This window comes from Streptomyces sp. NPDC051364, assembly GCF_040682115.1.
Classification (GTDB): domain Bacteria; phylum Actinomycetota; class Actinomycetes; order Streptomycetales; family Streptomycetaceae; genus Streptomyces.
The window spans coordinates 1-98,512 of sequence record NZ_JBFBAH010000026.1 but is presented as its reverse complement, the minus strand read 5'-3'; the positions used below and the strand labels follow the sequence as shown (position 1 = coordinate 98,512).

Annotated in this window: 85 protein-coding genes and 5 pseudogenes; 51 read left to right on the top strand and 39 right to left on the bottom strand. The window is 72.1% G+C overall.

Translation table 11 applies throughout. The features are described 5' to 3' along the window. A partial coding sequence (locus AB0M76_RS34060; RefSeq protein WP_365956618.1) for a transglycosylase SLT domain-containing protein occupies positions 1-285 on the top strand: 285 nt, incomplete at its 5' end. 435 nt (positions 286-720) lie between these two features. On the opposite strand, the gene AB0M76_RS34055 is transcribed toward AB0M76_RS34060, so the two are convergent. After that, complete coding sequence (locus AB0M76_RS34055; RefSeq protein ID WP_365956617.1) at positions 721-2,589, bottom strand: copper resistance protein CopC; 1,869 nt, start codon at positions 2,587-2,589, stop codon at positions 721-723. Positions 2,590-3,006: 417 nt separating this feature from the next. Continuing rightward, a complete protein-coding gene (locus AB0M76_RS34050) occupies positions 3,007-3,342 on the bottom strand; it encodes an alpha/beta-hydrolase N-terminal domain-containing protein (RefSeq protein ID WP_365956616.1) in 336 nt (111 codons plus the stop codon). A 161-nt stretch (positions 3,343-3,503) separates the two neighbouring features. On the opposite strand from AB0M76_RS34050, the gene AB0M76_RS34045 reads away from it, so the two are divergent. Continuing rightward, positions 3,504-4,841: a diacylglycerol kinase family protein gene (locus tag AB0M76_RS34045; RefSeq protein ID WP_365956615.1), complete on the top strand. Its 1,338-nt coding sequence runs from the start codon at positions 3,504-3,506 to the stop codon at positions 4,839-4,841. A gap of 45 nt (positions 4,842-4,886) precedes the next feature. Here the strand turns inward: AB0M76_RS34045 and AB0M76_RS34040 are convergent, their stop codons facing one another. The 16 genes and pseudogenes from AB0M76_RS34040 to AB0M76_RS33965 all read right to left on the bottom strand — a co-directional run bounded on the left by AB0M76_RS34040 (position 4,887) and on the right by AB0M76_RS33965 (position 21,581). Then, complete coding sequence (locus tag AB0M76_RS34040) at positions 4,887-8,330, bottom strand: HAD-IC family P-type ATPase (RefSeq protein ID WP_365956614.1); 3,444 nt, start codon at positions 8,328-8,330, stop codon at positions 4,887-4,889. A 63-nt stretch (positions 8,331-8,393) separates the two neighbouring features. After that, positions 8,394-9,381, bottom strand: a pseudogene (locus AB0M76_RS34035) (polyphosphate kinase 2 family protein). A gap of 34 nt (positions 9,382-9,415) precedes the next feature. Next, positions 9,416-10,724: pseudogene (locus AB0M76_RS34030) on the bottom strand (MFS transporter). A gap of 239 nt (positions 10,725-10,963) precedes the next feature. Continuing rightward, positions 10,964-12,367 (bottom strand): HAMP domain-containing sensor histidine kinase, encoded by a 1,404-nt coding sequence (locus AB0M76_RS34025; RefSeq protein ID WP_365956613.1) that lies wholly within the window; start codon positions 12,365-12,367, stop codon positions 10,964-10,966. After that, positions 12,364-13,086, bottom strand: coding sequence for a response regulator transcription factor (locus tag AB0M76_RS34020; RefSeq protein WP_266661331.1), 723 nt, complete (start codon positions 13,084-13,086; stop codon positions 12,364-12,366). The genes AB0M76_RS34025 and AB0M76_RS34020 overlap by 4 nt, the downstream gene beginning before the upstream one ends. Positions 13,087-13,095: 9 nt before the next feature. After that, positions 13,096-13,683 carry a hypothetical protein gene (locus AB0M76_RS34015; protein ID WP_365956612.1) on the bottom strand — a complete coding sequence of 196 codons (588 nt, stop codon included), beginning with the start codon at positions 13,681-13,683 and terminating at the stop codon, positions 13,096-13,098. Between the two features lie 13 nt (positions 13,684-13,696). Then, positions 13,697-13,972, bottom strand: a complete 276-nt coding sequence (locus AB0M76_RS34010; RefSeq protein WP_365956611.1) for a hypothetical protein — start codon at positions 13,970-13,972, stop codon at positions 13,697-13,699. After that, a complete protein-coding gene (locus AB0M76_RS34005; RefSeq protein WP_365956610.1) occupies positions 13,969-14,736 on the bottom strand; it encodes a thioredoxin family protein in 768 nt (255 codons plus the stop codon). The genes AB0M76_RS34010 and AB0M76_RS34005 overlap by 4 nt, the downstream gene beginning before the upstream one ends. A gap of 336 nt (positions 14,737-15,072) precedes the next feature. Beyond that, positions 15,073-15,624, bottom strand: a complete 552-nt coding sequence (locus AB0M76_RS34000) for a hypothetical protein (RefSeq protein ID WP_365956608.1) — start codon at positions 15,622-15,624, stop codon at positions 15,073-15,075. Between the two features lie 193 nt (positions 15,625-15,817). Then, positions 15,818-16,624: a CAP domain-containing protein gene (locus tag AB0M76_RS33995; RefSeq protein WP_365956607.1), complete on the bottom strand. Its 807-nt coding sequence runs from the start codon at positions 16,622-16,624 to the stop codon at positions 15,818-15,820. A gap of 379 nt (positions 16,625-17,003) precedes the next feature. Then, positions 17,004-17,267 (bottom strand): annotated as a pseudogene (locus AB0M76_RS33990) (ABC transporter permease); the annotation flags it as partial. A 61-nt stretch (positions 17,268-17,328) separates the two neighbouring features. Beyond that, positions 17,329-17,544 (bottom strand): annotated as a pseudogene (locus AB0M76_RS33985) (hypothetical protein); the annotation flags it as partial. A 93-nt stretch (positions 17,545-17,637) separates the two neighbouring features. Next, positions 17,638-17,994 carry a UBP-type zinc finger domain-containing protein gene (locus AB0M76_RS33980; protein WP_365956606.1) on the bottom strand — a complete coding sequence of 119 codons (357 nt, stop codon included), beginning with the start codon at positions 17,992-17,994 and terminating at the stop codon, positions 17,638-17,640. Beyond that, on the bottom strand, positions 17,991-19,466 hold the full coding sequence (locus AB0M76_RS33975; protein WP_365956623.1) for an ATP-binding protein: 1,476 nt from the start codon (positions 19,464-19,466) through the stop codon (positions 17,991-17,993). Before AB0M76_RS33975 ends, AB0M76_RS33980 begins: the two co-directional genes overlap by 4 nt. Before the next feature lie 14 nt (positions 19,467-19,480). Further along, complete coding sequence (locus AB0M76_RS33970; protein ID WP_365956605.1) at positions 19,481-21,157, bottom strand: FAD-dependent oxidoreductase; 1,677 nt, start codon at positions 21,155-21,157, stop codon at positions 19,481-19,483. A 115-nt stretch (positions 21,158-21,272) separates the two neighbouring features. Continuing rightward, positions 21,273-21,581 carry a hypothetical protein gene (locus tag AB0M76_RS33965; protein ID WP_365956604.1) on the bottom strand — a complete coding sequence of 103 codons (309 nt, stop codon included), beginning with the start codon at positions 21,579-21,581 and terminating at the stop codon, positions 21,273-21,275. Positions 21,582-21,720: 139 nt separating this feature from the next. Here AB0M76_RS33965 and AB0M76_RS33960 point away from each other — a divergent pair, with 139 nt between their 5' ends. Then, positions 21,721-23,841: a PIG-L family deacetylase gene (locus tag AB0M76_RS33960; protein ID WP_365956603.1), complete on the top strand. Its 2,121-nt coding sequence runs from the start codon at positions 21,721-21,723 to the stop codon at positions 23,839-23,841. A gap of 237 nt (positions 23,842-24,078) precedes the next feature. Then, the gene (locus AB0M76_RS33955; RefSeq protein WP_365956602.1) at positions 24,079-24,513 is read left to right on the top strand and encodes a hypothetical protein; all 435 of its coding nucleotides are present in this window, start codon (positions 24,079-24,081) and stop codon (positions 24,511-24,513) included. Positions 24,514-24,543: 30 nt separating this feature from the next. Here the strand turns inward: AB0M76_RS33955 and AB0M76_RS33950 are convergent, their stop codons facing one another. Beyond that, positions 24,544-26,025, bottom strand: a complete 1,482-nt coding sequence (locus AB0M76_RS33950) for a hypothetical protein (protein ID WP_365956601.1) — start codon at positions 26,023-26,025, stop codon at positions 24,544-24,546. Between the two features lie 214 nt (positions 26,026-26,239). Between AB0M76_RS33950 and AB0M76_RS33945 the strand changes: the two genes are divergently transcribed. Beyond that, positions 26,240-27,793, top strand: coding sequence for a hypothetical protein (locus tag AB0M76_RS33945; RefSeq protein WP_365956600.1), 1,554 nt, complete (start codon positions 26,240-26,242; stop codon positions 27,791-27,793). A 134-nt stretch (positions 27,794-27,927) separates the two neighbouring features. Next, entirely contained in the window at positions 27,928-28,488 is a 561-nt protein-coding gene (locus AB0M76_RS33940) for a hypothetical protein (protein ID WP_365956598.1), read from the top strand. On the opposite strand, the gene AB0M76_RS33935 is transcribed toward AB0M76_RS33940, so the two are convergent. Together AB0M76_RS33935 and AB0M76_RS33930 are read right to left on the bottom strand one after the other, a co-directional pair. After that, positions 28,485-29,447, bottom strand: coding sequence for an amidohydrolase family protein (locus AB0M76_RS33935; protein WP_365956597.1), 963 nt, complete (start codon positions 29,445-29,447; stop codon positions 28,485-28,487). The two genes, AB0M76_RS33940 and AB0M76_RS33935, sit on opposite strands and share 4 nt — an antisense overlap. 111 nt (positions 29,448-29,558) lie before the next feature. Continuing rightward, entirely contained in the window at positions 29,559-31,130 is a 1,572-nt protein-coding gene (locus AB0M76_RS33930; protein WP_365956596.1) for an MFS transporter, read from the bottom strand. Between the two features lie 79 nt (positions 31,131-31,209). On the opposite strand from AB0M76_RS33930, the gene AB0M76_RS33925 reads away from it, so the two are divergent. The 9 genes from AB0M76_RS33925 (at position 31,210) to AB0M76_RS33885 (ending at position 38,484) form a co-directional block, all read left to right on the top strand. Then, positions 31,210-31,380, top strand: coding sequence for a CopG family transcriptional regulator (locus AB0M76_RS33925; RefSeq protein ID WP_030301855.1), 171 nt, complete (start codon positions 31,210-31,212; stop codon positions 31,378-31,380). Further along, positions 31,377-31,721 (top strand): glyoxalase/bleomycin resistance/extradiol dioxygenase family protein, encoded by a 345-nt coding sequence (locus tag AB0M76_RS33920; RefSeq protein WP_053788046.1) that lies wholly within the window; start codon positions 31,377-31,379, stop codon positions 31,719-31,721. Before AB0M76_RS33925 ends, AB0M76_RS33920 begins: the two co-directional genes overlap by 4 nt. A gap of 245 nt (positions 31,722-31,966) precedes the next feature. Next, positions 31,967-33,070, top strand: a complete 1,104-nt coding sequence (locus AB0M76_RS33915; protein WP_365956595.1) for an FAD-binding oxidoreductase — start codon at positions 31,967-31,969, stop codon at positions 33,068-33,070. A gap of 295 nt (positions 33,071-33,365) precedes the next feature. Then, entirely contained in the window at positions 33,366-34,331 is a 966-nt protein-coding gene (locus tag AB0M76_RS33910) for a hypothetical protein (protein WP_365956594.1), read from the top strand. Continuing rightward, a complete protein-coding gene (locus tag AB0M76_RS33905; RefSeq protein WP_365956593.1) occupies positions 34,324-35,451 on the top strand; it encodes an FAD-binding oxidoreductase in 1,128 nt (375 codons plus the stop codon). Before AB0M76_RS33910 ends, AB0M76_RS33905 begins: the two co-directional genes overlap by 8 nt. A gap of 67 nt (positions 35,452-35,518) precedes the next feature. Then, a complete protein-coding gene (locus AB0M76_RS33900) occupies positions 35,519-36,556 on the top strand; it encodes a class I SAM-dependent methyltransferase (RefSeq protein ID WP_365956592.1) in 1,038 nt (345 codons plus the stop codon). Further along, the gene (locus AB0M76_RS33895; RefSeq protein ID WP_266661278.1) at positions 36,553-36,933 is read left to right on the top strand and encodes a cupin domain-containing protein; all 381 of its coding nucleotides are present in this window, start codon (positions 36,553-36,555) and stop codon (positions 36,931-36,933) included. The genes AB0M76_RS33900 and AB0M76_RS33895 overlap by 4 nt, the downstream gene beginning before the upstream one ends. Next, positions 36,930-37,994 carry a histidinol-phosphate transaminase gene (locus AB0M76_RS33890; protein WP_365956591.1) on the top strand — a complete coding sequence of 355 codons (1,065 nt, stop codon included), beginning with the start codon at positions 36,930-36,932 and terminating at the stop codon, positions 37,992-37,994. Before AB0M76_RS33895 ends, AB0M76_RS33890 begins: the two co-directional genes overlap by 4 nt. 22 nt (positions 37,995-38,016) lie before the next feature. Further along, positions 38,017-38,484, top strand: coding sequence for a VOC family protein (locus tag AB0M76_RS33885; RefSeq protein WP_365956590.1), 468 nt, complete (start codon positions 38,017-38,019; stop codon positions 38,482-38,484). A gap of 60 nt (positions 38,485-38,544) precedes the next feature. Here AB0M76_RS33885 and AB0M76_RS33880 read toward each other — a convergent pair whose 3' ends face one another. The 4 genes from AB0M76_RS33880 to AB0M76_RS33865 all read right to left on the bottom strand — a co-directional run bounded on the left by AB0M76_RS33880 (position 38,545) and on the right by AB0M76_RS33865 (position 46,429). Next, a complete protein-coding gene (locus AB0M76_RS33880) occupies positions 38,545-39,951 on the bottom strand; it encodes a M1 family metallopeptidase (RefSeq protein ID WP_365956589.1) in 1,407 nt (468 codons plus the stop codon). 37 nt (positions 39,952-39,988) lie between these two features. Next, on the bottom strand, positions 39,989-43,894 hold the full coding sequence (locus tag AB0M76_RS33875) for a Pls/PosA family non-ribosomal peptide synthetase (RefSeq protein ID WP_365956588.1): 3,906 nt from the start codon (positions 43,892-43,894) through the stop codon (positions 39,989-39,991). A 963-nt stretch (positions 43,895-44,857) separates the two neighbouring features. Beyond that, a complete protein-coding gene (locus tag AB0M76_RS33870; protein ID WP_365956587.1) occupies positions 44,858-45,496 on the bottom strand; it encodes a sigma-70 family RNA polymerase sigma factor in 639 nt (212 codons plus the stop codon). A 156-nt stretch (positions 45,497-45,652) separates the two neighbouring features. Then, positions 45,653-46,429 carry a hypothetical protein gene (locus tag AB0M76_RS33865; protein ID WP_365956586.1) on the bottom strand — a complete coding sequence of 259 codons (777 nt, stop codon included), beginning with the start codon at positions 46,427-46,429 and terminating at the stop codon, positions 45,653-45,655. 251 nt (positions 46,430-46,680) lie between these two features. On the opposite strand from AB0M76_RS33865, the gene AB0M76_RS33860 reads away from it, so the two are divergent. Continuing rightward, on the top strand, positions 46,681-47,811 hold the full coding sequence (locus AB0M76_RS33860; protein WP_365956622.1) for an MFS transporter: 1,131 nt from the start codon (positions 46,681-46,683) through the stop codon (positions 47,809-47,811). Then, positions 47,808-48,917 (top strand): sugar ABC transporter permease, encoded by a 1,110-nt coding sequence (locus AB0M76_RS33855; protein ID WP_365956585.1) that lies wholly within the window; start codon positions 47,808-47,810, stop codon positions 48,915-48,917. The genes AB0M76_RS33860 and AB0M76_RS33855 overlap by 4 nt, the downstream gene beginning before the upstream one ends. Before the next feature lie 14 nt (positions 48,918-48,931). Here AB0M76_RS33855 and AB0M76_RS33850 read toward each other — a convergent pair whose 3' ends face one another. Then, a complete protein-coding gene (locus AB0M76_RS33850) occupies positions 48,932-50,122 on the bottom strand; it encodes an acyl-CoA dehydrogenase family protein (protein ID WP_365956621.1) in 1,191 nt (396 codons plus the stop codon). A gap of 148 nt (positions 50,123-50,270) precedes the next feature. Between AB0M76_RS33850 and AB0M76_RS33845 the strand changes: the two genes are divergently transcribed. The 3 genes and pseudogenes from AB0M76_RS33845 to AB0M76_RS33835 all read left to right on the top strand — a co-directional run. Next, positions 50,271-52,091 carry a CoA transferase gene (locus AB0M76_RS33845; RefSeq protein WP_365956584.1) on the top strand — a complete coding sequence of 607 codons (1,821 nt, stop codon included), beginning with the start codon at positions 50,271-50,273 and terminating at the stop codon, positions 52,089-52,091. Further along, positions 52,088-53,767, top strand: coding sequence for a class I adenylate-forming enzyme family protein (locus AB0M76_RS33840; protein WP_365956583.1), 1,680 nt, complete (start codon positions 52,088-52,090; stop codon positions 53,765-53,767). The genes AB0M76_RS33845 and AB0M76_RS33840 overlap by 4 nt, the downstream gene beginning before the upstream one ends. 29 nt (positions 53,768-53,796) lie before the next feature. Then, positions 53,797-53,978, top strand: a pseudogene (locus tag AB0M76_RS33835) (DJ-1/PfpI family protein); the annotation flags it as partial. A gap of 57 nt (positions 53,979-54,035) precedes the next feature. On the opposite strand, the gene AB0M76_RS33830 reads toward AB0M76_RS33835, so the two are convergent. The 4 genes from AB0M76_RS33830 to AB0M76_RS33815 all read right to left on the bottom strand — a co-directional run bounded on the left by AB0M76_RS33830 (position 54,036) and on the right by AB0M76_RS33815 (position 57,088). After that, on the bottom strand, positions 54,036-54,851 hold the full coding sequence (locus AB0M76_RS33830) for a zinc ABC transporter substrate-binding protein (protein ID WP_365956582.1): 816 nt from the start codon (positions 54,849-54,851) through the stop codon (positions 54,036-54,038). Then, a complete protein-coding gene (locus AB0M76_RS33825) occupies positions 54,809-55,675 on the bottom strand; it encodes a metal ABC transporter permease (RefSeq protein WP_266661258.1) in 867 nt (288 codons plus the stop codon). The genes AB0M76_RS33830 and AB0M76_RS33825 overlap by 43 nt, the downstream gene beginning before the upstream one ends. Further along, positions 55,672-56,307, bottom strand: a complete 636-nt coding sequence (locus AB0M76_RS33820) for an ATP-binding cassette domain-containing protein (protein ID WP_327360847.1) — start codon at positions 56,305-56,307, stop codon at positions 55,672-55,674. The genes AB0M76_RS33825 and AB0M76_RS33820 overlap by 4 nt, the downstream gene beginning before the upstream one ends. A 100-nt stretch (positions 56,308-56,407) precedes the next feature. Further along, the gene (locus tag AB0M76_RS33815; RefSeq protein ID WP_365956581.1) at positions 56,408-57,088 is read right to left on the bottom strand and encodes a DUF4389 domain-containing protein; all 681 of its coding nucleotides are present in this window, start codon (positions 57,086-57,088) and stop codon (positions 56,408-56,410) included. A 161-nt stretch (positions 57,089-57,249) separates the two neighbouring features. Between AB0M76_RS33815 and AB0M76_RS33810 the strand changes: the two genes are divergently transcribed. From AB0M76_RS33810 to AB0M76_RS33800, 3 genes are all read left to right on the top strand, one after another. Then, the gene (locus tag AB0M76_RS33810; protein WP_365956580.1) at positions 57,250-58,230 is read left to right on the top strand and encodes a helix-turn-helix domain-containing protein; all 981 of its coding nucleotides are present in this window, start codon (positions 57,250-57,252) and stop codon (positions 58,228-58,230) included. Between the two features lie 70 nt (positions 58,231-58,300). Further along, positions 58,301-58,921 carry an isochorismatase family protein gene (locus tag AB0M76_RS33805; RefSeq protein WP_365956579.1) on the top strand — a complete coding sequence of 207 codons (621 nt, stop codon included), beginning with the start codon at positions 58,301-58,303 and terminating at the stop codon, positions 58,919-58,921. A gap of 62 nt (positions 58,922-58,983) precedes the next feature. Further along, positions 58,984-59,901 (top strand): trypsin-like serine protease, encoded by a 918-nt coding sequence (locus tag AB0M76_RS33800; protein WP_365956578.1) that lies wholly within the window; start codon positions 58,984-58,986, stop codon positions 59,899-59,901. 194 nt (positions 59,902-60,095) lie between these two features. Here AB0M76_RS33800 and AB0M76_RS33795 read toward each other — a convergent pair whose 3' ends face one another. Beyond that, positions 60,096-60,446: a hypothetical protein gene (locus AB0M76_RS33795; protein WP_365956577.1), complete on the bottom strand. Its 351-nt coding sequence runs from the start codon at positions 60,444-60,446 to the stop codon at positions 60,096-60,098. A gap of 123 nt (positions 60,447-60,569) precedes the next feature. Between AB0M76_RS33795 and AB0M76_RS33790 the strand changes: the two genes are divergently transcribed. Beyond that, entirely contained in the window at positions 60,570-61,766 is a 1,197-nt protein-coding gene (locus AB0M76_RS33790; protein WP_365956576.1) for a Gfo/Idh/MocA family oxidoreductase, read from the top strand. Positions 61,767-61,881: 115 nt separating this feature from the next. Then, positions 61,882-62,625, top strand: coding sequence for a carbonic anhydrase (locus AB0M76_RS33785; protein WP_365956575.1), 744 nt, complete (start codon positions 61,882-61,884; stop codon positions 62,623-62,625). A 42-nt stretch (positions 62,626-62,667) separates the two neighbouring features. Here AB0M76_RS33785 and AB0M76_RS33780 read toward each other — a convergent pair whose 3' ends face one another. Beyond that, a complete protein-coding gene (locus tag AB0M76_RS33780; RefSeq protein ID WP_365956574.1) occupies positions 62,668-65,340 on the bottom strand; it encodes a SpoIIE family protein phosphatase in 2,673 nt (890 codons plus the stop codon). Positions 65,341-65,426: 86 nt separating this feature from the next. Further along, complete coding sequence (locus AB0M76_RS33775) at positions 65,427-65,828, bottom strand: DUF1992 domain-containing protein (protein WP_365956573.1); 402 nt, start codon at positions 65,826-65,828, stop codon at positions 65,427-65,429. Positions 65,829-66,000: 172 nt separating this feature from the next. On the opposite strand from AB0M76_RS33775, the gene AB0M76_RS33770 reads away from it, so the two are divergent. The 16 genes from AB0M76_RS33770 (at position 66,001) to AB0M76_RS33695 (ending at position 84,658) form a co-directional block, all read left to right on the top strand. Further along, entirely contained in the window at positions 66,001-67,386 is a 1,386-nt protein-coding gene (locus AB0M76_RS33770; RefSeq protein ID WP_365956572.1) for an MFS transporter, read from the top strand. A gap of 168 nt (positions 67,387-67,554) precedes the next feature. Continuing rightward, positions 67,555-68,835 carry a SidA/IucD/PvdA family monooxygenase gene (locus AB0M76_RS33765; RefSeq protein WP_365956571.1) on the top strand — a complete coding sequence of 427 codons (1,281 nt, stop codon included), beginning with the start codon at positions 67,555-67,557 and terminating at the stop codon, positions 68,833-68,835. Beyond that, complete coding sequence (locus AB0M76_RS33760; protein WP_365956570.1) at positions 68,835-70,370, top strand: class I tRNA ligase family protein; 1,536 nt, start codon at positions 68,835-68,837, stop codon at positions 70,368-70,370. The genes AB0M76_RS33765 and AB0M76_RS33760 overlap by 1 nt, the downstream gene beginning before the upstream one ends. After that, entirely contained in the window at positions 70,367-71,464 is a 1,098-nt protein-coding gene (locus AB0M76_RS33755) for an FAD-dependent oxidoreductase (RefSeq protein ID WP_365956569.1), read from the top strand. The genes AB0M76_RS33760 and AB0M76_RS33755 overlap by 4 nt, the downstream gene beginning before the upstream one ends. Then, positions 71,461-72,771: an MFS transporter gene (locus tag AB0M76_RS33750; RefSeq protein ID WP_365956568.1), complete on the top strand. Its 1,311-nt coding sequence runs from the start codon at positions 71,461-71,463 to the stop codon at positions 72,769-72,771. The genes AB0M76_RS33755 and AB0M76_RS33750 overlap by 4 nt, the downstream gene beginning before the upstream one ends. After that, positions 72,768-74,045: an ATP-grasp domain-containing protein gene (locus AB0M76_RS33745; RefSeq protein ID WP_365956567.1), complete on the top strand. Its 1,278-nt coding sequence runs from the start codon at positions 72,768-72,770 to the stop codon at positions 74,043-74,045. The genes AB0M76_RS33750 and AB0M76_RS33745 overlap by 4 nt, the downstream gene beginning before the upstream one ends. Beyond that, positions 74,042-75,328 carry a SidA/IucD/PvdA family monooxygenase gene (locus AB0M76_RS33740; protein ID WP_365956566.1) on the top strand — a complete coding sequence of 429 codons (1,287 nt, stop codon included), beginning with the start codon at positions 74,042-74,044 and terminating at the stop codon, positions 75,326-75,328. The genes AB0M76_RS33745 and AB0M76_RS33740 overlap by 4 nt, the downstream gene beginning before the upstream one ends. Beyond that, the gene (locus AB0M76_RS33735; protein ID WP_365956565.1) at positions 75,325-76,623 is read left to right on the top strand and encodes an ATP-grasp domain-containing protein; all 1,299 of its coding nucleotides are present in this window, start codon (positions 75,325-75,327) and stop codon (positions 76,621-76,623) included. Before AB0M76_RS33740 ends, AB0M76_RS33735 begins: the two co-directional genes overlap by 4 nt. A 31-nt stretch (positions 76,624-76,654) precedes the next feature. Next, entirely contained in the window at positions 76,655-77,869 is a 1,215-nt protein-coding gene (locus AB0M76_RS33730; protein WP_365956564.1) for an acyl-CoA dehydrogenase family protein, read from the top strand. Between the two features lie 21 nt (positions 77,870-77,890). After that, positions 77,891-79,102: an acyl-CoA dehydrogenase family protein gene (locus AB0M76_RS33725; RefSeq protein WP_365956563.1), complete on the top strand. Its 1,212-nt coding sequence runs from the start codon at positions 77,891-77,893 to the stop codon at positions 79,100-79,102. Positions 79,103-79,142: 40 nt separating this feature from the next. Beyond that, positions 79,143-80,864 (top strand): tryptophan 2-C-methyltransferase, encoded by a 1,722-nt coding sequence (tsrT, locus tag AB0M76_RS33720; protein ID WP_365956562.1) that lies wholly within the window; start codon positions 79,143-79,145, stop codon positions 80,862-80,864. A 151-nt stretch (positions 80,865-81,015) separates the two neighbouring features. Continuing rightward, positions 81,016-81,783, top strand: coding sequence for a response regulator transcription factor (locus tag AB0M76_RS33715; protein ID WP_365956561.1), 768 nt, complete (start codon positions 81,016-81,018; stop codon positions 81,781-81,783). A gap of 186 nt (positions 81,784-81,969) precedes the next feature. Beyond that, a complete protein-coding gene (locus AB0M76_RS33710; RefSeq protein ID WP_365956560.1) occupies positions 81,970-82,380 on the top strand; it encodes a cupin domain-containing protein in 411 nt (136 codons plus the stop codon). Further along, positions 82,377-82,700, top strand: coding sequence for a hypothetical protein (locus tag AB0M76_RS33705; RefSeq protein WP_266661206.1), 324 nt, complete (start codon positions 82,377-82,379; stop codon positions 82,698-82,700). Before AB0M76_RS33710 ends, AB0M76_RS33705 begins: the two co-directional genes overlap by 4 nt. After that, entirely contained in the window at positions 82,697-84,073 is a 1,377-nt protein-coding gene (locus AB0M76_RS33700) for an FAD-binding oxidoreductase (protein WP_365956559.1), read from the top strand. Before AB0M76_RS33705 ends, AB0M76_RS33700 begins: the two co-directional genes overlap by 4 nt. A 75-nt stretch (positions 84,074-84,148) precedes the next feature. Continuing rightward, the gene (locus AB0M76_RS33695; protein WP_365956558.1) at positions 84,149-84,658 is read left to right on the top strand and encodes an ATP-binding protein; all 510 of its coding nucleotides are present in this window, start codon (positions 84,149-84,151) and stop codon (positions 84,656-84,658) included. On the opposite strand, the gene AB0M76_RS33690 is transcribed toward AB0M76_RS33695, so the two are convergent. Next, positions 84,597-85,430, bottom strand: coding sequence for an RNA polymerase sigma factor SigF (locus tag AB0M76_RS33690; RefSeq protein ID WP_365956557.1), 834 nt, complete (start codon positions 85,428-85,430; stop codon positions 84,597-84,599). The genes AB0M76_RS33695 and AB0M76_RS33690 overlap by 62 nt on opposite strands. Before the next feature lie 132 nt (positions 85,431-85,562). Continuing rightward, positions 85,563-86,549, bottom strand: a complete 987-nt coding sequence (locus AB0M76_RS33685; RefSeq protein ID WP_365956620.1) for an AI-2E family transporter — start codon at positions 86,547-86,549, stop codon at positions 85,563-85,565. Positions 86,550-87,071: 522 nt separating this feature from the next. On the opposite strand from AB0M76_RS33685, the gene AB0M76_RS33680 reads away from it, so the two are divergent. Beyond that, a complete protein-coding gene (locus AB0M76_RS33680; RefSeq protein ID WP_365956556.1) occupies positions 87,072-88,172 on the top strand; it encodes a glutamate--cysteine ligase in 1,101 nt (366 codons plus the stop codon). A 135-nt stretch (positions 88,173-88,307) separates the two neighbouring features. After that, positions 88,308-89,057, top strand: coding sequence for a VOC family protein (locus AB0M76_RS33675; protein ID WP_365956619.1), 750 nt, complete (start codon positions 88,308-88,310; stop codon positions 89,055-89,057). Positions 89,058-89,088: 31 nt separating this feature from the next. On the opposite strand, the gene AB0M76_RS33670 is transcribed toward AB0M76_RS33675, so the two are convergent. After that, a complete protein-coding gene (locus AB0M76_RS33670) occupies positions 89,089-89,820 on the bottom strand; it encodes an SDR family oxidoreductase (RefSeq protein ID WP_365956555.1) in 732 nt (243 codons plus the stop codon). Between the two features lie 146 nt (positions 89,821-89,966). Between AB0M76_RS33670 and AB0M76_RS33665 the strand changes: the two genes are divergently transcribed. Then, the gene (locus AB0M76_RS33665) at positions 89,967-90,920 is read left to right on the top strand and encodes a tellurite resistance/C4-dicarboxylate transporter family protein (protein WP_365956554.1); all 954 of its coding nucleotides are present in this window, start codon (positions 89,967-89,969) and stop codon (positions 90,918-90,920) included. On the opposite strand, the gene AB0M76_RS33660 is transcribed toward AB0M76_RS33665, so the two are convergent. Together AB0M76_RS33660 and AB0M76_RS33655 are read right to left on the bottom strand one after the other, a co-directional pair. Beyond that, positions 90,917-91,636: a YoaK family protein gene (locus AB0M76_RS33660; RefSeq protein WP_365956553.1), complete on the bottom strand. Its 720-nt coding sequence runs from the start codon at positions 91,634-91,636 to the stop codon at positions 90,917-90,919. The two genes, AB0M76_RS33665 and AB0M76_RS33660, sit on opposite strands and share 4 nt — an antisense overlap. Next, positions 91,633-92,319 carry a response regulator transcription factor gene (locus AB0M76_RS33655; protein WP_365956552.1) on the bottom strand — a complete coding sequence of 229 codons (687 nt, stop codon included), beginning with the start codon at positions 92,317-92,319 and terminating at the stop codon, positions 91,633-91,635. The genes AB0M76_RS33660 and AB0M76_RS33655 overlap by 4 nt, the downstream gene beginning before the upstream one ends. Positions 92,320-92,449: 130 nt before the next feature. Between AB0M76_RS33655 and AB0M76_RS33650 the strand changes: the two genes are divergently transcribed. The 5 genes from AB0M76_RS33650 (at position 92,450) to AB0M76_RS33630 (ending at position 96,238) form a co-directional block, all read left to right on the top strand. Further along, positions 92,450-92,884 carry a VOC family protein gene (locus AB0M76_RS33650; protein ID WP_365956551.1) on the top strand — a complete coding sequence of 145 codons (435 nt, stop codon included), beginning with the start codon at positions 92,450-92,452 and terminating at the stop codon, positions 92,882-92,884. An 18-nt stretch (positions 92,885-92,902) separates the two neighbouring features. Next, positions 92,903-93,589 carry an epimerase gene (locus AB0M76_RS33645; protein ID WP_365956550.1) on the top strand — a complete coding sequence of 229 codons (687 nt, stop codon included), beginning with the start codon at positions 92,903-92,905 and terminating at the stop codon, positions 93,587-93,589. Between the two features lie 61 nt (positions 93,590-93,650). Further along, complete coding sequence (locus AB0M76_RS33640) at positions 93,651-94,865, top strand: RNA ligase (RefSeq protein WP_365956549.1); 1,215 nt, start codon at positions 93,651-93,653, stop codon at positions 94,863-94,865. A 3-nt stretch (positions 94,866-94,868) separates the two neighbouring features. Next, complete coding sequence (locus tag AB0M76_RS33635; RefSeq protein WP_365956548.1) at positions 94,869-95,801, top strand: AAA family ATPase; 933 nt, start codon at positions 94,869-94,871, stop codon at positions 95,799-95,801. Between the two features lie 56 nt (positions 95,802-95,857). After that, positions 95,858-96,238: an NTP pyrophosphohydrolase gene (locus AB0M76_RS33630; protein WP_365956547.1), complete on the top strand. Its 381-nt coding sequence runs from the start codon at positions 95,858-95,860 to the stop codon at positions 96,236-96,238. A gap of 9 nt (positions 96,239-96,247) precedes the next feature. Here AB0M76_RS33630 and AB0M76_RS33625 read toward each other — a convergent pair whose 3' ends face one another. After that, positions 96,248-96,856: an SH3 domain-containing protein gene (locus tag AB0M76_RS33625; protein WP_365956546.1), complete on the bottom strand. Its 609-nt coding sequence runs from the start codon at positions 96,854-96,856 to the stop codon at positions 96,248-96,250. A gap of 312 nt (positions 96,857-97,168) precedes the next feature. On the opposite strand from AB0M76_RS33625, the gene AB0M76_RS33620 reads away from it, so the two are divergent. After that, on the top strand, positions 97,169-97,402 hold the full coding sequence (locus tag AB0M76_RS33620; protein ID WP_365956545.1) for a DUF397 domain-containing protein: 234 nt from the start codon (positions 97,169-97,171) through the stop codon (positions 97,400-97,402). 86 nt (positions 97,403-97,488) lie between these two features. Continuing rightward, a complete protein-coding gene (locus AB0M76_RS33615; RefSeq protein ID WP_365956544.1) occupies positions 97,489-98,421 on the top strand; it encodes a helix-turn-helix transcriptional regulator in 933 nt (310 codons plus the stop codon). Positions 98,422-98,512: the final 91 nt, after the last annotated feature.

The following is a 98,512-nucleotide window of genomic DNA, read 5'->3' as shown; positions in this document are numbered from 1 at the left end:
AGTGCCAAGGCGATCGCCCAGCAGATGATCAAGGACCCGGCGCAGTTCGCGGCGTTCAACAACATCGTTTCCCGTGAGAGCGGCTGGAACCACACCGCCACGAACGCCTCCTCGGGTGCCTACGGCCTGGTCCAGGCCCTGCCGGCCTCGAAGATGGCTTCCGCGGGTGCGGACTGGAAGACCAACCCGGCCACCCAGATCAAGTGGGGCCTGGACTACATGAACTCCCGCTACGGCAGCCCCGTCGGCGCTTGGAACTTCTGGCAGACCCACCACTGGTACTAAGCCACCAGTAGGCAGACCAGTAGGTAAAGCAGACACACGAAGACGCCCGGCCGGGACTTTCCCGGCCGGGCGTCTTCGTGCGTATGCGCCCGCCCACTCTCCGTCGACGTCGCGCGGAGCCGCGCGGGTGCCGCCCGCCCGCTCGCGCCACTTCCGGGCCTGCTGCGCATCTTGGTCGTGGGTGAGCGTGGCGGCGACGCCGTCCAGGATGCCGAACGCGCGTCCGTTCGCCGTCGGTGGGACGGAGACACGGCCGCTCATCATCGACGGGAGTGGGGACAGTGAGGCGGGGGACGTGGGCCGGTGGACCGGCGGGAGACCGGGAGGCCGCCGCGGGACGCCGCAGGCCGTACACCGGCCCCGGTCGTTCGGCTCAGGACTGGCGGCTGCGGCGCGCCCACCAGAAGGCGCCGACACGCTCCGCTCGCCGCCAGGTCACGGCGTGATGCGCAGAGCCGTGCTCACGGTGACCTGGTCGATCTCGGTGGTGCGAATCGTGACGTCCAGGTTCCACGTACCGGCCATGGGCAGCCTCAGGTCGTACGTGGCCCAATAGCCCTTTTGATTCTTGAGCTTGGCGTCGAGCGGGCCGATCCCCTGGTCGCGTTGGGTGAGGGCGAGCCGTAGCTCGGGGACGCTGGAGATGCCGCCGTCCGGTGTGAACACCACCGCTTCCACCGTGTTCTCGCCGACGTGGCCCGGCGCCAGAGTGATCTGCACCGTGCCCTGATGGTTCGCCGTCCCCATGTCGAACGGGACGGTGACCACCTTCACCGCCGGTTCCTGCCCGGCGGGTGCTGTGGTGGCGGCGCGGCTCGGCTGGGTACCGGTGAGCAGGGTGGAGAGCACCAGGACGACGGCAGCGACTGCGGCCTCGACAGCCACGGTGCGGCGCAAGCGGCGCCGGTACCTCCCGGCGTCGAAGGCCGGCGGCTCTATGTCGATGCCGTCGCCGGGCTTGCTTCGAGCAGCCGCGACCTTCTTGCCGCCCGGCCCGGATCCCTCCGGCGAACTCGGCCCGCCGACCGTCTGCGGGACACGCACCTGCTCGAGTTCGATGGCGGCCGGCTCCGTCACGTTCGGCGACGCGTCGCCCACCAGGCGGGCGGTCCACCTTCGGGAGAGAGCCGCCACGCACAGCACCAGGACCACTGCGGCGACCTTGAGGCAGAGGGTCCTCCCGTACGACGTGGTGGCGAGGGCAGCCCAGGAGCCCACCTGCCGCCAGGACTGGTACACCCCGGTGCCGACCAGAACGACCACGGCGGCGAAGGCCAGCGCAGAGAAGCGCCTGACCGCGGAAGCCGGGATCTCACGGCTGTCGGGCCCCCGGTGGCGGAGGGCGCTCGACAGAGTGATCAGACCGCCCAGCCACACGGCCATGGCCACCAGGTGCAGCACGGCGACGGGAGTGGCGAGGGGCACCTGGATGCCGGCGGATGCGTGCTCGGCGGCAGCCCAGGTGAGCGCCAGGCCCAGGGCGAGGGCCGCTCCGGCGACGAGCCGGAGACGGACACCGAGTCGTACGGGCGTCTGCCGCAAGAACACGGCGGCGAGCGCGAGCAGTACGAGCCGTGCGGTCAGGGCGATCCCCGATCTCCCCGTGAGCGTTCGGCCGAGCAGGGACGGGTCGAACGCCGACGACAAGGGGCCGCCCGCCTCGTAAGGGCCGCGCAGCAGCAACAGGGCCACCGTCGACGCCACCAGCGTCGCCCAGCCGACGGCCAACAGCCGGCGCAGCGGACGGATCTCAGTCGCGCCCGGCCAGCAGACGAGGACGAACGCCGCAGCTCCGACGAGCAGCGCCAGGCCGCTGTAGGCGACGTACCGGAAGAAGCCGTACAGGCGGCTGGCCGCTGTGTCGTCCGGGGAGGTCTTCGCCACTACTGCGGTGGTCTCGGACGGCTTTCCGACGGAGAAGGTGAACGCGCCGGAGATCGGGTGACCGTCGGCGGAGACCACCCTCCAGGCCACGGTGTAGGTTCCCTGGGCCAGGTTCCCCTCCAGTGTCACCCGGGCCGTGTTCGCCTGGCCGTCCGCATGTTGCGCCTGGCGCGGGTTCACGCGGTCATTGGCGGGCGACAGCACGCGCAGGGATCCGTCGAGGAAGCTCACCGATTCGGTGAACGTGAGTGTGACCTGCTTCGGCGCTGAGTCGAGGACGGCACCGTCCGCAGGGTCGGAGCCGCTGAGCCCGGCATGCGCGAGGGCAGGGCCGGCCCCGGCGAGCATCAGGGCCCACAGGGCGGCAACAAGCGTCAGGACGGCCGCGGACTTCCTCGCGAGGCTCGATCCGCTGGGCATGAACGGCGGCCTCCGGGGCGGTCGTCATCGGCGGCATCGCCGTCCGCACCGGTCGCTCGGGGCCGCAGTCGGACGGTGTGGCTCGCCTGAGGTTGCAGAGAACTCCGGCAGGTACGGGGTCCCTGCCGCAGTGCTGGACGATAGCCCCGCCGACCACGGGACAGGACGGGTTGCGCAACTTCCGCTAAAGGCCACCGCCTTGTGCGCGGCCGGTGCTTCCCTCCTGTATGGGTTCGGCCGTCGCGCGGAGCTCGGGCGTCAATGCCGGCCTTTTGCCGACGGCCGAGGGTGCAAGAAGATGCTGACCTGCGTGGGGACGGAAATAACGTGGAACGTCCTGGAACTGCACCGGCCGCAGCCAGGCGGACATCGAGGAGTTCCACGACGAATGGATGACCGGCACCCGCTATGGCGAGGTCAAGGGCCATGACGGTCGATGCAGCCGGGCGCCGCCGCCGACGGCGGATCGGTACCTGGCCCCGGCACGTACGCCCGCGGTGCCCGTTGCGCGCCTCCCGGTCGGCGAAAAGCGCGCCACACGTAGGCCGCGACCACGCCCAGCCCGTAGCCGATGGCGGCGCTGATGCCGCAGATCGGTCCCTGGAGTACGCCTCCGCGGGGGAGCAGCGACGGGGTGAAGGACAGGCAAGCCAGGAGGAGCGCGCCCCAGCAGCCGGGCAGCGTGAGGTGGGGCAGCCAACGGTGCTTGCGCGGTGCCGGCTCTTCCGGCGGAGGGACCGGCGGGGGGGTCATGGGCCATGGTGTCCTCCGCGGTCATGGTCCCAAGGCCCGCTCGGTCGTGCCATCCGACGCGGGCGGCCGCGGTTGGCAGGCCGCGCGGGGTCGGCGCTCGTAGCCTGAAGTGGGTGCCCGACCCCTGTCCGGCAGCCCGTGGAGCGGCGGGAGGTTGTGCCATGAGCAGGCGTTGGACCGCGCGTCTGGCCCTGGCGACGGGCCTGGCGGCGCTCGTCGTGCTGGTGGTGTTCGGCGGCCTCGCGAGCCTCCTGCTGATGGTGGTGGGCTGGGCGGGACTGGTCCTCACGGCGGCAGGCGTGTGGTGGATGCTGACCCACACCGGCTGGATCAGGGTGCTCGCCGCGCTGCTGGTGGTCGTCGCACCGCTCGCCGTCCTGCTTCTGTACTCGGCCGCCGGGCTGCTGTGGGTCGTGCTGGTCTCGCTCGCCCTGTGGGCGCTGGCCGTTGCCGCGGGCAGCGCCGCTCTTGCCGAGGACGCCTCGAGCATGCCGGAGCGCTCCGCCGTCCGGGCCGAGCGGCCCTTCCTGATCATGAATCCCCGCTCGGGTGGCGGAAAGGTCGAGAAGTTCCGCCTGGCGGAGCGGGCCAGGGCACTGGGAGCCGAGGTCGTCGTGCTGGATCCGGCCCGGCGGCAGGACGTGGCCGAGCTGGCGCGGCAGGCCGTCGAGGGCGGGGCCGACCTGCTGGGTGTCGCAGGCGGCGACGGTACGCAGGCGCTGGTCGCCGCCGTGGCCGTGGAGCACGACATTCCGTTCGTGGTGATCAGCGCCGGCACGCGCAACCACTTCGCCATGGATCTGGGCCTGGACCGGCAGGATCCCTCCCGGTGCCTGGAGGCCCTGACCGACGGCGTCGAACTGCGCGTCGACCTCGGCTACATCCATGAGGGAGAACCGGCGGACGGGAACACGGGGCGCGTCTTCGTCAACAGCGCCTCGTTCGGCGTGTACGCGGAAGTCGTGCAGAGTCCGGCCTATCGTGACGACAAGGCCCGCACCATTCTGGAGATGCTGCCGGCTCTGCTGACCCACGACAGCGGCTCGCGGCTGACCGTCCGTGCGGATGCGCTGGTCCTGGACGGCCCCCAGGCCGTGCTGGTGAGCAACAACCCTTATCAGAAGGGTGATTCGGCGGGGCTCGGGCGCCGTGAGCGACTGGACTCAGGTGAGCTGGGGGTGCTCGGCGTCGAGGTCTCGAGCGCCGCCGAAGCGGCGGGGCTGCTGCTGCACGGCAGGCAGGGCCGCGGGCTGACCGCCGTCACCGCCCGTGAGGTCGTCGTCGACGCCGACGCTCCCGCCATCCCGGTCGGTGTCGACGGCGAGGCCCTGGTGCTGTCCACTCCCGTGCGCTGCCGTATCGCGTCCGGCGCCCTGCGCGTGCGCGTGCCCCGGCACCGTCCCGGGGTGCCGCGTACCGTGCCGCCGATGGACTGGCGCCGGGTGCGGCGGCTGGCGCTGACCATGGGACGGACCGCGGCGGGACGCGGTGCCGCCTGAGCGGCGGCCGTCGGCGCCTTCCGGTGTCTCCCATCCGGCGGGCGGTCACTTCTCGCCGGTGGGCGCCGGACCGGTGGGCCCGGGTTCGGGCCCGGCGGGCGGTTCGGCGGTGGTGGGGGACGTCCACTGCGCTCCGCTGCGCAGGCGGAAGGCGGCGACGGCGGCCTCCACCGTGGGGAAGAAGTGCCGGGGGTCGATGGTCCGGGTGAGTTCGTACCGCTCGATCTTCCGCCGCACGGGGTCCTTGAGCTCGGCGAACACGAGGTGGATGTCTTCCGCGTTGAGCGCCTCGTCGAGCTCTTCCAGGACGTCGGCGGCGGTCGTGTCCACGTCGGTCATGGGCTCGGCCGCGACCACGATCCAGCTCGGCCGCGGATCCGCGCCGGCCAGCCGCCTGACCTCGTCCCGGAAGGCCCTGGCGTTGGCGAAGAAGAGCGGGGCGTCGAAGCGGTAGATCACCAGGCCCGGCAGCTGCCCGGCCTGCGGGTAGGAACGGATGTCGTGGTAGCCCTCCAGGCCCGGCACCCGCCCCAGTACGGTGTCGTACGGCCACCAGGCCCGCCGGAAGACGTTGAGGACCGACAGGCCCACGGCGATGGCGATCCCCGGCAGCACGCCGAGCAGGGCCACGCCGGCGAAGGCCGCGAAACACAGCAGGAACTCCGCCCGGCCCTGCCGCCACAGCCGTACGGCTCCCGGTACGTCGGTCAGGGACAGTGACGCGGTGATGACCACGGCGGCCAGGGCCGGCTGGGGGAGGTTGCGGAACAGGCCCGGAGCCAGCACGAGCATGAGGACGATGAGCGCGGCTCCGACGACCCCGGTGAGCTGGCTCCTGGCCCCCGCGCGCTCCGCCACTGCCGTCCGGGACCCGCTGGTGCTGACGGGGAAGCCCTGGAAGAGGGCGGCCGCCAGGTTGGCCGCACCGACGCCCCCCATCTCCTGGTTGCCGCGGACCTCCTGCCCCGTACGGGCTGCGAAGGCGGACGCGTTGGAGATCGTGTCGGCCAGGGACACCAGGGCGATGCCCAGCGCACCGCCGAGCAGCGGTGCGAGGTCGGCGAGCCGCACGTCGGGGATCGTGAACGGCGGGAAGCCCTCGGGCAGCACCCCGACCAGGCCGACGCCGTGCTCGTCCAGGTCGAAGGCGGCGGCCGCGGCGATCGCCAGGACCACCATCACGAGCACCGCGGGAACCTTCGGCAGGAAGCGCTGCAGGACCAGGATCAGGGCGATCCCGCCGAGGCCCACGGCGGCGGCGGCCGGCACCGTCGCCCCGTCGGCGATCTTCTGCACCAGGCCGGCACACTTGTTGAAGACCGTCGCGCCCAGGAACGTCAACACGAACGTGACCAGCAGGAGCAGTACGAACCGGATGTACTTGGTGAGGTTGTCGTAGATCGTCCGGCCCTGCTCGACGGCGTAGACGATGGTGGCGAAGTTGTCGTCGGAGAGGATCATGCGTCCGGCGTTCTTCGCCACGTCCGTGCCGCTGCCCATGGCGATCCCGATGTCGGCGGCCTTGATGGCGGGAGCGTCGTTGACGCCGTCCCCGGTCATCGCCACGACCTCGCCCTTCTTCTTGAGCGTGTTCGCTAGCAGTACCTTGTGCTCCGGCGCGACCCGCCCCACCACGCCGATCCCCTCGATGCGGGAGAGCTGCTCGTCCTCGCTCATGGCGGCGAAGTCGGCGCCGAGGACGGCCTCGCCGGGGATGCCGATCTGCCGGGCGATCGCCGCCCCGGTGGTGACGTCGTCCCCGGTCACCAGGCGGACCCGGATGTGCGCCGCCTGTGCGTCGGCCACCGCGGCCTTGGCCTCCTCACGGGGCGGATCGACCATGCCGACGAGACTGGTCATCCGCAGATCGGTGACGTACGCGAGCAGGTCGCCGTCCGGATCGAAGCCGGCCGGGTCCAGGTCACGGCCGGCCGCGGCCATCACGCGGCGGCCCTCGCCGCCCATCCGCTCGCTCGCCGCCTCGGCCCGGCCGAGCAGTTCGGCGTCCCACGGCACGGTTTCGCCCGCCGCGAGCGCGGTGGCTGCCCGCGCCATCACCGCCGGGGCCGCTCCTTTGACGAAGCAGCGTACGACCTGCCGCCCGGAGGCGTCGGCCGCCGAGTGGAAGGTGGCCATCAGCTTGTACTCGGGGTCGAACGGGAGGGTGGCGAGCCGGGGAAGGGCGTCCCTGGTGGCATCGGTGTCCAGGCCGGCCTTGTGCGCGAGCACCAGAAGCGCGCCCTCGGTGGGATCGCCCACCACCTCGCCGCCCACCAGCTTGGCGTCACTGGCCACCACGTACGGGAGGATCGCGTCCTCGATCCCCGCGGCGACCCCGGCGGACCCGGCGGCGTGGTGGATCTTCCCTACGAGTCCGTAACCCGTGCCCGACACGGTGTACCGGTCGGTGGGGCTCAGCACTTCGACGGCGGTCATCTGGTTCATCGTCAGGGTGCCGGTCTTGTCCGAGTTGATCGCCGACGTGAACGCCAGCGTCTCGACCGACGGCAGTTCCTTCACGATGGCGTGCCGCTTCGCCAGGTTCAGGCTCCCGACGGACAGGATCGCCTGGGTCACGGTCGGCAGGGCCTCGGGGATGGCGGCGATGGCCAGCGAGACCGCGCTGACGAACAGGACGTCCCAGGCCTGGTCCCGCTGGCGTCCCAGGGCGAACATCACGATCATGGTGAGGCCCGCCGCGCCCGTGATCCACAGGGTCAGCCGGTCGAGCTCCTTGGTGAGCGGCGGCACCTCCTTCTCGGTGGCCGCCAGCATTCCGGAGATCTTGCCGAGCTCGGTGTCCGCGCCGGTCGCGGTGACGATCATGACGCCGCTGCCGTGGGTGACCGGGGTGTTCATGAACGCCGTATTGGTCTGGTCGCCGGGCGACAGCCGGCTGCCCGCCAGCGGACCGGTGTCCTTCGCGGCGGGAACGCTCTCACCGGTGAGCGCCGACTCGTCGATCTGCAGGGCGCTGGCCTCGATGAGCCGTCCGTCCGCCGGCACCTGGTCCCCGGCGGAGATGAGCACGACATCGCCGTCGACGAGCTGTTCGGCGGAGATCGCGGCCTCCGTGCCGTCCCTGCGCACCCGGGCCGTCGCCTTCATCATCGACTTCAGCGCGTTCATGGCGCTCTCGGCCTTGCCCTCCTGGCGCAGGCCCACGACCGCGTTCAGCAGCGTCAGCACGATCAGCAGGATCGCGGTGGTCCACTCCTGGATGACCAGCGAGACGATCGCCGCGGCCACGAGGACGATCTGCATGTAGCTGCGGTACTGCGCGAGGAACCGGCGCCACGCCGGAGTCCGCTCCTCCTCGGGCAGCGCGTTCGGGCCGTGCGCGGTCAGGAGTTCCGCGGCCCGCGCCGCGGACAGGCCGACCGCGGGATCGACACCGAACGCCGCCACGACCTGCTCGGGAGAGCGCGTGTACCAGCCGTCCCCGGCAGCCCGGGGCTGTTCTGCCACGGAATCCGACCGCACCGTCATGGTTGTGCCTCCGATCCGGGGCCGCGGACGCATCCGGGCCGGTCGCGCGCCGTACGAGGGTCGCTAGCCGCGCTTCTTCCCGTGCCCCTTCCCGTGCCCGTGGGCCCGGCCCGCCGACGGGTGCTGCGCGCCGTAGGGATCGGCCGCGGCCCCGGCAGGGGCCTCCCGCTCCAGCCCCCGTTTGGTGACGAGGAGATCCTTGCGGGCCTGCTCCCCCACATCGGGGTACTGCGGATCGATCTCCATCAGGGTGTGCGCGAGGACCGCCGCCGCGCAGATCCGCGCGAACCACTTCCGGTCCGCCGGTACGACGTACCACGGGGCCCAGCGGGTACTCGTGGCGGACAGCATCTCGGAGAACGCGTGCTGGTACTCGTCCCACCGGCGCCTCTCCCGGACATCGGCGGCGGAGAACTTCCAGTTCTTCTCCGGCAGGTCGATCCGCTTCAGGAAGCGGGTGCGCTGCTCCTCTTTCGACAGGTTCAGGAAGATCTTCACCACCTTGAACCCGTTGTCCGTGAGATAGCGCTCCCAGCGGTTGATCTCCCGGTAGCGACGCTCCCAGATGCCCGCGCCGAGTCCGTGCTCGGGGAGCTTCTGCCGGAGGAGGATCTCGGGATGGACCCGTACGACGAGGACCTCCTCGTAGTGCGAGCGGTTGAAGATGGCGATCTCGCCGCGCGAGGGCAGCCGCTGGGCGTAACGCCACAGGTAGTCGTGGTCGAGTTCCTCGGAGGACGGCCTTGAAGCTGCTGACCCGTACGCCCTGGGGGTTGACGCCGCTCATGACGTGGCGGATCGTCCCGTCCTTGCCCCCGGCGTCGAGTGCCTGGAGACAGAGCACCACGCCGTACGTGTCCTGGGCGGCCAGCCGCTCCTGGTACTCGGCGAGCAACGACACCCCGGTCTGCAGCAGCTCGGCCCCGGCCCGCTTCTTCATACCGGCCTTGTAGCGGGGATCGAAGTCCCGCTCCAGGTGCACCTTCGACCCCGGTCGCACCCGTAGCGGCTCGATGAAATCCGCGATGCGTTCGGCTCTCTCGTCCGACATCAGCCGTCACCTCACATGAGGATGTGCGTCGTGGTCATTCTCTGCTCGGCCGGACATGATCGCCCTCCGGACGCGGTTTCCTCGGAAGGAGTACCGCGGCGGCGAGTCCGGCGAGACCGATCACGGCCAGCGTGATCATCGCGGCGGCGTAGGCACCGCTGGTCAGGCCGGCGACGAGGATGGTGCCGGCGACTGCCGTGCCGAGGGAGGAACCGAGGTTCGACACGCAGCGGGAGAGGCCGGATATCTCGCCTTGCCGCTCTTCGGGGAAGCTCGACTGGACGACGTTGACCGAGGGGGTCAGCATCACGCCGAGGCCCAGTCCGATCAGCAGGAGTCCGGGGGCGAGGGCCCACGGGTTCGGGGAGCCGCCGGCCATCGCGATCAGGACGACGATGCCGGCGATGGTGACGATGAAGCCGGTCATGATGAGGGTCCGCTGGGGCCGCCGCTCGGCGAGGCGTTCGGCGGCGAGCGACGACGCGAGCAGGCCGACCGTGGCGGCCGTGAAGATGACGCCGGTCTGGATGGCGTCGTAGCCGCGCACGACCTGGAGGTACGTCGCGACGGTGAACGAGGAACCCATCAGGAGCAGCCACTGAACGTTCTGCGTGACGAGGCCCAGGTTGGAGGTGCGGTCGTGGAACAGGCTGGTGGACAGCAGAGGTTCCTTGCCGGCCCGTTCCTTGGCCCGTACGGACCGGAAGAACAAGAGGAGCACGAGGGCGCCCGCGGCGAGCAGGCCGATCATGAGCCAGACGCTGTTGTCGGCCGCGAGGATGCCCATGACGACGAGGATGAGGCCGGCGGCAGAGAGGACCGCTCCGGTGGTGTCGAAGGAGCGCGTCGGATCGGCCGGCAGCGGGTCCTCGAGGTTCCGGCTCAGCACGATGATCAAGAGAATCCAGGGCCTGGAACACGAAGGCCGCTCGCCAGCTCAGCCACGAGGTGATGAGCCCGCCGATCAGCGGCCCGGCGGCGGCCCCGATGCCGCCCAGCGCCATGATGACGCCGAAGGCGCGGGCCCGGGAGGTCAGGTCCGTGAAGATGAGCGTGGTGAGGATGTAGACGGGCGGGATGAGCAGCGCCGTTCCGATGCCTTCCAGGATCGAGTTCCCGAGGATCAGTACGCCCAGACCCGGGGCGGCGGCGCTCAGCAGGGCGCCGATGCCGTAGACGACGAGGCCGACCAGGAGACAGCGCTTGCGGCCGTAGCGGTCGGTCAGCTTGCCGCCGGGGATCATCAGCGCGGCCATGACCAGGAGGAAGATCGTGATGGCGATCTGCACTCCCTGGACGGTGGTGTCCAGGTCCTCGCTGATGTCGTTGATCATCACGTTCATGTTGGACCCGGCGAAGCTGCAGATGAACTGCGCGAGCGCCAGTGGGGCGAGGATGCGTCGCTGTGCGCTCGACGGCCGCTGCGGGGTTCGTGTGTCGGCCACCGGTATCACCTCCGGACGTCGGTCCGCCGGCCACCGGTCGACCGTGCCTCCGGAAGACACCCACGCTCCAGCGTGCGCCGCATCAGGGCCCGGCGCATGCCGGAGCAGGACGGGCGTCGGCGATCGGGCGGCCTGCCCTACCGTCCGCGCGGGCGGGTCGGGCGGCGGCGGGAGATACGGGGCCTGCGGGCGGACGGGGCCGGTGGGGCCAGGGCGAACGTCACGGTGATGTGCGCGCCTCCCAGGGCGCCGCGGCCGATGCGCATGGAGCCGCCCGTGGCGCTCGCGGCCCGTTGCGCGATGTCGAGACCCAGCCCCGTGGAACCGGTGCTGCTCCCGCGGGAGAGGGCCCGCTCCGGGTCGGGGATGCCCGGTCCGCCGTCCTCCACCACCAGCTCCACGGCCTGTGCCGTGCGTACGACGCGGACGGCGAACGGGGTCCCGGGCGCGGTGTGGCGGAAGATGTTGCCGATCAACGCGTCCACCACGGCGGCGATGTCGTCGTCGGAGAGGCCGATGGCCGTGGGTTCCTGGGTGAGGTCGAGGGAGCAGGAGCGATTCTGCTGTTCGGCCAGGACCGTCCAGAAGGCGGTGCGGCGCCGGACGACGTCGGCCGTCTCGCAGCGGGGGCCGGACGCCCCCGCGCCGACGGCGCGACGGTCTGCAGGCGGTTCCGTGCCGAGCAGGCCCTGGGCCATGGGGCCCACGGCGAGCGGGGTGCGCGCTGCCGCGATGATGGCCCGGAGCTCGGCCTCCAGTTCGCCGACCGCCGCCTCCACCCTGGCCGACTCCGGTGTGCCGGCCATGCGCTCGGACGCCAGGTGCAGGGCGGTCAGCGGGGTGCGCAGCCGGTGGGACAGGTCGGCGACGAGTTCGCGTTCGACGGCGAGCAGCTCCGTCATCCGGTGGGCCATCGCGTTGAAGGCGACGCCCGCGTCGCGTAGTTCCCTGGGACCCATGGGGTCCACGCGGGTGTCCAGGTCGCCCTGGCCGAGGGCCCGCGATGCCCGCGCGAGCCTCTTCGAGGACCTGACGACCTTCGCGCCGAGGCGGTCGGCGACCAGTACGGAACCGCCGACCAGCCCCACGGCGAGGAAGGCCATGACCGCCCACGACTCCTTGACCCCGCGGGTCAGTTCCGCTTCGGGGACGAAGTTCTCGATGACGGCGACCCGGTCGCCGGGGAGCACCACCGGCTGAAGGCATATCCAGCCGCCCGGGATCGCCTGGGAGATGGACTCACGTGCCTGCTGGGCCCGTTCGAGCAGGTTCGCGGGGGCCTTCGAGCTGCCGAGGGGCCCCGCGTCCGGCAGATGCACGACCAGGTGCTCGGACGCGTCCAGGCTCGCGGCTGATTCCTGCAGGGCGGAGGGATCCGAGGTCAGGGTGAGGACGGGGGCCAGGGCGGCGGCACGCTGCTGGGCCGCGGTGACGCCCTGCTCCTTGACGAGCGACATCACCAGTGCGGCCAGCGGTATGAGGAAGGAGAGGGCGACCATGGAGGTCACGGCGAGCGCCACTCCGGCCAGCGAGCGTCTCAACGCGGTGCCACCAGCTTGATGCCGACGCCCCGGACGGTCAGCAGGTAGCGCGGGGCCGCCGCACGTTCGCCGAGCTTGCGGCGCAGGGACGACAGGTGCACGTCGACGGTCTGGTCGTCCACGTACGGCTCGCGCCAGACCTCGGTCAGCAGCCGGCGTTTGGAGACGACCTGGCCGCAGTGGTGGGCGAGGAACGCCAGGAGGTCGAACTCCCGGCGGGTGAGACGGAGCTCCTGGCCCGCCAGGTACGCGGTGCGCGCGCCCGGGTCCACCGCCAGCTCGCCCACGGTGGTGGGGCGCAGCGGCTCGGTCGCCGCCGCCACCGGTGCACCCGCCGGGGTACCGGCAGGGGGGACGTGGCTGGTGCGCCGCAGGACGGCGGAGAGGCGCGCGATGAGCTGCCCCCCGGAGAAGGGCTTGACCAGGTAGTCGTCTGCGCCCGCGTTGAGGAGCTTGATGATCTCCCTCTCGTCGTCGCGGGCGGTGGCCACCAGCACGGGTACGGAGGAAATGCCCCGGATCATGCGCAGGGCGTCGCCTCCGTCCAGATCGGGCAGTCCCAGGTCGAGGACCACGGCGTCGACGGGGGCCTGGGTGACCTCTCGAAGCGCGCCGAACCCGTCGGCAGCGCTGCGTACGGCATACCCGTGCTCCGTCAGGACCTCGATCAGTGACTGGCGGATGCTGGGGTCGTCTTCCACGATCAGGACGCTCGGCATGGGGACACCTTAGGGTGCGTCGAACGCCGGGCCGTCGCCGGTGACGCGCAGGTGCACGGGGTGGTCGGACACCGGGATGGTGCAGCCGTCCTGTGTGCTGCAGCTCGCATAGCCGAGGAGTACCGTCGCCTCGCCGTCGGTATCGGCGCGGACGGGCAGGGTGGTGGTGACCGGGCCGTCCGGGTAGACGGGGACCGGGGCGTCGACACCGGGCACGCTGATCGACCGTACGTCCGCCGCTGCCGTCAGCTTGCCCTGTGCCTTCAGGGTCCCGGTGACGGCCATCGCGGTCGGCCTGCCCACGCCCTCGATGCCGGTGGGCGGCAGATCAGTGCTGTAGAGGTGGAACCCCTTGGCCTCGGGCGTGAAGACCGCGGTCAGGGTGCCCTGCGAGGCGTGCCAGTCGGACACCGAGAGAGTGACGGTGCCCCCGTTCTCGGTGAAGCGCGTCGTGCGCGTCGCGGGTGGCGGGGAGCCGCCGGTGTCCTTGGCGGGCTGCCCGCCGCAGGCCGCGAGTGCGGCAAGGGAGACGAAGGAGAGCAGGGCGGCCGCGACAGGGGCGATCCGGGAAGGCCTTGTATGCGCAGAAAGGTTCATATGTGCCTCTGTGTCAGGTGTCGGGGAGAGAGGAGGGCTTTGACCCTGGGGGCGAACAGCGGCCGTCCAGGTCGTCACCGGCCAGTGCGGGCGCCTCCTGCCGGGCACCGGGATCCACGACCGTCGCCCCGGCCGCGGCCCGGACGGCGCTCACCCGCCCGTCCGGCGCCCCGGAATCCGTACCGCCGACGGCGAGGACACCGCCGACCGCGACCGCGAGGCCGGCCCCGGCGAGGACGACGGCGGAGAGCCGCCCACGCCTCGGGACCTGCGGGGCGGGTCGTCTCACGACGCCCACTTGCGCAGGAAGGAGTTGATGCCCTCCGAGGTCAGGGACGGATTGCCGGTGACGTGGGTATCGGTGCGCACCGTGCCGGACGGGGAGACCACGACCAGTACGGGCATCGTGTAGGTCCCGCCCGAGGGGCTGTACTTGCGCAGCAGCGCGGAGTTGGCGGAGCTGTTGCCGCCGATGTCGACCTTGACCAGGTGGTACGAGGCCCCCAGGATCGCGGCGGTCTGCGACTGGCCGAACACCTTGTCGGCGGCCTTGCAGTTGCCGCACCAGTTCGCGCCGAAGTCGAGCAGCACCGTCCGCCCGTCCGACTTGGCCGCGCGCAGCGCCGCGTCGATCTGCTTCTGGGCATCGGCCGAACTGTCGTAGCCGGGACCGGGTATCCGGGCCGGTTCGGGCGCGGTGGAGGTACGGGTCGGCTTGGCGGGCGTCCCGGCGGGGGCAGCGGAACCGCTCCGGGCGCTCGAGGGAGTCGGCGAGGAGCCGGGCACGGCGGTGGCGGACGCGGACGGCGAGGCCGACGCGGTCGGCGACGCCTCGGGGGACCCGGTCGCGGACTCCGTCCCCGAGAGGAGGGCCTGCGAGGACTGTCCGGGCACGGACGCCGCCGCGGATCCGGCGGGCTGGGAGGAAGGCCCGCAGGCGGCGGTCAGGCCCGCCGCGACCACGGCCGCGGCAACCAGCGGCAGCCGCGTCCCCAGGGGCGAGGGGGAGCGGCGCGGGGTCGTACGGCGGTCGGCAGGGACGGGTCGGAGCATGTGAGGACGCATGGCGAGGACACCCCAAGGCACGGTTCGGACTGCGGGAGGGCAGAGTGCCCCCTCGGCTCGGTGAAGACGGCGGCCCGACGGTCCGCCGGGGTGTCACGCCCCGGCGCCGAAGGCCGCTCGGCTGACGTGAGCATAGGACCGCTGCGGGCGGCCGGAAACGTATCGGCGTGATCTTGAGGTTGCCCTAAGGTGCCCTAAGGAACAGCTCACCTTCCGCTTCGCCGGAACCCGGTCCATCAGCCCGTACAGCGTGGTGAATTACGCGAAAGGGACCAGAACGGTCCAGTGGTGCGCATCGGTCGGGACGGCTGAGGAGACCGGGCCTCAGAACGAGGACTCGCGGACGGTGGCCTTCGCCCCCGGGTCGACCGTCGCCGTGATGACCGATCGGTGGTCGGCGCTGGTGAACGTGACCGTGAGGGTGTCGTCCGCGGTCTGCGAGGTGGTGGCCTTGAAGCCGAGGGCGGGGATCGCGGAGATGAGGCACACGCCCCGGCTCCCGTACCGCACGGTGGCCTTGCCGCCCTGCGAGGGGACGGTGTACAGGCCCGCGCCGCCGTCCTCGCAGTCGACGGCGGATTTCGGCGGGGTGGGCCGGGGGGTCTTCGACGAGGCCTTGGCGGGGGTGGGCGCCGCGGCCGAGGGGGAGGGCCGCTGCGTCACCGTGGGCGAGGGGCTCGTGAACGCGGTCGGGGACGGCGGGATCTGGCCCGCCTGCCATGCCGGCGGCGTTTCGATGACCGTCGGGGCGGACCGCGCGACCGGGGGCGTGGGCCTGGTCGTGCCGACCACGAACTGGACCGTGACGAGTACGGCGGTCACGCTGGCGGCCGTGCACGACAGCCATATGAACAGGTAGCGCGGAATTCGAGGCACGGCCCCATAGTGGCCGACGCGCCGGCCGGCCTGTCACCCGTCCCCCCGGAGGAGTGGCCGGGAGCCTCACGGGACAACGCCGACGTCCTCCGCACCCGCGCACGGGGTCGGAGGACGTGGACGCCCGCTCGGCGGCCGGTGGGGGGTTCGTTCGTTCGGCGCCGGTGGGGGTCTGTTCGCACCGCGGGGTCGGCTACCTCGGGGTCCCGAAGTCCTGCGTCCACCACGGGCCGCCGTCGCCCTTGTGGACGCCGATGCCGATCTCCTTGAACGAGCAGTTGAGGATGTTCGCCCTGTGGCCGGAGCTGTTCATCCACGCGTTCATGACCGCGTCGGCGTCGGACTGGCCGCGGGCTATGTTCTCGCCCAGGCCGGACCATGCGTATCCGGCGGCCTCCACCCGGCTGGTCATGGTCGACCCGTCGGGTCCGGTGTGGGACATGACGCCGCTGCGGGCCATCGTGTCGCTGTACGTCCGCGCCGCGGCGCTCAGCTTGGCGTTCGTGGTCAGCGGGCCGCATCCGGCAGCGGCCCGCTCCTTGTTGACCAGGGCCAGAACCGCGGACTCGGAGTTGCCGTCGACGGTGCCGGAGCCACCGGAGCCACCGGAACCGCCGGAGCCACCTGAGCCGCCGGACCCGCCGCCCGTCGTGGTGGCGGGCTTGCGCGTGGCCTTGCCGGCCTCGCCCGACGCCGACTTGGCCGCAATGCTGCTCTCCGCTGCCTCGGGCTTCGTCGGGGCGGCGGACGCTGATGCACTCGCGTCGGGGGTCCCGGACGGACTCGGGCTCGCCGTGGTCGAAGCGTCGCCGGTGGGTGTGGGGACGGCAGGGGTGGAGCTTCCCGTCCGGTCACCGTTGCCCGCCGTCGGGGACGCCGTACCGGCCGCGCCGTCGGCCCGCCGGTCCGCGCGGGCGTTGCCGTCGGAGTCGGCCACCGCGACGCCGACCGCCACCGCCGCGGCCGCCGCGGTGACGGACAGCACGATGCGCGTACGCACCGTCTTCCTCCGCCGAGCCTCGACGCGGGACGGCGTTTCGGGACCGGGAGTTCGGCTGCGGCTCATGCCGGTAACACCTCACAGGAGAGGGGGAAGAGGGGAGTCCGCTCGAGCCTAGGCCGGTGATCAGCGAAAAAGGCCACCTGGAGGGGTTCTTCAAGTTCCCTTAAGGAAGCCCGCAGGGTCAACACAGGGACGAGCCCGGCATTCCCCCCAACCCGACCGACCCGGCCCGGCGGGGGAGCCGCCGGGCCGGGGGAGTTCGGGGGTCAGGCTACGAGGTGTTTTTGCGGGGAGGTCTTCGAGGGCGTTCCGTGCTGTTGCGTCAGCTTCTCGCCTTCGACGCGATGAGTGGGAGACGGGTGGGGTGGAGCCGCGCTCACTGCCTGGCGGTGCGGCCGAAGGCGGAACGCGCCCAGAAGTAGCCGACCAGCGTGAGACCGGTGCACCAGGCGAGCGCGGCGTATCCGCTGTTGCCGATCTCGGTGCCCATCAGCAGGCCGCGCAGGGTCTCGATGACCGGGGTGAAGGGCTGGTACTCGGCGAACCAGCGCAGCCCCGCCGGCATCGAGTCGGTCGGCACGATGGCGCTGCCGAGGAACGGCAGAAAGGTCAGTGGCATGGGCGTGTTGCTCGCGGACTCGGGTTGTCGCAGGTGGGGGCGTTGGCGCCGGGGCCGGCGGCTCCGGCCCTGCCCGGGACTGGCGGACCCAGCCCCGCAGGCTCTGGCCGTGGCGCGGGACGCGGGTGGCGGGCTGGGTCGCCGCGCCGGCGCCCGATTCGAGGGCCAGGGACACCGCCCGTACGAGCCAGGCGTTGACCGACAGGCCCTCCTGGCCCGCCGCGTCCTCCACGCAGGCCTTGAGGTGCGCCGGGAGCCGGAAATCGATGCGGGCCGCACCGCCCTCGTCGCCGTCCCCCGCGATGGGCTCCACCGGTGCCACCGAAGGCCGACGACGCCCACATCGAGGGTCGTCCCGTGCCGGTGTCCGCGACGACGGCCCGCCGGACGGTCAGCCGTGCAGCAGTCTCGTCCAGTCCTGCGGAACCCGGCCGGCCGGTCCCGGGACCGACTGGTCCCCAGGGTGGGCGGCCGGCGGCGTCAGCTCGGGCCCGGACTCGTACAGCTCGTTGGTGTGGTAGTCCCAGAACCACTCCTCACCCGGCTCGAAGCTCTGCACCAGGGGATGACCGGCGGACTTCCAGTGGGCGGTGGCGTGCTGCGCCGGTGAGGAGTCGCAGCAGCCGATGTGGCCGCACTGGGCGCAGCGCCGCAGGTGGAACCACCAGCCGCCCACCGCGTCGCAGTCGGCGCAGCCGGTGCCGGTGGGCGGGACGCTCGGGTCGATTCCGTTGATGTCGTCGGTCATGCCGGCTCCTCGGCGGTCTCGGATTCGGGGGAGGGCTCGGGGTGGGGGGAGGGCTCGGGGTCGGGGGTCAGCGGCAGCAGCACCTGGAACCGGGTGTCGCCCGGTGCGGACTCGACCTGGAGGCTGCCGTGGTGCTTGTTGACCACGATGCGCCAGGAGATGTCGAGGCCGAGACCGGTGCCCTCGCCGACCGGCTTGGTGGTGAAGAAGGGGTCGAAGATACGGCTGCGGATGTCCGCCGGGATACCGGGCCCGGTGTCGCGGAACTCCACCAGCAGCCGGTCGCCCTCGCGTGCCGTGCGGACCGTCAGCGTGCCCTCGCCACCCGTGCTCCCGATGGCGAAGACGGCGTTGTCGATGATGTTCGTCCACACCTGGTTGAGCTCCGCCGGATAGGCGGGTACGTCCGGCAGGGAGCGGTCGTAGTCCTTGACCACCCGGACCCCCCGGCCGATCTTGCCGGACAGCATCAGCAGGGTGCTGTCGAGGAGTTCGTGGACGTCGACGACCCGGTGCGGGGCGCGGTCGAGCTGCGAATACTGCTTCGCCGCGTCCACGAGGTGGGAGATGCGGGTGGCGGAGTCGTTGATCTCATCCATCAACAGCTCGGTCTCGACCGTGTAGTTGAGCCAGCCGATGGCCCCCGGCAGGATGTCCTCGGCCACGGTCGCCGCGACCTGCTCCAGCCAGTCCGTGTCCAGCCCGGCCTGTACGAAGGTCGGCGCGATCCGCCAGCCCTCCTGGATGCCGTGGTCGTCGAGCCAGTCGGCGAGCTCGTCCTCCCGGTCGGAGGCCTCCATCGGGCTCAGCACCGGTGCCTTGGCGACCCGTTCGGCGGTGCGCTCCTGGATCTCGATGAGGTCGGCGAGCGCCTCGCGCGAGTAGGGGCCCTGGGCGATGACGGCCAGCTTGTGCCGCATCTTGCCCACCCGTTCCCGCAGCGTCGCGGTGGCCCGTACGGCCGCCGCGGCCGGGTTGTTGAGCTCGTGGGTGAGACCGGCGGACAACGACCCCAGCGCCAGCAGCCGTTCGCGCTGGCCGATGGCCCGCTGTGTGTTCCTGGAGCCGAAGAACAGCCCTTCCAGCAGGTGCGCGGCCATCGGGAACCAGTCCCGCATGACGGCCGCGAACGACTCGGCGGGGAGTACGAAGAACCGCGTCGGCTCCGTCACCCGCATCGAATTGTTGTAGGTCTGCGGCACCTGGTCGCCCAAGTACGCCTGCATGGCCCCCGCGTACACGCCGCGCTGCGAGGTCCGGCTCACCTCGACGTCGTCGCCGCCGACCCGGCGGGAGAGTACGACGGTGCCCTCGACCATCACGTAGAAGCAGGTGGCCGGGTCGCCCTCGGTGTACACCGGGCCGACGTCGAACCGCTCCACGCGCCCCTCGGCGCACAGCCGCCCGAGCTGCTCCGGGGTGAGCTTCTCGAACAGGAACAGCGAGGAGATCTCCTGCGGGCTGCACGGCATGAGCCGGCCGCCGCTCATGACTGCTCCAGGTACCGGTGGACGAGCATCACGGCCATGGCTCCCTCTCCTACGGCGGACGCGACGCGCTTCGCGGACCGGGCGCGCGCGTCGCCCGCCACGAACACGCCGGGGATGTTGGTCTCCAAGTGGTAGGGCGGCCGGTCCAGTTCCCACTCGGCGGGCGGCCGCCCGTCCGCAGTGAGGTCCGGCCCCGCCAGGATGAAGCCGTGCTCGTCGCGCAGCACCGTACCGTCCAGCCAGTCCGTCAGCGGGGCCGCGCCGATGAACACGAACATCCACTGGCAGTCGACGAGTTCGGTCGCACCGCTGTCCACGTCCCGCAGCGTCAGCTGCTCCAGGTGCCCGTCGCCGTGCGCCTCCTCGACGACGGTCCGGGTCCGCACCGTGATGTTCGCCGTCTCCTCGATCTGCTGGATCAGGTAGTACGACATCGACGCCTGCAGGGACTCCCCGCGTACCAGCAGCGTCACCGACTTCGCGCCGCGCGCCAGGTACATCGCCGCCTGCCCGGCGGAGTTGGCGCCGCCCACGATGTACACGTCCTGCCCCTGGCAGGCGGCCGCCTCGGTGAGCGAAGAACCGTAGTACACCCCGCAGCCGGTCAGGGAATCGCAGCCCGGTGCGTGGAGCTGCCGGTACGACACCCCGGTCGCCAGGATGACGCTGTGCGCGGCGACCGCCGAGCCGTCGGAGAAGCGGACGACGCGGGCCGCGCCGTTGACCTCCAGCCCCGTGACCTCGCACGCCGTGAGGATCTCGGCGCCGAACCGGCCGGCCTGGCGGCGGGCGCGGTCCGTGAGCTGCGCGCCCGAGACTCCGTCGGGGAAGCCGAGGTAGTTCTCGATGCGGGAGCTCTGGCCGGCCTGCCCGCCGGTCGCCGAGCGCTCGACCAGTACGGTACGCAGCCCCTCGGAGGCTCCGTACACCGCCGAGCCGAGCCCGGCCGGTCCGCCGCCGATGACGACGAGGTCGTAGAAATCGGCGGTCGGCGTCGTCGCGAGACCCACGTGGGCGGCCAGCTCGGCAGCCTCCGGCTCGATCAGCACGGTGCAGTCCGGCGTGACCACCAGGGGCAGCCGCTGCCCGTCCGCCCCGGCGGCCTCCAGCAGCCGCTGCCCCTCGGGCTCGTCGGAGGAGTACCAGCGGTACGGCACCTGGTTGCGGGCCAGGAACTCCCGTACGCGCGAGGAGCCCGCCGACCAGCGGTGCCCGACCACCTTGGTGGCGGGTACCGGCCGGTAGTCGCTGGAGCGCCAGGCCGTGAGCAGATCGTCCAGGACCGGGTAGAGCTTCTCCTCCGGCGGGTCCCAGGGCTTGAGGAGGTAGTGGTCGAGGTCGACGACGTTGATCGCGTCGATCGCCGCGTTGGTGTCGGCGTACGCGGTCAGCAGCACGCGCCGCGCGCCCGGGTACACGCCGAGGGCCTGTTCGAGGAACTCGATGCCGTTCATCTGCGGCATGCGGTAGTCGGCGAGGATCACCGCCACGAGGTCGCCCCGCAGCTTCAGCTCGTGCAGCGCCTCCAGCGCGGACTCGCCTGACTCGGCGCGCACGATCCGGTAGCCGGCGCCGTAGTGGCGCCGCAGGTCCCGGGCGATGGCCCGGGAGACCCCCGGGTCGTCGTCCACGGTCAGGATGACGGTCCGCGCTGTGTCGGCGGGCTGTGCCATACGTCTCCACCCCGAGTGCTCTGGGCGGGCAGCCCGGCGAGGCGCCCGCGCCGGTTCCTGCCCATCGTATGTTCGATCGTCCGGGACCGCCCCGGGACGCCGCGGGAATCGGTGATCAGAGGTTCTGCCCTCCGGAGACCTCGATGTTCCGGGCGGTGATCCAGCGGCTTTCCTCGGAGACCAGGGTGGCGATGACCATGCCGATGTCGTCCGGCTCACCGATCCGTCCGAGCGCGAACGTACGCTGCTCGCCCAGCGCCCGCCGGCCACGGTCACCCCGCGGCCGCGCCGGAACTCCAGCAGCCCTTCGTCCGCAGCGCGCGCAGCCCCCGGCATCTGCCATGCCCCAGGGTGCACGAATGATCCCATAGGCAACAAAACGGGCAAGTGGTGCATTGTTCGCATTCAACTCTGTTCCGTTCATATGCCTCTTGAGGGTGTGTCAGTCGCAAACCTGCGAGGCATAATCGGCCCCGGTCGTCTCCGGAAGCAGTGGAGCCATCGGGACATCGACCGACCTCCCAGGCGGAATTCCGCACCGGACCGACCTCAAGGCGCTGTACATGTCCCTGGCCAGCCGCACCCGCATCGCGGCCCTGCTCGCCGCGGTCTCCGTCGGCGTCGCCGGCGTGACGTCCTGGGCCTACGGATACGGGACCGACCGGCAGGCGACGGCCCCCGAGGCGGTCGTCAGGCCGAGTGTGACCGAGGGCTCTGCCCTCCAGGTCGTCGCACACCCCGACGACGACCTCTTCTTCATGAACCCCGACCTGAGCCGCTCCATATCGACGGGCATCAAGGTCACCACCGTCTACCTGACCTCCGGCGAGTCCGACGGCAGGAACGAGGCCCACAGCCCGCACCTCGAGGACGCCGCGGGGCCCGCCGACCGCGCCGCCTACGCGGAGGCCCGGCAGAACGGCATCCGGGGCGCCTACGCCCAGATGGCCACCGGCGACCGCACCAGCGCCTGGCAGCGGAAGTCCGTACCCACCGCCGGCGGGGGCAGCGCCGAGGTGGACGTCCTCGTCGCCAGGCCCGAGGTCAACCTGGTGTGGATGGAGCTCCGCGAGGCCCGCAGCATCTCCGGCGACAATCCGGACAGCCTGCGCGGCCTGTGGGACGGCCGGATACCCGCCCTGGGCGCCCAGCTGACCTCGGGGACGCCGGTCAAGCTCGCTTTCTCGTACACCAAGGACCAGGCGATAGCCGCCATCGCGGACGTGTTCGCGCTCTACCGGCCGACGACGATACGGACGCAGGACCCGACCCCCGGCAGGTCGGAAAGCGGCGCCTTCCTCGATCACCAGGACCACATGTACGGCGCCCGCTTCGTCCAGGCCGCCGCCGAACGCTACGCGCAGTCCACGGACCGGCCGCACTTCTCGGTCCAGAACTACATGAGCTATCCGAACAGCTCACTGCCGCCGACGCTCGACCCGCAGACGGCCGAGGAGAAGCTCGGCTACCTCAGGACCTACGCCTGGATGGACCATGACGACTGGTGCGGCAGCCCCGCGGGCTGCGGCGACCGCAAGACCGCGACCAGGCCCACCGGCGCCGGCTGGAGCCAGACCATCCGCTACAGCCGGGGTGACGGCACCTCCTGGATGACCGAAGGCGTCTCCGGGCGGCTGTGGGCCTTCGCCGTGCTGGACAACCGGATGGCGTACTGGTCGCGCAGCAGCCCGCAGGCCCCCTGGCAGGGCCCCCGGTTCCTGCCCGACGCCGGCCCCGGCACCGGAATCGACGCCGGCGCGACGGCGCTCCGGCTCCCCGACGGCAGGATCGTGGTGTTCGCCACCCGCACCACCCTGGGCACGACCTCCCAGGGCTACGGCCGGGACATCGTGTACGCCGTCCAGACCACGGCCGACGGCGCATTCGGCCCGTGGCAGTCGCTGGGCACCCCGGACACCACAGACAGGTCCGTCACCTCGGCGATCAGCGGACCGGCCGTCGCCGTGGACCCGGCCGGCCGGATGACGGTGTACGTGCGCGATTCCAGGCGTACGCTCCGCGCCCGGACCCAGACGACCCCGGACGGCGCGTTCGGCGCATGGCAGGCCCTGGGCGGCGCCGGCCTCCTGGGCGATCCGGTCACCGCGACCGACGGCTCGGGGCGGCGGCACGTGTACGCGGCGACGGCCGGCTCCGTACTGGCCTGGGTCCAGCCGACGCCGGGTGCCCCGTTCGGCGGCCCGTTCCCGACCGGGCTGCCGCAGACGACGGGCGTGCTCTCGGTGCGCCCGGAGGGCGACGGGGTCCGGCTGTTCTTCCGCCGGCCCGGCACGGGCTCCGTCGGTACGAGCCTGGCCGCCGCGGGCGGGCCCGCGCCGCAGTTCTCCCGGGTCGCCGCGGCCGGCGGTCTCGGCGGGTACGGCGCGGTGGGCGTCGCGGGCCACCTGCTCGCGGGCCGCGCGGGCGCGGGCACGGTCAGCGTGGCGGGCACGGGCGGTCCGGAGTCCTGGCAGGAGTCCCAGATGCTGTACACGGGGGCCCCGGCAGGCGTGGCCGACTCGGGGGCCGGTACGGCCGTCGCGGCGGCCCTCGGCCTGGACGCCGATCTGCACATCGTGACGACGGTTCCTGCGGCCGGATCCGAGCAGGTGGCCGGCCGGACCCCCACCCCGTGGCACCGGGCGGTCCAGCCCCGGACGCTCGCACAGGCCGGGGGCCGGTAGCGGTGGTGACCTGCGCCGCAGCGTGCGCCCACGGCCCCTGGGCCGCCGGGTGGCAGCGCGGATCGGGGCGGGCGAGGATGGCGGGCAAGGCCACCTCGCCGGGCGGTGGCGGGGATACCACCTGGCCGGCGACGGCAGCCGGACTCTGACCCTCGGGCGATCGGGGCTCCCATGACCCCTCCCTTCCTCTCGTGCCGACGCATACGCATACGCCGGGGAGCGGGAACGGTCCGCGCCGTGGCCGCCTTCGCGGCCCTCACAGCCCTCGCGACCGGATGCAGGAACGACACGGCGCCCGCCTGGGAGTACCCGGAGCTCGGCACGACCTTGAGATCGCTTTCCCACCACCTGGACGAGGGCTGCGCCGAGACGGCCCCTGCGAGCTGCGTGGACGAACTCGACCGGCTCGGCGGGCTGGCGGAGCAGGCCTTCGCCGAGGTCCTCGACCACAAGCTTCTCGCCGGCGGATACGTGGCAGCGATGAACGACCTGGCCGGAGCGAGGGAGCTCCGCCTCGCCGCCGCGCAGGAGGCCCGGGCACGCCGTGATCCGCACTACCTCCCGTTCAGGCATGCGGTGCAGGCGGAGCGGCTCGCGTACCGGCGCCTCCTCGCCGAGCTGGAGAGCCTGCGTACCGCTCCGCCCCCGGGTGACGGGACCGAGCCCGTCTGAGGCGGTGCCCGGAGCGCGTGACAACAGGACCTACCGGGACCGCAAGGGCGGGGTGGGGAGTGGCTTGCCGTCGAGTGCCACGAGGGACAGGAGGGTGATCGAACCCGTCCAGGCCAGCGGTGCGACCGACGAGGGCCTGCCCTCTCGGTTCACCTTCTCGGGCAGCTCCCCGAGCGAGTTCCGCTTGGAGAGGACCCAGTCCAGGACCTGCCTCGCCTTCGCCGTCTTGCCCGTCCCGGCCCATGCGAGGGCGAAGAACGAGGTACTGGGCGTCCAGGCGTTCCCGCCCCAGGGCGCCGTCGGATCGTTGCCGGGCGTGAGACCCCCGTTGGGCAGGAGCAGCGCCTTGTGCGTGGTGTCGAGTGCCCGGGGCAGGTCGGCGGGCGCCGCGTTGAAGGGCGGCGCCATGAACGCCACCGCGCTGTCGTGTCCGTGCTGCCCGTCGACGGTGCGCTGGTAGCCGAGGGGAGCGAACCTCTTGGATATCCCGGCCGAGAGCCGCCCGGCGGCAGAGCTCCAGCGTGCCGCATCGTCCGGCCGGTTCACCGCCCGGGCGAGGTCCGCGGAGGCGTTGAGCCCGGCGAGCAGGGGCGCGGCCGTACCGATGTTCGGCGTGGTCGTCATCAGCTCCCAGTAGTCCGGGGAGGCCGGGGGAAGCCCGTCCGCACCCAGGCAGGCCGCCGCGTGGTCGGCCGCCTTGCGGACCATCGGGTAGAGGGCGGCCAGCCGGGCGTGCCGGGTGGTGCGGGGCGCCGTCTGGTACCACTGCCAAGTGGCCCAGGGGACCCAGCCGTTGGCGTCGAGCTGCCACCGCCTGCCGTCCGGCGGTCCGGAGCCGTCGAGTTTCGTCCGCGCTTCCCAGGTGCCGTCCTTCCGCTGGGTCGCGGCGCTGTAGCGGAGGATCCGGTAGGCCTCGGCGTCATGGCCGGTGTGCGCGAACGCGGCGGAGGCGAAGCTGGAGTCACGCGGCCAGGAGTACATCCAGCCCGGCGTCCACGCCGCCGCCATGGCACCGTTCGGCCGGAGCAGCGCACGCATGGTCAGCAGGGCGCGCTCGGCCGCCGCGCGCTGCGCGGGCGAGCTGCCCGGGACCCGGCCGGCCGCCAGCCAGGCGCGGCTCTGCGCGATCTGCTGCCGGGCCGTCGGATCGTCGAGGGCCACCACGGCCGACGCCGTCCTGCCGACGGGGAGGTACTTCCACCGGCCGGACGGCAACCGCAGTACGTTGCTCCGCTCGACGTACCGTGCGCCCTGCGCGACGGCCCGTGTGATGCCCTCGGTGGCGGTCGTGTTGGAGAGGAGCCCGGCGGTGGGGGCGGTGAGCACCGACAGGGGCGCGTAGCTGCCCTCGGCATCGCCACGGCTGTGGTGTCCCGGCGGCCTGACCAGGAACACGGGCCGTTCTTCGCCGGTGTGCCGGCCGGCAGGGGCTCCTGCCACGCACACGGGAAGGGCGACGCTCGCGAGGGACGCCGTGACGACCGCCCAGCGAACGAGCCGGACAGCAGGCATCGCCACTCCCTCCGTCGGGATTCCCGCAGTTTCCGCGCGTCTCCGTGTATTTCCGTGCGCGCGGAACTCCGGAATTCCCATCGTGGCCGACCTGTACGGAGCCCGCCACGACATGCCCGCCGCTCGGGTGACCGCCGGGCCTCGGCACACCCGGCGTCATCGCATGGCGTAACAGCCGTGGCAGGGACGGAGGCCCACCGCAAAGGATGGGTGAATGAGCACTGCTCCGTTGCTGTCCGAGGGCGAGGGCCGTCGAACGCATTCCTCCGGAGCGGACGGCCGGGGGAGAGGCCGTCGCCCGTTCGTCCGCAGGCTCCTGCTGGGCGCGGCCGGGACCCTCGTGGCGGCGGCCGGGGCCCTGGTCGCCATCGGGTGCTTTCTCGGGCTCTACGTACGGCCCACGTCGGACGACTGGTGCGCCGCGTGGAAATCCCGTGATCTGGGAGTCCTCGGCATCACGTCCGACTTCTACACGACCCAGAACGGGCGGATCGCCAATGCCTTCCTGAGCGGCGTCATCTACGGCGACGGGCTCGGCGGAGTCAAGATCCTGCCGACCGTCATCGCCGTCACGTTCACGGTCGGTCTGGTTCTGCTCGGGTGCCAGTTCGTCCGGTTTCTCGGCGGAAAACCGCAGATATTGCCCCTGTTCGCGTGCTCCTTGGCGATCCAGGCGCTGCTCTACTACGCCGGAACGCGCAGTTATCAAGTATTGCTGTGGGCTCCTGCCACCCTTTCCCACACCATTCCCAGCGTCATCGGGGTGTGGGCGCTCCTGCTCGGCATCTGGACCGTTCGCCAACCCCGTGCCGCCGTACGTGCAGGCGGCTTCGCCGCTGCATTCCTCATCGCGTTCGGACTCGGCACCCTGAGCGAACCGTTCGCCCTCGTCAGCGGTCTGCTCGCGGCCGGAGTCGGCCTGCTGGCGGTGCCCCGCCTCAAACTGGCCCGGACCTGGCACCCGTTCACCTGGTGTGCGCTCTGGTGCTCCGGACTGGTCTGCGGTCTGATCGTGCTCTACACCTCCCCCGGCGCCCGGTGGCGCCGTGCGCAGCAGCCGGACCGGGAGTCCGTGCTCTCCGCGGGCGAACTCAGGGGCACCTTCCAGGACTGGCTGCACATGTGGGACTCCGTCACGGGCCAGTGGGCCTACCTAGGCGCCGCCGCCGTCGGCGTCCTCCTCGGCTGGGGAGCAGGCCTCCGGGCGCCTGCACGCGGGCCGCGGGAGTGGAAATGGCACCAGTCCACGCCGCGGAAGATGCAGATCGCCGTGTTGCTGCTCCCCGTGCCGGTGGTGGTGCTGGGGTCGTTCGCCGTGGTGCTGGGCCTGCGCAGCGGCTACGGTCCGAGCGGGTGGACGTACGCCCGCACCTGGACGAACTTCCTCGTGCCGATGGAACTCGCGCTGTGCGTCTACGGAGCCCTGCTGGGGGAGTGGGCCGGCCGGTTCCTGGCCCGCCGACGCGCCTCCACCCCGGTCGTGTCGGCCGGCATCGTGGCCGCGGGCGGCCTGGCGCTGGCCGCGCTGGCCGTGCTCGTCCCGGGCGTCCAACAGCTCACCACGGCCACGGTCACCCGTGCCGCGGCCTGGGACGCCCAGAACTCCCGCATCCGGACCGAGGCCGCGCAGGGCGCCACCGATGTCGGATACCGGCCCCTGTACATCGGGAGTCTGGCCGAGCCCTTCTTCACGTCCGTCCCCAGGCGGGACTGGGTCGCCGCCTGTGTCTCGAAGTGGTACGGCATCGACCGGATCCACCGCCTCTGAGCGGGTGTTCAGCGGAGGCCGGACGGGCAGTGCTCCGGTTCCGGATCAGCCGGCAACCGCCCCGGGGTACCCGTTGGAGTGATCATCGGGGTGTCCACGTGTCAGGGCACGGCACGGTCGCCAAGGATGCGGGCATGCCTCTTTCCCTCTCCCTCTCCCGCCGCGCCCTCCTGCCGTTCGTGGCCGCCGTCGCGCTGCTGGCCACCGCCTCCGCGTCGGTGGCCGGCGCGGCCGAAGCGTGCGGTTCGATCATCACCGCGCCGCTCGCCCGCCCCGTCCCCGCCGACGATCCGTGCCCCAGCACCGACCCCGTCGTGTGCCGCATCCGCGTCCTGCCGATGGACGAGAAGGTCGAGGCCCAGCGGACCCGGATGAGCTACCACGGGCTCCTCGAGGACATGCACCGTACGGAGGCCGACATGCGCGCGGCCGGGGCCACCGACGAGGAGATCGCCCGGGAGCTGGTCGACATGCGCAACCAGGCCAAGGCGATCACCCGGGCCGGCATGACCCCGGAGGAGGTCCGGATCCTGGAGGAGCGGAACATCGCCAAGTACGGCAACCCGCTCGGCCCCACCGCGGACCAGCTCTACGTCAAGTACGGCTCCTGGCAGCAGGTCATCGACGCCTCGATGCGGACGAGTTACGCCGTCGACCGCGAACTCAGCCTCGAGTACCGGCCCTGCCCGGTCTAAGCGGTGTCCGCCAGGCCGAGCAGGCCGGCCGCATTGGTGTCGAGGATCATCGCGGCCTCCTCCCGGGTGAGCCCGGCGTCGGAGATGTAGTCCACGGCCCGCAGGAAGACCTCCCCGTCCTCGTACGGAAAGTCCGTGCCGAGGACGAGGCGGTCCGCCCCGAAGGTCGCCGCCGCTGCGGCCAGCGCCGGTGCGTGCACGTGGCTGACCGTGTCGTACCAGAGGCGGCCGACGGCCACCGAGGGGAGTTCGGGCGTCCCCGGGGATTCGAACGCCAGATGGTCGTCGAGCCGGCGGGGCAGCAGTGGCAGGGCCCCACCCAGGTGTGAGGCCAGGATCCGCATTCCCGGATGGCGTGCGGGAATGCCCGCGAGGATCAGGTGCATGAGCGCCACCGTGTCCTCGACCGGCGCTCCGACCATCCAGGTCATGCCGTGCTCGGTGATCAGCGGGCTGCCGGCTCCCTCGCCGGCCGGGTGGATGCACAGGACGGCGCCGCGCCGGTCGAGCTCCTCGTAGACGGGGCGGAAGAGCGCGTCGTCGAGGGTGCGGCCGAGCACGGTCGTGGTCACGCCGGCCCCGACCGCGCCGAGCTCGTCGAAGGCGCGGGCGATCTCGCGCAGCGCCGCGTCGACGTGGGGGAGGGGCAGCGCGGCGAAGAACCGGAAGCGCCCGGGGTGGCGGGCCACGAGGTCCGCATACGACTCGTTCGCCGTACGGGCGACCGCCACGGCGTCGGACTCCCCCGCCAGGTGCGGGGACTGCGGTGCCACGGAGAGCACCTGGAGGTCGATGCCCGCCCGGTCCATCAGCGCGAAACGGCGGTCCAGATCGGCCTCGGTGGCGTCGGCGCCGATCCCGCGCTGCGTACCCGTGTCAGCCTTTCCCAGCCGCTCGAGGCGGTCGAGGTACTCCGCGGTCCACAGGTGGGCGTGCACGTCGATACGCAGAGGGCTCACCCTTCGATGGAACGCCTCCCGCACGGCACGGGCCAGTCGGGCGCCGGGCCGGGGCGCGGCGGCCCGTCAGCGCCGGCGTGCGGGGCCGGGTGCTGACGGGCGCCGGGGTGGTCAGCTCGGTTGCGGGGCCTCCGTGGTCTGGGCCTGGGGCGGCCGGGCCGGCTGGCCCGGGCCGCCCTGGGGGGCGACGAAGTCCTTGCTGCGGATGAGGGCGAAGGCCAGGACGCCGCCCACCAGCGCCACGATGCCGCTGACGACCAGCAGGTCGTTCATCGACGTCGCGAATCCGGCCTGGACCGCCTGCTCCACCTGTCCCCGCAACTCCGCAGGGGCCGAGGCGATCGCCTGCCCGGGAGAGCCCATGCGGATGGAGTCCGCGATCTGGTCGCTCTGCCCCTGCAGTGCGGGGACACTCGAGAGCCGCTCCCGCAGGGCGTCGTGCAGCGAGGAGGTGAACAGCGAGCCGTACACGGCGATGCCGACGGCGATGCCCACCTGCCGGAAGGTCTGGTTCACGCCGGAGGCCATTCCGGCACGCCACACCGGGACGACACCGATCGCGGTCGAGGCCAGCGGCGGGTTGACCATGCCGGCCCCGATGCCCGTGACGATGAACCCCGGGATGAGGTGGGTCCAGTCGGAGTCGGCGGACACGCCCGTCATGAGCAGGAGGCCGATCCCTACGATGACCAGGCCGGGGCCGATCAGCCACCGGGTCGGGACCTTGCTCATGAGGCGGCCTGCCGCCATGGCGGCGACGAGCGTGCAGCCGGAGCTGACCAGGAGCCGGGCGCCGGTGCCCATCGCGCTGTATCCGAGGTCGTTCTGCAGGTACAGCACGAGGTAGATGAACATTGCGAACAGCGAGGCGTTCATCGCGAAGGCGGCGATCGAGCCGCCGAGGAAGGTCGGGGTGCGCAGCAGCTTCAGGTCGAACATCGGGTCGGACACGCGCGACTCGATCACCGCGAACGCCACGAGGAACACCGCGGCCAGGCCGAAGCAGATCAGCACGCCCTGCTCGCCCCATGCCGTGTCGCTCGCCCTGATCAGGGCGTAGACCAGACTGAACAGGCCTGCCGTGAGCGGTACGATGCCCAGCCAGTCGATCTTGGAGGCGCGCGGCGGACGGGACTCGTCCACCAGGCGGAGCGTGATGAAGATCGCGGCGATGCCGATCGGCAGGTTCACCAGGAAGATGCCGCGCCAGCTGATCCCGCTGGTGATCACACCGCCGAGCACCGGGCCGAGCGCGGTGGCGACACCCGCGACGGCACCCCAGATGCCGAAGGCCGAGCCCCGCTCCCTGCCCTGGAACGTGCCGGCGAGCAGCGCCAGGGAGGTGGCGAAAAGGATCGCGCCACCGATTCCCTGCACCGCGCGGGACAGGATCAGCATCAGCTGGTCCTGCGCAATGCCGCACAGCAGAGATCCCGCGGTGAAGACCGCCAGTCCGATGACGAACAGGCGCCGCCTGCCGTACAGGTCGGCAAGGGAGCCCGAGGTGAGCAGGAGCGCTGCCAGGCTTAACGCATAGGCATCCGTCGTCCATTGCAGGCCGCTGAAGCTCGCGTCCAGCGAGTGCTGGATGTCAGGGAGCGCGACCGCGACGATCGTGACGTCCAGCAGCAGCATGAACGTGGCGGCGCACACCACCAGCAGCGTCCACCATTGGCGTTTCATTGTTCGGAGCCCTCCTCGGTTTGTAACTCTTGTTCGATCAGCTCTAGTTGAACGAGCGCACGGATGCTAGCATCCTAGTATGCGTGCAGAAGTAAAGCAGTTCAACGTCTACTTGCCGGTGGAACTCATCCGGCAGATCAAGCACCATGCAATCGAGAACGAGTCGTCGCTCTCGGCCCTGGTCGCCGAGGCGTTGCGCACGTATCTCGCCGTCCACGAGCAGGAACCGCGGAAAGGAAAGCAGGCATGAGCACCGAAGGTGTCGAAGGCGTGTACCTCGAGACCCATAACTGGGGCAAGGCGGCCAAGTTCTTCCAGTCGCTGGGCTACAACGTCGAGTTCGCGACCGAGGAAGGCTCGGGGATGCTCCGCAACGGGGACGGCCCCTACCTGCTGCTCGCCGAGATCCCCGAGGACCAGAAGCCCGACTTCCAGGTCGTTCTGCGGGTGGGGGACGCCGGCGAGTTCGCGGTCGACCCGTCCGTCGAGGTGGTCACGCCGTTCGAGGAGACCCACTACGGAACGCAGGAAATGAAGGTGCGCGACCCCGACGGTCGCGTCTGGAGCCTCCAGGCGCCGCTCAAGAAGTAGGTGCGGGGCAGCTGTCCTCATGTGTGACATGGTCCGCCTCTTCGGCGCAGCTGCCGACGAAGAGGCGGACTGTTCGTCAACTCGGGGGCGGGTGGGCCCGTTGACCTGACAGACCCGCGCCATTTTTCCCCGTACGGCTCCGCACCGGCTTCCATGCTGCACTCCGTCGGCCACACCACCACTCGGCACACTCGGCTGTTCGAATTCCGGGCCGACGCGGGCAGGCCACGTTACGGAGATTGCGGATGTCTGAGCAGAAGAACACGGCGGAATTGCTGGTCATCGGTACCGGGGTGATCGCGATGTCCGTTGCCTACCACTGCGCGGAAGCAGGCGTTGACGTCGTCGTACTGGGACGGGATCAGTCCGGTGCCACCGCGACACAGACCGCCGGCGCATTTCGCACCTATTTTCCCGGGCGCGTGTACGACTCCGAACTGGTCGCGCGCAGCCTGGCCGATTTCCGCTCGTTCGGCGCCGCCACGGGCGCCGATCTCGAGGTGACGGAGACCGGGATGCTCGTGGTGGCGGCCACCGAGGACGAGGCGGCCGAGCTGCTGGCGGAGGTGCCCGACCAGCGCGCGGCCGGCGTGCAGCTGGAGCTGCTGACCGCGGTGCAGGCCGTCGAGCGTAATCCCTGGCTGGACCCGGCCGGTGTCGAAGCGGCGGTCTGGTGTCCGCAGATGATCCGCCTCAGGGCGGACGAGGTGCTCCGGGGCTATACCGAAGGTGCGCAGAAGCACGGCGCGCGGCTGGTCACCGGCGCCACCGTGACCGGGCTGGACGCGTCCACCGGCCACGTCGCCACCACGGCGGGCGATTTCACCGCGCAGGCGATCGTCCTCGCGGACGAGCACGGCAGCGGTGACATCGCCGGGCTGGCCGGCCTCGAGCTCCCGGTGTGGGGCCAGTTCGCCGAGCTGTTCCACACCGACCCGGTCGGCGACGGCGACATCGCATCGCCGTTCACCTTCCACCCCGCGGCCGGACTGAAGACGATGGGGATGGGGCCGTCCTTCCTGGTGGGCCTCGAGCGCTTCTCCCGGCAGCCGGGCATGCGGGACATCTGGCACGAGGCGGCCATGGACGAGGTGGCGCAGCGGTACCCGCGCCTGCGGGACGTCACGCTGCACAGCGCATGGACCGGAACCCTCGACGTCACGCCCTCCAGGAGCGCCCTCATCGGCAGGGCGGGCGGCCGGCACGAACGGATCCTCTTCGCCACCGGCTTCACCGGCCACGAACTCGGCCAGGCACCCGCCACCGGCAAGATCATTCGGGACCTGCACCTCGGCCGGCACCCCGGCGTCGACATCACGCCGTTCTCGCTCGCCCGCAACGGGGCGTAACCCGCCCGGACTTCACCCCCCGTGCCGTTGCCGGCCCGGGCTCTCCTCACATGGCCGCCGCACTGTCCACAGTGCGGCGGCCATGTGTTTTTCACGCGAATCCGCGAATTCTGCATTTCTGGAATCGGAATTCCAAATTCCCGAGAATCGAGGGTCGTGCGAAGTGACAGGGAATCGGCGATGTGACAGAAAAGCGACCCCTGTCGGCCGATCGAATGTCGCCATTCGTATATTCGATTTGCGACGGCAGTGTGGCCGTCACTCGTATTCCAACCCGATTAGAGGTAGGAGCACAATGCGGCAAATCGAGATCTCCTGGGAGCCGATCGGCGCCAAGGTTCGCGTCACCCTCCTCGAGGGACGCAATGCAGAACTTGTGGAGCCGTTGTGGGCGGCATTGCCGTACACGACCCTTCAGGGGCATGCGCTCGTGGCCGGCGACTGCATGTACCACGTACCGCCGGCGCACGACTTGCTGCACGCGGTTCCGGATTACAAGGTGAATCGCAAGATCCAGCCCAATGGCACGGTGTTCCTTTCCCCCGTGCAGCACCTGACCATCAAGTACGGCGAGCTCACCGAGCCGATGCCGACCTCGCCGATCGGCCACGTCGTGCCGGAGGACGTCGACCTGCTGCCGAAGATCGGTCAGCTGGTCTGGGAATCCGTCCACGGCAACGGTGTGCCCGTGATCGCCCACGTGCGGCGGGTGGACGGGCCGGCCGGCCAGGGCGTGCAGCGGCTCGCTGCCGAGTCCGAGCTGGTCCGCGAGCTGATCGAGAAGATCGCCGCGGAGACCGAGCGGGTGCTGGTCGACCCGACCGACGAACTGGTGGACATCCACGAGGGCAAGTCCCGGGGCACCTCCGGTGCCGGGACGAAGAACTCGGTCCTGACCACCCTCGTCGCCGTGAACGGCGAGACGCGGCCGCTGGGATACGTGAACTACACCACCCTGGTGCGGGCCGGCCGGAAGATCGACATGCCGTTCCCGTCGCTGATCGAGCTGGCCAAGATCCTGCTGGTGAAGCCCACCGAGTTCCTGGGCTACTGCGGAATGAACACCCTCTGGGACATCACCAAGGAGGTGGTCGCCGCACTCGACGTCATCACCACCCGGGAAGAATTCGTCGCTCTGATGGCGCAGATGGCGACGTACGTCAATGCCCTCGGTGCGTGGAATCTGCAGCTGTTCCCGTGGGACCTCACGGGAGACGACTGGACCTACCGTCCGAACGTTGCGAGGAGCACGAATGTCTGATCAGAAGAATACGGCGGAAATGCTGGTCATCGGCGGAGGGGTGATCGGCACTTCCATCGCCTACCACGCGGCCAAGGCGGGCATTGACGTCGTCCTCGTGGAAAAGAACCAGTTCGGTGCCGCGACCACGTCGCAGACCGCGCGCGCATTCCGTACCTATTTCCCCCGCAAGCCGCACGACTCCGAGATGGCGACGCGCAGCCTCGCCGAGTACAAGCAGTTCTCCGCGGCCATGGGCGTCGACGTCGGGCTGCAGAACCTCGGGCTGCTGACGGTGCTGACCAGCCCGCAGCAGGCGGCCGAGCTCGAGGCGGACCTGGCGGACCACCGCGAGGCCGGAGCGTCGGTGGAAATGCTCACCGCCGCCCAGGCGGTCGAGCTCAACCCCTGGCTGGACCCCGACACCATCGAGGCGGCGGTCTGGAACCCGGACACGTACCGCATCAAGCCGGAACTGATCGTCCAGGGGTACGCCGAGGGCGCCAGGCAGCACGGCGCTCGGCTGTTCTCCAACGTCGCCGTCACCGGCCTGGACGGCGACAGCGGCGTGGTCAACACGACGGCGGGCGACTTCACCGCGGACGCGATCGTCATCGCGGCCGGACCGTGGAGCGGCGACGTCGCCAAGCTGACCGGCCTGGACCTGCCGGTGTGGGGGCAGTTCGCCGAGCTGCTGCACACCGACGCGATCCGCACCGACCGCGACGTGCACAACTCCCCGTTCACCTTCCACCCCGTGTCCGGGCTGAAGACGATGGGAATGGGCAAGGCCTTCCTCGTCGGCCTGGAGCGCATCTCCAAGCAGGACGGGCTGCGGGACATCTGGTACCAGGCGGCCGTCGACGAGCTGCCGAAGTGGTACCCGCAGCTGGAGGGCGTCAAGCTCTACAGCGCATGGACCGGAAGCCTGGACGTCACACCGACGAAGTCGGCCATCATCGGCAAGGGCACCGGTCGGCACGAGCGGATCTTCTACGCCGCCGGCTTCACGGGCCACGGACTGGCGCAGGCGCCCCTCGCCGGCCAGATCATCCGCGACCTCTACCAGGGCCACCAGCCGAGCGTCGACCTCACCCCGTACTCGCTGGGCATCAACCTGGCCCGGCTCGAGGCCTTCTGACCAGGTCAGTCTCGCGGCGGGCGGCGCCCCCACGGCCCGCCCGCCGCATTCCCGAGAGGTGTAGACGATGCCGCCGGTAGACACATCGACCGCACAATGGCTCGGCGAGGCGCCGACGCCACTGAACCCCGACACCGCTTTCAACGGTTTCATCTGCGCGCACGTGCTGCACGCACTGGAGCGCCTTGGGCTGTTCCGCACACTGCAGGACGACGGCTCCGCCGACGTGGCCCCGTTCTGCCGGGAGAACGGCCTGGACGAGGCCGTCTTCCGCTCCCTGATCCGCGCCGCGGAGTCCTTCGGGTACCTGGAGGCGCACGGCGACCGAGTCCGGGCGACCCGGACCGGTGACGAGGCCCGCCAGAAGCTGGGCTTCTTCACCTGGGGCGTCGGCGGATACCACGACGTCTTCGCGAACGCCGCCTCCGTCGCCCGCGGGGAGCGCCGCTTCGGCGTCGACCTCCACCGCGACGAGGGGATGGTGGCCCTCGGCTCGGCGCAGGCGGACTCCGCGCTCATGCGGCACATCCTGGACGAGGAGATCTCCAGGCTCGACTTCACGACGCTCGTCGACCTCGGCGCCGGCGTCAGCGAGCGGGTCTCCCGGCTGGTCAAGGCCCGCCCCGGAAGCCGCGGACTCGGTATCGACATCAGCAAGTCCGCCACCGAGCTCGGCGCGGACACCGTCGACCGGTACGGCCTCAAGGGCACCGTCGAGCCCGTGTGCGCGGACGTACTCGACATCCTGTTCAACGGGCAGCGGATCGACGGCGCCGACGAAGCCGACGTCGTGATGAGCTTCATGTTCCTGCACGACCTGCTCGTCGACCCGACCCGCCGCGACGAGGTGATTCCCCGGCTGCGTGCGGCCTTCCCCAAGGCCAACACGTTCCTGCTCGGCGACACCACGGTGCGCCCGCGCGGCGGCGAGAGCACCCTGCCGGTGTTCTCCAGCGGATTCGAACTGGCCCACGCCCTGATGGGTGTCCCCATCTACACGCGTGAGCAGTACGAGGAACTCTTCGACAAGGGAGGCATGCATCTCCGACGCGCGGTGCCCTTCGGCGCGCCGCACACCTATCTCTTCGTGCTGGAGGCAGCGTGAGCCGCACGGCCACTCCCGAAATCGTCTCCGACCTTCCCATCCCGCTCGCGGTGGCGGGGCACCACCAGCCCGCGCCCTTCTACCTCACGGCGGACATGTTCGGTGGCATGCCGGTGCAGATCGCGGGCGGTGAGCTCAGCACGCTCGTGGACAAGCCGGTGGCCGCACCGCACACCCACGAGGTCGACGAGATCTACTTCCTGGTCTCGCCGCTCCCCGGCCAGGCGCGCATCGAGGTCCATCTCGACGGGGTCCTGCACGAACTGACCTCGCCGGCAGTGATGCGCATCCCGGCGGGCAGCGAGCACTGCTTCGTCACCAAGGAAGCGGCGGTGGGGAGTTACTGCTTCGGAATCCTGTTGGGATCCCAGCTGTGAGTGCGCCCGCCCGTCCGGAGCCGAAGGTCTACAACACCAGCGTGCCGGATGCGGACACGATGGTGCGGTTGCACCTGAGCGAGAGCCCCTACGGGGCGAGCCCGGCGGCCGTCACCGCGGCTGCCGGAGCACTGGACCGGGTCAACCGCTATCCCGCGCCGCAGCGGGAGGGCCTCGTCAAGGCCCTCGCCCAGCACTGGGGCGTGGCCGAGGACCAGATCGCCGTGGCCAACGGCAGCGACGAGCTGGTGCTGGCGACCGCGTTGACGCTCGGTGACCTCTCGCGGCCCGGTCTGGTCGCCGCCGGTACGTTCCCCGGCTACCCGGAATCCCTGGAACGCATCGGACGCGGGGTCGTAGCCCTCCCCCTGAGGGACGGCGGCCTCGACGTCAAGGAGTTCGCGAACGCACTGCCGGAGCACGGCATCGGATACGTGTGCAATCCGCACAACCCGTCCGGCACCGCACTTCCGGAGGAGGCGTACGCCACTCTCATCGACGCGGCGCAGGCCGGCGGGGTGCCGCTGGTCTTCGACGAGGCGTATCAGGAGTTCAGCGACCCGGGCCTGCCGCAGACCAGGGACTTCCTCGACCGGGACGCCCCGGTGGTGGCGCTGCGCACCTTCTCCAAGGCGTACGGGCTGGCGGCCCTGCGGATCGGCTATGCCGTCGGCCGAGCCGATCTCATCGCCGAAGTCCGCCGGACCCTGAACGTCCTTCCGTTCAGCGTCAACCGGGTCGCACAGGCGGGAGCACTGGCCGCACTCGCCGACCAGCAGTTCCTCGGCGAGATCCGCGAGGGCACCGCGCAGCGGCGTGCGTGGTTCACCGCGGCGCTGGAGCGGCGCGGGTACCGGTACGTCCCGTCGGTGACGAACTTCGTCGCCGTCCAGGTCGACGCCTCCCGGGAGGCGCAGGACGCCCTCGCCAAGGACTACGGGATTCTCGTGCGGGACACCGGCCTGTTCGGTTTTCCCGGCCACCTGCGCGTATCGCTCGGCACCGAGGACGAGTTGCGCAGCTTCCTCGACGCACTCGACCAGCTCACCGCACGCAAGTAATCGAAGATCACGGAGGTCAAGAATGGTCAAATCAATCCCGGACGGGTACGCGGAGCTGACGGCCTACCTGTCCGTCGACGGGGCGAGCGAGGCGATCGCCTTCTACACCGAGGCCTTCGGTGCGAAGGAACTGGCCCGTTCCACCGCCCCCAACGGCAAGATCATGCACGCGCAGATCCAGATCGGCGGCACGATCGTGATGCTGTCCGACGAGCTGCGGGAAGCCGGCCTGCTCGGCCCCCACTCCGTCGGCGGTACCCCGGTCACGCTGTACCTGTTCGTCGAGGACGTCGACGCCACCTTCGCCCGTGCCCTGCGCGCCGGGGCGAAGCAGCAGCGAGAAGTCCAGGACCACTTCTTCGGCGACCGGGCGGGACAGGTCCTCGACCCGTTCGGCCACCGGTGGACGATAGCCACCCACATCGAGGACGTGTCCCCGGACGAGTTCGAGCAGCGCGCCGCGGCGCACATGCGCAAGGCAGCCGGCTGACCGGCAGCGACGGGGCGAACCGGCCCTGCGCCGCAACCGCGGCGCAGGGCCGGACCCGCGTCAGGCGGAGGTCCGGCCGCGGCGCGCGGGCTCGCCGTTCGTGGGCGGGTACGCGGGCTTCGCCGGTGTCGCCAGCCGGGCGGGCGGCGAGGGCAGCGGCGGGAGGGCCGGCTCGTACAGCCAGGCCGAGAACAGGTCTTCCAGCGGATCGCCCGTATAGCGGGCCACGTGCTGGGTGAAGGCCGCGGTGGTCACCACACCGTGGCGGTGCATGGTGGCCCAGTCGCGCAGCATGCGGAAGAACGCGCCGTCCCCCAGGGCGCAGCGGATCGCGTGCAGGACGAGACCTCCGCGCTCGTACAGACGATCGTCGAACATCAGCTTGCGGCCCGGGTCGACGAGGCGCAGATCCAGCGCCTGCGAGGCCAGCAGCCGGTGCGCGGCGGCCGCCAGCGCATGCGCGGTGCGGCCGCCGGAGCGCTCCGACCAGAGCCACTCGGCGTACTTCGCGAAGCCCTCGTTCAGCCAGATGTGCCGCCAGTCGGCGATGGTCACGCTGTTGCCGAACCACTGATGCGCGAGCTCGTGGGCGACGAGGCGCTCCGAACCGCGTCCGCCGTCCACGTGGTTGGCACCGAACAGGGAGAGCCCCTGGGCTTCCACCGGTACGTCGAGTTCCTCGTCGGCGACGACCACCGCGTACTCGCCGAAGGGATACGGCCCGAACAGCTCCTCGAACAGCTGCATCATGGCGGGCTGCCGGGCGAAGTCGCGGGAGAACTGCGGCAGCAGGTGCGCCGGTACGTGGGCGCTCTGCGGGACACCGCCGAGCCCGGGGTCGCCGAGCAGCACCGTCTGGTACACGCCGATGGACAGCCCGACCAGGTAGCTGGAGGTCGGCGCGGACTGCTCGTACACCCACGTGGTCGTGCTGGCCCTGGTCGTCCTGGTGAGCAGCCGCCCGCCGGCCACCACCGTGTAGGCGGACGGGGTGTTGATCGAGATCTGGTACGAGGCCTTGTCGGCGGGCCGGTCGTTGCACGGGTACCAGGAGGGCGCCCCGACCGGCTGGCTGGCCACCAGAGCGCCGTCGCTCAGCTCCTCCCAGCCGAGACCGCCCCAGGGGCTGCGGACCGGCTTAGGGTTGCCCGCCCAGTGCACCTCCACCGTGAACGCGGCGCCGGCGGGCAGCGGCTTGGCCGGCCGGATGCGGAGCCTTCCGCCCCGGTGGGTGTAGTGCGGCACCCGGCCGTTCACCAGCATCCGGCCTATTTTGAACTCGGCCAGGTTCAGGTGGAACTCGGTGAGCGGCGCCCGCCCGGCGATCGCACTGAGCCGGGCCGTCCCGGCCAGCCGGTTGGGGCCGGGACGGTACTCCAGAGCGAGTTCGTACCGGTGCACGCGGTAACGGGAGTCTCCGTTGTCCGGGAAGTACGGGTCCGATGCCGCTGTTCTCTGGCCGCTCATTGCCGCTTCCGCTCCCTGCGCTGTGCCCGGGCCCTTGTCAGGTCCGCCATGCCTCGATCGGGTTGCCCAGCCAACGCGTGTCGGCGGGGACGGATTCCCCGGCCATCACGAGAGAGGCCGGACCCAGTGTGCTGTGGGCCCCGACCGTACTTCCGGGCAGGACGATTCCGCCCGGGCCCAGGGTGGCACCCTCGCGGAGGACCACAGTATCCGTCCTCAAGATCCGGTCGTGGAAGAGGTGTGTCTGCAACACGCAGCCACGGTTCACGCTGACCGCATCGCCCAGCACCACCAAGTCCGTTTCCGGCAGCCAGTAGCTCTCGCACCATACGCCCCGGCCGATCCGCGCCCCGAGCCCGCGCAGCCACAGGTTCAGCAGCGGCGTACCGGGCACTGGTCCGGCCAGCCACGGCACGGCCACCACCTCGACGAAGGTGTCGGCCAGCTCGTTGCGCCACACGAAGCTGCTCCACAGCGGGTGCTCGCCCGCCCGGTGCCGGCCCACGAGCAGCCACTTCGCGGCCACGGACACCGCACCCGCGGCCAGACCGGCGGTCAGCAGGACCCCTCCGGACAGCAGTGCGGCCTCCCAGGTGCCGAGCCCGCTCGCCGTGCTCAGCGCGCAGAGCGCCGCCACGGTCAGCACCGCCAGCGCCGCCGAGCAGAACACCGGGACGAGCCGGCACAGCTCCACCAGCCCGCGCGCCCACAGCAGCCGCGCGGGCGGATCGTACGTCCGGCTCTGGTCGGCGTCGGCGGCGGACCGCGGCAGCCGGACCGGCGGCAGGCCCAGGTACGAGCTGCCCTTCTTGGCCTTCTTCGGGGTCGCCGACAGCACGCCGACCAGCCCGTCGTCCGGCACGGTGCGGCCCGGCGCGGTCATGCCGGAGTTGCCGAGGAACGCCCGGCGGCCGATCTCGGAGTGGCCGATCCGCATCCAGCCGCCGCCCAGCTCGTAGGGCGCGGTCAGGGTGTCGTCGGCGAGGAACGCGCCTTCGCCGACCGTGGTGAGGCTCGGCAGCGCGAGCACGGTGGACACCTCCGCGCCCCGGCCGATCTTCATGCCGAGCAGCCGCAGCCACACCGGGGTGATCAGCCCGGCGTACAGCGGGAAGAGCGTCTCCCGGGACAGGTCCATCAGCTGGGTGACGGTCCAGGCCTGCCAGCCGACCCGGCTGTGCGTCGGATGGATCCCGGTGCGCAGCCCGAGGCTGAGCAGACGTACGGAGACCAGCAGGAGCAGCGCGTACGTGAACCCGTACGCGAGCGCCCCGGGCACCACGGCGAGCAGGGCTCCGCGCAGTGCCTCCACCAGCCCGGCGCCGGCGGGCACGAACCGGCTCACCACGAGCAGCGCGGGCAGGGTGGCGAGCACGGGCAGGGACGTGAGGCCGAAGCCCGCAGCCCCGTAAGCGGCCCGCCAGGGGAGCCCGCGCGGCGGGCGCTCCTTGGGCCAGTTCCGCTTGGCCTTGCCGAGCTTCACGGCGGGCGCGCCGGCCCAGCGCTGCCCGGTCGGAATCTGCCCGACCACGGCGGAGCCGGGGGCCACCTCGGCCCGCTTGCCGACCCGCGCACCCGGGAACAGCATGCTGCGGGTGCCGACCACCGCGCCCGCGCCGACCTTGACCGGGCCGATCTCGAGCCGGTCCCCGTCCAGCCAGTGCCCGCAGAGGTCCACCTCGGACTCCACGGCGCAGCCGCGGCCGAGCTTGAGCATGCCCGTCACCGGCGGCAGCGAGTGCAGGTCCACCTCGGGGCCCACCTTGGCGCCGAGCGCCCGCGCGTACCGCTCCAGCCAGGAGCCGGTGAGCGACGTCGCGCCGACGTACTCGGCCAGCCGCTCGGCCGTCCACAGCCTCAGGTGCACGCTTCCGCCGCGCGGGTGGCGCCCCGCCTTCACCCCGCGCAGCAGCAGCCGCGCCCCGCCGGCCGCGATGGCGAGCCGGCCCGGCGGGCTGAAGAGCAGCGCCGCACCGGGGACGACGAACCACCACGAGGCGGTCGGCGCCCACGGATACGCACCGAACCAGTGCAGTGCGTTGCCGAGCGCCAGCAGCGCCACGCTCCAGCGCAGTCCGACCAGGGTGAACAGCGGCAGCAGCAGGAGCGACTGCACCACCTTGGTCCGCAGCGGAACGGGAGCGACGGTCCGGGCCGCGTCGTCGTCCCGTACGGACTTCTCCAGCCGCCGGGCCAGCTTGCGCAGGGTGGGCTGCTGGTAGATGTCGAGGACGGCCGCCCGCGGGTAGCGGGTGCGCAGCCGGGTGGTGAGCTGCGCGGCGGCGAGGCTGCTGCCGCCGATCGCGAAGAAGTCGTCGGCTGCGCCGGTGACGGCCACCCCGAGGGTCTCGCTCCACTGCTCGGCGAGCCAGGCCTCGGTGCCGTACAGCTGCTCTGCCGGGCCCGTGGTCTCCAGCTCGGGCAGGGGCCAGGGCAGCGCGTCGCGGTCCACCTTGCCGGAGGTGCGGGTCGGCAGCTCGTCGACCCGCGCGAGCAGTGGTACGAGGGCCGCGGGCAGCTCGGCACGCAGCCGCTCGACGGCCGCCGCATGGTCCCAGCCCTCCTGGGCGACCAGGTAGCCGACGAGCAGCTGGTTGCCGCTGCGCGCCGTACGGACGGCCGAGGCGGCGCCTGCGACGCCCGGCAGGGCCTGGAGGGCGGCGTCCACCTCGCCCAGTTCGACCCGGCGGCCGCCGAGCTTGATCTGCTCGTCGCCGCGGCCGAGGAAGACCAGCCCCTCGGGTTCCGCGCGCACCAGGTCGCCGCTGCGGTAGGCGCGTACCCAGCCGAGGGATTCCAGCGGGGCGTACTTCTCGGCGTCCTTCTCGGGGTCGAGGTAGCGGGCCAGGCCGACGCCGCCGATCACGAGCTGGCCGCTGCCGCCCATCGGCACCGGCTCGCCGGACTCGTCGACCACGGCCAGTTCCCAGCCGTTCAGCGGGAGGCCGATCCGGATCGGCTCCTCCCCGGTCAGGAGCGAGGCGCAGGCGACGACGGTGGCCTCGGTGGGGCCGTACGTGTTCCAGACCTCGCGGCCCTCGGTGACCAGTCGCTGGGTCAGCTCGGGCGGGCAGGCCTCGCCGCCGAAGATCAGCAGCCGGACCTCGTTGAGGGTCTCCGGCTCCCAGAGCGCGGCCAGGGTCGGCACGGTGGAGACCACGGTGATCTCCTGCTCCGCCAGCCAGGGGCCGAGGTCGGCGCCGCTGCGCACCTGGGAGCGCGGGACGGGCACGAGGCAGGCGCCGTAGCGCCAGGCCAGCCACATCTCCTCGCAGGAGGCGTCGAAGGCGACGGACAGGCCGGCCATGACCCGGTCGCCGGGGCCGATCGGCTCCTCGGTGAGGAACAGCGCCGCCTCGGCGTCCACGAAGGCGGCGGCGCTGCGGTGGCTGACGGCGACGCCCTTGGGCTTTCCGGTGGAACCGGAGGTGAAGATGATCCACGCGTCGTGCTCGGGGCCGGGCCGTGCGGCGGACACGGCAGCGTCCGCCAGGCCGGTGGCGTCGATGCGCCCTCCGGCGCCGAGCACCGCCCGCACCCCGGCCTCGCCGAAGACCAGCTCGGCCCGCTCGTCCGGGTCCTCGGCATCGACCGGCACGTAGGCGGCGCCGGCGGCGAGCACGGCGAGGATGGCCGAGTACAGCTCGTTGGTCCCGGACGGCACACGTACGCCGACCCGGTCGCCGAGGCCCACCCCGGCGGCCTCGAGGGCGCGCCTGCGGCGTTCGACCTCGACGGCCAGCGCCCGGTAGGTCAGCCGGGCGGTGCCGTCGTCCAGGGCGAGCTCGTCGGGGCAGGCCCGTACGGAGGCCTCGAAGATGTCCACGAGAGTGCGCGCAGGGGCGGCGGGTCCGGCGCAGAACCGGGCGGATTTGCCGGACTCGTCGTACGGGTCCCCGTCGTCGAGCAGGGTCATCTCACCGCGCTCAGGTGTGGCTGCCATCGGCCCTCGCGTCTCGGTCCCGGAAGAAGGTCCGGGTCGCCGGCGGAGCCCAGGTTTGCCCGGGTTGTTCCGGTCCAGCGCCAAACAACCGGCCAGTCTAGTGCGTCATCAAGGATTTTCCCGCTGAAGCCTTGCGGGTGGCGGAGAACGGACGGTATAGCGGTCGCGCCCTGACGGTTGCGCCGAGTGACTGGCCGACCCCGGTGCGGAGTACACACGCGGGGAACGAACGGTCGGGTGGATCGAGCAAGTCGACGTCGGGAGGCGCTGATGGCCGGAAGATCCTTTCGTGGCTGGCTGCGCCGCCTCCGGCCGCCGCCCTCGTCACCCTGCTGTGGCTGGTGGTGAAGGTGCTCCGCGGAAAGCGGTACGGGCCGGGGGAGCGGGGGAGCGGTGGTGGCCCTCGGATGGCTGGCCGGCCTCCTCGGGCTGGGCGCGATCTGGTGGCTGGTGTACGGCTCCTACCTCCAGGATCGCGCGTACATGCGACACATGCAGATCGTGGGCGAGCCGGTGCCCGGGCCGGCGGCCCGGGCGCCCTGCGTGGTCGGAAAGGCACAGGCCGCGCCGCACCTGGGCGATGTCACCGGCGAGATCTCGGACATCACGTACCTGCCCGACTCGAACCGGTTCGCGACCCTGGTCGAACGGCGGGGCCGGCTGTCCGGCTGCGAAGTCGGCCTGGTGCAGGACATTGCGCTCGGCGGCAACAGCCGCAGCCGGCAACGCTGTTCGCTCTGCGTGGAGAGGGCGGACGCACGGATCGGCGGCCGGCTCACCCACAACCTCGGCCGGAAGATCTGGGCCGAGAAACGCCGGCTGCGCTTCGAGGCCGGAACCGCGTACACCCCCGGGCAACTCGCCGACCTCCAGCGGCGCGTGTCCGACGAGGCCGTCCGCCGGCTGAAGGGCGGACAGGGGTCAGGGGGGCCGGGGCAGGGTCGTTGCCCCGGCCGGTGGCGGTCAGGCGGCCGAAGCCGCGAGAGCCGGTGTTTCGGCGTCCGTGAGGAGCGCCATGAGCGACGTACGGGCGCGGGCCACCCGGGAGCGGATCGTGCCGATCGGGCAGCCGAGGGCGGTCGCCGCCTCGGCGTAGGGGAGCCCCAGGATCTGGGTGAGCACGAAGACGTCACGGCGTTCGGCGGGGATCGTGCCCAGCAGCTCGGCGAGGGCGATTCCGTCCTCGAACCCGGGCAGGCCGCGGGGCTGCGTCCGTTCGGCGGCGGTCTGCCAGTCGTCCCGGTCCGAGATCTTGGGGCGGGCCGCCTTGTGGCGGAGGCTGTCGATGACGGTGCGCCGGGCGATGGACAGCAGCCAGGTGCGGGCGGAGGAGCGGCCCTCGAAGCGGTGCAGGCTGCCGAGGGCGCGCAGGAACGTCTCCTGCGTCAGGTCGTCCGCCGCCTGCGGATCGGCGCTGAGGTACGCCACGTAGCGCCGGACGTCGCGGTGCAGGGCGCGTACGAAGCGGTCCACCGCGTCGGGGTCGCCGTCGCGCGCGGCGAGCGCCAGCAGGGTGGTCGGCTCGTCCGCACCGCCCGTGAGGCGGGCGGGCGCCGTCGTCGTCTCGGCGGCGGTCGGACGGGGATGCAGGGCAGGGGTCATCGCCTGATGTCCTTCTGGGAATCCGGGATCCGGAGCCGGCGCCGCACACGCACTGCGTGGCGCGGCGGGCCGGTGAGCGGTACGGCCTGCCGGACGGCAAGGCCGATGACCGAGGCGGGCGGCGGAATCGCGCCGCGCGCGTCGGTGAGCCGGCTGTCAGCTGACAGCGGTCCCGAGGGGCGGACCCCGTGAGGTGATGGCGTGGACGAGCAGGAGCCCGCGCAGGCGGCGCGATCCGAGGCCCCGGCGGGCGCGCAGGCGCGGCCGGTGAGGGGGCGCGGGGAGGCGGAGGGCCGGCCGCAGCGGTACGAGGAGCAGACCGGCCACGGCGCGCAGGACCCGGAATGCACCCCGCTCCCCGTACGCGAGCCAGAGTCCGCAGAGCAGGGCGGCGAGCAGGTGGGCGGCCAGCATGCCGCCCGGTGACATGGAGCCCATGTCGTGTCCGGCGGACACGGCCATCCGCACCGGCATCCGCACGGGCAACGGCATCTGCGTTGGCATCTGCAGGGCCATGCTGCCATCGGTCACCGCCTGCGCGGCGTGGTGTGCGTGGCCGGCCGTGTGTACCGGTTCGGCGGCGTGCAGCGGCGAGGCGCCGGCCGGCTCACAGAGCAGGTACCCGGCCCACCGGCGGGCGAGGGAGGTGCCGGCGCCGCCCGGCGCGGACGGCGCAGCGGCCGCCTGGGCCAGTGAGAACCCGGTGTGCAGGGCGGCCTGGACGGCGACCGTCGCCGAGATGACGGCCAGGAGGCCCCGTTCGTACGCGGCGAGGAACCACGCGAGCGCGCCGGTGGCGCCCGAAGCCGCCGCCACGGCACACCAGGGGACGGCCGTCCCCGTCATGAGGATGTGGGCGAGGGAGGCGAGCAGCACGCAGGTGGCCGCGAACATCGCAGCCCGTACCGCGCGACAACATCGTCCCTGGGTCATGGCGGGCTCATCGTCGCATCCCTTTCAAGGCGGCTACAGAGGGGCGCCGTTAATTGGCATCACCGGACAAAACCGTATGTGTCGCACGCCACAACAGGGCCTGGGAACCCGGTCGTTCACCCTTCCGACTCCTGCCGTGGACCGAAATGACAGGTGTGGGAACGGAGTCTGCAGTGGCAGAACGGACGACCTCGGCGAAGGCAGCCGGGGCAGGGGCGGAGGGGCGCCTGACGGCGCTGCTGACCGGCGCCATGGCCTTCTCGATGCTGCAGCTGTTCCTGCTCGGCGCGCTCGGTCCGCGGTTGGTGGGCGAACTGGGTGTGTCGCCGACCGCCCTCGGCCTGACGACGACGATCGGCTTCGGAACGGCGGCCGTTCTGTCACCGGTCGGTGGGCGGATGGTGGACCGGACGGGTCCGCGCCGCTCCCTCGTCGTCCTGCTGCTGGTGTCCGCGGCGGCGCTCGGGCTGATCGGCGCCGCGCCCGGGCCGGGGTTCCTCCTCGCCGCCGTCGCGCTGGGCGGACTGCCGCAGGCGCTCGCCAATCCCGCGACCAACAAGGCGATCCTGGCCGCCGTTCCGCCCGCCCGGCGCGGGCCGGTGACCGGGATGAAGCAGTCCGGTGTACAACTGGGCGCGTTCGCCGCCGGATTGCCTCTGGCTGCGCTGGCCGGCGGGGTCGGCTGGCGCGGGGCAGTGTGGACGGCTTCCGCTGCGGCCGCGCTGGCTGCGCTGTGGGCGCATCGCGCCCTGCCCGCCGATCCGCCGGCGAAGGCGGCGCCGCCGCGCTCGTCGCTGATGCCGCGGGGCGCCATCGCCTGGCTGGCGGTCTTCTCCCTCTTCCTGGGCTGCGGAATCGCCTCGGTCAACACGTACGTGGCACTCTTCGGCGCCCAGCAGCTCGGCATGGGGCCGACGGCGGCCGCAGCCCTCGTGGCGGTGCTCGGCGTCGCGGGCATCGCCGGACGGGTGGGCTGGTCGAAGGCGGCCCGGCCGGGGCGCGCCGAGTGGCTGCCCGGCCTGCTGGCGGCCGGGGCGGTCCTGGCGGCCGGCCTGCTGGCCGCCGCGCTGTACGTACAGCCGCTGGTCTGGGTCGCGGCCGTCGCGGTCGGAGTGTTCGCCGTCTCCGGGAATGCCGTCTCGATGGTGCTGGTGATGCAGCGGGCCGCTGCGGGCCGGGCCGGCCAGGACTCCGCGCTGGTGGCGGCCGGGTTCTTCGCCGGGTTCGCGGTCGGGCCGCCGCTCTTCGGAGTGCTGGCCGAAGCGGGCCGGTACGGGCCGGGCTGGCTGCTGGTCGCCGCCGAGTTCGCCGTGGCCGGAGCCGTCGCGACGACCTGGGCCGTACGCGAACGGCGCCGCCCGCGTACGGAGGCCGCGGCGTGAGCCCGGTGAGGGGGGTGCCGGGCGGGCCGGGCCCGGCCATGATCCGCCGGACACCCCCTGACTGGGCCGGGCGGGCGCTGGCCGACGTCCTCGAGCGGGCAGCCGTCACCCGTACCGAAACCGGCGACCGGTTCCCGCTGTACGCCGACCCGGACACCGGCCGCTGGACGACCACCGGCCGCGGCGCGTGGACCGGCGGCTTCTGGGCGGGGCTGCTGTGGCTGCGGGCCCGGCACACCGGCAGCGCGGGGGACCGGGCGGCCGCGGCCGCATGCACCGCACGGCTGGCCGAGTGGGTGGAGGCCGACACCGCCACGCGCGGGCTGATCCTCTGGTACGGGACGGCGCTCGCCGGCGCCGACACCGGGGCGCGGGAGCTGCGGACCCGGGCGGCCCGGGCCGCACTGGCGGCGCTCGACACCGAACTCGGTCTGGTGCCCTGGGGGTCGGCCTTCGGCGGCCCCCGGCTGCTCGCCCGGGTGGACGGCGTACCGGGCATGGTAGCGCTGCTCGCCGCCGGGGGCCCGGAGGGCGCCCAGGCCGCCGCGTCGCACCTGCACCGGCACCTCGAACTGTGCCTCGGCGGGGGCGGACGCGTCGTACCGGCCTGGGAGTTCGCGGCGGACGCGGGCTGGCAGGCGTGCGAGGAACCGTCGGCCGGCTGGAGCCGGGGCAGTGCGTGGCTGCTGCTGGCCGTGGCCGACGCCCTGCACCGCCCCGAGGTCTCCCGCAGCGCCCCGGACCGGCTGGAGGCCGTCGCGGAGCGGCTGGCGGACGTGTGGACGCGGCCCTGCACCCCGCTCGTTCCGCCGGCCGACGAGGCGCGGCCCGCCGGCCCGCTGGACACCTCCGCTGCCGCCATCGCGGCGGTCGCGCTGCTGAAACTCGCCCGCCTGCCGGGCTGCCGGGCCGCGCGGTACGAGTACCGGGCGGCGGCGATCCTGGAGCGCCTGGTGGGCGAGCACCTCACCCGGGGCATGCTGCTGGACGGCTGCTACGACGCCGGGAAGGGCGTCGCGGTGCGGCACGAGCTGGTCTGGGGCGACTTCTTCCTGGCGCTCGGGCTGGCGGCACTGACCGGACTGGTCGAGATCCGGGACGTCTGAACGGCCCTGTAGGGCTATGCCTCGTATGTACGGAGCACCCGGCGGGCCACCGAGGTGATGTGGAGCTCGTCCGGGCCGTCGAGGATGCGGGCCGCGCGTCCGGTGCGCAGCAGCGCGGGCAGCGGGGTGTCGGGGCCGAGTCCGGCCGCGCCGTGGACCTGGATGGCCGCGTCCGCGACCTGCTGGAGCATGCGGGCCGCGGCGACCTTGGCCAGTCCCACCTCCACGTGCGCGTCCTCGCCCGCGCCGATCTTCGCCGCTGCTTCGTGGACCAGCGGGCGGGTGGTCCGCAGTGCGAGCAGCGCCTCGAACACGTGCTGTTGCACGAGCTGATGGCCGGCGAGCGGACCGCGGGATCCTGTACGGGAGTTGGCGCGCTCGCACATGAGGTCGAAGGCGCGCCGGGCCTGGCCGAGCCAGCGCAGGCAGCGCAGGATGCGGCCCAGCTGGAGGCGTTCCGCGGCGATCGCCAGGGCCTGCCCGCGCTTGCCGAGGAGGTGGTCGGCGGGTACGGCGACCCGGTCGAACTCGATCTCCCACTGGCCGGTGGCCCCGAACACGGGCAGTTCGCGTACGACACGGAAGCCGGGGGAGCCGGTCGGGACCACCAGGAGGGAGAGGCCCTCGCGGTCGCCGGGCTCCCCGTCGGTCCGTGCGAGGACGGTGACCAGATCGGCCCCGGACGCCCCGGAGATGAACCACTTGCGGCCGCTGACCCGCCAGCTGCCGTCCGGCTGTTCCTCGGCGCGGGTCGCCGTACGCAGCGGATCGGTGCCCGGGGTGTCCGGTTCCGTCATGGCGTAGCAGGCGCGCAGCTCCCCGGCGGCCAGCAGCCCGGGGTACAGGCCGCGGACCCGGTCGCTGCCGTGCTTCCGGAGCATGGTCGCGTCGAGCAGGGATGCGGAGCCGAGTGCCGCCGGTCCGTGGTCGCTGGCTCCTTCGGCCTCGGCGATGCGGACGTACTGCGCCAGGGGGATACCCTGGCCGCCCAGTTCGGCGCCGAGTGGCAGCGCCCACAAGCCCTCTTCCTTCGCCTGCGCCTGCAACTCCTCCAGCACTGGGGCAGCCTGTGGGCCACCCGCGTCGAGTACCGGCTCGCAGGGCATGACCCGGCTCCGGACGAACTCCGCCACCCGGTGCCGCAACTCGGCCTCCTCCGAGGGCGGTTCGGGACGGGCGTGACCCGTATCGCCTTGGCTCTGCACCACTTTCCTCCAGCCTGCCGGGAACCCGTGGGAACGACAGTCCGACTGCCTTCCCGAGGAACTGGTCGGGTGCGCACCCTCCCGGGTTCCCGTGTCGCGCACATCCGGGCCGCCGGCCTCCGCCGCGCGCCAGGAGAAGAGGAGAGGTATGGCGTCACCAGCCGTCACCCGGACTGTCCGGCCGCTCGAAGGACTGCACCTCGCCGCCTCGGGTCCGCCCGGGCTGACCGGCCTGGTCGTGGAGCACCTCACGCTCCTCGGCGCGAGCACGGGAGCCCGTACGGGAGTAGGCCGGGGAGCCGGCATGAGAGCGGACCCATCCGAGCCGGGCGACGGCGGCACGGCGCGCATCGCCGTGTCCGGCAGGGGGTTCGACCGGCAGGACGCGTCCATGAGCTGGGCGGCGTATCCGGCGAGCGGTATGACGGACGAGGCCACCGTTCAGGCGGCCACCGGCATCATGGCCGTGCACGGGCGCCGCGACGGCGCGCCGCGCGGCCTCGCCGTCGACTACGCCGCCACCGCCACGGGCGTACTCGCCGTGCAGGGGCTGCTCGCCGGGCTGCTGGCCCAGGCCAGGGGCGGCGGGGCAGGCCGGGTGGACACGAGCGCCGACCGGGCCGGGCTGCTGGCGGTCTCCCAGTACCTCGCCGCCGCCGGGGCCGACGAGGGTGAGGCGGCCGAACTCGCGCCGGGCGGACCGCCGTTCACGTCCGCCGACGGCGTCCTCTTCGAGCTGGAGACGCTGGACCCGGGTGCCTGGGCCGCGTTCTGGCGAGCCCTGGAGGCGCCCTTCGACGCCGTCCGGGCCGGCTGGCGGCCGTTCCAGTTCCGGTACGCCACGGCCTGTGCCCCCTTCCCGCCGGTCCTGCACACCACCGCGCGCTCGCACATCTGGCAGCGGGTCGAGGCGGCGGCCGCGACGGCGGGCGCCGAGGTCTGCCGGCTGCGGACCCTCGCCGAGCGCGCCGCCGAACACGACGGAGCCGCGCCCTGGTCCCTGGCCCCGTACGGATCCGGCCACCGCCCGCTGGCCGCGCCTCCCGCCGCCGCACGGCCGCTGGCCGGGCTGACCGTGCTCGAGGCAGGCCGCCGGATCCAGGCGCCCCTCGCCGCCCACCTGCTGCGTCTGCTCGGCGCCGATGTCGTACGGATCGAGCCGCCGGGCGGCGACCCGCTGCGCGGCATGCCGCCCGCCTGCTCCGGGATCTCAGCCCGCTGGCTCGCCCTGAACCGGGGCAAGCAGGCCGTGGAGGTGGACATCAAGTCCGCCGCCGACCGGCGCCGGCTGCGCGAGATGGCCGCCGGGGCCGACGTCTTCCTGCACAACTGGGCCCCCGGCAAGGCGGCCGCGCTGGGGCTCGACTCGGCCGATCTGGCCGCCGGGAACCCCGCCCTCGTCTACGCGTACACCGGCGGCTGGGCGGGCCGGATCCCCGGCGCCCCGATGGGGACGGACTTCATGGTCCAGGCCCGAACCGGCGTCGGCGAAGCCGCACGCCCCCACGACGAGCCCCCGGCACCGTCCCTCATGACCCTCCTCGACGTCCTGGGCGGGCTCATGGGAACCGAGGCCGTACTGGCCGGACTGCTCCTGCGCGAGCGCACCGGAGCGGGCGTCCGCGTCGACTCCTCGCTGCTCGGGGCCGCCGACGCACTTACCGCCCCCGCCCTGCGCCGCGCGCGCCGTGGCGCGGACCCGCGCCGGCCCGCCGGATTCCGCCGCCCGCTGCGCACCGCCGACGGCTGGATCGCCCCCACCGACACCTGTGCGCCCGCGGCCGCCGCGTACGACCTGCGCGAACTGCCGACCGGCGATGCCCTGGCGCAGCTGCGCAACCACGGCCTGTCCGCGACCGCGGTCACCACCGATCCGGCCGACCTGCACCACGACCCGCGCTTCACCGGCTCGATCAGCCGCGACGCGCACGGTGCCCCCGCCGTTCCCGACCCCTGGAGCTTCGTATGACCGTCGCCCTGCACGACCTGCTGCCCGTCGGCCTCCGCCGCACCTGGGCGGTCGACGGGACCTGCCCCGACCTCGACCTCTACAGCCTGTTCCGGGCCAGGCAGATCGCCGACCTGCACGCCACGGCCGTCATCGATGCCAGGGGCAAGCTCTGCTACACCGCGCTGGACCGCAAGGTGCGCGCTCTCGCCACCGGGCTCGCGGATGTCGGCATACGGCCCGGCGATGTGGTCGGCGTCCAACTTCCGAACGGCCGGGGCGCGGTCATCGCCGAACTGGCCCTCGCCGCCGCCGGCGCGGTGGCCCTCCCCTTCCCCGTCGGCCGGGGCATCCGGGAGGCCGCGTCCCTGCTGCGCAAGGCGGAGGCCGTCGCGGTCATCGCCGCCGTCGAGCACCGCGGCGAGCACCACGCCGCCGGCCTGCGGGCCCTGCTTCCCGCCCTGCCGGCGCTGCGGCATGTCATCGCCGCCGGGCGGGTCGGCACCGCACCTGAAGGAACGATTCCGCTGTCTGCGCTGCTGCGCTCCGACCCGGCTGCCTTCGTGCCCGCCCGGCCCGACCCCGACGGCGCCGCCCGCATCCTGGTGTCCTCCGGCTCCGAGGCGGAGCCCAAGATGGTGGCGTACTCCCACAACGCGCTCGCCGGCGGCCGGGGCAACTTCCTCGCCTCGCTCATGCCCGGCGGAACCCCGCCGCGCTGCCTGTTCCTCGTACCGCTGGGGTCCGCGTTCGGGTCCAACGGCACGGCCGTCACGCTCGCCAGGCACGGCGGAACACTGATCCTGCTGGACCACTTCACCCCCGAGGCCGCCCTCGCCGCCGTGCGCGAGCACCGGCCCACGCACGTCCTGGGCGTCCCCACGATGGTCCGCATGATGCTGGACCGGCTGGAACACCCCGGGCCCGACGGGGGTGAACTGCCTCCGCCCACCGCGCTGGTCCTGGGCGGCTCGGCCCTGGACGAGACCACGGCCGAGGACGCCGCCCGCGCCTTCGGCTGCCCGGTCGTCAACCTGTACGGCTCGGCCGACGGCGTCAACTGTCACACCGGACTCGGCACCGGGGTCCCGGAGGCCGACGGCACGGGCATCGTGGCCGGCCGGCCCGACCCCCGTGTCGCCGACATCCACATCACCGACCCGGACACGCACGAACAGCTCCCGGACGGTGAGATCGGCGAGATCGTCGCCCGCGGCCCGATGACCCCCATGTGCTACGTCGCCGCCCCGGACCTGGACGCCCGCTACCGCACCGCCGAGGGCTGGGTCCGCACCGGAGACCTCGGCCTGATCGACGAGGACGGCCTCCTGCACCTCGTCGGCCGTCTCAAGGACATCGTCATCCGCGGCGGGGCCAACATCAGCCCCGCGGAGGTCGAGCGGGAGCTCGCCTCCCATCCCCGGGTACGGGACGTGGTGTGCGTCGGCATCCCGGACGAGCTGATGGGCGAACGCCTCGCGGCCTGCGTCGTACCGCGCGGCCCCGAGGCTCCCACCCTCGGCTCGCTGGGCGCGCACCTCACCCGCCGGGGGCTCGAACTGCGCAAGCACCCCGAGCGGCTGCTGGTACTGGCAGAACTTCCGCTCACCCCGGCCGGCAAGCCCGACCGTACGGCCCTGCGCGAGCGGCTGGCGCAGCAGACGGCCATCGCACCTCCGCTCGCCCACGCGGGCTGACCGAACCGATTCAGCGCAGCGCAGCGCAGCGCAGCAGTGTGGTGGACGACGGCGACCTGGTCACCGCCGGGCCATCACCTCCGGCCTGGACCTCGCCCTGTGGCTCGTACGCCGGGAACTCGGCGCCGACGCGGCGACGGGCGTGGAGGCCATGCTCGAGTACGAGGCCCGCGGCACGGTGTGGACACCGCCCGCGGCCGGGCGCCCGTAAACGCAGGAAGGGGCGGGGAGCAGCTCTGTGCTCCCCGCCCCTCGCATGCACCCTGGGTCAGGAACCGCCCATGGCCTTCTTCAGCTCGGCCGCCGCGTTGCGGTAGACCGGCAGCAGATCGAGGTCCGTGCCCGGGTAGTTGACGATCTCGACCTGCCGGGCACCCGAGTCGGGCAGGACGGTCCCGGTCGACATGTGGGCGTTGTCCAGGACCAGGGCCGGCTTCTTCCCCGAGAGCTCCGCGAGCTGCGCCGGGGTGACCGCCTCGGGACCGTACGTGCCGACCGCGGTGGCACCGGCGAGCCTCGCGGACCAGCCGGTGAACACCTGGCTGACGACGGCCGGGCTCTTCCCGCCCGGCCAGGAACCCTGGACGTCCTTCGACAGCTTCGCGTACTCGGTGTCGAACGACGCCGACCACTTCATGGCGGCGTCCTCGGTCCCGAACAGCTTGCCCAGACGGGCCACTTCGGCCCTGACCTTGTCGGCCTCGTTGTCGAGGTTCACCTCGACCAGCTCGGCCTTCGAGCCGGCCGCCTCCTTGATCTTCGCCGCGTACGGCTCGAAGGCCGCGTAGAGGACGAAGTCGGCCTTGCCGACGGCGGCGAGGTCGGAGGGCTTGGGGTCGTAGTCCGGGGCGTGGTGCACCGACTGGGGCACGATCACCTTGACGTCCTCGGCGCCGGCGGCCTTGGCGAAGGCGCCCTCCCAGGTGGTGGTGACGACGACGACCGGCTTCCCGCCGTGGTGGCCGGGCGGGCCGTCCTTCGAAGCGGTGTCGCTGTTGGCGTTGCTTTTGCCGCAGCCGGTGACGAGGGCCAGTGCCGCGCTCAGTGCGAGGAGGGAAGTGAATCGGACGCGGGTGCGCGCCATGAGCTGATGCTCCGTTCGGGGATGAGATGGACCGCGAGGACGAGCGTCCCCGCGGTGAGGACGAGGACCGGCCCGGGCGGCCAGTCGAGCCGGAGGGCGAGAAGGAAACCGGTCAGGTTCACGGCCACCCCGATGCCGACCGCCCACAGGGTGATGGACCGCAGCGAGCTGCCCAGGCGGCGGGCGGCGAGCGCCGGAAGCAGGGTCAGGGCGTCGACCAGCAGCGCGCCGGTGAGCTTGATCGCCCCGGCGACCGCCACCGCGACCAGGACCAGCAGTACGGCGGTCAGCGCCTGCACCGGGACCCCCGAACACTGGGCCAGCTCCCGGTCATACAGCAGCAGGGCCACATCGCGGCGCCGCCACCAGAACAGCCCCGGTACGAGGGCCGCCAGCGCGCCGAGCACCACGAGATCGGCGGTGCCCACGGACAGGATCGAGCCCCACAACAGGGCGAACGCACCGGAGGCGTTGACCCCCGACACGGCCAGGACGAGCAGCGCGGCCGCGATGGCCAGGCTCATCAGCAGGCCCATCGCCCCGGACAGCCCGTCCGGAGTGCGGGCGAGCGGGGCCACCCCGGCCCCGGCCAGGGCGCAGGCGAGGAGCGCGCACAGCATCGGATCGAGCCCGGTCAGCAGCCCGACCGCGATGCCCAGCAGCGCGACGTGCATCATCGCGAAGCGCACCGGCATGATGTCGAGTCCGACGATGACCACCCCGATCACCGGCAGGCCGATCGCCGCCAGCAGCAGGGCGAGGCCCGCCCGCTGTACGGGGAGCAGCTGGAGCAGTTCGCCGAGGTCGGCGCCCGCGAGGATCACCCGACCTCCCGCAGCCGGCCCGCGGCCATCTCCAGTACGCGGTCACAGCGCTCCGCGAGCGCCCGGTCGTGCGTCACGACGACGAGGGTCACCGGCAGAGCGGCCAGTACGTCGGCCGCCTCCTCCTGGCCGCCGAAATCCAGTGCGGCGGTCGGCTCGTCGGCCAGCAGTACCTCGGCCCCCGCGGCCACCGAGCCGATCGCCCTGGCCAGGTACATCCGCTGCAACTGTCCGCCGGACAGCGTGTGCAGCGGCCGGCCGAGCAGCGCGCCGACCCCCAGCTTCCGTGCCGCTTCGGCGGCCTCGGCCGGTGCGCCGCCACTGGCCAGCAGTTCGTCGCCGAGGAGCGGGAAGCGGCCGGCCGCCGGCTTCTGCGGGATCCAGGCGCAGGACCGCCGCCGCCAGGCCCATTCGGCGGCCGATCCGGTGCCGCGGCCGCCGACCAGGATGCTCCCGGACACCTGGCGGTGCAGCCCGAGAACCGCACGCAGCAGCGTGGTCTTGCCCGAGCCGTTGGTCCCGGTCAGCGCGACGCGCTCGCCCGCCGCGATCTCCAGATCCACGTCGGCGACCGCCTCGACCCGGCCGTGGCGGCAGGCGACCCCCCGCATGCGTACGTCCAGCCCGCCCATCCGTCGCCCTCCCGTCGTCCGGTGCCGGGTGGCTCCCCGCACGCGGAGGTGGTCGGACGAAGGCGCGTCCCGGTTCCGGCGGCGACGGATCGAGTTCAGGTCATGGAGAGGGGGCCGGGGCCTCGGCCGGGGCGGGCGCGGGGTCGTCGCCGCCCTGGTCGAGCCGGAACGGCGGGTACTCGTCCGTCATGAGCGCGGCGTACGCGGCGACGCGCAGCACCCACCGGTGCAGCCCCACGATCAGGTCGAACACGTCACGCGGGTACTTGGCGGTGAAGGCGAGCACCACGGCCGCGATGATCGCCAGCAGCGTGATCAGACCGCCTCCGCCGCACCAGCCGTGGCGCATGCCCCCGGTGAAGAAGGCGATGACCAGGTAGTGGGGGATCGCGAAGAGCCACCACTTCACCAGGACCAGCGGCCGGGACAGGCGCTCCGGGTAGGCGATCTCGAGGCGTGCCGGATAGCCGGGCTCGGGGCCGAGACTGAAAGGCGGGTACCGGTCGGTGGCCAGGGCTCCGTATGCGTAGTACGAGACCCGCCACGACCAGCGGAGCACGCCGACGTTGAAGTCGAACAGGCCGCGCGGGTAGCGCTCGGTGAACAGGATCGCGAAGAAGGCGATGACGCTGACCACGATGAAGGCGATCCACAGGAACAGCAGCACGATGTAGTGCGGGATCGCCAGGATCCACTTGACCAGCCACAGCCAGCGCGACAGCGGGCTGTCCAGACCGGCGCTCACCCTGACCGAGCGATACGAAGAAACGTTCGCGGACATGATTGCGTCACCGTCCCGTGTCCGGCGTCGTGAGCCCCCCGGACCTTGTGCCCCTCCATCATCCGCGCCGTACGGGGCATGCTCCAGTCGGCATCCGGTGTGTCCGGATGTGACAGACAACCGTCATTGCGGACGCCTGCCCGTCCGGCCAGGATGGACGCATGTCCACGCCCCACCGCGTCGTGATCGCGGTCTTCCCCGATGTCGACCTGCTCGACGTCACCGGCCCCGCCGAGGTCTTCGCCCTCGCGAGCCGGGAGGCGGGGCGCCGGCTGTACGACGTACGCCTGGCGGGCCCGGACGGGGGCCAGGTCACCACCTCGGCCGGCGTCCGGCTGGTCACGGACCTCTCCTTCGCCGAGGTCGGCGCCGCCGTGGACACCCTGGTGGTGCCCGGCGCCGTCGAGCTGACGGAGGACGGCCCGGTCGCGCACGTCGACGAGGCGGTGGTGCGGTGGATCGCCGCCACCGCCCCGTACGCCGGGCGCGTGGCCTCGGTGTGCGTCGGCGCCCACCTGCTGGCGGCGGCCGGCCTGCTGGACGGGCGCCGGGCCACCACCCACTGGTCCACGGCCGGCCAGCTGGCGGCCGAGCACCCGCGGGTGGAGGTCGACCCGGACCCGATCTTCGTCCGGTCGGGCCGGGTGTGGACCGGGGCCGGGATCAGCGCCTGCATGGACCTGACGCTGGCCCTGGTGGCCGAGGACCACGGCGAGGAACTGGCCCTCGCGGTCGCCCGGCAGCTGGTCATGTACCTCAAGCGGCAGGGCGGCCAGAGCCAGTTCAGCGTGCCGCTCAGCCGCCCGGCGGCCTCCCGCCGGGACATCGACTCCCTGCGGGCCTACATCACCGAACACCTCGGCGCGGACCTGTCGGCGGCCGCGCTCGCGGCCCGGATGAGCCTGAGCGAGCGCCATTTCGCCCGTACGTTCCGCAAGCAGCTGGGCACCAGCCCCGCCGCCTACGTGGAGGCCGTACGGGTGGAAGCCGCCCGCCGGCTGCTGGAGACCACCGACCGGCCGCTGGAGCAGGTCGCCGCGGCGGCCGGCCTGGGCTCGGTGGAGACCCTGCACCGGGCTTTCCGCAAGCAGATCGCCACGACCCCGGCCGCGTACCGCCGCCGCTTCCGTACCGCCCACTGACTGCTCGGTGCGATTCCGCGCCGAGCCACGGCTTCGCCGTGCCCATTTCCCACAAGAAGGACGCTTCAGCATGTCTGCATCCACTGCATCCACTGCATCCAAAACCCTGCGCGATGTGATCGGCCTGCCCGGCACGCTGCCCCGCCTGGCCGAGGCCACCCTGGTCATGGTCGACTTCCAGAACACCTACCGCTCCGGCGTGATGGCCCTGGAGGGCGCCGAGGAGGCCCTTGCGGCGGGTGCCCGGCTGCTGGCCGCGGCCCGGGCCGCCGGCGCGCCGGTCGTCCACATCGTCAACGACGGCGGCGAGGGGACCCCGTACGACATCCGGGCCGAGATCGGTGCCATCAGCGCCGAGGTCGCGCCGTGCGAGGGGGAGGCGGTCGTGGTCAAGCAGTTCCCGAACGCCTTCCACGCCACCGAACTGGAGAAGACCCTCCAGCAGCTGGGCGCCAGCCCGGACCTGGTGATCGCCGGGTTCATGACCCACATGTGCGTCACGTTCACCGCCCAGGGCGCCTTCAACCTGGGCTACCGCCCGACCGTCGTCGCCGAGGCCACCGCGACCCGCACCCTCACGGCGCCCGACGGCACGCTGATCCCGGCCGCCACCCTCCAGTCGGCAAGCCTCACCACGATCTCCGACCTCTTCGCCCCGGTGGCCCCCACGGTGGACTCCCTCCCGGCCTGACGCCCCGGAACGCAGGAGGGCCCGGACCTGCCAAGAACGAGTGGGCCGGCGTCGGCAAGACCTTGGAACCCGCAGAAGCGCGACCACGCACTCGTGGCACTTGGCGCCTCCAAGTAGTCCACCAGCGCGTCGCGAAGGAACGCACCCACACTCGTGGGCCGCTATGCCACGGCGCGCGAGGTGGGGTCGTTCGATCCTTCGTCAGAGCGCTCCGCACGCGCACAACAGGCATCGCGGGCTCCATCGGCCTCGCCACCGTCTTCCGAGGTGACCGTGATCTGGTCCTGGCCAAGCTGGCGCGGTCGGTCACCGGCATCGCGCCCGCCGAGCTCGCCGCTGCGGCGCCGGCCCAGGGGGCCGTTCTCACGGCTGCCGGGTTCGGACGGACCAAGACCGACCGGGTGCCGGGGAAGGTCCACACCGGCGCCTTCGACGCCGCCGCCATCGGCACCACGACCGTGACCCTCAAGGGCAAGAGCGCCGGCAGCGACACCGTCTGCAAGGGGGACGCCGGCGGCCCGGCCGTCAACGGCAACGGCGAGGTCGTCGCCGTCAACAGCCGTTCCCGGCAGGCCGGGTGCCTCGGCAGCGACCCCGCCGAAACGCGTCGCCATGCCGTTGCCGTCCGTACGGACGATCTCGGCGAGTGGGTGCGGCAGACCACGAAGGTCACGCCGTACGCGGCCGGTGGCCAGCAGATCGCCGTGGCCGCCGTCGGCACGTCGACGTATCTGGACGTCATGGCAACGGACGGCGGTCTCCACCAGACGGTCGGAGACCACGCCGCAGGCGCGTGGTCGTCGCAGTGGAGCCGCGTCGACGGCGCCGGCATGACCGCGCTGACCAGCACCGCGGCCAACAACGTCGTGCACGTCTACGCCACCGGTGACGGGGGCCGCGTCCTCGGCATCGACGCCGACCACAACGCCGGCTGCTGGAGCCAGACATGGTCCCAGGTGCCCGGAACCATGGGTTCCTGACGCTCCGCCAGGATCACCTCCGCTGAATGAAGCCGGCTGTCGGCCGAGCGCGTTCCCGGGCCCGCACGCACGGGCCCGGGAGCAGCGCCACCGCGGTCGGCGCCGGACTCGTGTGGGGCAGCGCCGCGCAGGCCGTGCGTCGGCACGTCGGCCGATGACGGCCGGCACGCGTACGCCGCCCAGCAGCCTCGGGGTCAGTGGACGACGCTGAAGCTGCGCCAGGGGAGGGTGACCGGGGCCGTCACGTTCGAGAGCGTGGTGCCCACGTAGATGCCGTCGGCCCCGTCGGCCTTCTTGCAGTCCAACGTCCGGTACAGGACGACGTCGACGAGGGTGTTGTTCTCGACGTGGGTGGCGCCCTTCGGGAGGACGATCTTGTGGCAGCCCTGCACCAGCGTGTTGGAGTAGCTCAGCTCGACCGGCGAGTCGTGGCCGCGGAAGGTGAGCATGCCGACGGTGGTCCGGCCAAAGCCCGAACAGGCGGTGGCGGTCAGCAGCAGTGCTGCGGCCGCGGTGATGACGCCGATACGCCGGCTGTGGGACATGGCGCGGTCCTCGTCTGTGCGGTGGTGACTGGCCTTGCCCACAGCCTGCCCCGGCGGCGCGCGGGCGGCATCCGGTGCTCGGCCGGGCGGATGAACGCGGCCGGGACGGGAAGGGAGTCGGCCATGACTGACCTTCGCATCGGCGTCCTCGGATTCGGGCTGCGCGGCAGCATCGCGCGCACGGCACACCGCCCCGGCCTAGGGTCGGCGGTCACCGCGGTCGCGGACCCCGATCCGCGGGCCCGGGCGGATGCCGCCGCGGCCTTCCCGGGCGCGTACGTGACCGCCGGCCACCGGGCGGTGGTCGAGGATCCCGAGGTCGACGCCGTCCTCGTGCTGACCCCCGACCACACCCACGCCGACCTGGCCTGCCAGGCACTCGTCGCCCGCAAGCCCGTCTTCGTCGAGAAGCCGCTCGACATCTCCGTGGACCGCTGCGACGAGCTCCTGCGCACCGCCCGCGAGACGGGCACCCGCCTGTACGTCGGGCACAACATGCGGCACATGCCCGTGGTGCGGACGATGCGCGCGTTGATCGCGGCCGGCGAGATCGGCCGGGTCAGGACGGTCTGGGTCCGGCACTTCGTGGGCTACGGCGGCGACTGGTACTTCAAGGACTGGCACGCCGAGCGCCGGTACACCACCGGCCTGCTGCTCCAGAAGGCCGCGCACGACATCGACGTCCTGCACTGGCTGGCCGGCGCCTACACGGACGACCTCCAGGCGATGGGCGACCTGATGGTCTACGGGGACAACCCGCACCGCCGCGCGCCCGGCGAACCCAAGGGCGACGACTGGTACACCGAGGATGGGCACTGGCCCCCGCACACCCAGCGCGGCCTCAACCCGGTCATCGACGTCGAGGACGTCTCGCTGCTCAACCTCCGCCTCGCCAACGGCGTGCTCGCCGCCTACCAGCAGTGCCATTTCAGCCCCGACTACTGGCGCAACTACACCGTCATCGGGGATGCCGGCCGCCTGGAGAACTTCGGCGACGGCCCGGGCGCCGAGGTCCGGGTCTGGAACACCCGGCGCTCCGGATACCGGGCCGAGCCGGACGCCTCCCACACCGTCCCGGACGCGGCGGCCGCGGGCGGGCACGGCGGCGCCGACCCGCTCCTGATCGACGAGTTCCTGCGCTTCGTACGCCACGGGGGAGCCACGGACACCTCGCCGGTCGCCGCCCGTATGGCGGTCGCCGTGGGCTGCCTGGCGACCGAATCCCTGCGGGCCGGCGGCACGCCCCGGCGGGTGCCGCCGCTCGACCCGGACCTGGTGGCGTACTTCGACCGCGGCCAGCGGCCCGCCGAGCACCGGTGAACGGCCCGGTGACGCTCGCCGGCCCAGGCGGTGTCCGGCGGCATTTGTCCAAGAGTTCCCCAAGGGCGGGCCTGCCTCCGGCCCCCGGGCCCGCAGGGCCCTAGCTTGGGCCCGCATGAGCGTCCTTGCTGAGCGATACCGGGCCGACGGGACTCCCGGGCGGCGCGGACTCGTGCGGGGCGCCCTGACCGGTGCCGTGGCCCTGTGCGCCGGGCTGGCGTCCGGGGCCGGCTCCACGGCGGGCGGCGCCCGTACCGGTCTGCACGGCCCGCGGCCCGCCACGCCCGAGGCGGCGCTGCGCGCGCTGTCGGCCGGCAACATCCGCTGGCGGACGTTCCACGAGCGGCATCCCGACGCCACCCGGACCGTACGGCAGGCGCTCGTCGGGGAACAGCACCCGTTCGCCGTCATCCTGGGCTGCGTCGACTCCCGCGTCCCGCCGGAGCTGGTCTTCGACCAGGGGCTCGGCGATCTGATGACCGTACGGTCGGCCGGTGAGGTCCTGGACGACGCGGTGCTCGGAAGCATCGCGTTCGGGGTCGTGGAGCTGGCGATCCCGCTGGTCGTGGTGCTCGGCCACCAGTCCTGCGGGGCCGTGACCGCCGCGGTCCGCGCCGCCGAGGGACTGGAGCAGCTGCCCGGACACCTGCGCTACCTGGCGCAGCAGATCCGTCCGGCCGTCGACCGCAGCCTGCGCCGGGAGGCCCGTGTCGATGCGGCGGTCACCGAGAACGTACGGCTCGTACGCTCCCGGCTGGCGGGGGAGCCCGATCTGGCCGCCCGGGTCACGGCCGGGAAGCTGGCCGTGGTCGGCGCCCGGTACGAACTCACCACCCAGCGGGTGCGCCGGATCCGCTGAGGCACGCACCTCGCGGACCTCCCCCGAGGCCGGCCGGGGGGTTCAGGTCTCCTCGGGTTCCGGCAGGGGCTGCTCGGACCAGATGACCTTGCCCTCCGGGGTGTACCGGGCCCCCCAGCGGCGGCTGATCTGGGCCACCAGGAAGAGGCCGCGGCCCCCCTCGTCCGTGGTCTTCGCGTAGTGCAGCCGCGGCGAGCTGCTGCTGCCGTCGAAGACTTCGCAGGTCAGCACCCGGTCGTGCAGGAGCCGTACGCGGACCGGTTCGGCGCCGTGCCGGATCGCGTTGGTGATGAGCTCGCTGAGCACCAGCTCCGTGCCGAAGGCCAGCTCCGACAGGCCCCATTCCTCCAGCTTCTCCACGGCGAGGGCCCGCATGGCCCCGACCGCGCTCGGCTCGAACGGCACCTCCCATTCGGCGATGCGGTCCGCCGGCAGCGCCGACGTCCGCGCGACCAGCAGCGCCACGTCGTCGCGCGGGCGCACCGGCAGCAGCTCCGAGAGGACCGCCCGGCAGGTCTCCTCGGGCTTGCGGTCCGCGTGGGCCAGGGCCGAGCGGAGCAGCGCGAGCCCCTCGTCGATGTCACGGGTGCGCTCCTCGATCAGCCCGTCGGTGTACAGCACCAGCTGGGTGCCCTCGCTCAGATCCAGCTCCGCCGACTCGAAGGGGAACCCGCCGAGCCCCAGCGGCGCCCCAGCGGGCAGCTCCGGGATCTCCACCGTCCCGTCCGGGCGCACCACCGCCGGCGGCATGTGGCCTGCCCGGGCCACCGTGCAGCGCTGCGTCACCGCGTCGTACACGGCGTACAGGCAGGTGGCTCCGATCAGGCCGCCTTCGCCGCCGCCGCCCTCCACGCTCTGGTCGATGTACTGGACGAGGTCGTCGAGGCGGGCGAGGAGCTCGTCGGGCGGCAGGTCCAGGGACGAGAAGTTCAGTACGGCCGTACGCAGCCGGCCCATGGCCGCGGCGGCGTGCAGACCGTGCCCGACGACGTCGCCGACGACGAGGGCGACGCGGCTGCCGGGGAGCGGGATCACGTCGAACCAGTCGCCACCCACCCCGGACTGCGCGGGCAGGTAGTAGTGCGCGACTTCCACGGCGCTCTGCTCGGGCAGGTCGCGCGGGAGGAGGCTGCGCTGGAGGGCCTCGGCCAGGGCGTGCTCGCGGGTGTACCGGCGCGCGTTGTCGATGCTGACCCCGGCCCGGGCGACGAGCTCCTCCGCCAGCGACACGTCCTCCTCGTCGAACGGCTCCCGCTCCGCGCGCCAGAAATTGACCACGCCGAGGACGACCCCGCGGGCCTTGAGGGGAGCGGTGATCAGGGAGTGGACGCCGTAGTCGATGATGGCCTGCGCCCGGGGCGGGTCCTGGGCCTGCCAGCCCGGCGCGTCGGTCAGGTCGGTCACCACCTCGGCCCGGCCGCTGTTGAGCCCGCGCGCCTGCGGGGTGGAGGGCAGGAAGTCGATCAGCCTGCCCTTCGGGTAGAGCGGGACGTCGTCCCGGATGCCGCTGACCCCGGTGCGGCGCATGTCGGCCGCGACGGTGGTGGGCTCGTCGCCGAGGAGTACGGGCTCCGCCAGGTCGACGGTCACGAAGTCCGCGAACCGGGGTACGGCGACGTCCGCGAGCTCCTGGGCCGTCTTCTTCACGTCCAGGGTGGTGCCGACGCCGACGCCCGCGTCGTACAGCAGCCTGAGCCGTTTGCGGGCCGCCTCGGCGCGGGTGCTGAGCACCTGCATCTCCGTGGAGTCCCGGATGGTGACCGCCGTGCCCTCGGGCCTGCCGCGGGGCCGGGTCTGGCGCTGGTTGACGACCAGCAGCCGGTCCCCGGCCTCGTGCACCTCGTCGGTGGCCACCCGGCCGGACAGCAGGAGGTCGGCCATCTGCCGGTCGAGCCCCGACAGCTCCCGGATGTGCTGCCCCTCGGCGTCCGCCGGGAGCCTGAGCAGACGTTTCGCCTCGTCGTTGGCGAGGAGGAGCCGGCCGCCGCCGTCGGTGATCAGCACCCCCTCGCGTACGGAGTGCAGCACCGCGTCGTGGTGCTCGTACATCCGGGTCATCTCGAGGGGGCCGAGCCCGCGGGTCTGGCGGCGCAGGCGCCGGCTGATCAGCGCCGCGCCGGCCGTGGCCAGGGCGAGGGCCGCCGCGGTGGTGCCCAGGATGACGGGGAGCTGCCGGTCGACCACTCCGGTGACGTTCTTCACCGTGAGGCCGGCCGACACGAGGGCCACGACCGGGCCGCCGTCCTTGTAGGGATCGGCGAACACGGGGACCACGGCCTGGATCTCCTGGCCCAGGGGTCCCTTCACGCTCTCGGTGTACACCTGGCCGGCCAGTGAGGGCGCGATGGTGCCCACGAACTTTTTGCCGATGCGGTCGGGGAGCGGATGGGTGTAGCGGATCCCCTGGTCGTTCATCACGACGATGAAGTCCACTCCGGCATCCTTGCGCGTCACCTCGGTGAGCGGCTGGAGGATCTTGGAGGGATCGGGGGTGAGGAGCGCCTGGCGCAGTCCGAGCGAATGGGCGAAGGTCTGCGCGACCGCCACGGAGCGGGTCCGGGCCTCCCGGTCCACGTCGCGCCGGGACTGGAGTACGAGGGCCAGTACCGCCCCGGCGGCGAGCAGCACCACGATCGCCACCTGAAGGACGAATACCTGTCGGGCGACGCTGCGCGGGCGCTTCTTGCTCAGTGACCGCACCGACGTCCCCGGCACGGGTTGCAAGGATGGGTCACGAACCATTTGTAGCACTGTCGGTGGTCCGCAGCCGGGAGAGCCGCGAGCGCCGTCCGGGCGCGCCGTCAGTCGGTCCGGCTCTCCCGCCAGGTCCTGAGCACCTCGTCGACGTCGAATTCGGTGAGCCGGAGGGGCGGCCCCGGGGGCGGCATGCGCAGGGCCGCGCGGATCTTCTCGTTGATCTCGGCGAGGACGGCCCGTGCCCGGCGCTCCGAGGGGGCCGCCCGGACGGCCTCCAGGGCGTCCTCGGCCTCCTTGCGCAGGGCGAGCGCCGGCGGCAGGGCCGCGAACCCCTCGCGGTGCATCTTGTCCCGGATCCACCACAGCTCGTCGTACGGGGCGTCGATCGAGGCCAGCGGCTTGCCGTAGCCCGGCAGCCTCTCGAACTCGCCGCGCTCGGCGGCCTCCCTGATCTGCCGGTCCACCCAGGACTCGAAACTGACGCCCGGTGGCTTGCGCTCGGTCACGGTTCCCTCCTCGGCAGCCTCTGCGGATCAGCGTATCGCCGGGCGGGGAGCAGGCGGCGGGCCGCCGGCCGATCACCGCAAAAATTATCTTGACGTCAAGATTAACCTCGGGCAGGCTACCGCAGGGTATCTCGACATCGAGATACTTTGGCGGGGGATGCGGAGGCCCGGGATGATCCGGCGGTGCGGTGCGGGGAACCTGTGCGGTGCGGGGAACCTGAAGGACCGGCGGGGCGGAGCCGGACTGCTGGCGCAGTTGCGCCGCCCGCCCGGCGGCCGGGACGCCCGCATCATGCTGTTCGCCCAGCTGCTGGACCGCACCGGGACCGGGGTCTGGGCCGCCTCCTGCGTCCTCTACTTCACCTTCGTGGTCGGCCTGGACGCCCGGCAGCTGGGCCTGCTGCTGGGCGCGGCCGGCGTGGCGGGCATCGCCGGCTCCCCGCTGGCCGGCCACCTGGCCGACCGCTTCCCCGTACGCACGCTGCTGATCGGCAGTCACCTGCTGCGCCTCGGGACGGTCTGCGCGATGCTCGTGATCACCCGCTTCGAGGTGCTGCTGCTCGTGGTCGCCGTCACCTCCCTCGGCGAGCGGGCGGCCAAGATGCTGGAGATGCTCTTCGCCACGCGGGCGGCGGGCGAACAGCGCGCCACGTACCAGGCGCTGTCGCGCAGCGCGGCGAACGCCGGCTACGCGCTCGGCTCGGGCATCGCCGCCATCGGTCTCGCCGTCGGCACCCGCGAGGCGTACCACGTCCTGATCCTGGGCAACGCGCTGTCGTTCCTCGCGGCCGCGGTGCTGGTGTGGCGCACGCGGGAGCAGGACGGGCACGGCAGCCCCGGCCGCGGGAGTGCCCAGGCGGCCGCCGGGACCGGGGACGCGGCCGCGGCGGGCCCGACGGCCGTCGCGAACCCGTGGCGGGACCGCGGCTACCTCCGGTTCGTCCTCCTGGACATCCCGATGTGCCTGGACGACTCGATCCTGGGGGTCGGGCTGCCGCTGTGGCTGGTCGACCACACCGACGCGCCACACGCTGTGGTGCCGGCCTTCCTCTTCATCAACACCGTGCTCGTCGTGGCCCTGCAGCTGAAGGTGTCGGCGCGGGTCCGCCGGCCGCGCCAGGCCGCGGGAGCGGTCGGGCTGTACGGGCTGACGACACTCGCGTGCTGCACGCTGCTGGCCGTCACCCCCGAACACGGGGCCTGGGCCGCCTCGATCACCCTGCTGGCCGCGGCCGTGCTGGTCACCGCGGCGGAGCTGATCCGCTCGGTGACCTCCTGGGAGCTGGCCGTCTCCCTCGCGCCGCAGGAGGCGAGGGCCTCGTACCTGGGGGTGGCTGGCATGTCCCAGTCCATCCAGAAGTCCGCCGGGCCGCTGCTGCTGACCGGCGCGGTGATGGCGGCCGGGCCGGCGGGCTGGCTCGTGCTCGGGGCCGCGGTCGCGGGGCTGTCCGTCGTCCAACGGCGGGCCGGCCTGCGGCGGCTGGACGCCCAGCAGGCCGCCGCCGTCCCGGCCGGCTCCCGCACCACGGCAGAAAACGGACCAGCAGCGGTGTCCTGACGCCCTGGCCCTCCCCTTTCCGCGGATCCCTGGTTGACGAGACCCCCGTCTTCCCCGTCCCAGATTCCCCAGTCGACGGGACAAGTTCCCCTATCTCTCGGGAACGGCAGAAATCTAGCCTCGCTACTGCCTGTCCGCGACTGGGATCACTGTGATCGAGGGGGAAGTGTGACTGTTCGGGAGGTCGGTGTTCTGGCGATCGGCGCGGGTCCGGCGAATCTGGCGCTGGCGGTGGCCATAGAGGAGTCGGGTTCGGCCGAATTGGCGGACGAAACGCTGCTGTTGGAGCAGAGTCCGGACGTCACATGGCAGCGTGATCTGCTGATGCCGTGGGCGCGCAGTCAGGTGTCCTTCCTGAAGGACCTGGTGACGTTGCGGAATCCGTCGAGCAGGTTCACGTTCCTCAATTTCCTGCACGAGCAAGGGCGGTTGGACGAGTTCGTGAACCTGGGGACGTTCCACCCGTTCCGGTGGGAGTTCTCGGATTATCTGCAGTGGGTCGCGAAGTCGCTGGAGCGGGTCGAGATCCGTTACGGGGCACGGGCGGCGCAGGTGGATCCGGTGTGCGGGCCGGACGGGGCCGTTTTCGGGTGGAGCGTGCTGCTGACGGACGGGGACGAGATCCGCTGCCGGGACCTCGTCGTCGGCGGCGGCCGCGACCCGCGCGTACCGGAAGTGCTTTCCGGTCTTCCGGACGACCGGCTGATTCACAGTGCGCAGTACCGGACGCGGATTGCGAAGATTCCACGGGACGAGCCGGTCCGGGCGGTGGTCATCGGCGGGGCGCAGAGCGCGGCGGAGATGTTCTACGCGCTGCACGAAAATCTGCCGCAGAGTCACGTGACGATGCTGGTCCGGTCGATCGGCCTGCAGACCTACCAGACCAGCAAATTCGTGAACGAGTTGTTCTTCCCTTCCTTCGTGGACGATTTCTACGAAAGTCCGGCGGAAGTCAGGGCGCAGCTGCTCGACGAAATGCGCTTCACGAATTACGCCGGTCTGGCACCGCCGTTCCTCGACGAGCTGTACACGATGCTCTACCGGCAGAAGACGCTCGGCCCGCAGCGCTCCGAAGTACGGGCGATGACCGAGGTCGTCGGGGCTCGGCTCGAGGACGGCGAAGTGGTCCTGGACCTGCGGGACCGGATGAGCGGCAAGACGGAGCCCCTGCGCTGCGACCTCGTCCTCCTCGGCACCGGCTACGACCCCCGTAAACCCGCCCTCGTACGGGAGCTGGCGGCCCGCGTCGGCATCGACGAGGTCGCGGTGAGCCGCGCCCACCGGGTGGAACTCGGCGAGTCCGCCTGGGGCGCCGTCTACCTCCAGGGCGTCAACGAGGAGACCCACGGCATCGCCGACTCCCTCATCAGCGTCCTCGCACACCGCTCCCAGGACATCCTCACCGACCTGCTCTCCCGCCGCGCCGGCGCCGAATCCAGGAGCGCCTGATGCAGCGGACGTTGGTGATCGCCCCCGGCCCGACCGCGAACGGCGATCTGCACCTGGGCCACCTGGCCGGCCCGTTCCTCGCCGCCGACGTCTGCGCGAGGTACGCCCGCGCCGCGGGCCACGACGTGCTGTTCGGCTCGGGCGTGCACTTCACGCAGAACTACATCGTGACCACCGCCCGCAGACTGGGCGTACCGCCCGAAGAGCTGCGCGTCCGGTCGGCCGGGCAGGTGGAGCAGACCCTCGCGGCCATGGGCATCCGGCCGGACGGGTTCGTCCGGTTCGGCGACCGGTACGTCAAAACCGTCCGGACCTTCTTCGAGCGCCTGCACAGCAGCGGCGCACTCCGGCTGCAAGGCGTCACGTTCCCGTACGCACCCCGCACCGGCGAATACCTCACCGACGCCTACGTCCGCGGCGGCTGCCCGGTGTGCCTCGCCGACGGGTGCGCCGGTCTCTGCGAGAACTGCGGGCACTGGATCGCATCCGGCGACCTGATCGACCCGCGTTCCACCCTGCACCCCGAGGACCCGGTCGAACTGCGCAAGCAGCAGGTCCTGGTGCTGCCGCTCGAAGACCACCGCGAGGCGCTCGTCACCTACTTCGCCCGGCAGGCTGCGACGATGCGACCGCGCCTGGCGCAGATGATCGAGGAGATCCTCGCCCGGCCGCTCCCGGACTATCCCGTAACCCTGCCCATCGCGTGGGGCATCCCCGCACCCTTCCCGGAGGTCGCGGACCAGGTGATCTACGCGGATGCCGAGACCATCGCGTGGAGCATGCACTGCACCGCGCTCGCTGCCGAGGAGCGCGGCGAAGTGCTCGCGGCCGACGACGAGTTGTGGTTCTCCGAGACCGGCAACAAGGTCGTGTACTTCTTCGGGTCGGACGCCGGCTTCGCGTTCGCGGTCGTCGGGGCGGCGATGCTGGAGGCGCTGGGCGGCTACACCTTGCCCGAGCACTTCGTCACCAACGAGTTCTACGAACTGGACCACGACAAGTTCTCGACCAGCCGCGGCCATGTCGTATCGGGCCGGGAGCTGGCCGCCGAGGTGCCCAGGGACGTCATCCGCTTCTACCTCGCCGCGACCAGCCCCGACTTCCAGCGCACCAACTTCACGCGCGAGGCACTGGACCGGGTGACCGGCGAACGGCTCGTCCAGCCGTGGAACCGGGTCGCGGACAAGGCCGGCAGCTGGGCCGGCCGGGGTCCGTTACCGGTGTCCGGGCGGTCCCGGGAAGCGGCCGCGCGCCTCCTGGAACGCTTCGCCGCCGCCTACGACGTCCGCCGCTTCAATCTGACCGCAGCCGCGTTCACCCTGTCCGAGCAGCTGGCACGGCTGGACCGGTGGGAGGTGGGACCGGCCGACGCCGGCGACTTCTGCCACGAGGTCGACGTGTTCCTGCGCTGCGCGGCGCCGCTGCTGATCGACCTGGCCGGGGCGGGCCTCCCCGACGGCGCGATCCCCGCCGGGCCGCATGCCACGGAGTTCACCCCCGTACGGCTGCCGCGCCTGGCGGAGCCGGGACGGTGAAGGCGGCTCCTTCCGTCCCGCAGCCCGCGGTCAGGGCCGGGGCCGGAGCCGCGGTCGTGGTCGTCGGAGCCGGCGTCACCGGGCTGCTGACCGCCGTGGAGTGTGCGCTCGCCGGCCACCGCGTGACCGTGCTGGACCGGGGCCCGATCCCCAACCCGCACGCCAGCTCCTTCGACCAGCACCGGGTCATCCGCACCTTCAGCCCGGACGACCCGGACGCCACCCGGCGGATGACCGCCGCCCACCGCCGCTGGCAGGACCTCGAGACGCTGCTCGGAACCCGCTTCCACCGCAGGGTCGGAGTGGTCACCGCCCGGCCCCGGGAACGCCTCGCCGCGCTGGCCGCATCGGCCGCCGAGGCGGGGGTCCCCGTACGGACGGTGGAACCGGAGACGCTGCCGCACCTGGAGTTCCCGCCGGACTCGGCAGGCCTTCTGGACGTGGACGGCGGGGTGCTGCTCGCGGAGCGGGTCCTGCACGCCGCCGCCCGCCGTCTCGACGGGCATCCGGCGGTGACCTTGCGCCCGTACACCGCGGTGACCGGGATCGACACGGACTCCGGGAAGGTCCAGCTCGCAGGCGGCGAGCGGCTGGGCGCCGATCTGGTCCTGGTCGCTGCCGGCCCGTGGACACGCGACCTGGTCGGGCCGCCGGTCGTCCTGCACCGCCAGACCATGGTCTACCTGCATCCGCCGGCCGGCGCGGCGCGGTGGTGGGAACACGCACCCGCGGCCGGCGGGCTCGGCGCGGACGGCCGGGCCTGGGCGGTGCCGCCCGGGGACGGCACGCTCCTGAAGATCAGCTCCGACGCGCTCTGCCGCACGGTGGACACCACCGCGGACTGCGCCGCCGAGGACCAGGAGCCCTGGGCCGAGCGGCTCGCGGCGGCGACGCCGCTGACCGGCCTGCACCGCTACACCGTGGCCGCCGTGAAGGCCTGCCACTACGCGGCCGACGCGGACACCGGCGGCGCGCTGCTCGCCCGCGTGGGTCCCGCCGTCTGGTCGCGGGCGGCGTGCGGCGGATCCGGATTCAGTGCGGCCCCGCTCGTCGCGGACCGCATCGTCGATGTCTTGAGGGAAGGGGCGGCATGACGGAGGATGCTCCGGTCCGGGTGTTCGACGCGCTGAAGGCGACTCCGACACCGGTCCGATATCTCCTCGGCGGCGTACTGGTCAACCAACTCGGTGCGTTCGTCCAGACGTTCCTCGTGCTGTACCTGACCTTCCGCGGCGCATCGGTCAGCGTGGCGGGGCTCTCGCTCGTCGCGTACAGCATCGGTTCGATCTTCGGCACGATGCTGGGCGCCGAGATCACCCACCGGTTCGGCCCGCGGGCCACCATCATGGCGGCCATGGGGGCCTCGGCCCCGCTGGTGGCGTCGATCTCCTGGCTGAGCGGGCCGGGGATGCTGTGGGCGCTGCTGGTCGTGGTCGGGCTCGCGGGCCTGTTCACCCAGGCGTACCGGCCGGCGGCCGCCGTGATGCTGAGCGACCTGATGCCCGAGCGGTACCAGGTCATGGCGTTCTCGATGATGCGGATCGCGCTGAACATCGGCGCCGCCCTGGCCCCGCTGATCGCCGCGGTGGTCATTCTGGTCGACTGGGACATGCTGTTCTGGATCGACGGCGCGACCGCTCTGGTCTACGCCCTGCTGGCGTTCGCCCTGCTCCCGAAGAAGGCCGTGGAGGGGGAGGGGGGAGCCAGGACCGCGGACGCGGCCGAACCCGGAGCCGCGGCGTCCGGACAGGCCGCCGACGGCCGTTCGGCGTACGCCGCGATGCTGCGCGACCGGAAGTACCTGCTCTACCTGGGCGCCATCCTGCTCGGCTCGCTCACCTACGCGCAGGGCCACATCGCCCTGCCGCTGGAGCTCGCCGCGGACGACTACCCGACCGGCTTCTACAGCACCGTGCTCACGGTGTCCTCCGTCGTACTGATCACCTGCGAGCTCAAGATCACGGCCTACCTCAGCAGGCTGCCGAAGCACGTACGGGTGATCACCGGCCACCTGGTGGAGGCCGTCGGCCTCGCCGTCTACGGGCTGACCTCCCGGTCCGGTGCGTTCACCATCACCGGTGCGGTGCTGGTCGTCTGCGGGATCATGATCGCCGCGCCGAGCATGTTCGCCCACCCGGCGACGTTCCCCGCGGCGGTCAAGGCCCGCTACATCGGCACCATGCAGGCCGTGGGCGGAGCGGCCTCGGCGCTCGCGCCGCTGTTCGGCGTCTTCCTGTGGACCAGGCTCGGCGGCGGGTTCTGGCTGCTGTGCGGCGTCGTGACCGCCCTGGCCGGACTGCTCGCCCTGGCCGGTGTGAAACAGCCGCCCGAGCCTTCCCCTGTGAAGGACGCGGCGGCCGGCACCGAAGGAAAGCCCGAAGTCGTCGGAGGCACGTCATGAACGAGCAGCAGCCCGGCCCGGCCACCGGGCCGGTCCTGATCGTCGGGTTCGTCGGCGTCACGCTCGCCGCCATCGGGGAGTTCCAGCCGGACGACTCGGTGATCTACATCGAGGAGCCCGACGTCGTCCGCAAGCGGCACGTGCACGAGCAGCTCGACGGCGTGGCGTTCGTCCGCGGCCTGATCGAGTGGGAGTACCACCTCGCGGGCAAGGCCGACGAGTTCCACAACGCCCACCCCGACCTCGCTCCCGTCGCGGTCGTCCCGGCGATCGAGTACGCGACCCCGTTCGCCGCGCGCCTCGCGGAGCGCTACGGCCTGCCCGGCGCCGGCCTCGGAGCCGCCCGGATCCTCCGCGACAAGGCCCTGCTGCGGCAGGTCAGCGCCGCGGCCGGGATCGCCAACCCGGCCAGTGTGCGCGTGGACGGGCCCGCCGGCGTACGGGACTTCCTGCGCGGCCAGGCCGGCCCCGTCGTGCTCAAGCCCGCCAACCGCCAGGCCACCGTGGGCACCCGGGTGATCCACGACCCGGCCGACGTCGAGCAGGCCTGGGCGGACTGCCTGGTCCAGGACGAGGGCGTCTTCGTGCCCGACCGGCCCATGGAACTGTCCATGCTCGCCGAACAGTACGTCGACGGCCCCGAGTTCAGCGTCGAGATGCTCGTACGCGGCGGGCGCCCGCTGTTCGTCAACGTCACCGGCAAACAGCTCTTCCCCGGGCCCCACCCGGTGGAGATGGCGCACACCGTTCCGGCGGACATCCCCGAGGAACTCGCGGAGGCGCTCGGTGCGCAGACGGAGCGCGTCGTCGGAGCCGTCGGCTTCCGCGACGGGATCGTGCACTGCGAATGGATCGTCTCGGACGGTGTCCCGTACCTCGTGGAATGCGCGGGACGGCTCGCCGGCGGCGGCATCGTCGACACCATCCAACTCGCCTACCCCGTACAGCTCATGCGCAGCTACTACGCGGTGATGAAGGGCGAGGAGCCGCCGGCCGAACTGCCCCGGCGGGCCAAGGGCGGAGCGGCCGTACGGTTCCTGGCCACCGGGGCGGGCCGGGTCACGGCCGTGCACGGCGTCGAAAACGCCCGGCAGGTCGACGGGGTGTTCCTGGTCGCGGTCACCGCCGGACCGGGCGACCGGTTCACCGGGCTGCGCCACTCCTGGGACCGCGCCGGGATCGTCATGGCCACCGCGGACAGCTCCGCCGAGGCACTGCGGCGGGCCGAGGCCGCCGCGGCCGCAGTCCGGATCGACATCGAGGGGGAAGCATGACGGTACGGGAGGTCGGTGTCCTGGCGATCGGCGCCGGTCCGGCGAATCTGGCGCTCGCGGTGGCCATCGAAGAATCGGGCTCTGCCGAACTGGCCGACGGAACCCTGCTGTTGGAGCAGAGTCCGGACGTCAAATGGCAGCGCGACCTGCTCATGCCGTGGGCGCGCAGCCAGGTGTCCTTCCTGAAGGACCTGGTGACGCTGCGCAACCCGTCCAGCAGGTTCACGTTCCTCAACTTCCTGCACGAACAGGGGCGGTTGGACGAGTTCATCAACCTGGGAACCTTCCACCCGTTCCGGTGGGAGTTCTCCGACTACCTCCAATGGGTCGCCACCTCGCTGCATCGGGTCCGGATCCAGTACGGGGCCCGCGCCGCGCAGGTCGACCCGGTCGTGGAAGCGGACGGCTCGGTCTCCGGGTGGAGCGTGCTGCTGACGGACGGGGACGTGATCCGCTGCCGGGACCTTGTCGTCGGCGGAGGCCGCGACCCGCGGGTGCCGGACGTCTTCGCCGGCCTGCCGGCCGACCGGCTGATCCACAGCGCCCAGTACCGGACCCGGATCGGGCTGCTCCCGAAGGACGAACCGCTCCGCGCCGTGGTGGTCGGCGGGGCCCAGAGCGCCGCGGAGATGTTCTACGCGCTGCACGAGAACCTTCCGCAGAGCCGCGTGACCATGGTCGTACGCTCGGTCGGGCTGCAGAACTACCAGACGAGCAAATTCGTGAACGAGCGGTTCTTCCCTTCGTTCGTGGACGAGTTCTACGACAGCCCCGCGGAGGTCCGGGCACAGGTCCTGGACGAGATGCGGCTGACGAACTACGCCGGTCTGGCACCGCCGTTCCTCGACGAGCTGTACACGATGCTCTACCGGCAGAAGGCCCTCGGCCCGCAGCGCTCCGAGGTCCGCGCCATGACCGAGGTCGTGGGCGCCCGGCTCGAGGACGGGGACGTCGTACTCGACCTGCGGGACCGGATGAGCGGCAAGACCGAGCCCCTGCGCTGCGACCTCGTCCTCCTCGGCACCGGCTACGACCCCCGCAAGCCTGCCCTCGTACGGGAGCTGGCTGCCCGCGTCGGCATCGACGAGGTCGCGGTCAGCCGGGCCCACCGGGTCGAGCTCGGCGAGTCGGCCCGGGGCGCCGTCTACCTCCAGGGCGTCAACGAGGAGACCCACGGCATCGCCGACTCCCTCATCAGCGTCCTCGCACACCGCTCGCACGACATCCTCACCGACCTGCTCGCCCGCCGCGCCGCCGCCACCGGAACCGGGAGCGATGGATGACCACCGACAGGGGAGCACTGCTGGTCGTCGGCAGCGGGCTGAAGGTGTACCGCGAGTACCTCGTCGCGCCGATCCGGCGCCGTGCCCGCGCGGCCGGCCTGGACATGGTGCTGCTCAACAACCTCAACCCCACCTGGCAGCACGAGTACTTCGACGAGATCATCGTCGCCAACGTCTTCGACTCCGAGGCGATGGGCGCGGCGGCACGCGAGGTCGCCGCACGCCGCCGCATCGTCGGCCTGATGTGCTGGGACGAGCCGCTGGTCCTGGACGCCGGGCTCCTCGCCGCCGAGTTCGGTGTGCCGGGGCTGTCCGTGCCCGGCGTACGCGGCTGCCGGGACAAGCAGCTCACCCGGGCCGAGCTCACCGCGGCGGGTCTGTACCAGCCGGGGTTCGAGCTGACCACCACCGTGGAGCAGGCCAGGGTGGCCGCCGGGCGGATCGGCTATCCCGTCGTGCTCAAGCCGCGCGCGATGGGTGCCAGCATCGGCGTCGTGTTCGCGGCCGACGAGACCGAGCTGGACGCCGCGTTCCGCATCGCCCTGTCCGCGAGCGAGGTCGACCCGGGCCCGTACCGGGCGAGCGCCATCGTCGAGGGGTACGCGCCCGGGCCGGAGATCAGCGTCGACGGCGCCGTGCACAAGGGCGAGTACCTGCCGATGTTCGTGGCCCGCAAACACAGCAGCGACCAGCCGTACTTCGAGGAGGTCGGGCACCTCGTCGACGCGGCCGACCCGCTGATGGCGGACCACGGGCTGATGCGCACCCTGGCCCGGGCGCACCAGGTGCTCGGCATCGAGGACGGCATCACCCACAGCGAGGTCCGGCTGACCGGCCGCGGGCCGCTGATCATCGAGATCAACGGCCGGCTGGGCGGGGACCTGATCCCCTTCCTCGGCAGGACCGCCACCGGCATCGAGCCCGGCGAGGTGCTGTTCGACGTGGCCACGGGGCAGCGGCCGGACACCCGGCCCACCCGGAGGGCCGTCGCCGGCATCCGGTTCGGCTACCCGGAACGGGACTGCCTGCTGCGTTCGGTCGCCGTACCGGCCGAGGCCCCGGGCCTGGTCGCCGCCGCGCCGATGGCCGAGCCCGGCACCACCCTGCGGCTGCCCCCGGGGGGCTACCTGGCACGCCACTCCTTCGTGGTGTGCGAGGCCGACGACACGCAGACCTGCCTGGAGCGGCTGGACGCGGCGGCCGAGCTGGTCGCACTGGACTCCGAAGCGATCGGCCCGCCGGATCCGGACGCGCCGTTCGAGATGCCGGCCGGCCTGCTCGACGTGGACGAATGACCGGCACACACCACCACTTGAGGGGGAACGCATGAGCACGACCCGGAACCCGGGCACCGAAGCACCCACGACCGCGGCGGAGATCCTGGAGCGGGCCAAGGCACTGGCTCCGCGGCTGCGGGAGCGGTCGGCGGAGATCGAACAGGCCCGGCAACTCCCGGCGGACGTCGTGGACATGCTGCGCGACACCGGAGTGTTCCGGATGTGCTTCGGGCCCGAGTGGGGCGGTCCCGAGCTGACGTCGATGCAGCAGGCCGAGGTGGTGGAGACGCTGGCCTACGGGGACGCCTCGGCCGGCTGGTGCGCGGCGATCGGCGCGATGACGGGGGCGATCAGCAACTTCCTGGACCCCGCCGTGGTCAAGGAGGTGTTCCCCAGCCTGGACGTGATCACCGCCGGGCTGATCGCGCCGGCCGGGCATGCAGAGCGGGTTCCCGGCGGCTTCCGGCTGACCGGCCGGTGGTCGTTCGGCAGCGGCATCACCCATGCCGACTGGGTGACCTCCGGGGCGTTCATCTACCAGGACGGCAAGCCGTGGGCGAGTCCGGACGGCAGCAACGCGCACGCGTCGCGCCAGTTCCTGGTGCCGGCCCACGAGGTCGGGGTCGTCGGGAACTGGGACACCACCGGCCTGTGCGGCAGCGGGAGCAGCGACTACACGATCAACGACGTGTTCGTGCCGGAGGAACACACCTACACCTTCTACAAGGTGCGGGGCCGCACGGACACCCCGATCGCCCAGCCCGACTCCTTCATGCGCAGCCTGTGCGCCGTGCCGCTCGGGGTGGCCAGGGCCGCCCTGGACCACGCCCGGGAGACCGCGCTGACCCGGGTGGACAAGATGACCAACACGCCGTGGGCGGACACCTTCCGCGTGCAGGTCACCCTCGCCGAGTGCGAGGCGGAGTTCAACGCCGCCCGCAGCGGCGTCTACAGCAGCTCGCAGCGGCACTGGGACGTGCTGGCCGGCGGCGGCACGCTGGATGATCTCACCGCCACCGAGCGGGCCGCGTCCTCGCTCGCCTGGGTGCACGCCTTCCGCACCTCGCGGGCGATCGTGAACCGGCTCTACGACCTGCTCCAGGCCTGGTCGATCAACAGGTCCTCGCCGATGGACCGCTGGATGCGCGACACCGCGACCATGTGCCAGCACGTCGCCGCCTCGGACCTGATCCTCGAGTCCGGCGGCGCCTACCTGCTGGGCCGGCCGCCCAAGTTCCGGATGAGCCTCGGCATCGTCAACTAGGGCCAAGTGAAAGGCGATCACATGACCATGACCCGGACCCCGGGGGCCGAGGTGCCCGCCACCGCGGCGGAGCTCCTCGCCCGCGCGAAGGAGCTGGCGCCGCTGCTGCGGGAGCGGTCGGCGGAGATCGAGGAGGCGCGGCGGCTGCCGGCGGACGTGGTGGCCATGCTGCGCGACGCCGGGGTGTTCCGGATGGCCTTCGGCCGTGAGCTGGGCGGCCTCGCGCTGACCACGATGGAGCAGACGCAGGTCGTCGAGACGCTCGCGCACGGGGACGCTTCCGCGGCCTGGTGCGCGGTGATGGGCGCGAGCAGCGGCATCTTCAGCGCCTTCCTCGACGAGACGGTGGCCAAGGAGATCTTCCCGACCCCGGACACGATCATGGCCGGGCTGCTGCAGCCGACGGGTCGCGCCGAGCTGGTTCCCGGTGGTTTCCGGCTCTCCGGCCGCTGGTCGTTCGGCAGCGGGATCACCCATTGCGACTGGGTGACCTCGGGTGCGTTCGTCTACGAGGACGGCAAGCCGTACGCGAGCCCGGACGGCAGCAATCCGCACGAGTCGCGGCAGTTCCTGGTGCCCCGGGCCCAGGTGGAGGTCATCGACAACTGGCACACCATGGGCATGCGCGGCACCGGCAGTTGCGACTACACGATGGCCGACGTCTTCGTCCCCGAGGAGCACACGTACAGCTTCGGCAAGGTACGCGGCCGGCCGGGCCCGCTCGCCCAGCCGGACGCGTTCACGCGCAGCATGTGCGGCGTGGCGCTCGGGGTGGCCCGGGCCGCGCTGGACCACGCGCGGGAGATCGCCCGGACCCGGGTCGACCGGATGACCGGGGTGGCGTGGAAGGACCACTTCCGGGCCCAGGTCACGCTCGCCGAGTGCGAGGCGGACTTCCTCGCCACCCGGGGCGGGGTGTACGGGAGCCAGCGGCGCCAGTGGGAGGTGCTGGCCGCCGGGGGCACCCTGGACGACCTCACTCCCGAGGAGCGCGCCGCGTCGCCGATCGCCTGGGTGCACGCCTTCCGCACCTCGCGGTCGATCGTCAGCCGGCTCTTCGACCTGCTCCAGACCTGGTCGATCCACCAGTCGTCGCCGATGGACCGCTGGCTGCGCGACACCACCACCATGTGCCAGCACGCCACCGCCCAGGACCGCATTCTCCAGTCGGCCGGAGCCCATCTGCTGGGCGGGAAACCCGAGTTCGGGATCTGCCTCGGCATCGTCAGATAACGCAATTCGCCTGCGTGCAGGCCAGGGGGGAGAAAGTCCGATGGGCCGAGGCCTGGTGCTTTTGGTCAATCCCAACAAGGTGCACCCACCGATCGCGCCCTATGCGCTCGACGTGCTCACGACCTCGTTGGAGGCCGCCGACTTCGAGGTCGAGGTGGTCGACCTCACGTTCCACCGGGAGGACTGGAAGTCCTGCCTCTCCGAATACTTCGGAGCGCGCAGTCCCGTCCTCGTCGGTGTCACCATCCGCAACACCGACACCGTCTACGCCTTTGAGCAGCGCCCCTTCATCGGGGAGCACAAGGAGATCATCACCGAGATCAAGCGCCTGACGGACGCGCCGATCGTCGGCGGCGGCATCGGCTTCTCCACCATGCCCTTCGCGCTGGTCGACTACTTCGGCATCGACTTCGGCGTCAAGGGCCCCGGCGAGCAGATCATCTGCGATCTCGCCGACGCGCTGGTCACCGGCCGCGACACGGGCACGGTGTCCGGTCTGCTGTGCAACACGGGGGAGGGGGTCGTCCGGATACCGCCGCCGGCGCTCTCCCCGGCGCCCCGTCGCGCCGTGGCACCGCGGCCCGCCGGGCAGTTCGAGGACCGCGTGTGGCAGGTGGACCAGGCCGGTACATATCTGCGCCGCTCCGGCTCGCCGCACAAGGTGGACAACCTGCTCTACTACCAACGCGGCGGGCTGGCCGGCATCCTCACCAAGAACGGCTGCACCTACCGCTGCTCGCACTGCGTCGAACCGGACGCGAAGGGCATCCGGTTCGGCCGGCGCGACGTCGCCGCCGTGGTCGACGAGATGCAGTCCCTCGCCGCGCAGGGAATCCTCGACCAGCACACCACCGACAGCGAGTTCAACCTGTCCATAACCCACGCGAAGCAGCTGCTGCGCGAGATCGTCCGCCGCAGACACGCCGACTCCGGCAATCCGCTGAACGAGCTGCGCCTGTGGGTCTATTGCCAGCCTTCTCCGTTCGACGAGGAGTTCGCCGAGCTGCTCGCGGCCGCGGGCTGCCGCGGGGTGAACGTCGGCTCCGACCACGTACGGGCGGACATGCTGCGCGGCTGGAAGGTCACCGAGAAGGGCACCACGTACTACTCCTTCGCCGACACCGAGAAACTGGTCCGGCTCTGCCACGCCAACGGCATGATGACCATGGTCGAGGCGCTGTTCGGAATGCCGGGCGAGACGCGGCAGTCCATGCGCGAATGCGTCGAGGCGTTCATGGCACTGGACGCCACCGTGACCGGGTTCTCGCTGGGGCTGCGGCTCTTCCCCCACACACCGCTCGGCATCGCGATGGCCGAGCAGTGCGACGGGGTGCGGACGGTGCCCGGACTGCAGTCGAATACGGCCACCGAGCCGATCGTGCTGAAGCCGCTGGCCCGGTGCTCGGGGCCGGTCGAGTACGAGCGGCAGTTCATGTTCGACGAGTCCGGCAACTTCCGGCTCGTCTGTTACTTCTCGCCGGATCTTCTCGAGGACCCCGAAACGGTCAAGGACCCCTCCGGGCGGTGGAGCCGGTCCGTGGAACTGCTCTGGGAGCTCGTCGACCCATCCGACCACCACCGGGTCATGCTGCCGACGCTGGCCGGCTCGAGTGAGCACGACAACAACTACGCGGACAATCCGTTCCTGACGAGTCTCAGCGGACTCGGATACACCGGAGCATTCTGGGCGCATTGGCGAGACCGGGAGGCAATTCTCCGTCAGGCGCAAGAGGTAGGAATGGCAGAGTCCGCAGAAAACTGACATGGTCGGATGTGAATGTCGCTACCGCCATGGTGATCGCGCCGCGCGGATATCCCCCCGACCGTTGCGGTAAGACTGGCCTGTGCACCATTCTGGTAACGGCCGGTCGGCCTGGGCCGCCGTAAAAGATCGATTCGGGGGGAAGGTAGAAATGCATCAGACGGCAAACATCAAGGGGCTGCTCTGGCCGCTCTCGTCACAGGGTGAGGCGGAAAGGGAGTTCACGGGCCGACGGCCCGACGGTGATCTCGCGGTCGTCGCCAGACCTGTCGCCACCGTCACCGTCGTGCTCGCCGACGCGCAGCCCGCGATTCGCCACGGAGTCCGTTCCGTCCTGGAACGGTCCGGGGGGATATCCGTGGTCGGCGAGGCCGCCACGGCGGACGAGGTGATCGCGGAGACCTCCCGCTGCCGGCCACACGTCCTCGTGGTCGACCCGCTCATGGACGAACGGGCCGGTATGCGGGTGATATCCGAAGTGCTGAGATTATGGCCCGAAACGGGCATCCTCGTCTTCAGCTCGGTCGACGACGACCGGGTCATCACCGCCGCGCTCCAGGCCGGTGCGCGCGGCTATCTGTTCAAGCGGGCCGACGCGGACCAGATCCTGCGCGGTATTCAGGCCGTCGCGGCCGGTGAGGGAATCGTCGATAAGTCGATCGCCAACCGGCTCGGAGCCCTGATGTGTCCGGCGTCGACCGGGCAGTATTACTACCCCTTCCCGCAGTTGACCAACCGGGAGCGGGACGTTCTGGAGCGTATCGCCGCGGGCAAGTCGAATGCCGCCATTGCCCGTGAGCTCGTGCTCGCATCGAAGACCATCAGCAACCGCGTCTCCACGATATTCGGCAAACTCGGCGTGGCCGATCGGTCCCAAGCCATCGTGCTGGCCCGCGACGCCGGTCTGGGGCACGGCTGATCCGTCGATATCGCCACATGCGGCAGCGTGCGGCAGATTCCCGTTCGGCAAGGGAACAATTCCCCTGTCGAAAGGGAGCCGCCTTCTTCTAGCCTGATCGACGTCGCCCGCCGCCGGAATGCCGCAACGCCGCAACGCCGCAACGCCGCAACGCCGCAATGCAAAGACGTCGAACGGAGCGGAACGTTGACCGACCAGGAACAGCCCGACGTGGAGATCCGCACAGCGGAGCCGGACCACCTGCTCCGGGAACACGGCCTGGACCTCAAGCTGCTGTACCCCTGGCCGGGGCTGGAGGCGCCGTTCCGCGGGGCATGGTGCGTCCTGCGCCCCGGCGACGTGTCGGAGGCGCACGCCCACCACGAACGCGAGATGTTCATCGCCATGGCCGGCCGCGCCGAGGTGGTCTGCAACGGCCGCCGGTGGGAGCTCGCAGCGGGGGACATCGCGCTCATGAGGGGCGGTGCCGAGCACCACATCGTCAACGCGCACGACACGGACTTCTCCTACTACGCGATCTGGTGGGGCCGGAGCATGTCGGCCGAGTTCCTCGCCGGGCAGCCCGCGCAGAACACCGAAGCGGACACGGCCACGTGATCGACTACGACGGCCGCAGGTTCCGCAAACCGCAGGGCGACGTCCGCACCGTCGCCGTCTACCACCAGCAGGGCGACCTGGTCTGGGGAGAGGTCGTCGGCGGTGAGGTGCGGCGCGGGTGGACCGTCGGCACCTGTACGCCGGACGGCACCCTGTCCATGGGCTACACCCTCGTGTTCGCGACCGGCGAGGTGGTCTGCGGGCGCACGGTCAACACACCCGAGGTGGCCGAGGACGGCCGCCTGCGGCTGCGCGAGGTCTGGGAGCGCTACGGCCCGCACGCCGCGACGGGGATCTCCTACATCGAGGAGGTGCAGTGAACGGCGCATCCGAGGCGGACTGGCAGCGTCTGGAGAAGACGGTGACGGGCCGCGTACTGCGGCCCGGCGATGCCGGTTTCCGCGAGTCCAGCACCCCGTTCAACACCCGCTACGCCTCGACCACGCCGAACGGCGTCGTGTCCGCTGCGAGCCACGGCGACGTACGGCACGCCATCGAGTGGGCCCGCGACACGGGCGTCGGCCTGGTCGCCCGCAGTGGCGGCCACAGCTACGCGGGCCACTCCGTCAACACCGGCCTCGTCCTCGACCTCAGTGCACTGAACACCGTCGTCGCCGACGGCTCCACCGGGCTCGTCACGGCCGCCGGCGGGGCCCGCATGGCCGACGTCCACGCGGCGGTCCAGCCCCATGAGATGGCGTTCGCGCTGGGCAACGGCGCCTCGGTCGGCATCGCCGGCCTCACGCTCGGCGGCGGCTCCTCCTCCACCTCGCGCAAGCTCGGACTCACCGCGGACGCCCTCGTCCGGACCACACTCATGACCGCCGAGGGCGAGGTGCTGACCTGCGACGCCCAGGAGAACCCGGACCTGTACTGGGCCTGCCGCGGCGGCGGAGGCGGGAACTTCGGCATCAACCTGTCCTTCAGCTTCCAGGCCACCGCGGTGCCCGACGTCTCCACCTGCCTGCTGCTGTGGGACGGGGCCGACGCCCCCGCGGCCTTCGCGGCGGTGCAGGAGGCCGCCCGGCACGCACCCGACGAGTTCTCGGTCCGCCTCGGCGTCGCCGCCGCCGGCGGCAGCGACCCCGTGGTGTCGGCCGTCGGACTCCACCTCGGCCCCGCGAGCGAACTGCGGGAGCTGCTCGCCCCGGTCCTCGCGGCGACCCGGCCCGTACGCGAGGACATCGCCGACCGCACGTTCTGGGAAGCCAAGGACTACCTGCTGCACGAGACCTCCGCCGGGGCGTTCGCCGTACGGACGAACTTCGCCACCGAGCCGCTGCCCCCCGAGGCCGTTGCCGCCGTCATGTCCCGGCTCGCCGGCCGGCCGGGCAGTGGCAACCCGGACGGCTGCGGCCTGGCCCTGTACACCTGGGGCGGCGCGATCAACCGGGTGGCCCCGGCGGACACCGCATTCGTCCACCGCGACGCACAGTTCCTCGTCAGCATGGACACGTCCTGGACCGGGCAGGACGGTCCGGACATCGTGGCGGCGAACCTGCGCTGGCTCGCCGGTCTGCAGGAAGAGCTCGCGCCGTACGTGGGCGAGGGCGCGTACCAGAACTTCATCGACCCGGACCTGCCGGACTGGCGCACCGCCTACTACGGCGCCAACTATCCGCGGCTCGTGGAGATCAAGAAGCGCGTGGACCCGGACGGCTTCTTCACCTTCGGACAGGGCATCGGATCGTGACGGGACCGTGCCGGTCCCGTCGGTAGCCGTGCGCATCTTGCGCATCTTCTGTACCGGCCTGGGTAGGCGGCTTCCATGAGCGAGGAGACCCGCACGCTGCTTCTCGGTGGCGGGACGCACGGAACCGTCACCCGCTGCCGGGACTTCACGCGCCACGCGCTCGCCGAGTGGCGCTGGATCACCGACGAGCCCACCGGTGGGCCCGGCGCGCAGCACCCGTACGGCCCGGAGCGGCAGGAGGCCGCCGAGGACGTCCTGCTGCTGGTCTCCGAGCTGGTGAGCAACGCCTGCATCCACGGCGGCGGCCCCCGCGCGCTGGTGCTGCGCCGCAGCGCCGACCGGCTCCGGATCGAGGTCGGCGACGGGAGCCCCGAGCACCCCCGTCGCCTGCGGAAGGCCGGTTCCGCCCTGCCGGGCGGGCACGGCCTGCTCGTCCTGGAGCGGCTCGCCCGGAGCTGGGGCTGGGAGCCCTACGCCGACGGGCAGGTCGGCAAGACGGTGTGGGCGGAAGTCCAGGTGCCGCTCACGGCTCCGGTGGCCCGTCCTCGAGGAGGCCCGACCGCAGAGTGGTCAGCGTCCGGTTGAGCAGCCGCGAGACGTGCATCTGCGACAGCCCCAGCCGCTCGCCGATCTCGGACTGCGTCAGCCCGTGGCCGAAGCGCAGCGACAGCAGGATGCGCTCCCGCGCGGGCAGTTCGGCCAGCATCGGCTTGAGCGACTCCAGACACTCGATCGTGTCGTACGCCGCCTCCTCCTCCCCGAGCGAGGGCCGGTCGGCGTACGCGTTCCGGTCGCCGTCCTCCTGCACCGGCGCGTCCAGCGAGCGCGCGGAGTACGCGTGCGCCGCCTTCTGCCCCTCCACGAGCTCCTCGGGCGTGACGTGCAGCTGCCCCGCCAGCTCGGCGTCCGTGGGCTCACGGCCGAGGTCCTGCTCCAGTGCGTCGTGCGCCTTGGCGGCGTCGATCCGCAGCTCCTGGAGCCGCCTGGGCACTTTGACGGCCCAGCTCGTGTCGCGGAAGAACCGCTTGATCTCGCCGACGATGGTCGGCATCGCGAAGGTGGTGAACTCCACCCCGCGCTCCGGGTCGAACCGGTTGATGGCCTTGATCAGGCCGATCGTGCCGACCTGGACGATGTCCTCCATCGGCTCGCTCCGGCCGCGGAACCGGCGGGCGGCGAATTTCACCAGGCTCAGGTTGAGCTCGACGAGGGTGTTGCGTACGTAGGAATACTCGGCGCTGCCCTCGTCGAGGGCCCGCAGCCGGTGGAACAGCGCCCCCGACAGCGCTCGGGCGTCACCGGTGCTCACACTCAGCGTGTCCTGCGGAATGCTTTCGGTGATGTCTGCGTACGGCATCTCGGCTCCTCCGACGGGTGGTCGCGCCGCAGAGGGCTGCGGCACGGCCGTCTCGTGAGCTGTCCTTCGGGATATACCCCCGTCCGGATGATATGAAGCCGCGCATTCTGGAACCCGCAGCGAAACCGCAGCTCAGGGCCCTGCCTCCGGGGAGCGCAGGGCCTGGCGCACCGACCAGACCACCGAGACCAGCGGCACCGCCACCACCGCGCCCAGTACGCCCGCGGCGATGGCCCCCGCGACCACGGACAGGGCGACGACGACCGGGTGCAGCCGCACCGCCCAGCTCATCAGCATCGGGTGCAGCACATGCCCCTCGATCTGCCCGATGATCACGATCAGGCAGACCACCAGGCCCGCGACCAGGGGCCCCTTGGCGGCCAGCGCGACCACCACGGCCACCGCGAGGGCGACCGGCGAGCCGATCAGCGGGACGAACGCGGCGAAGAACTCCAGCAGCGCGAGCGGCACCGCCAACGGCACGCCCAAGGCGTAGAGCGCGATCCCCACCAGGATCGCGTTGGTCGCGGCGACGAGCACGATGCCGTGGGTGTACCCGGTGAACGTGCGCCACGCGGCCCGGCCGGCGACCGAGATGCGCTGCTGCGCGCCCTGCGGGAACTGGGAGCACAGCCAGCGCCACTGCCTGTCACCCGAATAGATGAAGAAGACCGAGCAGAACAGTGACAGGGCCACCACGGTCAGGGCCGCCACCAGCCGCCCGGCGCCGGTCACGGCCGTGCTGAGCAGGGTCGCGCGATGGCTGGAGAGGTAATCGCCGATCCGGTCCCGCAGATCGCCCAGCGCATGCGGGCTCAGCCGCAGGGGCGGCCGCTCCAGCAGGGGCTCGAGCCGGTCCAGCCCCGCCCGGAACTCTGCCACCAGCGAGTTCCACTCCGCCGCCACCGTCTCGCCGACGAACGCGAGCGCGCCCAGCCCGAGCACGATGCTGCCGACGAGTGCGCAGGCCACGGCGAGGGAGCGGGGAATCCACCGGGCCAGCAGATCGGCCACCGGGCGCAGCAGTGCGGTGGCGACCAGGCCGAGGAAGACGGCCACGCCGACCTCGTGGAACCGCCCCAGCACGATGAACACCGCGTACACGACCGCGCCCACCATGAGCAGCCGCCAGGAGTAGGCCGCGGCCGTCCGCAGCAACGGCGACACGGAGGACGCGTACGGCCTGACGGCGGGCCTCCCGCCCGGGCGGCGGCCGCGGGCGCGGGCGCGGCGGGCGGCCACCCGGCCGCGCGGGCCCTCCGTACGCGGCCCCTCCGTACGCGCCCCGGCCGGGCGGGACTCCGGCCGCCCTGCGGATCGCCTGGTCATGTACCGCCTCTGCCGGTGGCCCGATGGGTGCATTTCCCTGTGAACTGCCACGCTGGATCCGGTACCCCACGCACCCGGAGCCAGATTCGCCCGAAGGAACCGCCGAATGCCCCGCGGCCCGCGGCAGGATCCGCCTCTCTTGCTTGAGGCGCTCCCCGCGGGGCAGGAGCAGGGCCCGCGGGACCGCGGGCTGACGGGCACCGACCGTGCCGGGGCCTTGGGAACCCGAGGAGGTGGAGCTGGTGCGCATCGCTCTTCCGACGGCGTCCACAGGCGCCGAGGAGCCCGAAGAGAGCAGGAGTCCGGCGCGACATGATCACGGTCGGGGTTGAGGAAGAGTACGTCCTGCTGGATCCCGTCACGCATCTGCCCGTGGCCCTGGCGGAGGAGGTGCGGGCAGCGGCGGGTCTCGTGTCATGGGTGGGCGAGGGCGAGGTGCAGAACGAGCTGCTCCAGGCCCAGGTCGAGGTCGCCACACCCGTATGCACGGACCTGGACGAGGTTGCGGGCCATCTGCTGCGGCTGCGGCACGCGGTCGGCTCCGCCGCCGAGGAATACGGCTGCCGCCTCGCCAGCTCCGCAGCGGCGCCCCTGCGCGACGCGGTGCCGGTCCCGGTCACCCAGAAGCCGCGGTACCTCAAGATGCGGGACGAGGCCTGCCGGCTGGTCGACGAGCAGCTGATCAACGGCATGCACGTGCACGTGGCGGTGCCCGACCGGGAGATGGGCGTGGCGGCCCTGAACCGGCTGCGCGTCTGGCTTCCGACGCTTTTGGCCATGTCGTCGAACTCGCCGCTGTGGGACGGGTGCGACACCGGATTCGCGAGCTGGCGCACGATCGTCTTCGGCCGCTGGCCGGTCAGTGGCCCGACACCCTTCTTCCGTACGCTCGCCGACTACGAGGAGCGCATCGAGGCGCTGCTGGACGCGGGGCTGATCGCCGACCGGGGCCAGCTCTACTGGCAGGCCAGGCTGTCCGAGCGCTACCCCACGCTGGAGGTGCGCTGCCTGGACGTGCAGCTGGAGGCCAGCGACGCGGTGCTGCTCACCGGGATCGTCCGTGCGCTGGTCAGCACCGCGATCGCCGAGGAGAAGGCCGGAGTCGCACCCCCCGAGTGCTCGCACGAGCTGCTCCAGGCGGCCATGTGGCATGCGGCCCGGCACGGCCTGGACAGCACCCTCATGGACCCGCAGGGCCACCGGCGCAGCTCCGGCGACGTGCTGTGGCTGCTGATGCGGCACATCACGCCCGCCCTGGAGGAGGCCGGGGACCAGCGCGAGGTGGGCTCCCTGCTGCACCGGCTCCTCCAGCAGGGCACGCCCGCGGACCGGCAGCGCCGCGCGCTCGCGGACGGGGGCATGGCGGCCCTCGCCGACCTGATCACCGGGCAGGGCGCCGTGAGCGGGGGCTGACCACTGCCCGGGCCGCGCCTCGCCGACGTGCGGGGCCGCCGCCCGGACGCGAGGATGAGCGGGACGAAGGACGGAGCGTGAGTGGTGGAGATTTCTACGAGGGAGGTCTTCGGCGCCCCGTGCTGGGTCAGCCTGATGGCCCGCGATCTCCAGGGAACCCAGCAGTTCTACGGTGCGGTCCTCGGCTGGAAATTCCGGCCCGCCCGGCTCGGCGAAGGGTGGACGGTCGCCGAGCTGGACGGGCTGCCGGTCGCCGGGATCGGGACGCTGACCGCGGACCTGGCGGTCGCCGTGGCGTGGACCCCGTACTTCGCGGTCGACGACGCCGATGTGACCGCGGACCGCATCCGCGAGCGCAGCGGAACCGTCGCCGTCGGTCCGGTCTCCTTCCCCTCCGGCGGCCGCGGCGCGCTGGTCGCCGACCGGGACGGCGCGGTCTTCGGCATCTGGGCCGGCGGGGTGTCGGGCGACTGGCGCGTGGGCCGCGGCCCGGCGCCCGCCTGGCTGGAGCTGCGGACGAGGGACGCCTTCGAGGCGGCGATCTTCTACGGCGAGGTACTGGAATGGGCCACCGGCCGTCCCGGCTGCTGCGAGGTCTCCTACGAGAACGACCAGGTCGTCCTGCGGCAGGCGGGCGAGCCCGTCGCCCGCCTGGACGGCGGGATCACCGAGGCCGCGGCGCACGCACCGGAGACCAGGCCCCGCTGGCACGTCTACTTCCGCGTCCCGGACCTCGACGAGGCCATCGAGGCGGCCACCGCCGCCGGCGGGACCACCCTGTCGACCGTCGTCTCGAGCGCCACCGACCGCTGGGTCACCCTGCGCGACCCCGAGGGGGCGATGTTCACCCTCACGGCCGCCCGCGAGGAGCCGGGGACGGCCTGAGCACGCGCGGTGGGGCGAGCCCGGCAGCAGGTCAGACCTGGGCGGCTCCGCCGTCCACGAACAGTTCGATGCCGGTGATGTAGCTGCTCTCCTCCGAGGCGAGGAACAGCGCCGCCGCGGCCACTTCCTCCGGGCGGCCGGTCCGGCCCAGCGGCACCCCGGACGTCACCTCCTCCAGGATGGCGGCGGGCGCCCGCGCCAGCGCGGGCGTGTCGATCGGACCGGGGCTGAGCGCGTTCACCCGGATCCCGCGCCCCGCGAGCTCCAGCGCCAGGCTGCGCGCCATCGACCGTACGGCCGCCTTCGTGGCTCCGTAGATGCCGAACCGGGTGGACCCCGCCGAGCCTGCCGTCGAGCCGAGCAGGATGACCGAACCGCGCTCCCCGAACAGCGGCAGCGCCCGCTGCACGGTGAAGAAGGTCCCGCGGAAGTTCAGGTCCGAGACGGTGTCGAACTGCTCCTCGGTGAACTCGGCGACGCCGCCCGCCTTCCCGCCGCCGGCGTTGGCCACCAGGACGTCGATCGCCCGGCCTTCGGCCTCGACCGCCGCGAACAGCCGGTCGAGGTCCGCCGCCTTGGTGACGTCACCCGGCACCCCGACGGCGCAGCTCCCCAACTCCTCCACAGCCGAGGCGAGTTCGTCCTCGCGGCGCCCGGAGACGAACACCCGGGCACCCTCCCGTACGAACCGGTGCGCCGTCGCCAGTCCGATGCCGGCCGACCCGCCCGTGATCACCGCGACCTTGCCGTCGAGCTGTCCCATGAGCGCAGAGAGTCCGGCAGCCGCCCGGGGAAGTCAAGGGCCGCGCGGCCCGCAGGCGGGCCGGATTCCGCCCGGCCCGCGCGGCTCTGTGGGCCCAATGGCCCACCACGCTCGCGGGCCGCTGCCGGGCGGTGTCCGCTGGCAGGGTGAACCAGGTGTTCCCCCTGCCCGGCCGCCGATGGTGGACGGGACTGCCCCCGGCCGCGGGCGCCGCCGTCATGGCCGCCGGCATCCTCTCCGTCGGCCTGCACCTGATCGGGTCCGAGGTGCTGTCCCTGGCAGCGCTGGTCGTCGCCGCCGCGCTGTGGCTCGTACTCGCCGCCGATTTCACCACCCGGCTCGTGGGCGACCGGGGCCGCTTCCGGGCCGAGGCGGACACCCCGGCAGCCCTGACGGCCGTGGCCGCCACGACCGTGCTCGGATGCCGGTTCTCCCTGCTGGGGTGGCAGGGCCTCGCCGCCGCCCTGCTGGTGCTGGCGGCGGCGCTGTGGCCCTGGCTGCTGCTCGCCGTCGTACGGCACTGGAAGCGCCGGATGCCGGGGGTCGCGTTCCTCGTCTGCGTGGCCACCCAGGGGCTCGCCGTCCTGGCGGCGATCCTGGCCGCCGCCGTACACCGCGACTGGCTCGCCCGGGCCGCACTGGTGGCCTTCTGCCTCGGCCTGCTGCTGTACGCGGTGGCCCTCGTCCACTTCGACTTCCGCGAGGTGGTGCGGGGCGCGGGCGACCACTGGGTAGCCGGCGGCGCACTGGCCATCTCGGCGCTGGCGGGATCGAAGCTCACGGCCTCACCCGTATGGACCGGTTCGGCGCACACGGCGCTGCGTACGGCCACGCTGGTGACGCTCGCCCTGTCCCTCGGCTGGTACGCGCTCCTCCTCGCCGCCGAGCTGCGCCAGTGGCGGCCGCACTACGACATCCGGCGCTGGGCGACCGTCTTCCCGCTCGGCATGACGGCCACCGCCTGCCTCTCGGCGGCCGGCCCCACCGGGGTTGGATGGCTGTTCCCGCTGGGCGAGATCCTGCTCTGGATCGCCGTGGGCGCATGGCTGCTGACTCTCGCCGCCCTGGTCGCCACCCACTCCGGCATGCGGCAGCGCTAACGAGCCTCGGGGCCGGCCCGCCCAGTGGCCGTTACGGCGCCCGCCACCGCGATCCAGAGGAGCAGGGCCACCGCCAGTGCCAGCGCCCAGCGGGATCCGTGGTGGAGCGTCAGCAGCCCGCCCGCCAGGGCCCCGCCGAACAGCACCGCCACCGACACGAGCCGGCGTACGGCGGTCCGGTCCCATGGCTCGGCGGCCAGGCCCGTCAGCGTCCGGGTGACGACGGTGGTGGTCAGGTCGGGCACGGCCAGCCGGAGCACGACGGCGTTCTGCAGGCCCATGCCGAGCGCGAGCAGCCCCACCACCGGCAGCGGCCCGCCCCCACCCGCCGTCAGCGCGAGCGCCCCGGCCACGAGTACGGCCTGCACCGCCACCAGCGGCGCGAACATCCGCACCGGCTCCCGGCCGCGGCGCAGCCGGCCGGCGGCCGTCGCACCGGCCAGGAAGGCGGCGAGCGCCAGCAGGGAGGCCGTGGCCGACAGTTCACGGTCCCCGGCGAGCGCGAAGCCGAGGAAGACCACGTTGCCGGTCATGTTGGCGACGAAGACGTGGTCGAGCCCGAGGAAACTCACCGCGTCGACCACCCCGCTCACGAACGTCAGCGCGACCAGCAGCGTCGGCAGCACCCCGTGCGGCCCGCTCCCGCCCTCCGGCCCCGGTGGGAACAGCAGCGCGGCCAGCGGCCGCAGGAACCCGCGCCGGGCGGCGGCACTCACCGCGGCGGACCCTCCGCCTCCGGGCCGGCGGTACGGGCCAGGAGCGCGAGCTGCAGCCGGTTCGCGGCGTCCAGCTCGGCCAGCATCCGGCCGACCAGGTCCTTCACCGCGTCCTGCGCCAGCTGCAGCCGCTCGCCGATCTCCCGGTTCGCCGGCCCCTCGGCGACCAGGCCCAGCACCTCGGCCTCCCGCGCCGACAGGACCTCCAGTCGCTCCCGCGCCTGCCGGCGCTGCGCCGCGGCCGGGGTGCGCAGGCCGTCCAGGACGTCACGCAGCACCTGCGGGGACATCGCGGCATCGCCCTCCTGCACCGCGCGCAGGGCGGCGAGCAGTTCCTCGCGAGGGGCGTCCTTGGGGAGGAAGGCGTCCGCGCCGAGGGTCAGGGCCTGCTCCACATCCGCGTCGAGCCCGAGGCCCGTCGTGACGACGATGTGCGCGGCGGCACCGGAATCGGGTGTGCGCAGCGCCGCCGTCGCCTCCAGCCCGTTCATCCGCGGCATGTGGATGTCCAGCAGCAGGATGTCCGGCAGGTGCGCCCGTACGGCCTCGACGGCCTCGTGCCCGTCGGCGGTCTCGGCCACCACACGGAACTCGCCGGTCGACTCGACGGACGTCCGCAGCCCCCTGCGCACCACGGGCTCGTCGTCGGCGACGACCACCCGCCCCACGTGGCCGAATTCCATGCGCGAACCCCGTTCGGAAAGGGACGTCCGCAGAAACCGTACCCGCCGAAGTAGCGGCATCGACCGAACGACCCGGGTCGAGGAGGCTTGCCGCGTGGCGACTGTCAGCGGCCGTCAGTAGGGTCCCCTCATGGCATACACGTTCCAGGTGACCATCGATTCCGCCGACCCGCACCCCCTCGCCGATTGGTGGGCCGACGCCCTCGGCTGGGAAGTGGAGCCGACCGACGAAGAGTTCATCCGCAAGATGGTCGCCGCAGGCCAGGCCACCGAGGACGACACCACCACCCACCGGGGAGCCCTCGTCTGGAAGGTCGGCGCCGCCATCCGCCACCCCGAAGGGATCGAGCGCGCGCCCCGTGTCCTCTTCCAGCTCGTCCCCGAGCCGAAGACGGCCAAGAACCGGGTCCACCTGGATGTCCGTACCGGCTCCGACAACCCGCAGGACGTCGTGGAGCGCCTGATCGCCAAGGGCGCCCGGCACCTGCACGAGGGCCGCCACGGCCCCTACACCTGGACCACACTCGCCGATCCGGAAGGCAATGAGCTCTGCGTCTCGCACTGAGAGATCTAGGCTGCACCCGTGAACGTCATCCTCTTCGGCGGAACCGGAATGCTCGGCCGGGGTGTTCTGCGTGAGTGCCTGCGCGACGACACCGTCACGGCCGTCCTGTCCGTCGGCCGCACCCCGCTCGGCGTCTCCCACCCCAAGCTGCGCGAGCGCATCCAGGACGACCCGTCGGACCTCTCCGCACCGGACCTGGACCTGGCCTCGTACGACGCCTGCTTCTTCTGCCTCGGCGTCTCCGCCGTCGGCATGAAGGAGCAGGACTACCGCCGCGTCACGCACGACCTCACCCTCGCCGCGGCCCGTCCGCTCGCCGCCGTCAACCCCCGGCTGACCTTCGCCTACGTCTCCGGGGAGGGCACGGACAGCACCGAGCAGAGCCGTTCCATGTGGGCCCGCGTGAAGGGGGAGACGGAGAACGACCTGCTCCAGCTGCCGTTCCAGGCCTACATGTTCCGCCCCGGCCTCGTGCAGCCCGTACGCGGCGTGCCCTCCAAGACCCCCCTCTACCGCGCCGCCTACCTGGTCACCGCGCCGCTCTTCCCGCTGCTCCGCCGCGTCGCGCCGAACCTCGTCACCACCACCGAGGCGCTCGGCCGCGCGATGATCAACGTCGCGAGGCCCGGAGCCGACGTCCGCACCCGCATCCTGCGGCCCCAGGACATCAACCGCCTGGCCCAGAGCCCTCCGGACCAGCGATAATTCGGTACCGGGCACATCCTCCCGCACGTGAGAATGAACCATCTCGAACCGGGAGGAACCCATGGGCCACAACCAGGCCTACCCGACGCTGCACGACCTGCTGCCGCAGCAGGAGCTGGCGGCTGCCATCGACGCAGGGCACGTCACCCGCAAGTCGCACCCCGAACTGCCGCTGTCCATCTACACGTACACGCGGACGGCACAGTACGGGCGCGTCTGGAACCAGGTGACCACGCGCTGCCGCGGACTCGTCGCCGACGACTCCACCGGCGCCATCGTCGCCCTGCCGCTGCCGAAGTTCTTCAACGTCGGCGAGCACGAGTCCGGCCAGCCGTACGCACCGGCCCTGCCCGACGAGCCGTTCGAGGTGTACGACAAGGTCGACGGCAGCCTCGCCGTGGTCTTCCACTACGCGGGCAGCTGGCGCGTCGCGTCCAAGGGATCCTTCATCAGCGCCCAGGCCACCTGGGGCGGGCGCCACCTCGACGCCCGTGACACCTCGGCCCTCGTCCCCGGCGTGACCTACCTCGCGGAGATCCTGTACCCGCAGAACCGTATCGTCGTCGACTACGGCGACCGCCGGGACCTGGTGCTCCTCGCCGCGTTCGCCCTGGACGGCACCGAGGTCCCGCTCGCCGAGGCCGCGGTCCACTGGCAGGGGATCGGATCCGTCGTCACGGTGTGGCCCGCCATGCCGCTCGCCGAGCTGCTGGCGCTGGCCGAGTCGAACCCGCTGCCCGGCGGGGAGAGCGCCGCCGGCACCGATGCCGAGGGATTCGTGCTGCGGTTCGCCTCCGGCCTGCGCGCGAAGGCCAAGCTGTCCGAGTACGTACGCCTCCACAAGCTGGTCACCGGTGTCACCGAGCGGGACATCTGGCGCAGCCACGGCATCGAGCGGTTCGCCGGCCTGCCCGTCAAGGAGCTGGCGCAGGGCCTGCACTGCACCGTCGCCGACATCGAGGCCGCGGGCGGCAAGCCGCTCGACGCGCTGCTGGAGCAGGTGCCGGACGAGTTCGACACCTGGGTGCGCGAGGTGGTCACCCGCCTCGAGGACGCGGCGGCGCAGCGCGAGCGCGCCATCGACGAGGCGTTCGCGCAGCTCGCCCCGCTGGCAGGCGACCGGGGCGCGTTCGCGCGCGCCGTGCGGGCCCTGCCCGACCGCCGGATCCGTCCCGCGATGTTCCTGCGCCTGGACAACCGGTCCACCGAGCTCGTCGTATGGCGGGACGTGCGGCCGGAACCGTCCGACCCCTTCACCACCGATGAGGAGAACTGACCAGTGTCCGAAGACCCCGCACGCCCCGTCGTCCATGTCATGACGGGGCTGCCGGCCTCGGGGAAGACGACGGCCGCGCGCGCCCTGCAGGCCGGGGCCGCGGGCCGGATGCGCCGCGTCAACCTGGACGACCTGCGGGCCATGCTCGACCTTCCCGACCCGGAGCGCGGCCGCTCGTACCGGCACGAGCAGACGGTCCTGGCCGTCCAGGACGCGGCGGTGCGCGCGGCCGTCGACGACGGCTTCGACGTGGTCGTCGACAACACGCACCTGACCTCGCACATCCCCAAGCGGCTCAAGGCGGCGGTCGCCGGACGGGCCACCTTCGTCGTGCACGACTTCACCGACGTGCCGGTGGAGGAGTGCCTGCGCCGGGACGCAGCGCGGGAGCGGCCGGTCGGCGAGGAGATCATCCGGATACTCAACGACAAGCGAATGAGCACCAAGAAGGGCGGCTGGCGGCTCACCGCGGAGTGGCTGAACGACCAGCCCACGGTCGAGCCGTACGTGGCCGACCCGGCGCTGCCCTCGGCGGTGATGTGCGACATTGACGGGACGCTCGCGCTGACCGGCGACCGCAGCCCGTACGACTTCTCGCGCTGCGAGATCGACGCGCTCAACGAGCCGGTGCGGTACGCGCTGGACGCCTTCCGGCGCGCCGACGGCGACACCATCGTGCTGCTGTCCGGGCGCGGCGAGGAGAACCGGCCGCAGACGGAGGCGTGGCTGGAGCGGCACGAGGTGCCGTACGACGAGCTGTGGATGCGCCCCCTCGGCGACACGCGCCGCGACGACGTGGTGAAGGCGGAGCTGTTCGACGCGCACGTGCGGCACCGCTTCGCGGTACGGGTGTCGCTGGACGACCGGGACCGGGTGGTCGCGGTCTGGCGCCGGATGGGCCTGCCCACCTGGCAGGTCAACTACGGCGACTTCTAGGCGCCGGCGGGCACGGGCGGCGCAGGCAGCTGCCCGTGCCTGCTCATACTGGGGCCATGAGCGTGTTGATCGTGGACGCCGCTAACGTCGTCGGGTCCGTACCGGACGGCTGGTGGCGGGACCGGCGGGGCGCGGCCGAGCGGCTGCGCGACCGCCTCGCGGAGCGGGACCCGGCCGAGGGCGGGGCAATCGAGGGGATCGGGGCGATCGAGGAGATCGTCCTCGTCGTCGAGGGCGCCGCCCGCGGCGTCGAGTCCGTGCCCGGAGTACGGGTGGACTCGGCGCCGGGGAGTGGTGACGACCGGATCGTGGAACTGGCCGCCTCCTTCGCGGAGCGCGGCTGTGTCGTGGTCACGGCGGACCGGGAACTGCGCGAGCGGGTCCGGGCGTACGGGGCGGAGTGTGTGGGGCCGCGTACCGTACGCCCGGCGGGCTGACCGGAAGGGTCAGTCGCACCACTTCACGTGGTCCAGGTTCTTGATGTAACGGGCGGTGATCCAGGCCTTCTTGTGCTCCTTGCCGTGCTTGCCGTCCTTGCCGTCCTTGCGGTCCTTGCGGTCCTTGCGGTCCTGCCCGTTGCGCAGGTCGTCCCCGTCCTGCCCGTCCTGCCCGTCCTGCCGTCCGTCGTGCTCACCGCGGCCGCCGTGCTCATCGCGCCCGCTGTCTTCATCGCGCCCGCTGTCCTCATCGCGACCGCCCTTGTGGTCCTCCTTGATGTGCAGGCGGTACCAGATGTTGTTGCCGTCGATCGACTCGCCGTACGTCTTGCACACGATGGCGACCTTGTGGTCCGGCTTCACGTGGCCCACGACGTCGGCACGGGTGTTCGGCTTGCTGCGGATCTTCAGCGGGCCCCGCGAGATGACCTTGCCGACGGTGTACTTCTTGTCGTCGTAGGTGCCGGACTGGTCGTTCTCCGGCTCGAGAAGGACGGCGTCGTGCGACGGCTTGTCGGCCCTCGGGCTCTCGTCCGCGGCGGCGGCGCCCGCGCCGACCGAGCCGAGCACCAGGCTTCCGGCGGCGAGAGCGAGGACGGTCCTGGTGGGCTTCTGCATGTGCAGGCTCCTCTACGAAGACATCCGCCCGGCCGCGGTCTGCCGCGGGCCGGGGCGGCAACCATTCGGTCGCCACGGTCGACTATGGCGAGACCGGGTCGTATCGACCCGGTGACGCACCGGCGTTTCGCCCGAAATGCCCAATCAGTCCCCTCGGGCCCCGGTCGGACCCTCGCTATGCCGCTCAGCCGAGGCACCCGTTCGAGGGACTCCGGTGTCCCCTACATCTGGCTAGCATTTCTGTCAGTGCTCGTCGTGCGGTCCCACACGGGTTCGCACGGTCGTGCGCGTCCGACGAGGAGGGGTCCGATCATGCAGATCGACAACGGCGTGGTGGCGAGCGAGATTCCCGGCGCGGTATGGGTCAAGAGCAGTGCCAGCGTGGGCAACGGCAACTGCGTGGAGGTCGCCGCCGTGGCGGGTGGCGCTGTGGCGATGCGGAACTCGCGCTTCCCCGACGGTCCCGCCCTGGTGTTCACGACCGCCGAGATCGAGGCGTTCATCGACGGCGCCAAACATGCGGAATTCGACCATCTGACCGGATGACACCTCAAGTCGAGGCCACGGCTTGAGGGGCAGGGGGAGGCGGCCCATGCTGTGACGGACCATCGCCCCAGTCATAGGGAGTTCTGATGCCCGCCCTCCCTGAGCCGCTGCCCGAGCCCGTCGCTCCCGTCCTGCCGATGGGAAACGATCCGGCCCGGGCGGCGGCCGACCGCTTGCTGGGACAGGAACTGCGCAGGTGCCGAGAGGCCCGCGGCCTGACCCTGCGCCAGGTCGCACCGGTCATCCGTGGATCGGTGTCGAAGATCAGCCGGCTGGAGCGCGGCGAGAGCCCGCCGAAACCGCGCGACGTACGGGATCTCGCCCGCCACTACGGCGTCGACGCCGAAGAGCTACGGGTGATCGAACGGCTCCTGGAACACGCGCAGGACTCCGAGTGGTACGAGCAGTTCAGCGACGTCACCCCCGATTTCCTCAGGCGCCTGATCCAGCTGGAGGGCGACGCCGAGGAGATCTGCGTCTACGAGAACCTCGTCGTCCCCGGCATCCTCCAGACCCGCGACTACGCCCGGTTCATGGTCCGGGCGGTCATGCCCGGCGCCGACCCGGAGGAGGTCGAACGGGTCGTCGAGCTGCGCACGGAACGGCAGCTGCGGCTGATGGACAGCCCGCTGCCCCGGGTGACCGCCCTGCTCGAGGAAGGCGTACTGCACCGCCGCTGCGGGAACGCGGCCGTGATGCACGAGCAGCTGAACCACCTGCTGCGCGCCGGCGACACCGACAAGGTGAGCATCCGCATCCTCAGGATGACCCGTGAGTACGGGGCCACACCGCCCTACCCGATCACGCACCTGAAGTTCCGCGACGGGGAGCACGCCGAGCTGGCGTACGTGGAGCACATCAACGGCGCGAACTACGTGACGAGGCCGCGGGCCCTCGACGACTACCGCAACGCCCTGAGCAACCTGCGGAACGTGGCGGTCTCCAAGGACGAGAGCGTCGAGCTGATCCTCGAGGCGAAGCGCCAGTTCAGCGACGGAAGCGAAACCAGCGCCGACTAAGCGGCCTCGGGGAAGTGGGGCACGCCCCCGCGCCGCCCGGCACGGCGCCTCGCCGCGTTGTCGCAGCACCCTGGTACGTCCAGTACAAGCG

Coding starts and splice junctions, on each gene's coding strand:
- AB0M76_RS33725 (WP_365956563.1), top strand. CDS start 77,891: ATGACCATGACCCGGACCCCGGGGGCCGAGGTGCCCGCCACCGCGGCG.
- AB0M76_RS33900 (WP_365956592.1), top strand. CDS start 35,519: ATGCCGCCGGTAGACACATCGACCGCACAATGGCTCGGCGAGGCGCCG.
- AB0M76_RS33690 (WP_365956557.1), bottom strand. CDS start 85,430: ATGCCGTACGCAGACATCACCGAAAGCATTCCGCAGGACACGCTGAGT.
- AB0M76_RS34045 (WP_365956615.1), top strand. CDS start 3,504: ATGAGCAGGCGTTGGACCGCGCGTCTGGCCCTGGCGACGGGCCTGGCG.
- AB0M76_RS34040 (WP_365956614.1), bottom strand. CDS start 8,330: ATGACGGTGCGGTCGGATTCCGTGGCAGAACAGCCCCGGGCTGCCGGG.
- AB0M76_RS33820 (WP_327360847.1), bottom strand. CDS start 56,307: ATGGGCGGGCTGGACGTACGCATGCGGGGGGTCGCCTGCCGCCACGGC.
- AB0M76_RS33830 (WP_365956582.1), bottom strand. CDS start 54,851: ATGGCGCGCACCCGCGTCCGATTCACTTCCCTCCTCGCACTGAGCGCG.
- AB0M76_RS33790 (WP_365956576.1), top strand. CDS start 60,570: ATGACTGACCTTCGCATCGGCGTCCTCGGATTCGGGCTGCGCGGCAGC.
- AB0M76_RS34020 (WP_266661331.1), bottom strand. CDS start 13,086: ATGCCGAGCGTCCTGATCGTGGAAGACGACCCCAGCATCCGCCAGTCA.
- AB0M76_RS33945 (WP_365956600.1), top strand. CDS start 26,240: ATGAGCACTGCTCCGTTGCTGTCCGAGGGCGAGGGCCGTCGAACGCAT.
- AB0M76_RS34005 (WP_365956610.1), bottom strand. CDS start 14,736: ATGCTCCGACCCGTCCCTGCCGACCGCCGTACGACCCCGCGCCGCTCC.
- AB0M76_RS33680 (WP_365956556.1), top strand. CDS start 87,072: ATGATCACGGTCGGGGTTGAGGAAGAGTACGTCCTGCTGGATCCCGTC.
- AB0M76_RS33620 (WP_365956545.1), top strand. CDS start 97,169: ATGCAGATCGACAACGGCGTGGTGGCGAGCGAGATTCCCGGCGCGGTA.
- AB0M76_RS33750 (WP_365956568.1), top strand. CDS start 71,461: ATGACGGAGGATGCTCCGGTCCGGGTGTTCGACGCGCTGAAGGCGACT.
- AB0M76_RS33805 (WP_365956579.1), top strand. CDS start 58,301: ATGTCTGCATCCACTGCATCCACTGCATCCAAAACCCTGCGCGATGTG.
- AB0M76_RS33640 (WP_365956549.1), top strand. CDS start 93,651: ATGGGCCACAACCAGGCCTACCCGACGCTGCACGACCTGCTGCCGCAG.
- AB0M76_RS33615 (WP_365956544.1), top strand. CDS start 97,489: ATGCCCGCCCTCCCTGAGCCGCTGCCCGAGCCCGTCGCTCCCGTCCTG.
- AB0M76_RS33865 (WP_365956586.1), bottom strand. CDS start 46,429: ATGACCCAGGGACGATGTTGTCGCGCGGTACGGGCTGCGATGTTCGCG.
- AB0M76_RS33685 (WP_365956620.1), bottom strand. CDS start 86,549: ATGGTGGGCGCGGTCGTGTACGCGGTGTTCATCGTGCTGGGGCGGTTC.
- AB0M76_RS33960 (WP_365956603.1), top strand. CDS start 21,721: ATGTCCCTGGCCAGCCGCACCCGCATCGCGGCCCTGCTCGCCGCGGTC.
- AB0M76_RS33905 (WP_365956593.1), top strand. CDS start 34,324: ATGTCTGATCAGAAGAATACGGCGGAAATGCTGGTCATCGGCGGAGGG.
- AB0M76_RS33655 (WP_365956552.1), bottom strand. CDS start 92,319: ATGGAATTCGGCCACGTGGGGCGGGTGGTCGTCGCCGACGACGAGCCC.
- AB0M76_RS33785 (WP_365956575.1), top strand. CDS start 61,882: ATGAGCGTCCTTGCTGAGCGATACCGGGCCGACGGGACTCCCGGGCGG.
- AB0M76_RS33715 (WP_365956561.1), top strand. CDS start 81,016: ATGCATCAGACGGCAAACATCAAGGGGCTGCTCTGGCCGCTCTCGTCA.
- AB0M76_RS33840 (WP_365956583.1), top strand. CDS start 52,088: ATGACCGTCGCCCTGCACGACCTGCTGCCCGTCGGCCTCCGCCGCACC.
- AB0M76_RS33730 (WP_365956564.1), top strand. CDS start 76,655: ATGAGCACGACCCGGAACCCGGGCACCGAAGCACCCACGACCGCGGCG.
- AB0M76_RS33980 (WP_365956606.1), bottom strand. CDS start 17,994: ATGACCGACGACATCAACGGAATCGACCCGAGCGTCCCGCCCACCGGC.
- AB0M76_RS33675 (WP_365956619.1), top strand. CDS start 88,308: ATGGCCCGCGATCTCCAGGGAACCCAGCAGTTCTACGGTGCGGTCCTC.
- AB0M76_RS33965 (WP_365956604.1), bottom strand. CDS start 21,581: ATGAACGGAACAGAGTTGAATGCGAACAATGCACCACTTGCCCGTTTT.
- AB0M76_RS33845 (WP_365956584.1), top strand. CDS start 50,271: ATGGCGTCACCAGCCGTCACCCGGACTGTCCGGCCGCTCGAAGGACTG.
- AB0M76_RS34015 (WP_365956612.1), bottom strand. CDS start 13,683: ATGAACCTTTCTGCGCATACAAGGCCTTCCCGGATCGCCCCTGTCGCG.
- AB0M76_RS33880 (WP_365956589.1), bottom strand. CDS start 39,951: ATGAGCGGCCAGAGAACAGCGGCATCGGACCCGTACTTCCCGGACAAC.
- AB0M76_RS33915 (WP_365956595.1), top strand. CDS start 31,967: ATGTCTGAGCAGAAGAACACGGCGGAATTGCTGGTCATCGGTACCGGG.
- AB0M76_RS33925 (WP_030301855.1), top strand. CDS start 31,210: ATGCGTGCAGAAGTAAAGCAGTTCAACGTCTACTTGCCGGTGGAACTC.
- AB0M76_RS33625 (WP_365956546.1), bottom strand. CDS start 96,856: ATGCAGAAGCCCACCAGGACCGTCCTCGCTCTCGCCGCCGGAAGCCTG.
- AB0M76_RS33930 (WP_365956596.1), bottom strand. CDS start 31,130: ATGAAACGCCAATGGTGGACGCTGCTGGTGGTGTGCGCCGCCACGTTC.
- AB0M76_RS33920 (WP_053788046.1), top strand. CDS start 31,377: ATGAGCACCGAAGGTGTCGAAGGCGTGTACCTCGAGACCCATAACTGG.
- AB0M76_RS33910 (WP_365956594.1), top strand. CDS start 33,366: ATGCGGCAAATCGAGATCTCCTGGGAGCCGATCGGCGCCAAGGTTCGC.
- AB0M76_RS33815 (WP_365956581.1), bottom strand. CDS start 57,088: ATGTCCGCGAACGTTTCTTCGTATCGCTCGGTCAGGGTGAGCGCCGGT.
- AB0M76_RS33740 (WP_365956566.1), top strand. CDS start 74,042: ATGACGGTACGGGAGGTCGGTGTCCTGGCGATCGGCGCCGGTCCGGCG.
- AB0M76_RS33630 (WP_365956547.1), top strand. CDS start 95,858: ATGAGCGTGTTGATCGTGGACGCCGCTAACGTCGTCGGGTCCGTACCG.
- AB0M76_RS33870 (WP_365956587.1), bottom strand. CDS start 45,496: ATGACCCCTGCCCTGCATCCCCGTCCGACCGCCGCCGAGACGACGACG.
- AB0M76_RS33950 (WP_365956601.1), bottom strand. CDS start 26,025: ATGCCTGCTGTCCGGCTCGTTCGCTGGGCGGTCGTCACGGCGTCCCTC.
- AB0M76_RS33770 (WP_365956572.1), top strand. CDS start 66,001: ATGATCCGGCGGTGCGGTGCGGGGAACCTGTGCGGTGCGGGGAACCTG.
- AB0M76_RS33940 (WP_365956598.1), top strand. CDS start 27,928: ATGCCTCTTTCCCTCTCCCTCTCCCGCCGCGCCCTCCTGCCGTTCGTG.
- AB0M76_RS33810 (WP_365956580.1), top strand. CDS start 57,250: ATGTCCACGCCCCACCGCGTCGTGATCGCGGTCTTCCCCGATGTCGAC.
- AB0M76_RS34050 (WP_365956616.1), bottom strand. CDS start 3,342: ATGACCCCCCCGCCGGTCCCTCCGCCGGAAGAGCCGGCACCGCGCAAG.
- AB0M76_RS33795 (WP_365956577.1), bottom strand. CDS start 60,446: ATGTCCCACAGCCGGCGTATCGGCGTCATCACCGCGGCCGCAGCACTG.
- tsrT (WP_365956562.1), top strand. CDS start 79,143: ATGGGCCGAGGCCTGGTGCTTTTGGTCAATCCCAACAAGGTGCACCCA.
- AB0M76_RS33760 (WP_365956570.1), top strand. CDS start 68,835: ATGCAGCGGACGTTGGTGATCGCCCCCGGCCCGACCGCGAACGGCGAT.
- AB0M76_RS34055 (WP_365956617.1), bottom strand. CDS start 2,589: ATGCCCAGCGGATCGAGCCTCGCGAGGAAGTCCGCGGCCGTCCTGACG.
- AB0M76_RS33860 (WP_365956622.1), top strand. CDS start 46,681: ATGGCCTTCTCGATGCTGCAGCTGTTCCTGCTCGGCGCGCTCGGTCCG.
- AB0M76_RS33885 (WP_365956590.1), top strand. CDS start 38,017: ATGGTCAAATCAATCCCGGACGGGTACGCGGAGCTGACGGCCTACCTG.
- AB0M76_RS33695 (WP_365956558.1), top strand. CDS start 84,149: ATGAGCGAGGAGACCCGCACGCTGCTTCTCGGTGGCGGGACGCACGGA.
- AB0M76_RS33875 (WP_365956588.1), bottom strand. CDS start 43,894: ATGGCAGCCACACCTGAGCGCGGTGAGATGACCCTGCTCGACGACGGG.
- AB0M76_RS33970 (WP_365956605.1), bottom strand. CDS start 21,157: ATGGCACAGCCCGCCGACACAGCGCGGACCGTCATCCTGACCGTGGAC.
- AB0M76_RS33745 (WP_365956567.1), top strand. CDS start 72,768: ATGAACGAGCAGCAGCCCGGCCCGGCCACCGGGCCGGTCCTGATCGTC.
- AB0M76_RS33670 (WP_365956555.1), bottom strand. CDS start 89,820: ATGGGACAGCTCGACGGCAAGGTCGCGGTGATCACGGGCGGGTCGGCC.
- AB0M76_RS33975 (WP_365956623.1), bottom strand. CDS start 19,466: ATGCCGTGCAGCCCGCAGGAGATCTCCTCGCTGTTCCTGTTCGAGAAG.
- AB0M76_RS33650 (WP_365956551.1), top strand. CDS start 92,450: ATGGCATACACGTTCCAGGTGACCATCGATTCCGCCGACCCGCACCCC.
- AB0M76_RS33735 (WP_365956565.1), top strand. CDS start 75,325: ATGACCACCGACAGGGGAGCACTGCTGGTCGTCGGCAGCGGGCTGAAG.